General features: G+C 72.3%; 94 protein-coding genes, 1 tRNA gene, 1 pseudogene and 1 riboswitch (2 of these 97 running past the window's edge). Of the genes and pseudogenes, 52 read left to right on the top strand and 44 right to left on the bottom strand.

Translation table 11 applies throughout. The annotated features are described in order from the left end of the window. Positions 1-2,376: the 3' portion of a PAS domain-containing protein gene (locus tag VM636_RS15755; protein WP_338484903.1), read on the top strand. The gene continues 2,256 nt to the left of window position 1, outside the view; the window shows 2,376 of its 4,632 coding nt (coding positions 2,257-4,632); the start codon falls outside the window, past its left edge; its stop codon occupies positions 2,374-2,376. Between the two features lie 118 nt (positions 2,377-2,494). Here the strand turns inward: VM636_RS15755 and VM636_RS15750 are convergent, their stop codons facing one another. The 3 genes from VM636_RS15750 to VM636_RS15740 all read right to left on the bottom strand — a co-directional run bounded on the left by VM636_RS15750 (position 2,495) and on the right by VM636_RS15740 (position 5,644). Then, complete coding sequence (locus VM636_RS15750) at positions 2,495-4,171, bottom strand: long-chain fatty acid--CoA ligase (RefSeq protein WP_030420135.1); 1,677 nt, start codon at positions 4,169-4,171, stop codon at positions 2,495-2,497. 128 nt (positions 4,172-4,299) lie between these two features. After that, on the bottom strand, positions 4,300-4,857 hold the full coding sequence (locus tag VM636_RS15745; protein WP_030420134.1) for a SigE family RNA polymerase sigma factor: 558 nt from the start codon (positions 4,855-4,857) through the stop codon (positions 4,300-4,302). A 460-nt stretch (positions 4,858-5,317) separates the two neighbouring features. Then, positions 5,318-5,644: a hypothetical protein gene (locus VM636_RS15740; RefSeq protein ID WP_030420133.1), complete on the bottom strand. Its 327-nt coding sequence runs from the start codon at positions 5,642-5,644 to the stop codon at positions 5,318-5,320. A gap of 383 nt (positions 5,645-6,027) precedes the next feature. Here VM636_RS15740 and VM636_RS15735 point away from each other — a divergent pair, with 383 nt between their 5' ends. After that, positions 6,028-6,885 (top strand): bifunctional DNA primase/polymerase, encoded by an 858-nt coding sequence (locus VM636_RS15735; RefSeq protein ID WP_030420132.1) that lies wholly within the window; start codon positions 6,028-6,030, stop codon positions 6,883-6,885. A gap of 902 nt (positions 6,886-7,787) precedes the next feature. Here VM636_RS15735 and VM636_RS15730 read toward each other — a convergent pair. Next, positions 7,788-8,858, bottom strand: coding sequence for a DUF4232 domain-containing protein (locus VM636_RS15730; protein WP_338484900.1), 1,071 nt, complete (start codon positions 8,856-8,858; stop codon positions 7,788-7,790). A 574-nt stretch (positions 8,859-9,432) separates the two neighbouring features. On the opposite strand from VM636_RS15730, the gene VM636_RS15725 reads away from it, so the two are divergent. Beyond that, positions 9,433-15,066: a hypothetical protein gene (locus VM636_RS15725; RefSeq protein ID WP_338484898.1), complete on the top strand. Its 5,634-nt coding sequence runs from the start codon at positions 9,433-9,435 to the stop codon at positions 15,064-15,066. A 172-nt stretch (positions 15,067-15,238) separates the two neighbouring features. Here the strand turns inward: VM636_RS15725 and VM636_RS15720 are convergent. Then, positions 15,239-15,323, bottom strand: a tRNA-Ser gene (locus tag VM636_RS15720). Positions 15,324-15,596: 273 nt separating this feature from the next. Here VM636_RS15720 and VM636_RS15715 point away from each other — a divergent pair. The 5 genes and pseudogenes from VM636_RS15715 (at position 15,597) to VM636_RS15695 (ending at position 18,247) form a co-directional block, all read left to right on the top strand. Continuing rightward, the gene (locus VM636_RS15715) at positions 15,597-15,989 is read left to right on the top strand and encodes an ATP-binding cassette domain-containing protein (RefSeq protein ID WP_338484896.1); all 393 of its coding nucleotides are present in this window, start codon (positions 15,597-15,599) and stop codon (positions 15,987-15,989) included. Next, positions 15,964-16,029 (top strand): annotated as a pseudogene (locus VM636_RS15710) (hypothetical protein); the annotation flags it as partial. The gene VM636_RS15715 and the pseudogene VM636_RS15710, both read left to right, overlap by 26 nt. A 3-nt stretch (positions 16,030-16,032) precedes the next feature. Continuing rightward, the gene (locus VM636_RS15705; RefSeq protein WP_338486382.1) at positions 16,033-16,347 is read left to right on the top strand and encodes an AAA family ATPase; all 315 of its coding nucleotides are present in this window, start codon (positions 16,033-16,035) and stop codon (positions 16,345-16,347) included. Beyond that, a complete protein-coding gene (locus VM636_RS15700) occupies positions 16,347-17,654 on the top strand; it encodes a hypothetical protein (protein ID WP_338484894.1) in 1,308 nt (435 codons plus the stop codon). The genes VM636_RS15705 and VM636_RS15700 overlap by 1 nt, the downstream gene beginning before the upstream one ends. Beyond that, the gene (locus VM636_RS15695) at positions 17,651-18,247 is read left to right on the top strand and encodes a hypothetical protein (RefSeq protein ID WP_199809376.1); all 597 of its coding nucleotides are present in this window, start codon (positions 17,651-17,653) and stop codon (positions 18,245-18,247) included. Before VM636_RS15700 ends, VM636_RS15695 begins: the two co-directional genes overlap by 4 nt. A gap of 162 nt (positions 18,248-18,409) precedes the next feature. Here the strand turns inward: VM636_RS15695 and VM636_RS15690 are convergent, their stop codons facing one another. Next, positions 18,410-19,939 (bottom strand): trypsin-like peptidase domain-containing protein, encoded by a 1,530-nt coding sequence (locus tag VM636_RS15690; RefSeq protein ID WP_030420126.1) that lies wholly within the window; start codon positions 19,937-19,939, stop codon positions 18,410-18,412. A 271-nt stretch (positions 19,940-20,210) separates the two neighbouring features. Between VM636_RS15690 and VM636_RS15685 the strand changes: the two genes are divergently transcribed. The 3 genes from VM636_RS15685 (at position 20,211) to VM636_RS15675 (ending at position 23,255) form a co-directional block, all read left to right on the top strand. Continuing rightward, entirely contained in the window at positions 20,211-21,038 is an 828-nt protein-coding gene (locus VM636_RS15685) for a glycerophosphodiester phosphodiesterase (RefSeq protein ID WP_030420125.1), read from the top strand. 82 nt (positions 21,039-21,120) lie between these two features. Beyond that, complete coding sequence (locus VM636_RS15680; RefSeq protein ID WP_037858096.1) at positions 21,121-21,759, top strand: ATP-binding protein; 639 nt, start codon at positions 21,121-21,123, stop codon at positions 21,757-21,759. 530 nt (positions 21,760-22,289) lie between these two features. After that, a complete protein-coding gene (locus VM636_RS15675) occupies positions 22,290-23,255 on the top strand; it encodes a DUF5926 family protein (RefSeq protein WP_030420123.1) in 966 nt (321 codons plus the stop codon). Between the two features lie 241 nt (positions 23,256-23,496). Here VM636_RS15675 and VM636_RS15670 read toward each other — a convergent pair whose 3' ends face one another. Together VM636_RS15670 and VM636_RS15665 are read right to left on the bottom strand one after the other, a co-directional pair. Further along, a complete protein-coding gene (locus VM636_RS15670; RefSeq protein WP_078855891.1) occupies positions 23,497-24,069 on the bottom strand; it encodes a hypothetical protein in 573 nt (190 codons plus the stop codon). Positions 24,070-24,182: 113 nt separating this feature from the next. Continuing rightward, on the bottom strand, positions 24,183-24,851 hold the full coding sequence (locus VM636_RS15665) for a bifunctional DNA primase/polymerase (RefSeq protein ID WP_030420121.1): 669 nt from the start codon (positions 24,849-24,851) through the stop codon (positions 24,183-24,185). A gap of 618 nt (positions 24,852-25,469) precedes the next feature. Between VM636_RS15665 and VM636_RS15660 the strand changes: the two genes are divergently transcribed. Together VM636_RS15660 and VM636_RS15655 are read left to right on the top strand one after the other, a co-directional pair. Beyond that, entirely contained in the window at positions 25,470-26,873 is a 1,404-nt protein-coding gene (locus VM636_RS15660) for a PP2C family protein-serine/threonine phosphatase (protein WP_053913063.1), read from the top strand. A gap of 239 nt (positions 26,874-27,112) precedes the next feature. After that, a complete protein-coding gene (locus tag VM636_RS15655) occupies positions 27,113-28,570 on the top strand; it encodes an aminopeptidase P family protein (RefSeq protein WP_338484889.1) in 1,458 nt (485 codons plus the stop codon). Positions 28,571-28,648: 78 nt separating this feature from the next. Here the strand turns inward: VM636_RS15655 and VM636_RS15650 are convergent, their stop codons facing one another. Further along, positions 28,649-29,092: an ATP-binding protein gene (locus VM636_RS15650; protein ID WP_338484887.1), complete on the bottom strand. Its 444-nt coding sequence runs from the start codon at positions 29,090-29,092 to the stop codon at positions 28,649-28,651. 222 nt (positions 29,093-29,314) lie between these two features. Between VM636_RS15650 and VM636_RS15645 the strand changes: the two genes are divergently transcribed. From VM636_RS15645 to VM636_RS15605, 9 genes are all read left to right on the top strand, one after another. Next, positions 29,315-30,136: a hypothetical protein gene (locus VM636_RS15645; protein ID WP_030420117.1), complete on the top strand. Its 822-nt coding sequence runs from the start codon at positions 29,315-29,317 to the stop codon at positions 30,134-30,136. Positions 30,137-30,275: 139 nt separating this feature from the next. Continuing rightward, complete coding sequence (locus VM636_RS15640; RefSeq protein ID WP_030420116.1) at positions 30,276-31,019, top strand: YcnI family protein; 744 nt, start codon at positions 30,276-30,278, stop codon at positions 31,017-31,019. A 124-nt stretch (positions 31,020-31,143) separates the two neighbouring features. Next, positions 31,144-31,794 carry an SCO family protein gene (locus VM636_RS15635; protein WP_053913060.1) on the top strand — a complete coding sequence of 217 codons (651 nt, stop codon included), beginning with the start codon at positions 31,144-31,146 and terminating at the stop codon, positions 31,792-31,794. Beyond that, positions 31,791-32,249 carry a copper chaperone PCu(A)C gene (locus tag VM636_RS15630; protein ID WP_338484884.1) on the top strand — a complete coding sequence of 153 codons (459 nt, stop codon included), beginning with the start codon at positions 31,791-31,793 and terminating at the stop codon, positions 32,247-32,249. The genes VM636_RS15635 and VM636_RS15630 overlap by 4 nt, the downstream gene beginning before the upstream one ends. Positions 32,250-32,262: 13 nt before the next feature. Beyond that, positions 32,263-34,332 carry a copper resistance protein CopC gene (locus tag VM636_RS15625; RefSeq protein ID WP_338484882.1) on the top strand — a complete coding sequence of 690 codons (2,070 nt, stop codon included), beginning with the start codon at positions 32,263-32,265 and terminating at the stop codon, positions 34,330-34,332. 8 nt (positions 34,333-34,340) lie between these two features. Further along, positions 34,341-35,636 (top strand): iron uptake transporter deferrochelatase/peroxidase subunit, encoded by a 1,296-nt coding sequence (gene efeB / locus VM636_RS15620; RefSeq protein WP_338484880.1) that lies wholly within the window; start codon positions 34,341-34,343, stop codon positions 35,634-35,636. A 146-nt stretch (positions 35,637-35,782) separates the two neighbouring features. Continuing rightward, complete coding sequence (gene pheA / locus VM636_RS15615; protein ID WP_030420111.1) at positions 35,783-36,715, top strand: prephenate dehydratase; 933 nt, start codon at positions 35,783-35,785, stop codon at positions 36,713-36,715. A gap of 551 nt (positions 36,716-37,266) precedes the next feature. Next, positions 37,267-38,544, top strand: coding sequence for a serine--tRNA ligase (gene serS, locus VM636_RS15610; RefSeq protein ID WP_037858090.1), 1,278 nt, complete (start codon positions 37,267-37,269; stop codon positions 38,542-38,544). After that, entirely contained in the window at positions 38,541-39,383 is an 843-nt protein-coding gene (locus VM636_RS15605) for an HAD family hydrolase (protein ID WP_338484876.1), read from the top strand. The genes serS and VM636_RS15605 overlap by 4 nt, the downstream gene beginning before the upstream one ends. A 198-nt stretch (positions 39,384-39,581) precedes the next feature. Here the strand turns inward: VM636_RS15605 and VM636_RS15600 are convergent, their stop codons facing one another. The 4 genes from VM636_RS15600 to VM636_RS15585 are packed head-to-tail and all read right to left on the bottom strand — an operon-like array spanning position 39,582 to position 43,149. Then, complete coding sequence (locus VM636_RS15600; protein WP_053913056.1) at positions 39,582-40,301, bottom strand: ABC transporter permease; 720 nt, start codon at positions 40,299-40,301, stop codon at positions 39,582-39,584. Positions 40,302-40,312: 11 nt separating this feature from the next. After that, complete coding sequence (locus VM636_RS15595; RefSeq protein WP_030420107.1) at positions 40,313-41,224, bottom strand: ABC transporter ATP-binding protein; 912 nt, start codon at positions 41,222-41,224, stop codon at positions 40,313-40,315. A 52-nt stretch (positions 41,225-41,276) separates the two neighbouring features. Next, a complete protein-coding gene (locus tag VM636_RS15590; protein WP_030420106.1) occupies positions 41,277-42,197 on the bottom strand; it encodes an ABC transporter permease in 921 nt (306 codons plus the stop codon). Continuing rightward, positions 42,187-43,149 (bottom strand): ABC transporter ATP-binding protein, encoded by a 963-nt coding sequence (locus VM636_RS15585; RefSeq protein WP_053913055.1) that lies wholly within the window; start codon positions 43,147-43,149, stop codon positions 42,187-42,189. Before VM636_RS15585 ends, VM636_RS15590 begins: the two co-directional genes overlap by 11 nt. 278 nt (positions 43,150-43,427) lie before the next feature. Between VM636_RS15585 and VM636_RS15580 the strand changes: the two genes are divergently transcribed. The 3 genes from VM636_RS15580 (at position 43,428) to VM636_RS15570 (ending at position 47,317) form a co-directional block, all read left to right on the top strand. Further along, on the top strand, positions 43,428-45,185 hold the full coding sequence (locus VM636_RS15580; protein ID WP_053913054.1) for an SDR family oxidoreductase: 1,758 nt from the start codon (positions 43,428-43,430) through the stop codon (positions 45,183-45,185). 256 nt (positions 45,186-45,441) lie between these two features. Next, the gene (locus tag VM636_RS15575; RefSeq protein ID WP_030420103.1) at positions 45,442-46,335 is read left to right on the top strand and encodes an LLM class flavin-dependent oxidoreductase; all 894 of its coding nucleotides are present in this window, start codon (positions 45,442-45,444) and stop codon (positions 46,333-46,335) included. 94 nt (positions 46,336-46,429) lie between these two features. Beyond that, positions 46,430-47,317: a Cof-type HAD-IIB family hydrolase gene (locus tag VM636_RS15570; protein ID WP_199825452.1), complete on the top strand. Its 888-nt coding sequence runs from the start codon at positions 46,430-46,432 to the stop codon at positions 47,315-47,317. A gap of 16 nt (positions 47,318-47,333) precedes the next feature. On the opposite strand, the gene VM636_RS15565 is transcribed toward VM636_RS15570, so the two are convergent. The 6 genes from VM636_RS15565 to hisC all read right to left on the bottom strand — a co-directional run bounded on the left by VM636_RS15565 (position 47,334) and on the right by hisC (position 58,133). After that, positions 47,334-48,368: a M23 family metallopeptidase gene (locus tag VM636_RS15565; protein ID WP_053913053.1), complete on the bottom strand. Its 1,035-nt coding sequence runs from the start codon at positions 48,366-48,368 to the stop codon at positions 47,334-47,336. Between the two features lie 327 nt (positions 48,369-48,695). Beyond that, positions 48,696-50,378: a GAF domain-containing protein gene (locus VM636_RS15560; RefSeq protein WP_338484870.1), complete on the bottom strand. Its 1,683-nt coding sequence runs from the start codon at positions 50,376-50,378 to the stop codon at positions 48,696-48,698. Positions 50,379-50,583: 205 nt separating this feature from the next. Further along, complete coding sequence (gene cydD / locus VM636_RS15555; protein WP_234340379.1) at positions 50,584-54,111, bottom strand: thiol reductant ABC exporter subunit CydD; 3,528 nt, start codon at positions 54,109-54,111, stop codon at positions 50,584-50,586. Positions 54,112-54,174: 63 nt separating this feature from the next. Continuing rightward, positions 54,175-55,179, bottom strand: a complete 1,005-nt coding sequence (gene cydB / locus VM636_RS15550; RefSeq protein ID WP_030420098.1) for a cytochrome d ubiquinol oxidase subunit II — start codon at positions 55,177-55,179, stop codon at positions 54,175-54,177. A gap of 20 nt (positions 55,180-55,199) precedes the next feature. After that, positions 55,200-56,705, bottom strand: coding sequence for a cytochrome ubiquinol oxidase subunit I (locus tag VM636_RS15545; protein WP_030420097.1), 1,506 nt, complete (start codon positions 56,703-56,705; stop codon positions 55,200-55,202). Between the two features lie 348 nt (positions 56,706-57,053). Continuing rightward, a complete protein-coding gene (hisC, locus tag VM636_RS15540; protein ID WP_053913051.1) occupies positions 57,054-58,133 on the bottom strand; it encodes a histidinol-phosphate transaminase in 1,080 nt (359 codons plus the stop codon). A gap of 401 nt (positions 58,134-58,534) precedes the next feature. Between hisC and VM636_RS15535 the strand changes: the two genes are divergently transcribed. The 3 genes from VM636_RS15535 to VM636_RS15525 all read left to right on the top strand — a co-directional run bounded on the left by VM636_RS15535 (position 58,535) and on the right by VM636_RS15525 (position 62,069). Then, a complete protein-coding gene (locus VM636_RS15535) occupies positions 58,535-59,647 on the top strand; it encodes a LacI family DNA-binding transcriptional regulator (protein ID WP_078855889.1) in 1,113 nt (370 codons plus the stop codon). A 275-nt stretch (positions 59,648-59,922) separates the two neighbouring features. After that, positions 59,923-61,017 carry a metallophosphoesterase gene (locus VM636_RS15530; RefSeq protein WP_078855888.1) on the top strand — a complete coding sequence of 365 codons (1,095 nt, stop codon included), beginning with the start codon at positions 59,923-59,925 and terminating at the stop codon, positions 61,015-61,017. Positions 61,018-61,199: 182 nt separating this feature from the next. Further along, a complete protein-coding gene (locus tag VM636_RS15525) occupies positions 61,200-62,069 on the top strand; it encodes a membrane protein (protein ID WP_030420093.1) in 870 nt (289 codons plus the stop codon). Between the two features lie 24 nt (positions 62,070-62,093). Here the strand turns inward: VM636_RS15525 and VM636_RS15520 are convergent, their stop codons facing one another. Together VM636_RS15520 and thiC are read right to left on the bottom strand one after the other, a co-directional pair. Next, positions 62,094-63,602, bottom strand: coding sequence for a VWA domain-containing protein (locus tag VM636_RS15520; protein WP_338484863.1), 1,509 nt, complete (start codon positions 63,600-63,602; stop codon positions 62,094-62,096). 88 nt (positions 63,603-63,690) lie between these two features. Continuing rightward, positions 63,691-65,529: a phosphomethylpyrimidine synthase ThiC gene (gene thiC, locus VM636_RS15515; RefSeq protein WP_030420091.1), complete on the bottom strand. Its 1,839-nt coding sequence runs from the start codon at positions 65,527-65,529 to the stop codon at positions 63,691-63,693. Next, positions 65,523-65,712: riboswitch (TPP riboswitch) on the bottom strand. It overlaps the preceding gene by 7 nt. 71 nt (positions 65,713-65,783) lie before the next feature. Between thiC and VM636_RS15510 the strand changes: the two genes are divergently transcribed. Further along, positions 65,784-67,346 carry a YibE/F family protein gene (locus VM636_RS15510; protein WP_053913049.1) on the top strand — a complete coding sequence of 521 codons (1,563 nt, stop codon included), beginning with the start codon at positions 65,784-65,786 and terminating at the stop codon, positions 67,344-67,346. A 258-nt stretch (positions 67,347-67,604) separates the two neighbouring features. Here VM636_RS15510 and VM636_RS15505 read toward each other — a convergent pair whose 3' ends face one another. From VM636_RS15505 to VM636_RS15490, 4 genes are all read right to left on the bottom strand, one after another. Next, a complete protein-coding gene (locus tag VM636_RS15505) occupies positions 67,605-68,042 on the bottom strand; it encodes an SsgA family sporulation/cell division regulator (RefSeq protein ID WP_030420089.1) in 438 nt (145 codons plus the stop codon). 114 nt (positions 68,043-68,156) lie between these two features. Continuing rightward, the gene (locus VM636_RS15500; RefSeq protein WP_338486380.1) at positions 68,157-68,894 is read right to left on the bottom strand and encodes a helix-turn-helix domain-containing protein; all 738 of its coding nucleotides are present in this window, start codon (positions 68,892-68,894) and stop codon (positions 68,157-68,159) included. 311 nt (positions 68,895-69,205) lie between these two features. Next, positions 69,206-69,412, bottom strand: coding sequence for a DUF5326 family protein (locus tag VM636_RS15495; RefSeq protein ID WP_030420087.1), 207 nt, complete (start codon positions 69,410-69,412; stop codon positions 69,206-69,208). A gap of 173 nt (positions 69,413-69,585) precedes the next feature. Then, positions 69,586-69,903, bottom strand: a complete 318-nt coding sequence (locus VM636_RS15490; RefSeq protein WP_053913048.1) for a cupin domain-containing protein — start codon at positions 69,901-69,903, stop codon at positions 69,586-69,588. Positions 69,904-69,963: 60 nt separating this feature from the next. Between VM636_RS15490 and VM636_RS15485 the strand changes: the two genes are divergently transcribed. The 5 genes from VM636_RS15485 to VM636_RS15465 all read left to right on the top strand — a co-directional run bounded on the left by VM636_RS15485 (position 69,964) and on the right by VM636_RS15465 (position 73,731). Beyond that, on the top strand, positions 69,964-70,341 hold the full coding sequence (locus VM636_RS15485) for a phage holin family protein (protein WP_030420085.1): 378 nt from the start codon (positions 69,964-69,966) through the stop codon (positions 70,339-70,341). Positions 70,342-70,344: 3 nt separating this feature from the next. After that, positions 70,345-70,836 (top strand): low molecular weight protein-tyrosine-phosphatase, encoded by a 492-nt coding sequence (locus tag VM636_RS15480; RefSeq protein ID WP_030420084.1) that lies wholly within the window; start codon positions 70,345-70,347, stop codon positions 70,834-70,836. Then, positions 70,833-72,002: a cystathionine gamma-lyase gene (locus tag VM636_RS15475; protein ID WP_338484859.1), complete on the top strand. Its 1,170-nt coding sequence runs from the start codon at positions 70,833-70,835 to the stop codon at positions 72,000-72,002. Before VM636_RS15480 ends, VM636_RS15475 begins: the two co-directional genes overlap by 4 nt. A gap of 238 nt (positions 72,003-72,240) precedes the next feature. Continuing rightward, positions 72,241-72,723, top strand: a complete 483-nt coding sequence (locus tag VM636_RS15470) for an NUDIX hydrolase (RefSeq protein WP_053913045.1) — start codon at positions 72,241-72,243, stop codon at positions 72,721-72,723. A 141-nt stretch (positions 72,724-72,864) separates the two neighbouring features. Continuing rightward, complete coding sequence (locus tag VM636_RS15465) at positions 72,865-73,731, top strand: GNAT family N-acetyltransferase (RefSeq protein WP_338484857.1); 867 nt, start codon at positions 72,865-72,867, stop codon at positions 73,729-73,731. 74 nt (positions 73,732-73,805) lie between these two features. Here the strand turns inward: VM636_RS15465 and VM636_RS15460 are convergent, their stop codons facing one another. After that, complete coding sequence (locus VM636_RS15460; protein ID WP_338484855.1) at positions 73,806-74,282, bottom strand: heme-binding protein; 477 nt, start codon at positions 74,280-74,282, stop codon at positions 73,806-73,808. An 80-nt stretch (positions 74,283-74,362) separates the two neighbouring features. Beyond that, positions 74,363-75,571 carry an MFS transporter gene (locus tag VM636_RS15455; protein ID WP_030420079.1) on the bottom strand — a complete coding sequence of 403 codons (1,209 nt, stop codon included), beginning with the start codon at positions 75,569-75,571 and terminating at the stop codon, positions 74,363-74,365. A gap of 136 nt (positions 75,572-75,707) precedes the next feature. Here VM636_RS15455 and VM636_RS15450 point away from each other — a divergent pair, with 136 nt between their 5' ends. Both VM636_RS15450 and VM636_RS15445 read left to right on the top strand, forming a co-directional pair. After that, on the top strand, positions 75,708-76,172 hold the full coding sequence (locus VM636_RS15450; RefSeq protein ID WP_030420078.1) for a MarR family transcriptional regulator: 465 nt from the start codon (positions 75,708-75,710) through the stop codon (positions 76,170-76,172). Between the two features lie 46 nt (positions 76,173-76,218). Beyond that, positions 76,219-76,671: a GNAT family N-acetyltransferase gene (locus VM636_RS15445; RefSeq protein ID WP_030420077.1), complete on the top strand. Its 453-nt coding sequence runs from the start codon at positions 76,219-76,221 to the stop codon at positions 76,669-76,671. A gap of 60 nt (positions 76,672-76,731) precedes the next feature. On the opposite strand, the gene VM636_RS15440 is transcribed toward VM636_RS15445, so the two are convergent. Further along, entirely contained in the window at positions 76,732-78,123 is a 1,392-nt protein-coding gene (locus VM636_RS15440) for a serine hydrolase domain-containing protein (RefSeq protein ID WP_338484851.1), read from the bottom strand. Positions 78,124-78,308: 185 nt separating this feature from the next. Beyond that, on the bottom strand, positions 78,309-79,142 hold the full coding sequence (locus VM636_RS15435; protein ID WP_030420075.1) for a pentapeptide repeat-containing protein: 834 nt from the start codon (positions 79,140-79,142) through the stop codon (positions 78,309-78,311). A 528-nt stretch (positions 79,143-79,670) separates the two neighbouring features. On the opposite strand from VM636_RS15435, the gene VM636_RS15430 reads away from it, so the two are divergent. Further along, a complete protein-coding gene (locus VM636_RS15430; protein WP_338484849.1) occupies positions 79,671-80,240 on the top strand; it encodes a GNAT family N-acetyltransferase in 570 nt (189 codons plus the stop codon). A gap of 320 nt (positions 80,241-80,560) precedes the next feature. On the opposite strand, the gene dnaB is transcribed toward VM636_RS15430, so the two are convergent. Continuing rightward, a complete protein-coding gene (dnaB, locus tag VM636_RS15425) occupies positions 80,561-82,042 on the bottom strand; it encodes a replicative DNA helicase (protein ID WP_338484847.1) in 1,482 nt (493 codons plus the stop codon). Positions 82,043-82,499: 457 nt separating this feature from the next. On the opposite strand from dnaB, the gene VM636_RS15420 reads away from it, so the two are divergent. After that, positions 82,500-83,837 carry an MATE family efflux transporter gene (locus VM636_RS15420; RefSeq protein ID WP_030420072.1) on the top strand — a complete coding sequence of 446 codons (1,338 nt, stop codon included), beginning with the start codon at positions 82,500-82,502 and terminating at the stop codon, positions 83,835-83,837. Between the two features lie 152 nt (positions 83,838-83,989). Here the strand turns inward: VM636_RS15420 and rplI are convergent, their stop codons facing one another. From rplI to rpsF, 4 genes are all read right to left on the bottom strand, one after another. Further along, entirely contained in the window at positions 83,990-84,436 is a 447-nt protein-coding gene (rplI, locus tag VM636_RS15415) for a 50S ribosomal protein L9 (protein ID WP_030420071.1), read from the bottom strand. 18 nt (positions 84,437-84,454) lie between these two features. After that, on the bottom strand, positions 84,455-84,691 hold the full coding sequence (gene rpsR, locus VM636_RS15410; RefSeq protein WP_003949403.1) for a 30S ribosomal protein S18: 237 nt from the start codon (positions 84,689-84,691) through the stop codon (positions 84,455-84,457). A 79-nt stretch (positions 84,692-84,770) separates the two neighbouring features. Continuing rightward, on the bottom strand, positions 84,771-85,355 hold the full coding sequence (locus tag VM636_RS15405; RefSeq protein ID WP_338484843.1) for a single-stranded DNA-binding protein: 585 nt from the start codon (positions 85,353-85,355) through the stop codon (positions 84,771-84,773). A gap of 76 nt (positions 85,356-85,431) precedes the next feature. Next, on the bottom strand, positions 85,432-85,722 hold the full coding sequence (rpsF, locus tag VM636_RS15400) for a 30S ribosomal protein S6 (protein WP_030420069.1): 291 nt from the start codon (positions 85,720-85,722) through the stop codon (positions 85,432-85,434). Between the two features lie 288 nt (positions 85,723-86,010). Here rpsF and VM636_RS15395 point away from each other — a divergent pair, with 288 nt between their 5' ends. From VM636_RS15395 to VM636_RS15385, 3 genes are all read left to right on the top strand, one after another. Then, positions 86,011-86,340, top strand: coding sequence for a hypothetical protein (locus VM636_RS15395; protein WP_030420068.1), 330 nt, complete (start codon positions 86,011-86,013; stop codon positions 86,338-86,340). Positions 86,341-86,475: 135 nt separating this feature from the next. Continuing rightward, positions 86,476-87,597 carry a peptidoglycan bridge formation glycyltransferase FemX gene (gene femX, locus VM636_RS15390; protein WP_030420067.1) on the top strand — a complete coding sequence of 374 codons (1,122 nt, stop codon included), beginning with the start codon at positions 86,476-86,478 and terminating at the stop codon, positions 87,595-87,597. Positions 87,598-87,723: 126 nt separating this feature from the next. Next, a complete protein-coding gene (locus tag VM636_RS15385; RefSeq protein WP_030420066.1) occupies positions 87,724-88,755 on the top strand; it encodes an alanine racemase in 1,032 nt (343 codons plus the stop codon). A gap of 134 nt (positions 88,756-88,889) precedes the next feature. Here the strand turns inward: VM636_RS15385 and VM636_RS15380 are convergent, their stop codons facing one another. Further along, positions 88,890-90,392 (bottom strand): glycosyltransferase 87 family protein, encoded by a 1,503-nt coding sequence (locus tag VM636_RS15380; protein ID WP_338484840.1) that lies wholly within the window; start codon positions 90,390-90,392, stop codon positions 88,890-88,892. 129 nt (positions 90,393-90,521) lie between these two features. Beyond that, entirely contained in the window at positions 90,522-93,188 is a 2,667-nt protein-coding gene (locus tag VM636_RS15375; RefSeq protein WP_199825451.1) for a transglycosylase domain-containing protein, read from the bottom strand. A gap of 396 nt (positions 93,189-93,584) precedes the next feature. Here VM636_RS15375 and VM636_RS15370 point away from each other — a divergent pair, with 396 nt between their 5' ends. From VM636_RS15370 to VM636_RS15355, 4 genes are all read left to right on the top strand, one after another. Next, positions 93,585-94,262 carry a PadR family transcriptional regulator gene (locus tag VM636_RS15370; protein ID WP_030420063.1) on the top strand — a complete coding sequence of 226 codons (678 nt, stop codon included), beginning with the start codon at positions 93,585-93,587 and terminating at the stop codon, positions 94,260-94,262. 44 nt (positions 94,263-94,306) lie between these two features. Further along, positions 94,307-95,389 (top strand): inositol-3-phosphate synthase, encoded by a 1,083-nt coding sequence (locus VM636_RS15365; protein WP_030420062.1) that lies wholly within the window; start codon positions 94,307-94,309, stop codon positions 95,387-95,389. A 78-nt stretch (positions 95,390-95,467) separates the two neighbouring features. Then, on the top strand, positions 95,468-96,730 hold the full coding sequence (locus tag VM636_RS15360) for an MFS transporter (protein WP_030420061.1): 1,263 nt from the start codon (positions 95,468-95,470) through the stop codon (positions 96,728-96,730). A 124-nt stretch (positions 96,731-96,854) separates the two neighbouring features. After that, positions 96,855-97,364, top strand: a complete 510-nt coding sequence (locus VM636_RS15355) for a hypothetical protein (RefSeq protein WP_030420060.1) — start codon at positions 96,855-96,857, stop codon at positions 97,362-97,364. A gap of 102 nt (positions 97,365-97,466) precedes the next feature. Here VM636_RS15355 and VM636_RS15350 read toward each other — a convergent pair whose 3' ends face one another. Next, positions 97,467-98,912 (bottom strand): CCA tRNA nucleotidyltransferase, encoded by a 1,446-nt coding sequence (locus tag VM636_RS15350; RefSeq protein ID WP_053913039.1) that lies wholly within the window; start codon positions 98,910-98,912, stop codon positions 97,467-97,469. A 263-nt stretch (positions 98,913-99,175) separates the two neighbouring features. Here VM636_RS15350 and VM636_RS15345 point away from each other — a divergent pair, with 263 nt between their 5' ends. The 7 genes from VM636_RS15345 to trxA all read left to right on the top strand — a co-directional run bounded on the left by VM636_RS15345 (position 99,176) and on the right by trxA (position 109,015). After that, on the top strand, positions 99,176-101,620 hold the full coding sequence (locus tag VM636_RS15345) for a DUF6049 family protein (RefSeq protein WP_053913038.1): 2,445 nt from the start codon (positions 99,176-99,178) through the stop codon (positions 101,618-101,620). Between the two features lie 44 nt (positions 101,621-101,664). Next, positions 101,665-103,989: a murein biosynthesis integral membrane protein MurJ gene (gene murJ, locus VM636_RS15340; protein ID WP_053913037.1), complete on the top strand. Its 2,325-nt coding sequence runs from the start codon at positions 101,665-101,667 to the stop codon at positions 103,987-103,989. Between the two features lie 140 nt (positions 103,990-104,129). Further along, positions 104,130-105,848 carry a protein kinase family protein gene (locus VM636_RS15335; RefSeq protein ID WP_053913036.1) on the top strand — a complete coding sequence of 573 codons (1,719 nt, stop codon included), beginning with the start codon at positions 104,130-104,132 and terminating at the stop codon, positions 105,846-105,848. A 30-nt stretch (positions 105,849-105,878) separates the two neighbouring features. Continuing rightward, positions 105,879-106,598 carry an RNA polymerase sigma factor SigM gene (gene sigM / locus VM636_RS15330; RefSeq protein WP_030420055.1) on the top strand — a complete coding sequence of 240 codons (720 nt, stop codon included), beginning with the start codon at positions 105,879-105,881 and terminating at the stop codon, positions 106,596-106,598. Beyond that, positions 106,595-107,461, top strand: a complete 867-nt coding sequence (locus VM636_RS15325; protein ID WP_338484833.1) for a hypothetical protein — start codon at positions 106,595-106,597, stop codon at positions 107,459-107,461. Before sigM ends, VM636_RS15325 begins: the two co-directional genes overlap by 4 nt. Positions 107,462-107,678: 217 nt before the next feature. Continuing rightward, positions 107,679-108,647: a thioredoxin-disulfide reductase gene (gene trxB, locus VM636_RS15320; RefSeq protein WP_030420053.1), complete on the top strand. Its 969-nt coding sequence runs from the start codon at positions 107,679-107,681 to the stop codon at positions 108,645-108,647. Positions 108,648-108,682: 35 nt separating this feature from the next. Next, positions 108,683-109,015 carry a thioredoxin gene (gene trxA / locus VM636_RS15315; RefSeq protein ID WP_053913033.1) on the top strand — a complete coding sequence of 111 codons (333 nt, stop codon included), beginning with the start codon at positions 108,683-108,685 and terminating at the stop codon, positions 109,013-109,015. Between the two features lie 58 nt (positions 109,016-109,073). Here trxA and VM636_RS15310 read toward each other — a convergent pair whose 3' ends face one another. The 7 genes from VM636_RS15310 to yidD all read right to left on the bottom strand — a co-directional run. Then, positions 109,074-109,691, bottom strand: coding sequence for a GNAT family N-acetyltransferase (locus tag VM636_RS15310; RefSeq protein WP_053913032.1), 618 nt, complete (start codon positions 109,689-109,691; stop codon positions 109,074-109,076). Between the two features lie 328 nt (positions 109,692-110,019). Beyond that, positions 110,020-111,120: a ParB/RepB/Spo0J family partition protein gene (locus VM636_RS15305; RefSeq protein WP_338484831.1), complete on the bottom strand. Its 1,101-nt coding sequence runs from the start codon at positions 111,118-111,120 to the stop codon at positions 110,020-110,022. Then, complete coding sequence (locus tag VM636_RS15300) at positions 111,117-112,190, bottom strand: ParA family protein (protein ID WP_107091320.1); 1,074 nt, start codon at positions 112,188-112,190, stop codon at positions 111,117-111,119. The genes VM636_RS15305 and VM636_RS15300 overlap by 4 nt, the downstream gene beginning before the upstream one ends. Before the next feature lie 368 nt (positions 112,191-112,558). Continuing rightward, on the bottom strand, positions 112,559-113,278 hold the full coding sequence (gene rsmG, locus VM636_RS15295) for a 16S rRNA (guanine(527)-N(7))-methyltransferase RsmG (RefSeq protein ID WP_053913030.1): 720 nt from the start codon (positions 113,276-113,278) through the stop codon (positions 112,559-112,561). A 124-nt stretch (positions 113,279-113,402) separates the two neighbouring features. Beyond that, positions 113,403-113,915, bottom strand: a complete 513-nt coding sequence (locus tag VM636_RS15290) for a R3H domain-containing nucleic acid-binding protein (protein WP_030420047.1) — start codon at positions 113,913-113,915, stop codon at positions 113,403-113,405. A gap of 15 nt (positions 113,916-113,930) precedes the next feature. Next, positions 113,931-115,208 carry a membrane protein insertase YidC gene (gene yidC, locus VM636_RS15285; protein ID WP_030420046.1) on the bottom strand — a complete coding sequence of 426 codons (1,278 nt, stop codon included), beginning with the start codon at positions 115,206-115,208 and terminating at the stop codon, positions 113,931-113,933. Positions 115,209-115,211: 3 nt separating this feature from the next. Continuing rightward, positions 115,212-115,343: the 3' portion of a membrane protein insertion efficiency factor YidD gene (gene yidD / locus VM636_RS15280; RefSeq protein WP_030420045.1), read on the bottom strand. The gene runs 243 nt beyond the window's last position; 132 of the gene's 375 nt are visible here — the last part of the coding sequence; its start codon lies off the right edge, out of view; it ends in the stop codon at positions 115,212-115,214.

Raw genomic sequence — 115,343 nt, 5'->3', positions numbered from 1 at the left:
GCCGGTGTGTCCGAGGGGGCCGTCGTCACGGCCGCCGAGCACGCGGCGGGTGCCGCGGCCTCCAACACCGGGCTCGGCGGCACCGTGCCCCCGCAGGGCGTTCCCGCGCCCGCGCAGGGTGTGCCGGCCGGGACCGGGCAGCGGGCGCGGCAGGCCGACGGCGCGCAGCACGCGCTGCCCCCGGCCCTGCCCGCGCAGGCCGGCGAGCCGGTCCCGGCCGAGGGCGCGCAGCCGACCGGACGCCGGCGCCGCGCGCTGGCCTCCGCGAACGAGCGGGCCGCCGCACAGGAAGCGGCCCCCCGCCAGGTCTTCGCCCTGCCGCCCGCCGAGGCGGACCGGCCCGCCGAGGCCCCGGCGGAGCCGGGCGCGGGCACGGACGGTTCCGTGGCGCCCGGGGGCGCCGTGGGCGCGCCGGGTGCGGGCGGTGCGGCCGGTCCCGCGGCTGCGGTGACCGGTCCCGCCGGTGCGGTCGGGGCGCCGCTGCCACCCGTCCCCGGGCCCACCGGGCAGGTCCCGGTGCCCGGGCAGGCCCCGGGTCCGGTGCCCGTGCCGGGCCAGGCGCCCGTACCCGGTCAGGCTCCGGCTCCGCTTCCGGCGGGGCAGACGGGCCGGGTCCCGATGCCCGGAACGGCGGCGCCCGGGGGACAGGCGGGGCCCATGGGTCCCGTGCCGCCCATGGGGCAGGCGCCCGTGCCGGCGGGCGGGCTTCCGCTGCCCGCGCCGGCCACCCCCGGTGCCACCCCGGGCCACGACGGACAACACGACGTCGTCCCGCACGACCAGGACGACGACCACACACCGCCGCAGCCCCACCCGACCGAGGCCCCGACGGGGCGCCGTCGCCGGGCCGTGGCCGCCCCGCCCGCCGGCCCCGCCCCCGTACCAGCGGCTCCGGCGGCTCCGGCGCAGTCCGTACCGGCACCGGACGCTCCCGTGGCCCCCGCCGGGCCGCCCCCGGCCGCCCAGCCGGCCCCCGCCGCGCAGGCCGTCCCGGCGCCGCAGCCGTGGCCCGCCACCGCCGACACGCCGGACGCCGGCACCCCCGTACCGCCGCGGGACGCCACGGGCCCCGCGCCCCGGCCCGCCGCCGCGGCGCCCGCGCCGGCCGCCCCCGCCCCGGCCCTCACGCCGAGCCGGGGCACCCCGCTGCCACCGGAGAACACGACCCGCGCGGCCCAGCCCCTCCCGGCGGAAGCCGCGGCTCCGGCGGACGCCCAGGCGACGCAGGGCCGGGCGATCAGCGTGCGGACGCTCGGCCAGGGCGTGCCCTTCAACCGCCAGGCCGTGCAGGTGCAGCAGCCGTCGGCCACGCCCGCCCCGCAGCAGCCGGGCGGCTCCGGACGGCGCCGCAAGCTGGGTACCCCGCCCGACCCGGCCGCCGGGCGTCCCGAGCAGGCGGCGCGTCCGCAGCGTCCGGGCACCATCCAGCCGCAGCCGCAGGTCCAGGCGCCCGCGCAGGGGCCGGAGACACCGCCGCCGCCGTCGCTCGGGGGGCCGCAGGGCCGTCCCGTTCCGGCGGGCGAGGGCCCCGGACGGTCGTACGCCATAGGGGCACCGGACGAGAACGCCGCCGAGGGTCCCGAACCGCTGGACGGTCCCGGCGGTGCCGTGGAGGTGGCGGACCCGCCGCGTCCGCAGCCGCTGGACGACGAACTCCCCCCGGAGCCGCTGGACAACCCGCGCCGCCTCCTGGTCTGGCCCGCGCCGGACGTCTCCACCCAGCAGGCGCTGAGCGACCGCGGCTACCGGCCGGTGATCGTGCACTCCCGCGAGGAGGTCGACGCGCAGATCGCGGCGTTCCCGGCCGCGCTGTTCGTGGACCCGCTGACCGGGCCGATCACGCGGACCGCGCTCCAGTCGCTGCGGCAGGCGGCGGTCGCCGCCGAGGTACCGGTGCTGGTCACGGCCGGGCTCGGCCAGTCCTCGCGCGACGCCGCCTACGGCGCCGACCCCGCCGTCCTGCTCAAGGCGCTCGCGCCCCGGGACAGCGAACAGCACCCGCCGCGCGTCCTGCTTATCGAGGAGCACGCGGAGATCGCGCTCGCCCTCACCGCGACGCTGGAACGGCGCGGGATGCAGGTGGCGCGTGCCGCCGACGACACCGACGCGGTGGCCCTGGCCGGGCACTTCCGGCCGAACCTGGTCGTCATGGACCTCATGCAGGTGCACCGGCGCCAGGCCGGGATCGTGGACTGGCTGCGCGCGAACGGGCAGCTCAACCGCACCCCCCTGGTCGTCTACACCGCCGCCATAGGTCCGGCCGACCTGCCGCGGCTGGCGTCCGGGGAGACGGTGCTGTTCCTGGCGGAGCGTTCCACCAGCGACGAGGTGCAGACCCGGATCGTCGACCTGCTCTCCCGCATCGGGACCAACTGACCCCGCTCCCGCCGCGGGCGATGCGCGCGGCGGGAGCGGGGCCGGAGGGTCGCGGGCGGGGCGCGGCCCGCGCAGCCGTTCCCGTCGGGGAGCGGACCACCCGGGGCGGGCGGCCCCGTCAGAGCCGGGTGATGTCCAGGTCCCCGTCGGCGTACCGGCGGCGCAGCACCTTCTTGTCGAACTTGCCCACGCTGGTCTTCGGCACCGCCTCGATGATCGTCCAGCGCTCCGGGAGCTGCCACTTCGCGATCTTGCCCTCCTCGGCGAGGAAGGCGCGCAGGGAGGCGAAGTCGGCGGTGGAGCCCTCCTTGAGGACGACGGTGGCCAGCGGGCGCTCGCCCCACTTGTCGTCCGGGACGGCGACGACGGCGGCCTCCGCGACCTCCGGGTGCGACATCAGGGCGTTCTCGAGTTCGACGGAGGAGATCCACTCGCCGCCGGACTTGATGACGTCCTTGGCCCGGTCGGTGAGGGTGAGGTACCCGTCCGGGGAGATGGTCCCCACGTCGCCGGTCTTCAGCCAGCCGTCCTCGCCGAACTTGTCGGCGGGGCGCAGCGGCTCGGCGTCGGGTCCGTTGTAGTAGGCGCCGGCGATCCAGGGGCCGCGGACCTCCAGTTCGCCGGCGGACTCGCCGTCCCAGGGGAGGCGTTCGCCGCCGGGTCCGGTGAGGCGGGCCTCGACGCCGGCCGGGAAGCGGCCCTGTGTGACGCGGTACGCGAACTCCTCGTCGGTGCCGACGGCGTGGGCCGGCGGCCGGGCCACGGTGCCGAGCGGGGAGGTCTCGGTCATGCCCCAGGCGTGGCAGACGCGCATGCCCAGCTCGTCGAAGGCCCGCATCAGGGAGGGCGGGCACGCGGAGCCGCCGATGGTGACCTGGGTGAGGGACGAGACGTCGCGCGGCCGTGCGGTCAGTTCGGCGAGCAGTCCCTGCCAGATGGTGGGCACGGCGGCGGCGTGCGTCGGCCGCTCCGCCGCGATCATCTCGGCGAGGGGCACGGGCTGGAGGAAGCGGTCCGGCATCAGCATGTTGACGCCGGTCATGAAGGTGGCGTGCGGGAGCCCCCAGGCGTTCACGTGGAACTGCGGGACCACCACGAGGGACGTGTCCCGGTCGGTCAGCCCCATCGACTGCGCCATGTTGACCTGCATGGAGTGCAGGTAGATGGAACGGTGGCTGTACACCACGCCCTTGGGGTCGCCGGTCGTGCCGGAGGTGTAGCACAGGGCCGCGGCGCTGCGTTCGTCCGGCTCGGGCCAGTCGTAGGTGTCCGGCTTCCCGGCGATCAGGTCCTCGTACTCGTGCACCGGGACGCCGGCGCCGTCGAGCGGGGAGCGGTCACCCGGCCCGGCGACGACGATGTGCTCGACCGTCTTCAGGTGCGGCAGCAGCGGCGCGAGCAGGGGCAGCAGCGACCCGTTGACGATCACGACCCGGTCGGCCGCGTGGTTGACGATCCAGGCGAGCTGTTCGGCGGGGAGGCGGAGGTTGAGGGTGTGGAGGACCGCGCCCATCGAGGGGATGGCGAAGTACGCCTCGACGTGCTCGGCGTTGTTCCAGGCGAGGGTGGCCACCCGGTCGTCGTCGCGGATGCCGAGGTCCTCGCGCAGGGCGTGTGCCAGCCGGGCCGCGCGGGCGCCGATCTCGGCGAAGGAGCGGCGCTGCGGCTCGCCCTCACCGGTCCACGTGATCACCTGGGAAGTGCCGTGGATCGTCGACCCGTGGGTCAGGATCCTCGATATCAGCAGTGGTACGTCCTGCATCGTGCTCAGCACGGTGTCCTCCCGGGGCGACATTGCCTACGCGGCGGTAAGGGTTGCGCCGATTCTGCGCACATACCGCGCGGTATGTCACTAGGTCCGGGTGATCGATCACCTGCGGGAACCCCTCGGACTCGCACACCATACCGTCACATATCACCCCATCATCGAATAAACCCCAGCTCAGCGTCCTCGCGGAGCTTGCCGAGCGCCCGGGACACCGCCGACTTCACGGTGCCGACGGAGACCCCGAGGACTTCGGCCGTACGGGCCTCGCTCAGGTCCTCGTAGTAGCGCAGGACGACCATCGCCCGCTGCCGGGCGGGCAGCCGCATGACCGCCCGCCACATCGCGTCCCGCAGCGCCTGCCGCTCCGCCGGGTCGTCCCCGCAGGGCAGCGGGTCGGGCTCGGGCAGCTCGTCGCAGGCGAACTCGTCGACCTTGCGCTTGCGCCACTGCGAGGTACGGGTGTTCAGCAGCGCCCGGCGCACGTAGCCGTCGAGGGCGCGGTGGTCCTCGATGCGCTCCCAGGCCACGTAGGTCTTGGTGAGCGCGGTCTGCAGCAGGTCCTCCGCGTCGCTCGGGTTCGCGGTGAGCGACCGGGCGGTGCGCAGCAGCACCGGCTGCCGGGCCTCGACGTACGACGAGAACGAGGGGTACGGCACGGTCCGCGTCACCGCCGTGGCGGCCTGGGAAGCGCTGGTGCAGACGGGTGTGGTCATGTCTCCACGCTATGAGCGGGCCCCTGTGCGGCGGATCGGCCGCAGGTCCCGAAGCGGAGTCCGCCTCAGGTTGTAGGGGTGGGGCAGGCTCCACCTCCTCTGGGTGGACGGGGGGAGCGGGGTGCGTACGGGTTCACCCCTGAGGGTGGTGCGGGGGCAGGCCCCCTTGCGCTCCCCGGGCCGGCCGGGCCGGGGCTCGACCGCGCGGGGCTCGCGGCGCCCCGGCCCCGGACGGGAGGGCGGCGCGAGATCGGTACGGGAGGGATACGGGACGACGTCCGGGCGGCGCGGTGCGGACGGCGCCCGGGGAAACGGTGCGGACGGCGTCCGGAGAACGCGGCACGGGAAGACGTCCGGGCGACGGTACCGGAGCACCGCCGCCCGGACGTCCTGCGACCCCGTGAAGCACCCGGGCGGAGAACGAGGGACCGGCGCCGGAGCGTGGACGCCGGCCCTCAGCTCACCACCAGAGCGGGGAGAAGCTGACGGCGACGTTCGCGTTGCCCTGGTTGACGGCGGTGAAGGCGGAGCCGTCCACCTGCGCGGTGTTGCTCTGGTTCGAGGCGCCGGAACCGACCGCCTGCTGCTGCGTGGTGGCCGAGTTGCCGGAGTTGTCCCTGCCGACGCCGCTGCCGAGGATGCCCGAGTACGCCTCCGAGGCGGTCGCGCGCGATCCGTCGTCCGCGAGGGCGCCGCTGTCGGCCGTCGCGATCCCGCCGAAGAGGGCGGCGGCCAGCGGCAGGGCGGCGACGGCGGCGACGACGCGGGCGGTACGGATGCTTGCCATGTTGTTCCTCCAGAACAAGGTGCGCACCGGCTTCCTGCCGACGGCGCGAGAAGTGGGAAAATGACGGCTGACACTGTGAACGAGCTTGTGTGCCAAGGCAGTTGGCCGACCGCCTCGGCGTGTGGACGACGTCGCACGACCAGGCTGCCCCTCGCTCCCCGGGCGAACCACCCGGACACCGTGATTCGCCCTCAAGCGTGAGGGACATGCCGATAAACCCCTTCACACCCCTTGTCCTGCCACCAGGGGGCACTTCCGGCATCACCGCCCCAAGCACCGCAAGAGGTGAAGCGTTCCGGCACCTCGCCGCCCCCTCCACCGATCCCGGTGCGCCCCGCGCGAGCCCCCTTCCTTTTTTCGAACGTACGTACGACCATGGGGGCATGGCCCCCACCGGCCGGCAGGCCACCACGCCCGCCCTCGCGCACGCACTCGCCGCCGCCGACCGCGGCCTGGCCGTCCTCCCGCTGTCCCGGACGAAGCTCCCGGCCCTGCGTTCCCCGCACCGCGACGCCCCGGACGCGAGCCCCTGCCGCGGCGAGTGCGGCCGCTTCGGGCACGGCGTGCACGACGCCTCGGCCGACCCCGTCCGGGTCCGCCGGCTCTTCGCCGCCGCCCCCTGGGCGACCGGCTACGGCATCGCCTGCGGGCGGCCCCCGCACCACCTGATCGGCATCGACGTGGACACCGTTCCGGGCCCCGGCGCCTCGGCCGGCCTGCGGGAACAGGCGCTGCGGCGGCTGTTCGCGATACCGCCCACGGTGGTCGTCCGCACCCCGAGCGGAGGCCGTCACCTGTGGCTGACCGGGCCGCCCGGCGTCGCCGTCCCCAACTCGGCGGGCCGTCTCGCACCCGGCGTCGACGTCCGCGGCACCGGCGGCTACCTCGTCGGCCCCGGCTCCCGCACCCGGCGCGGCACGTACACCGTCGCCCCCGGCACGGCCCACCTGGCCCCGGCGGCCTGCCCGTCCACCCTGCTCCACCTCCTCGTCCCGCCGCCCCGCACCGTCTCCCCGGCGGACGGCGGGCACGGCGGCGGCCTCGTCCGCTTCGTACGGGCCGCCCACGCCGGGCAGCGCAACACCCGCCTGTTCTGGGCGGCCTGCCGCGCCTACGAGAACGGCCTCGGACCCGCCCTGCGCGCGCCCCTGATCGCCGCCGCGCTGCACACCGGCCTGACCGAACGGGAGGCCCGCGCGACCCTCGCCTCGGCGGCCCGCCTGACCGCCCGGCAGCCCTGACCGCCCGTCCCGGGGCACCGCGGTGCCCCCACGCCCACGACATGCCTCCGCCTCCTCCGTCCGGTCCGGGAACGGCCGGCCACCGGGTCCCTGCGCGGAACCCGGGCGCCGGACCCGGGGCCCCGGGTATGCCTGGTCACCTGGTCACCTGGTCACCTGGTTGTCCGGTGGCCGTGTCGCCGGATCGCCGGGGCCTCTGGCCGCCGGGTCCCGGGGCCGTACCTGCCCGGCCGCTCCCGCCGGCGCCTCACCCTCGCCGCCGGGGCACCGGCATCGGGCGGGGCCGACTCGCTGGAGGACTACCCGGCCCCGGCCCTCAGGCGACCGGCGCACCGGGGCGCCCACGCCCGCCGCCGAGCGCTCCCCACCTGCGGACGGGCCCCTCGCCCCGCACCTGCGGCGGCACCGCCGCCCCGTACGCCGGAGCCGCCCCTTCCGGTCACCGGTCCGGAGGTCCGCAGGGGGGTGGCGGCACCCGTACGGCGCGCGCCGCTGCCCGCGCCCCCGTACGGCCCGGCCGACACGGGCCCGGCCGCCACCGACGCGCGATGAGCGCGCGTACCGGCCAGCCCGGGTCGGCATCGGCTCAGCCGGTCCCGTTGGCACCGAGACGCGGGCGGCGTGCGTCCAGGCGGCCGGGCCGGCATCGGCTCGGAGAGGCGGGACGCAGCCGGTCCCCTGTCACCGGCGCACGGCCGACGCACGTACACGCCGCCCCGGCCGCCGTCGGGCTCGGCGCGGCGGGGCTCAGCCCCGGTCCCGCTGCCACCGACGCACGGCCGGCTCGCGCACAGGCAGCCCGGCCGCCGTCGGCTCGGCGAGGCGGGGCTCAGCGGTCCGCGGGCCCGGAGGCGGCCGGGGACGGTCGGCGGGCCGGCGGCTGCCGGGCCCGCCGGGTCATGTCAGGGCCGTGCCGGTGCCCCGGCCCGGTCCGGGGGCTCCTCGCGCCAGGCGCTGACGCCGAGCGTGCCCGTGGTGCCCAGGTCGAGATGGGGCGTCACCGTGACCGGCGCGGCGCCGTCGCGGGCGCGGACCCTGACGTAGGGCACGGTCACCGCCTCGCCGAACTCCGTGGTGTTGCGCCACATCAGGCCCGCCGTGGCGGCCTCGCCCGGCTTCAGCGTCACCGGCCGGGGCGGGTCGTCGAACCCCGTCACGAGCGCGACGCCCTTGCCGCCCTCCACGATCCGGATGCCCTCGACCGGCTGGTGGGCGGAGTCGAGCAGGTCGAGCAGGGGGTAGCCCTCGACGGCGTACGGACGGGTGCCGCAGTTCTCCAGGTGGAGTCCGACGACGCGCAGTCCCGCGGCGGCGTCGCCGTCGTCGGCGGTCAGCCGGAGCCCGGAGGCCGGGCACGTGCCCGCGGCGGCGGGAGCCTGCGCGGTCGGCACCCGCTTCACGTCACTGACGCCGATCCGGTCGAAGCCGAGAAGGGGCGCGTTCTCCTCCACGGTCCGCCGCAGCGTGCCCCCGGCCTCCACCTCGACGACCGCCCGGTGCGTGCGGGAGTGGGCGGGCTCCTGTGCGGAGTGGAAGCCGAAGGTGATGGTGTAAGTGAACGCTTCCTTCTCGGGGTTGGTCACCGTGTACGTGACCGTGCAGCGGGGCCGGCCCGCGTCCACCGGCTCGCCGGGTGCGGGAAGGGTGTCCGCCGTGACGGAGACGTCCCCGGGGCGGGCCGCGCCGGGGCGTTCGCCGTCCGCCCCGCCGTCCGGTCCGGGCGACTCGCCCGAACCGGGCGAGGACCCGCCCGCCGGCACCCCCGACACACCGGTGATCCGCACCCCGTCCACCTCACCGCTCACCGGAGCCCCGGCGGCGTCCACGGTCACGACCGCACCGCACCGCACCGCGGCCTCGGTCGCACCGGTCTCCCCGCCCCCTCCTCGCCCGGCGGTCTGGGTACCGCAGGCACCGAGCACGAGGGAGGCGAGCAGGGCGCCGGTGACCACGAAAGGCTTCGGGGTACGCATCGCCCCACCCCACCAGCACTCCCCGCGCACGACCGTGACGGAAGCCACTCCTCCGGTCACAGCCCTGTCACAGCGACACGCCGCGCCCCGCTCCGGGGGCCGGGCCGCGGGCACCGTACGCGCCCCCGCACGGCCGGCCGGGCCCGTCCGGACCGGCCCCGGCAGCGGTCGCGCCGACCCCGCCGGACCCCTTCGTCGTCAACGCCGGGGCACCGGACGGCGGAACTCCACCGTTCGGTTGACCCGGCGCGCCGCGACTCCTCATGGGAAGTGATGAAAGACGGCGGACACCCCGGCCGTGGTGATCCGTTCTCCTTTCAGCGTCAGGTCTCCTTTGCTTGACTCCGGTGCGTGTGCAGCGAATTACGGCAAGTGCGCCCATTGGTCATGTTCTGGAGGGAGATTCCGGCATGAACAGCAGGAGGAGAGGGCCGGTCGTCGCGGAACCCGCACCCGGAGAAGGGCTGCTCAGCCCGCCCGGAGGAAGAGCGGGCCGCCGATCGCTCCGCGGAGGACCGGCCGCACGACGCGCAGGTGCCGCGGGGCATACCGCGGCGGAATCCGGAGGGGCTGAATGACCGCCGCAGTTCGCCATCGCCCGGCACGGCACAGAAGACGCCCGAGACGCTCGTTCATCGGCCTGCTGGTGATGGCGCTGATCCTCACGGCGGGCGCGGTCGTGACACCGCTCGTCACCGCGTCGCGGACCCAGGCCGCACCGGGGGGCCCGTTCGACCCGGCCGACCCGACGGTCTTCGTCGGCCAGGAGATACCGACCCGCCTCTACAAGGCGGTCACGGGGGCCTCGGGCAGCGTCACCTTCCATCCCGAGGGCGCCGCCTCCCCCCTCACCTACAACGCCATCGGCTACAACACCGCCGACAACTACCTGTACGGGGTCGGCGGCACGACGGGCAGCGGCATCCCGCCCGCCTCGGTCATCCGGATCGGCCAGGGCGGCGTCGTCACGCGCGTGGGCACGGAGACCGTGCCGGGCGGCGCCAACTGGGGCGGCTTCGCCTCCGACGGCAACCTCTACGTCGGAGGTGCCGGGAACGCCACCGCCCACCGGATCAACCCCGTCAACGGCAAGGTCCTCGCGACCATCGCGCTGTCCGCGCCCCCCACCGCCAACGACCTCACCTTCGCCGACGGCTACTTCTGGGGCGGCACCAACGACGGCCGCATCGTGCGCGCCGACCTCCTCGGCGCGGGCGCGACCAAGGCGGTCACGTACTTCACGGCGCCGTTCCTGCCGCCGGCCCCGTACGGCGCGGCCTGGACGTTCGGCAACGGCAACATCGGGGTGTCCGACAACGTGACCGGAAAGGTCACCCAGTTCAGGATCACCAACCCGGGGGCGGCGAACCCCACGTTCACCCTCGTCTCGACCTCGCCCGGCCCGGCGAGCGGCAACAACGACGGCGCGGCCTCGCCCGGCCTGCCGACGGACTTCTCGATCGTGAAGACGGGCCCCGAGCAGTTCAAGCCCGGTTCCACCGTGACGTACACGCTGAAGGTGAAGAACAACGGGCCCGGCAACTCCAGCGGTTACACGGTGACCGACACCGTCCCGGCGCCGCTGACGAACGTCAGGACCACGACGGCGGGCTGCTCCGTCTCCGGGAACGCGGTGACCTGCGTGGGCGGGCGCACCCTCGCCGGGACCGAGAACACCGTCACCGTGACCGCGGACAGCCCCGCGGGCATGACCGGCTGCGTCACCAACACCGGCGCGGTCCTCGCCAACGAGCAGGACCCCGGGGCGGGCGACAACCAGTCCTCGGTGACGAGCTGTGCCGTGGAACCCGCCCTCACGGTGAAGAAGACGGCCGCCCCCGGCACGGTGAACGCGGTCGGGCAGAAGCTGACGTACTCCTTCCTGCTGACCAACACCGGCAACGTCGACCTGGCCGACCCGGGCGTCACCGAGACGGCCTTCTCCGGCACCGGTACGCCGCCGGCGATCGACTGCCCGGCCGGTCCGCTGGCCGTGGGCGCGTCCCTGACCTGCACGGGCACCTACACCGTCACCCAGGCCGACCTGGACGCGGGCTCCGTCGAGAACACCGCGACCGGACACGGTACCGCGCCGGACGAGACCACGCCGACGACGTCCCCGCCGGACTCGGCGACGGTCGACGTGGCGGCCGAACCGGCGCTGAAGGTCGTCAAGTCCGGTCACAGCAGCCGCCCGGACGAGCTGGTCGCGGACGAGGAAGTGACGTACCGCTTCGTCGTCACCAACACCGGCAACGTCACGATCAAGGACGTCAGGGTCCAGGAAGGCGACTTCACGGGCGCCGGTGCTCCGCCGGCCGTGGACTGTCCCGCCGACCGGGCCGCCGCCCTGGCCCCCGGTACGCAGATGACGTGCACGGCCACCTACACGGTGACGCAGGCCGACGTGGACGCCGGCTCGATCACCAACTCGGCCACGGCCACCGGCACCCCGCCCTCCGGCGAACCCCCGGTCTCCCCGCCCTCCGAGGTGACCGTCCCGGCGCCGTCCGACCCCGCGCTGAAGGTGGTCAAGTCCTCCTCCGCCGGCGCGCTGGTCGCGGGCGAGGACATCACGTACCGCTTCGTCGTCACCAACACCGGCAACGTCACCCTGACCGATGTCCAGGTCGACGAGGGCGAGTTCACCGGCCACGGTGACCTGGACGCCGTGACCTGTCCGAGCGGGGCCGCCTCGCTCGCGCCGGGTGCCTCGGTGACCTGCACCGCCGGTTACACGGTGACGCAGGCCGACGTGGACGCGGGCTCGGTGAAGAACACCGCCACCGCCACCGGCACCCCGCCCTCCGGTGAACCCCCGGTCTCCCCGCCCTCCGAGACGACCGTGAAGACCGACGACGACCCCGGCCTGTCCGTGGTCAAGTCCGCCTCCAGCAGCGAGGCCGGCAAGCTGGTCATCGGCGAGGAGATCACGTACGAGTTCGCCGTCGAGAACACCGGGAACGTCACGCTCGAGGACGTCAGGGTCGACGAAGGCGACTTCAGCGGGCACGGCACGCTCGGCGCCGTGGTCTGCCCCGCCGGGGCAGCGTCCCTGGCCCCCGGCGAGACGGTGACCTGCACCGCGGCCTACGAGGTCACCCAGCAGGACATCGACGCGGGGTCGATCACCAACTCGGCGACGGCCACCGGTACTCCGCCGCGCGGCGAACCCCCGGTCTCCCCGCCCTCCGAGACGACCGTCCCCGCGCCGTCCGCCCCGCGGCTGAAGGTGACCAAGTCGGCTTCCGGCGACAGGCTGACGGCCGGTGAGGAGATCACGTACAGCTTCGTCGTCACCAACACCGGCAACGTCACGCTCAAGGACGTCAAGGTCGACGAAGACGACTTCGACGGCAAGGGCACCCTCGGCGACGTCGTCTGCCCGGCCGGGGCCGCGTCCCTGGCCCCCGGCGCCAGCGTCACCTGCACCGCCGACTACAAGGTCACCCAGGCCGACGTGGACGCCGGCTCGGTGAAGAACACCGCCACCGCCACCGGCACCCCGCCCACCGGCGAACCCCCGGTCTCCCCGCCGAGCGAGGTCACCCTCACCGAGCCGCCGGCGCCCGCGCTGGCGGTGGTGAAGTCCGCCTCCGCCGAGGAACTGACGGCAGGTGAGGAGATCACGTACAGCTTCGTCGTCACCAACAGCGGCAACGTCACGCTGACCGATGTCAAGGTCGACGAAGGCGACTTCGACGGCAACGGCACCCTCGGCGACGTCGTCTGCCCGAAGGACGCCGCATCCCTCGCTCCGGGGAAGACGGTCGTCTGCACCGCCTCCTACACGGTCACCCAGGCCGACGTGGACGCGGGCTCGGTGAAGAACGGCGCCACCGCCACCGGCACCCCGCCGCGCGGCGAACCGCCGGTCTCCCCGCCCTCCGAGACGACCGTGAAGACCGACGACGACCCCGGCCTGTCCGTGGTCAAGTCCGCCTCCACGGCGAACCCGGCCGTCGGGGACGAGATCACCTATCGGTTCGCCGTCACCAACACCGGCAACGTCACGCTCAAGGACGTCAAGGTCGACGAAGGCGACTTCGACGGCAAGGGCACCCTCGGCGACGTCGTCTGCCCGGCCGGGGCAGCGTCCCTGGCCCCCGGCGAGACCGTGACCTGCACCGCGACCTACGAGGTCACCCAGCAGGACGTGGACGCCGGTTCCCTGACCAACGCGGCGACCGCCACCGGCACCCCGCCGCGCGGCGAACCGCCGGTCTCCCCGCCCTCCGAGACGACGGTGACCCCGCCGCAGGAGCCCGGCCTCTCCCTGGTCAAGACCGGCCACAGCAGCGAGCCCGGCAAGCTGGTTCTCGGTGAGGAGATCACGTACGACTTCGTGGTCACCAACACGGGCAACGTCACGCTCAAGGACGTCAAGGTCGACGAAGGCGACTTCGACGGCAAGGGCACCCTCGGCGACGTCGTCTGCCCCACCGCTGAGGCCGCCTCGCTCGCTCCCGGCACGTCGATGACCTGCACCGCCGGTTACACGGTGACCCAGGAGGACATCGACGCGGGCTCGATCACCAACTCCGCGACCGCCACCGGCACCCCGCCCACCGGCGAACCCCCGGTCTCCCCGCCGTCCGAGACGACCGTCCCGGCGCCGGAGGAACCCGCCCTGGCGGTGGTCAAGACCGCCTCCGCCGACAAGCTGGTCGCCGGCGAGGAGATCACCTACCGGTTCGCCGTCACCAACACCGGCAACGTCACGCTGAAGGACGTGACGGTCGACGAGGGCGACTTCGACGGCAAGGGCACCCTCGGCGACGTCGTCTGCCCGAAGGACGCCGCATCCCTCGCTCCGGGGAAGACGGTCGTCTGCACCGCCTCCTACACGGTCACCCAGGCCGACGTGGACGCGGGCTCGGTGAAGAACGGCGCCACCGCCACCGGCACCCCGCCGCGCGGCGAACCGCCGGTCTCCCCGCCCTCCGAGACGACGGTGACCGCGCCCGACGAGCCCGGCCTGTCGGTGGTGAAGTCCGCCACCGGCGGCACGGCCGAGAACCTGGTCGCCGGCGAGAAGATCACGTACGGCTTCACGGTGCGCAACACCGGCAACGTCACGCTCGAGGACATCAAGGTCGAGGAAGGGGGCTTCACCGGCAGCGGCAAGCTGGAAGCCGTGAACTGCCCCGCGGAAGCGGCGTCCCTGGCCCCCGGAGCCACGGTCACCTGCACGGCCGCCTACACGGTCACGCAGGCCGACGTGGACGCGGGCACGGTCACCAACTCGGCCACGGCCACCGGCACCCCGCCGCGTGGCGAACCGCCGGTCTCCCCGCCCTCCGAGGTCACCGTGCCGCAGGAGCCGAAGCCCGCCCTGGCGGTGGTCAAGTCGGCCGGCACGGAGAACCCCGGCAAGCTGGTCGCCGGTGAGGAGATCACCTACCGGTTCGCCGTCACCAACACCGGCAACGTCACGGTCAAGGACGTCAAGGTCGAGGAAGGGGACTTCACCGGCAGCGGCAAGCTGGGCGCCGTGAGCTGCCCGGAGGAAGCGGCGTCCCTGGCGCCCGGGGCCACGGTCACCTGCACGGCCGCCTACACGGTCACGCAGGCCGACGTGGACGCGGGCACGGTCACCAACTCGGCCACGGCCACCGGCACCCCGCCCTCGGGCGAACCCCCGGTCTCCCCGCCCTCCGAGGTCACCGTGCCGTCCGGCGGCCAGGCCCGGCTGGCGCTCACCAAGACGGCCGACGTCACCGACGCCGACCGCGACGGCCGGACCGGTGCCGGGGACCGCGTCGAGTGGAAGCTCCAGGTGGCCAACCAGGGCACCCTGACCGTCACCGACATCACGGTCTCCGACCCCACCGCCGGTGACGTGACCTGCCCGAGGACCAGCCTGGCGCCGGGCGAGACGATGGAGTGCACCACCCGGGCGCACACCATCACCGCCGAGGAGGCCGCGAACGGAAAGGTCGTCAACACCGCGACCGCCTCCGGCCGGGCCGGCACCACCGAGGTGACCTCACCCGAGGCCACCGCGACCGTCGACGCCACACCGGACGACCCCGCGGCCCCCGGCGTGCCCGCCAAGCCCGCCGCTCCGAAGCCGTCCGGCGGACTCTCCGGCATCATGGCCCGCACCGGCACCACCGTGTTCGGCGTGGCAGCCATGGCCGCCGGCCTGCTGGTCGTCGGCGCGGCGGCCCTGGCCCTGACAAGGCACCGCCGCCGCACCACCTGACGACCCGCCCCGGGCACTGTCGGTGACCAAGGGTGGGTACGGCTCCCCGAGCCGTACCCACCCTCCACCCATGCCCACCCGCCAACCGGCAACCGGCAACCGGCAACCGGCAACCAACGGAAACGCCAACGGCCCCCGACCGTCATACCTGGTCAGGGGCCGTTCAGCCGTGCGGTGGGTGTGGGATTTGAACCCACGGTGGCTTGCGCCACGACGGTTTTCAAGACCGTTCCCTTAGGCCGCTCGGGCAACCCACCCCGGCACCGCCCACCTGGGGCGGAGCGGGCTACAGCCTACCGGTCCCCGGCCTCGCCCGGGGGCGCGGTCCACGGGGCTCTTCCGCCCGCGAGCAGGGGACGCCTGGGGTTCCGGTCGCCTTCCCGGCGAGTTTCCGGGATCCGCGGTGCCGATCGCCGGTCTGGGTGATCATCGGTCTGCGTGTGCCGCCGTCGCCGTCGCGGGCCCCGCCGCCCGTGGCGGAGGCCGGGCGGCGCACGCCCACGTCGACTCCGCGAGAAGGCTGTGAGGCTGTGTCCGTCACGTTCGCCACCTGCACCTACCGGTACCGGCGGGGCCCCGTCGTCCTCGACCGGCTCAGCTTCGGCTTCCCCGCGGGGCGGACGGTGCTCCTGGGCCCGAACGGGGCCGGCAAGACCACGCTCCTGGCCCTGGCCGCCTCCGTGCTGAAGCCCCGTACCGGCACCGTCGCCTTCGCCGGACTCGACCCGGCGATACGCGCTCAACTGCGCGTCTACCGACGCCGGGTCGGCTGGATGCCCCAGCACATCACCCCCGTCCCCGGCATGACGTGCCGCGAACAGGTCGCGTACGCCGGATGGCTCAAGGGCATGTCGCGGGGGCGAGGCGTGGGACGCGGCCGTCGGGGCGCTGGACCGGGTGGGGCTCGCCAGAAAGGCCGATGAGCCGGCCTCGGCGCTGTCGGGCGGGCAGCTTCGGCGCGTCGGCGTGGCACAGACGCTGGTCCACGCGTCCCGCCTGGTCCTCCTGGACGAGCCGACGGCGGGCCTCGACCCCGCGCAGAGAGGCGTCTTCCGCAGGGTGGTCGAGGAACTCTCGGAGACGGCCGACGTGATCGCCTCCACCCATCAGACCGAGGACCTCTCCGAGGTGTACGACCACGTCGTGGTCCTGGCGGAGGGGACGGTCCGTTTCAGCGGCACGGTGCGGGAGTTCCGCGCCCAGGCGCCGCCGGACACCGCTCCGGGCCGCTGGGCCGAGGGCGCCTACGCGGCGGTGCTCGGCGGGGGTGAGGCGTGGTGATGTTCCGTTTCCCTCCGCGCGCCCGCTCGGCCGTCCTCGCCGCGCCGCCGCTCCTGGGCGTCGTCCTCCTCTACGTCTTCTCGGCGGAGGTGTCCGGGAACCTGGACGGCTACTGGGCGTCCGCCACCGCGAAGGCGGCCTCGACGCTGATGTTCATCGCTCCGGTGACCGCGGCGTGCGCCGCCTGGGAGGCCGGAAGGCTCCGCCGTGCCGGGATCGGGGCCGGGGCTCCCGCCCGCAACGGGTGGCGGATCGGCGCGGCGGCCCTCGCACCGGTCGCGGCCCTGGGCTTCCTCGCCCTGGGGGTGGCCCTCGCGGGGGTGCGGCTGCAGATGGAGTCGCCCGCGGGGTGGCCCGGCCTCTCCGTCCTCGCCTCCGCGGCGGTCGTCCTGGTCGCCCACACCCTGGCCGGGTACGCGGTCGGCATGTGGGTGCCCGTGGTGGCCGCCGTGCCGGTGGTGCTGGTCGGGGACTACCTGTGGAACGTCTACCCGGCCGCGCTGGAGCCGCTGTGGCTGCGCCACCTCACGGGGCCGGCGTTCGGCTGCTGTATGAACACCGCCGTCGCCGACCCGGCGGGCATCGCGGCCCCCGCGCTCCTGGCCGTGGGCCTGGCCGCGCTCGCCGTGGCCGCCGTGGCCGTTTCCCCGCACGCCCCGCGCCTGGGCGTCCTCCCCGGCTCCACCGCGTACGCCGGTGGCGCGGTGGCCCTGCTCACCGCGGTGGCGACCACCACCGGGAGCGTCGCCCTTGTGGACGGGCTCGGCGCCGACGCGGTCCGGGCGCGCCCCGCGTCCGACCTCGTCTGCGCCACTGCCGAGGGGACCCGGGTGTGCGTGTGGTCCGAGCACCGGTCCCGTCTGGCGGAGACCGCCGGCATCGTGACCACGGCCGTCGCGGGGCTCGGCGGTGTCGGGATCGACGCACCGGACGTCGTCACCGAGGACGGCCGACGGCACCCCGCGAATCGCTGGACGGTCACGGTCCGGCAGGATCCGGGCTTCACCGGGGAGGACATCCGGGCCGGGCTCGTCTCGGACCTCACCCACCTCCTGGTCGGCACCGGCGCGGGGGCGGGCCGGGGGACCTGCCCGGCGGACCCGGCCGCCGTCGAGCGGGCGGTCGAAGCGGAGGACTCTCTCCGCGCCTGGCTCTCCGTGCACGCCGGGACGAGCGAGGAGGAAGCCCGGCACCGCGCCGGGCCCCGTGTGTGGGAGTCTGTCGCGCCCGTGCTCGCCGACGGCGCAAGACCGCAGGAGGACTGGTACCGCTCCGCCCTCGCACGGGCCCGGTGCATGCCGCGATGACCTGGTGGCTCCACACGCGCCGCGTCGCCCTGCTGATGGGGGTGACCGCCGGTTTCTGGGCCGTCGTCCTCGCCGTCGGCGACCGTGGTGTCCCGCTGCCGCAGTTGGGGGGCGCGACCTCGGTGAGCGTCCCCTTGGTCCTCCTCACCCCGCTGGCACCGGCCGTCGCCCTGAACGCCTGTCACGGTTCGCCCCCGTCCGTCGAGTCGGCGGCGGTCCGGCGGGCCGCCGCCCTCGACGCGCTGCTCGCCGCCGCGGTCGTGGCGCTGACGGCCGTCGTGGCGTTCCCCTTCGCGGCCGGGTGGATCAGCGAATTCGACGGTTCCACGGCGGAGGCGGCCGTCCGCAACCTGGCCTGCTACACCGGGCTGGCCCTCCTCGGCAGGACGGTCCTCGGGGATCACGCCTCGACCGTGCTCCCGGCGGTGGCGGCCCTGGTGGTCTCGGTCTTCGGCTACGGGCCCGACGGGTCGGCGCACTGGTGGGCCTGGCCGGCGGCCGGGACGTCCGACGCCCTGTCCTGGGCGGGGTCCGCCGCCCTCCTCGCCGTCGGCCTGTGGCGCACCGCCCGGGGGGATCTTCCGCGCCGCTGACGGGCGGGCGCCGTCCCGTCTCCGGCGGACGGGAGGCCCGCCTGCCCCGAGGTGGCCGAGGTCACGGGCCGGGCGCGCCGCGGGCACCCGGGCGGGAGGCACCCCCGGGCACCGCCGGCCGGGCAGGCACCCCGGCCGGACAGGCGCCCGGTGTGGGCCGGGTCAGTCGTCGCCGGTCTTGGAGCCCAGGGTGAGGTCGGTGGTGTGCTGCTTGCCGCCGCGCTCGTAGGTGACCGTGACCTTGTCCCCGGGCTTGTGGGTCCAGATCTCGCCGATCAGCGTGGGCCCGGAGTCGATCACCCGGTCGTCCAGCTTGGTGATGACGTCCCCGGGCTTCAGCCCCGCCGCCGCCGCAGGGCCGCCCGCCTCGACGGGTGCCGAGCCGCCGACGCCCTGGTCGGTGATCTTGGCGCCGTTGGTCGTCTCCTCCAGGGAGACGGACGCGCCGATCTTCGCGTAGACCGGCTTGCCCGTCTTGATCAGTTGCTGGGCGACGAACTTCGCCTGGTTGACCGGGATGGCGAAGCCGAGGCCGATGGAGCCGGCCTGGCCGGTGCCGAAACCGCCGTTGCTCGTGGACTGGATCGCGGAGTTGATCCCGATGACGTTGCCCTGGGCGTCCAGCAGCGGGCCGCCGGAGTTGCCCGGGTTGATCGAGGCGTCGGTCTGCAGGGCGCTCATGTAGGAGGGCCGGCTGCCGGCGCTGCCGTCGCTGGAGGCCACGGGGCGGTTCTTGGCGCTGATGATGCCCGTGGTCACGGTGTTGGAGAGGCCGAAGGGGGCGCCGATGGCGATGGTGCTGTCGCCGACCGCCACCTTGTCGGAGTCGCCCAGCGGCAGCGGGACGAGGTCCGAGGGCGCGTCGACGAGCTTGATGACCGCCACGTCGTAGCCCTGGGCGTGACCGACCACCCGTGCCTGGTACTTCTTGCCGTCGGGGAAGGTCGCGCTGAGTCTGCCGCCGTCGACCGCTTCGGCCACCACGTGGTTGTTGGTGACGATGTGGCCCTGCTTGTCGAAGACGAAGCCGGTGCCGGTGCCGCCCTCGCCGTTGGTGGACTCGGCCTCGATGGTGACCGTGCTGGGCAGCGCCCTGGCGGCCACGCCGGCGACCGTGCCGGGGTCGCGCTTGACGGAGCCCCCGGTGTCGGAGGCGGCGACCGTGGTCGAGCCCGTCGCGTCGTTGTTGCGGGCCAGGGTGTAGCCGAGGCCGCCGCCCAGGCCGCCCGCGACCAGCGCGGCGACGAGGACCGCGGCGACCAGGCCGCCCCGGCCGCGGGGCTTGGGGGCGGACGGCTGGTACGAGGAGCCCCAGCCGCCGCCGGAGCCTCCCCATCCGCCGCCGGAGCCGTCCCCGCCGCCGTAGGAGGGGAGGGACGGCGGCGGGGGCGGGGGCGGCCAGGAGGCGTCGGGCGCCTGGCTCCCCGGGGCGCCACCGTCCTGGTGGGGCGCGTACGACGGCGCGTTGGGCGGCGCGGCGGGCGCCTGCGGGGCGTCCTGCGGGTCGGGAGCGCCGTGCGGACCCGGCGCGTGCCGCGGGTCGGACGCGCCGTACGGCGCCGCGGGCGCGGGGGGCCGCGGTCCGCCGTCGCCGGACGCGGCCGGGTGCGGGGAGGCTGCGGGAGAGTCCGCCGGCACGGGAGGTGCGGGCGGGGCCGGGGGTACCGCGGTGCCCTCGTTCTCGGTGCTCACAGCTTCTCTCCTCGGTCCATCCACGGCTGCCTCCCGGTCGCACGGCTCACGCGCTCGCCCACGTTCACGCGGGCCGCTCCACGCTCCGGCGCGGGTGCCGGGATACGGGTCTCGTCGTATGCCATCAGCTTTTCCCACGGGCCGTCAGAGCACCATAAGCGGTCGCTGTGCGTCCACGATTCTTCTTTATATAGGTCATCCAAGGCTAAACGGACGTGAGGCCGTCGCATCCGTTCGCCCATCCACCCGCACACGGTGGCACCATGACGCGGTGACCCACGCACGACAGCAACCGATCCAGGTCGTCGCCCACCGCGGAGCCTCGGAGGAGGCGCCCGAGCACACCCTCGCCGCCTACCGGAAGGCGATCGAGGAGGGGGCGGACGCCCTGGAGTGCGACGTGCGCCTGACCGCCGACGGCCACCTCGTCTGTGTCCACGACTGGCGGGTCAACCGTACGTCCAACGGGCGCGGTGCCGTCTCCGCACTGGAGCTGTCGGATCTGGCCGCGCTGGACTTCGGCTCGCGCCGGAGCCGCGAGTCCTGGCGGCGGCGCGGTGAGGAACCGGACTGGGTGCACCGGCCCGAGGACCGCGAGGAGACCTCGGTGCTGACCCTGGAGCGGCTGCTCGAACTCGTGGCGGACGCGGGGCGGCGCGTGGAACTGGCCATCGAGACCAAGCACCCCACCCGCTGGGCGGGGCAGGTCGAGGAACGGCTGCTGGACCTGCTCCGGCGGTTCGGGCTCGACGCCCCGGCCGCGCCCGAGGAGTCCCCGGTGCGGGTGATGAGCTTCTCCGCCCGCTCGCTGCACCGGGTGCGGGCGGCGGCGCCGACGCTGCCGACGGTGTACCTGATGCAGTTCGTCACACCGCGGCTGCGCGAGGGCCGGCTGCCCGCCGGGGTGGACATCGCGGGCCCCTCGATCCGGATCGTGCGGAACAACCCCGGGTACGTCGAACGACTGCGGCAGGCGGGTCACCCGGTGCACGTGTGGACCGTGAACGAGCCCGTGGACGTGGACCGGTGCGTCGAGCTGGGCGTCGACGCGATCATCACCAACCGGCCGCGCGCGGTGCTGGAGCGCCTGGGGCGCTGAGCTCCGGGCCGCCACCCCTCTGCGTGAGCCGTACACGACAGGTGGTGCACCGGCGCGTTCGGCACGTGTCCCGCCGTGTCGAATGCGTCACCACGGGGGGATCGACCGGTTTCCGGCCCTGGCCGGTGGGGCATCCACACCGTGGCGTGGGGCGAAGGAGGTCTCGGGGGTGGCGTTGGTGGTGGCACAGGAAGTGCCCACGTCGTCGAGCATGGCCGTACCCCATGGCCCTGCGGGCGTGGGGGAAGCACGACACCGGATGCGTGAGCAGTTGCGCGGAGGCGGCGTGGCGGAATCGGTCATCGACGACGCCGTACTGGTTCTTTCGGAACTCTTGAGCAATGCGTGCAAACACGGCCGTCCGCTGGACGGCGTGGCGGTCGGCGACGGTGCCGTGCGCGCCGCGTGGCGGGTGGACCCGGCCGGCCGGCTCCTCGTGGAGGTCACGGACGGCGGCGGACCGACCCGGCCCGCCCCGGCGACCCCGTCGGTCACCGCGCACGGCGGCCGGGGGCTGAACATCATCACCGCCCTCGCGGACGACTGGGGGGTACGGGACGACGTGCGCGGGGAGGTCACGGTCTGGGTCGTCGTGCACACCGACGTGTACGACCCGGACGCCGGGCACCGGCGCGACGACTTCGTCAGCCGGGTCGTGGCACCGGCGGTGGCGCACCTGCCCGGTCTGGACTTCGCCGAAGCCTTCGACGACGTGGGCTGACCCGCCGGCCCGCCCCCTCCGGCCGGCCGCCTGCCCCCGGCCGGTCCGGACGGCCGGCCGATCCCGTCCCCCTCGGCCGACCCGGCAGACCCGGCACGCGCGCCTCGGCGCGGACGGCCCGGCTGCCGCGGACGACGGGAACCAGGCCGGACGACCAGAACTCCATCGCCGACGCTGCCGCCCCGGACGCGCCGGACGACGCCGGCGCCTCGGGACGGCCCGGACCACGTGGGCGGGCCGCACGGCTCGTGGTGGAGCGCACGCGTACGGGCCCGCTGCCGGCGGGGACGGGCCACATCAGCGCGGCGGGCCCCTCGTCCCGGTCTGGTGTCCCGCCCATCGCGCGCGGCGCCCGCCCGTCACGTACGGCGCCCGCCCGTCACGCGCGGGCCCGTCCCGGCCTCCCGCCCCCGCCGGGGCCCGGTCCGGCACCGGCCCGCCGCCCGGTCGTCCACAGGGTCCGGTCCGCCGGTGGGCGAACGGCTAGGCTCGCGCCGTACGAGAAGAGCCGCTACCGGGAGACACCCACGATGGCCAAGAAGCGACCCCAGACCAAGGCCGGGCGGCCCCGGCTCGACGAGGGAGCGATCCCGGTCGTCGGAGCCCGTGAGCCCTGCCCCTGCGGCAGTGGCCGCCGCTACAAGGCGTGCCACGGCCGGGCCGCGGCGCAGGCCACGACCGAGCTCGTGCAGCGCCCCTTCGAGGGACTGCCCGGCGAGTGCGACTGGGTGGCCCTGCGCGAACTGGTCCCCGCGGCCACCGTCGGCCTGACGCTCGCGGACGGACTGCCCGAGGGCGTCCCCTCGGTCACCCTGGCCACGGTGCTGCCGATGGCCTGGCCCGCGCTGCGCCGCGAGGACGGCTCCGTCCTCCTCGGCCTGCAGAACGACACGGCGTCCGGCGACATCAGCCGCGACCTCGCCGACACCCTCCGGCGCGCGCTGACCGCCGAGCCGGGCACGCCGGTGCAGGGCCGCCGGGCTCCCGCCGACGGTCCGCGGCTCCAGGACCTCCTCGCCCCGGAGGGCGCCTTCGAGCCGGTGGTGCACACGGGCTTCGAGTTCTGGGTCCCCGACGCGGAGAACGCGACGCCGGAGGTGGCCGCCTCCCTGGAGCGGGCCAACGCCGCGGCGCTGCCGACCGTCCGCCTCCAGAGCGCCGACGCCGCCTACTGGTGCGAGACGCCGGAGAAGAACCACCTGCGCTGGGTCATGCCGCACGAGGAGGAGCGGCTTCTGGACGCCCTCGCCCGGCTGCACGCGGCGGGCCGCTCCTCCCTCGGCGAGGGGACCCGGCTGGTCGGTTCCTTCCGTGCCCACGGGCTCACCGTCCCGGTGTGGGACCTGCCCGGCGGGGTCGGCGCGCAGGACGTGGAGAAGCCGGCGGCCGAGTTCGCCGAGCGGCTCGCCGAGGCCCTGGCGACGGAGGCGCCCCTCACCCCCGAGGAGCGCCGGGCGCGCGGTGGGCTGACGAACCGCCAGGTCACGCTGAGCTGACCCGGCTCCGCGACACCGGTCCGGCCGGGAGCCGGCCGGGCCGGCCGACCGATGTGGAGCGGAGCACTCCGTTCCTAACTCCCCCCGGACACAGGCGAGTCGGTGACCGGAAAACTGAGATCGAATTTGCTAACCGCCGATCTCTTGTTACCGTTCCCGTAGCCCGGTTGCTGGTGCATCCCCCGTCGCCAGCAACCGGGTCTTTCCGTGCCGCCGGCCGTTCACGCACCGCGTTCGCCGCTCAACCGCCCGTTGCCGTGGCGAAGTTGCTCCCGGACCGCAGCAGGATCCCGCCACCGTCCCGTGCGGAGAACTCGGCGACCGCCTCGTACCCCTCCGCATCGCCCCGCAGCCGCTCCCGCGGCGTCTCGCACACGTCGGGGGCGTCCCCGGCACCCACCGGACAGCGCGCCCGCACACTCTGCCCGCCGGGCCCCGTGAGGCGGAGCACCGCCTCCAGCGGTTGTCCGGTGGCGTTGCGGTAGGAGGTCCGCGCCCAGGTCTCGGCCCCCTGCGTCAGCACACAGGTGCGCGCCCGCACGCCGTCGGGCGCGCCGAGTTCGGGACCGCAGCGCATGGCGGTGGCGGCACCGGGCGGCAGCGGGGAGCGGTCCCCGCCGCCGGGCGCACCGGCCGGGGCGGAGGCCCCGGACACGGTCGCGCCGGTGTGCGGCGCGAGGGTGCGCACCGCCGGAGGGGCGTCGTCGGTCAGGTCTCCCCCGGTCCCGGAGCAGGCCGTGGCACAGGACAGGGCGACCGCGCCCAGCACGGCACCGAGGACGGCGTACCGGCGCGGGGCACGGCGACTCGGCAACGGTGCGGTCCGGCGGGGTCTCGCGGCGCGGCGGTCTCCCGCGGCATCAGGCGACATGCGGCGGACGATAACGAGCGCGGGCCCGCCCGGAGGCCGCCCGCGCCCGACACTCCCTACAACTCGGGCGCGCTCACACCCGTCCGGGTGAGGGCGTCGACCACCGCGTCCACGACGGCCTCCACATCGGGCACCCACGGCGAGGCGGAGCCGGGCAGCGGCGCGCGCTCCCAGCGGACCTCACCGGTGCCGGTCTCGCCCGGCGGCAGGGCGAGGTAACCGCCCTCCCCGTGGAAGCGCAGCGAACCGGGGACGTGGTCCTTGGCGTAGAGGAGTTCGCCCAACTGCTCCATGGTGTACGGCCGCACGAGGACCGCCCAGCGGGAGGGCGAGGCGACGACCGGGCCGAGCCGCATCCCGGCGCGGTCCAGCGCGGCCAGGGCGCGGGCGGCCGGCAGGGCGGGCAGCGAGACGGCGCACGGGGCGCCGCCCCCGGTGGCGAGCACGATCGGTGCCGTCGGCCGGTTGCTCCACCACCAGCGCACCATGCGCCCGTCCGTGGTGGCCGCGAGCAGGCCGGGGTCGAAGGGGTGCGCGCCGGGCACCGTGCACTCCGCGTCGGGGCACGTACAGCGCGACCGCGCCTCCGGGTCCGGCGCCGCGCCCGGGAGGACGGGCCACTGCCATTGCGTCGCGTAGGTCAGGGCCGCGCCGATCAGCTCAGGCCGCCCGTCGTCGTCGCGCCGGGACAGGAGCCTGCGTCGCTTTCCGAGGATCTCGCGCATGAGCGCTCGTTCCTTTCCGTTGCACGCCTGGCAACACCGTGGTCACATCACACCATGTGTCGATCACTTCGCTGTGCGGAGCTCGTTCGCGCATCACACCCCCGCTCTGGGCAGGGGGCACCCCTCTGGGCCGAACTCTGACTGCGTCCGCGGCGGTTGCGCCCGTACTGCGTCGATCACGGGCACGGACGTGGCGCGGGGTGGCGAAGTCTGGCGTTTGCCGTTCCGCGTGGTTCTCTTCGCCTCCGCCGCGGGAGGATGGGGCACGGCCGTCGGTGGATAGGACGCCCGGGTCCGTCGCCAGGTTCCGGGGGGACCCGGCCACCCCTGGCCTTCACCGAAGTACGTACCCATCACGACCGTTGTGACGCTCCGTGGAGCACCCCCAGTCGACCGCAACAAGAGGTCCCATGGGGCAGTTTCGAGCCAACTTCACTCTTCCGCAAGAGGCCGGGAGGAAGGTCTCCCGTTCCCCTCGGACACCAGGAATCCCCGCAGGACAATGCTGGACATCTCCTCACGAGTGCGTGTACATGTGGAGACACTGCTGCGGCGCAGAACAACATGGGGGTTTGCGATGCTTTTGAGCAGTAAACACCGGTCGGAAAGCCGGACGCCATGACCGCCCCACACCCCGCGAAAGTGGCTGGAATCGATTCGACGGTTCCCTCCCCCGCCCACACTGTCGCGCCCGCCGGCCCGGAACACGCGCCGGCCGCGCCGCCCGCCCCGGCCGACCCGCCGGGCGTCCTCCTCCAGGACCGTCTCGCCGGCTGGATCTCCGACCTGACGACCCTCCACGAACTGACCGAGCGGCTGACCGGCACCGGTTCCCTCGCCGAGGCACTCCAGGAAGTGCTGCGCGCCGGTGCCGCCCTGGTCGGCGCCCGGCGCGGCCTGGTCGTCCTGGAACCGGCCGACGGACACGGTCCGCGCGGCACCGTCGGACTGGGCCTGGCCCGCGCCGACCTCGGCCTCCTCGAGACCGTGCCGCGCGCCGCCCTGCCCCACTGCCGGCTCCTGGAGGCACCGCCGGGCCCGCCCGCCGAGGCCGGCATCGCCGACCCGGACCTGTTCGCCGCCGAGGGGCTCGACCCCCGCCACCGCGAGGTCGCCGCCCGCCTCGGCTACGCCGCGAGCTACGCCCTCCCGCTGAGCGCGCGGGGCACCGGACGGCTGGGTGCCGCCGTCTGGCTCTACGACGAACCCGCCGAACCGGCCGAGCGGCAGCGGCACCTGGCCGGGCTGTACGCCCGGTGCGCGGCCGAACACCTCGCCCGCCTCCTGGAACTGGAGCGCACCCGCACGGCGATGGCCACCCTGGCGGAGGAACTGCTGCCCTCCCGTCTGCCACGGGTGCCCGGTGTCCAGCTCGCCGCCCGGCACCGCACCGGCCCGCGCGGCGGCGGCGACTGGTACGACGCGCTGCCGCTGCCGGAAGCCGCGCTCGGCCTGGCCGTCGGCTCCGTGACCGGCTCCGGCCCCAGCGCCGTGGCCGCGATGGGGCGGCTGCGCGCCTCGCTGCGGGCGTACGCCGTGATGGAGGGCGAGGACCCGGTCGCGGTCCTGTCCGACCTGGAGCTGCTCCTGCGGCTCACCGAGCCCGCCCGCTCGGCCACCGCCCTGTTCGGCTACTGCGAGCCCGCCCCGCGCCGGATCACCCTGGCCGGCGCCGGGCACAGCCCGCCGCTGCTCGTCGGCGACCACCGCACGGAGTTCGTGGAGACCTCCGTCTCCGCGCCGCTCGGCATGCTCGCCTGCTGGGAGGCGCCCAGCGTGGAGATCCAGGCCGAGCCGGGCGAGACGGTCCTGCTCTACACCGACGGCCTGCTGCACCGCACCGGCGACCCGGCCGACCGCGCCTTCGCCCGGCTGCGCGCCGCGGCGGCGGGCATCCCCCGCTCCGCCCGGCACGACGCGGACGCCGTCGCCGACCACGTGCTGCGCACGGTCCTGCCCGAGGGCGCGGGCGACGCGGACAGCGAGGAGGACGTCGTCCTGCTGGCGGTGCGGTTCGAGTAGCGGCGCGCGCCGGCCCGGCGGCGGGCCGCGCCCCGCCCATGACGGGCGGGCCCGCGCGCCGGCCCGCCGAGGGATCGGCCGAAAACGTTCGCTCCGACGCCCTCGCGCCCCTTCGAGACGCCCCTTGCGTCCGGATATCGGACAGTGATGCACGGTGTAAGCGGTACTGCAGCCCTGTGCCCCCTTCCGCACGACCGTACGATGGGGAGTGGTCCAGTGCCGCGACAAGGAGGAAGACCGTGACGGAGGAGCTCCCGGAGACCCCGGAAGGCACCGAGGAAGAGCCGATCAAGCAGCGCAAGAACGGCCTGTACCCGGGCGTGTCCGACGAGCTGGCCGAGAACATGCGGTCGGGCTGGGCCGACACCGAGCTGCACGACCTGGAGCCGATCGCCCAGGCCGCCGAGACCGCGGCCCGCCGCGCCGCGCTGTCCGCCCGCTTCCCCGGCGAGCGGCTGGTGATCCCCGCGGGCAACCTGAAGACCCGTTCGAACGACACGGAGTACTCCTTCCGTGCCTCGGTCGAGTACGCCTACCTCACCGGCAACCAGACCGAGGACGGCGTCCTGGTCCTGGAACCCGAGAGCGAGGGCCACTCCGCCACCCTGTACCTGCTGCCGCGCTCCGACCGGGAGAACGGCGAGTTCTGGCTCGACGGCCAGGGCGAGCTGTGGGTCGGCCGCCGCCACTCCCTCACCGAGGCGGAGCGGCGGTACGGCATCCCCGCCTCCGACGTCCGCGAGCTGACCGGCCTGCTGCGCGAGGCCACCGGCCCGGTGCGCGTCGTGCGCGGCCACGACGCCGGAATCGAGGAGGCGCTGACCGACAAGGTCACCGCCGAGCGCGACGAGGAGCTGCGCGTCTTCCTCTCCGAGGCCCGTCTCGTCAAGGACGAGTTCGAGATCGGCGAGCTGCAGAAGGCCGTCGACTCCACCGTGCGCGGCTTCGAGGACGTCGTGAAGGTCCTCGACAAGGCCGAGGCGACCAGCGAGCGCTACATCGAGGGCACCTTCTTCCTGCGCGCGCGCGTGGAGGGCAACGACGTCGGCTACGGCTCGATCTGCGCCGCCGGCCCGCACGCCTGCACCCTGCACTGGGTCCGCAACGACGGCCCGGTCCGCTCCGGCGAACTGCTGCTGCTCGACGCGGGCGTGGAGACGCACACCTACTACACGGCCGACGTCACCCGCACGCTGCCGATCAACGGCACGTACACCGAGCTGCAGAAGAAGATCTACGACGCCGTGTACGACGCCCAGGAGGCCGGTATCGCGGCGGTGCGGCCGGGCGCCAAGTACCGCGACTTCCACGACGCCGCGCAGCGCGTGCTGGCGGCCAGGCTGGTCGAGTGGGGCCTCGTCGAGGGCCCGGTCGAGCGGGTGCTGGAGCTGGGCCTCCAGCGCCGCTGGACGCTGCACGGCACCGGTCACATGCTCGGCATGGACGTCCACGACTGCGCCGCGGCCCGCGTGGAGACCTACGTCGACGGCACGCTGGAGCCCGGCATGGTGCTCACCGTCGAGCCGGGCCTGTACTTCCAGGCCGACGACCTGACCGTGCCGGAGGAGTACCGCGGCATCGGCGTCCGGATCGAGGACGACATCCTGGTCACCGAGGACGGCAACCGGAACCTCAGCGCCGCGCTGCCCCGGCGGTCGGACGAGGTCGAGCGGTGGATGGCCGCCCTGAAGGGCTGACCCCGCGCGGGCACACGCGGACGGCCGGGTACGTGCCCCGTACCCGGCCGTCCGTGTGCCGTGGGGCGCCCGCGGTGGTCACACCGCCGCCAGGGGGGCGTCCTCGCGCCATTTGAGGACCTTGTCGAAGCTGACCACCGCGCCGGCCCGGCCCTGCGCGCCGCCGACGTGCACGTGGTCGGCCAGCTCCCGGATGAGGCACAGGCCGCGCCCGTGCTCCGCCTCCGGCGAGGCCGCGCGGACCGGCCGCCCGGGGAAGCCGGGGCCCGAGTCGGCGACCTCGATCCGGCACCGCTCGCCGTCCAGGTAGGCCGTGACGCGGTACGCCTGCGAGGGACCGCCGGGCCCGTCCGGACCGCCGTGCTCCACCGCGTTGGCGCACGCCTCGCCGAGGGCGACGGACAGGTCGAAGGAGATGTCGGGGTCGACGCCCGCGGTCTCCATCGTGCCGACCAGCAGACGGCGCGCCAGGGGGACGCTCGCGGCCTCGCGCCGCAAATGGAGTGACCACCAGATGCTCATGCTCCAGCCTCCCGGCCACGGCTCGACATACCGATACGTATTGCCCCCCACCCCGGGCCATAAGCGCGGTCCGTACGCCGGAACGCCCATACGGCGGATGCGTCCCCGCAGTGATCGGTGTATGCCGGGGCGCCCCCGGCCGGGCGGTGACCATACGGTCGTACCGCATCGTGTGGACCTGCCGTACGGGATCCCGGGGGCCAGTGGGATGATGGGCCCGCCATGACTGCCCCCCACCCGCCTACGGCGCGCTCCGGAGCCGACCTCCGGTTCCTGCGGGCCGCGGTGTTCGCCGCGGTCTGCGTCGTGCTGGCCGCGGCGGGGCACACCCTGGCCTCCTGCGCCGCCGTTCCGCTGTGGACGCTGGGCGCCGGGTTCCTCGGAGCGGTCCTGGTCGCCGTGCCCCTCGCCGGGCGCGAGCGTTCCCTCGCGCTGATCACCGCCCTGCTCACGGCGGGCCAGACCGCGCTGCACGCGCTGTTCGGGCTGGGCCAGCACGCCGGCGCGACGGCGGCGTCCTCCGGCGCGGCGGACGGGGCCATGTCCGACGCCTCCCTCGTCCAGCAGGCGGCCCGCCTGGTGTGCGGGACCACCGCGGCGGCCATCAGCCCCGCCCAGGCACACCGCATCCTCACCGACGCGCGGCTCGTCCCGCCCCCCGGCACGGGTGGCGGACACCCCGCGGCGGACACCCTCGGGAGCCCGGCCGCCGCCCTGCTCCCCTCCCTGCCGATGCTGCTCGGCCACGCCCTCGCGGCCCTCGCCGCGGGCTGGCTGCTGCGGCGCGGGGACCTGGCCCTGACCCGGCTGATCGCCCTGTCCGCGCACTCGGCCCAGTCGGTGGCCGAAGGCGCCCTGGTCCGGGCGCTGCGGGCGGCGCTGGCCCTGGTGCGCGCGCTGCACACGGGGCAGGCCGCCGTACCGGGCACGGGGCCGCGGCTGCCGCACCCGGCCCGCCGCGCGCCGTCGAAGCCGCACACCGTCGTGCTCCAGCACTCGGTGATCCGGCGCGGACCGCCGAGCGCCGTCGCCCTCGCCGCCTGACACGACGCGACCACCGCCCCGCTTCCGCCGAGCGCGGAGCCGGAGGGGGCCGCCGTCGTGCGGCCCGCGCGCGCCCGCGCGCTCTCCTCCCTCCGTCCGGTGCAGCACCGGACCTCATCCGAAGCGGAGCACTCCCTCCATGAAGGTTTCCCGTATCGCCGCCGTCGGCGCCGTCTCCGGCATCGCCGTCCTCGCCCTCGGCGCCCCCGCGTTCGCGCACGTCACCGTGCAGCCCGAGGGCACCGCGGCCAAGGGCGGCTACGCGGTCGTCGACTTCAAGGTGCCGAACGAGCGCGACAACGCCTCCACCACCAAGGTGGAGGTCACCTTCCCGGCCGACCAGCCGCTGGCGTCCGTGATGCCGCAGCCGGTCAGCGGCTGGAAGGCGGAGGTCACCAAGTCCAAGCTGGACAAGCCGCTGGAGGTGCACGGCAAGCAGATCGACGAGGCCGTCACCAAGGTGACCTGGACGGCGGACGGCAAGGGCATCGAGCCGGGCTTCTTCCAGAAGTTCCCGGTCTCCGTCGGCACCCTGCCCGCCGACGCCGACCAGATGGTCTTCAAGGCGATCCAGACGTACTCCAACAAGGAGGTCGTGCGCTGGATCGAGGTGCCGCAGGAGGGCCAGGAGGAGCCGGACACCCCCGCGCCCGTCCTGACGCTGTCCGCCCCCGAGGGCGACGGCCACGGCGCGTCGGGTGCCGACGCCGACGACAAGGCCGGCTCCGGCACCGAGAACACCGCCGCCGAGGGCTCCGCCTCCGGAGACGGCAGTGACACCACCGCCCGCGTCCTCGGCATCGTCGGCATCGTCGTCGGCGCCGCCGGCATCGGCTACGGCGTGCTGGCCGGACGCCGGCGCGACTCCGGGACGTCGGCGTAACCACGCCCGCCGGTGCGCCGCCGCCTCGGCGGCGGCGCGCCCACCCGTCCGGTGGGTGCCGGGGTCCCTGTCGTCCGGGGACCCCGGTGCCCGCCGGGGTACTTCACATCTGGGACATTTCCTTATGCGCAAGAAGACGTTCGCCGCGGCCGCCCTGCTCGCCGCCGCCTCCCTGACCCTGTCCGCCTGCGGCAGCGGTACCGACAACGACCCGCCGGTCACGATGGTCTCCGAGGACACCGCCCGGCAGGCGGCCACCGTCCTCGACAAGCCCTTCGAGAAGCCCGACCTGGTCCTCACCGGCACCGACGGCAAGCAGTACGACTTCCGCGAGCAGACCGCGGGCAAGCCGACGCTGATCTACTTCGGCTACACCCACTGCCCGGACGTCTGCCCGCTCACCATGCACAACCTGGCCGTGGCCAAGCAGCAGCTCTCCCAGGCCGACCAGGACGCGCTGCGCGTGGTGTTCGTCACCACCGACCCGGAGCGGGACACCCCCGAGGAACTGGGCAAGTGGCTCAAGAGCATCGACTCCACGGTCGTGGGGCTGACCGGCGACTTCGACACCATCCAGGCCGGCGCCCGCACGCTCGGCATCTCCATCGAGCCGGCCACGAAGGACAAGGACGGCGAGATCGTCTCCACGCACGGCACCCAGGTCGTCGCGTTCTCCCCGAAGACGGACGCGGGCTACGTCCTCTACGGCGAGGACACCACCGTCGACGACTACACCCAGGACCTCCCCAAGATCGTCAAGGGGGAGAACCCGTGAGGCGCCCCGCCGTTGCCGCCGCGGCACTCGCGGGCGCCCTGCTGCTGGCCGGCTGCGGCGACGGCTCCGACGCCGCACCGGACCTGTCCGTCGGCTCCGCCTACATACCGCAGCCGGTCTCCGACTCCATGGCCGCCGGTTTCCTCACCATCACCAACAAGGGTGAGGGCAAGGACGAACTGACCTCCGTCACCAGCGAGGCCGGCGAGGTCGGCGTGCACCGGACCGTCGACGGCCGGATGAAGGCGGCCGACCGCCTCCCGATCCCGGCCCGGGGCGAGCTGGTCCTCGAAAGCGGCGGCAACCACCTGATGTTCGAGAAGCTGACGCGCCGCCTCCAGGAAGGCGAGACGGTCACCGTCGAACTGCGCTTCGCCCATTCCGACCCCGTCACGGTCACCATGCCGGTGAAGTCCGCCACCTACCGCCCCGCGGACGGACGCTCCGGACACTGAGGGAGGGACCACCTTGACGCAGACCACCGCCCCGCGGCTGAGAACCCTGGTGCCGCTGCTGCTGGCCGCGCTCCTCGCGCTGCTCGCCGGCGCCGCGCCGGCCTCCGCGCACGCCGCTCTGACCGGCAGCGATCCCCAGCAGGGGGCGGTGGTCGACGAGGCCCCGGCCCAGGTGTCGCTCTCCTTCTCCGAGTCGGTCTCCACGGACGCCGACTCCCTGCGGGTCCTCGACCCGAAAGGCACCCGCGTCGACGACGGCGAGCCCTTCGGCACCGGCGGCACGACCTACGCGGTGAAGCTGAAGCCGGACCTGGCCGACGGCACCTACACGGTGGCCTACCAGGTCGTGTCCGCCGACAGCCACCCGGTGGCCGGCGCCTACACCTTCTCCATCGGCGCCCCCTCCGAGACGTCCGTCTCCGCCTCCGTCCCGGCGGCCGGCGGCGGGTTCGTCGGCACCCTGTACGGCATCGGGCGGTACGTGTCGTACGCCGGGTTCACCGTGCTCGTCGGCGGGGCCGCGTTCGTCCTGGCCTGCTGGCCGCGCGGCGCCGGGGTGCGGGTCCTGCAACGGCTGGTCGTCTCCGGCTGGCTGGCGCTGACCGGCTCCACACTCGTCCTGCTCCTGCTGCGCGGGGCGTACACCACCTCCGGGAAGGCCGGGGACATCGTCGACCTGACCCTCCTCGGGCAGGTGCTCCAGAGCAAGACGGGGGCGGCGCTCGTCTCCCGGCTGCTGCTGCTCGCCGCGGGGGCGCTCTTCGTCGCCGTGCTCTTCGGCGCGTACGACAAGCGCGCGGACACCGAGAAGCGGGACCTCACCTTCGGGCTCGCGGCCGGCGGCACCGTCGTGGCGGCCGGGCTCGCCGCGAGCTGGGCGATGTCCGAGCACGCCTCCGTCGGCCTCCAGGCCGGGATCGCCATGCCGGTCGACATCGTCCACCTGCTGGCCGTCGCCGCCTGGCTCGGCGGGCTCGTCGCGCTGCTCGCCGCCCTCTACCGGGCGCCCGCGGACACTCCCGTGCCCACCTCGGCGGTACGCCGCTTCTCCCACCTCGCCTTCGGCAGCGTGGTCGCCCTCGTGGCGACCGGCGTCTACCAGTCCTGGCGCCAGCTCGGGTCCTGGACGGCGCTGACCGGCACCGCGTACGGGCAACTGCTCATCGCCAAGGTGCTGCTGGTGGCCGTGGTGGTCGGCATCGCCTTCTTCTCCCGCCGGTGGACCGCGCGGCTCGCCGAGACCACGGCCGTCGTGCCCCGGCCCCGGGAGAAGGAGAAGAAGCGGACCGCCGCCCCCGCGGTCCGGGGCAGCGGCACGGAGGCTCCGGACAGCGGTACGCGGACCCGGGAGACCGGCGCGGAGAAGGGCTCCGGCGGCGCGGCGGGCGCGGACGGCGGTACGGACGGCACGGACGGTGGCGCAGGCCGTACGGGCGGGGGCGCGGACGGCACGGACGGCGGCGCGGGCCGTACGGACGGCGGCGAGGCCGGTACGGCCGACTCCCGGCGCGCGGCGCAGCTCGCCCGGCAGCGGGCGGCGATGGACACCGCGCGGCGCAAGCGGCTGCGCGACGCCGACCCGCACCGCCTGGGGCTGCGCCGCTCGGTCCTCGCCGAAGCGGGCGTCGCGGTCGTCCTGCTCGCGGTCACCACCGCGCTCACCCAGACCGAGCCGGGGCGCACGGCCCAGAGCGAGGCTCCCGGAGCGTCGTCCTCGGCCTCCTCGCCCGCCGCCCCCTCCGGGGCCCTCACCCTGGACATGTCCTTCGACACCGGCGGCCCCGACGGCAAGGGCGTCATGCGGGTCGACGCCGACCCGGCGCGGGTCGGCGAGAACACCCTGCACCTCTTCGCCGAGCGCCCCGACGGAACCCCCTTCGACCTGCCCGAGGTCAAGGTCGCCCTGACCCTGAAGACCCGGGACATCGGGCCGCTGCCCGTGGCCCCGGACCGCATCACCGCCGGACACTGGTCGGCGAGCGGCGTGCAGATCCCGATGGCCGGCGACTGGGAGGTCGCCGTCACCGTCCGGACCTCCGACGTCGACCAGGTGACCGTCTCCAAGAACGCGCAGATCGGCTGAACCGCACCATGGCTGACCAGTCCCTTCCGGATACCCGCACCCCCGGGGCAGACCCCGCGACGGCCGCGGGCCCGTCCGGCACCGCCGCCCGCGAGGGCATCTCGCGGCGCCGGCTGCTCGGCACCGCCGGCGCCACCGGGCTCGCGCTCGGCGCCGCGGGCGGTGCCGCCGGGTACGCCGCCGCTCCCGCCCCGGCCACCCCGCTGACCTCGCTGGGCCGGAGCGAGGCGATGTTTCACGGGAAACATCAGCCCGGCATCACCTCGCCGATGCAGGCCGTCGGTCATCTCGTCGCCTTCGACCTCACGGCGGGCGCCGGGCGCCGTGAGGCCGCCGCGCTGCTGCGCCGCTGGTCGGACACGGCCCGCCGGCTGATGGCGGGGGAACCGGCCGGGTCCGGGGACACCGGGGTGGCCGGGGACGCCGGCCCGTCCTCGCTGACCGTCACCTTCGGATTCGGGCACAGCTTCTTCGGCCGGACCGGTCTGGCGGCGCAGCGGCCGGCCGCGCTCGCCCCGCTGCCCGATTTCTCCGCCGACCGCCTCGACGCGGCCCGCAGCAACGGGGACCTGTGGGTGCAGATCGGAGCCGACGACGCGCTGGTGGCCTTCCACGCCCTGCGCGCCGTCCAGCGGGACGCGGGGGAGGCGGCCCGGGTCCGCTGGCAGATGAACGGGTTCAACCGCTCGCCGGGCGCCACCGCCCACCCCATGACCGCCCGCAACCTCATGGGCCAGGTCGACGGCACCCGTAATCCGAAGCCCGCCGACACCGACTTCGACGCGAAGGTCTTCGTCCCCGGGGAGGGGTCCCCTGCGTGGATGGCGCACGGTTCCTACGTCGTCGTCCGCCGGATCCGCATGCTCCTCGACGACTGGGAGAAGCTCTCCCTCACGGCCCAGGAACACGTCATCGGGCGCCGTAAGTCCGACGGGGCCCCGCTCTCCGGGGGCGGCGAGACGACGCCGATGGACCTGGAGAAGGCCGACGGGTCCGGGAAACTGGTCGTGCCGGTCAACGCGCACGCCCGCATCACCCGCCCCGACCAGAACGGCGGGGCCACCCTGCTCCGGCGGCCCTTCTCCTACCACGACGGCATGGACGCGGACGGCGCCCCGGACGCCGGGCTGCTCTTCGTCTGCTGGCAGGCCGATCCGCTGCGGGGCTTCGTGCCGGTGCAGCGCAAGCTGGACCGGGGGGACGCGCTGTCCCGGTACATCCGGCACGAGGCCAGCGGCCTGTTCGCCGTACCGGGGGGCGCCGCGAAGGGCGAGTACGTGGGGCAGCGGCTGCTGGAGGGGTGAGGCGGCCCTCCCCGGCCAGCCCGGCCCGCCCGGCCGGCCCGCCCGGCGGCACGGCCCGCCCGGCGCTCCCGCCCGGTGATCGCCCCCAGGGGTGAGCGCTCCCGCGGCCGTGCGCCGGGCCGTCCCGGGCCCATTAGGGTGAGTTCATGCCAGCCAGCTACGCGTATCTCGGTCCCGAAGGCACCTTCACCGAAGTCGCCCTGCGCACACTTCCGGAGGCGGCCACCCGGGAACTGGTCCCCTACGTCTCCGTCCAGTCCGCGCTCGACGCGGTCCGCTCCGGGGAGGCGGAGGCGGCGTTCGTGCCGATCGAGAACTCCGTGGAGGGCGGCATCACCACCACGCTCGACGAGCTGGTGTCCGGGCGGCCCCTGATGATCTACCGCGAGGTGCTGCTCTCGATCACCTTCGCGCTGCTGGTCCGCCCCGGCACCCGCCTGTCGGACATCAAGACGGTGACGGCCCACCCGGCCGCCCAGCCCCAGGTGCGCAACTGGCTCAAGGCGCACCTGCCCGAGGCCGCCTGGGAGTCGGCCGCGTCCAACGCCGACGGCGCCCGCCTGGTCCAGGAGGGCCGGTACGACGCCGCCTTCGCCGGCGAGTTCGCCGCGGGCCCGTACGGGCTGGAGGTGCTGGAGTCCGACATCCACGACGCGGAGAACGCCCAGACCCGGTTCGTGCTGGTGGGACGCCCCGCGCGGCCCGCCGCGCCGACCGGCGCCGACAAGACCTCGGTGGTGATCTGGCAGCGCGACGACCACCCCGGCGGGCTGCGCGACCTGCTGGGCGAGTTCGCCACCCGGGGCATCAACCTGATGCTGCTCCAGTCCCGGCCGACCGGCGCCGGCATCGGGCACTACTGCTTCTGCGTCGACGCCGAGGGGCACATCTCCGACCGCCGGGTCGCCGAGGCCCTGATGGGGCTGAAGCGGATCTGCCTCCAGGTGCGGTACCTGGGGTCCTACCCGCGCGCGGAGACCACCCCGGCGGACGTGGGCGCGCTGCGTCCGGGGACCTCGGACGAGGAGTTCGCGGCGGCGGCGGACTGGGTGGCCCGCTGCCAGGACGGCCGGTTCTGACGGCCCCGGCGACTCGTCGTACCGGCCGATTTTCGTTATCCACAGAAGTTATCCACAGGTCAGCATCTCGACCTGGGGACAAGTCGACATGGAAGCACCGCTCCCTCGACAAATCGCCCCTGGGGACCCACTTCGTCCACAGGGTCGCAGGTCACCCTTCGTTCATCTGTCTCTTGCCCCGCCTCCCCCAAGGCGCCCCGATTCCACTCGAAAGTGCGTATGCGCGGCGTTTGGATCAAGAATTCCGCGCCCCGGACGCCCCTGGATGCCCGATAACGGAAAGATCGCTCGCGGAGTCCACAGATCTTTCGCACAGCCTGTGGATAACTTTTCCCGACTGTGGATCGCTGTGGACGGAGAGCCGCCAAGTCCCGCTCTCCACAAGGGAGTCGAGTCAAGCCACCGCCGTTCTCCTGCTTCCTTCCGGGGATTGGGCCGCTTTTTATTGACATCGGGGAGCAGCTATCGCAATTCCCCCATATCGGAACGCTCGGGCCGTCGCGGCACGAGTGAGTCGTGGACCGTCGGCGCACACCGGTAGCCTTGGCCCCGTGATTGACCTTCGCCTGCTCCGTGAGGACCCCGACCGTGTGCGCGCGTCCCAGCGCGCCCGTGGAGAGGACGTCGCGCTCGTCGACTCCCTCCTCTCCGCCGACGAGCGGCGCAGGTCGTCCGGCGTGCGCTTCGACGAGCTGCGTGCCGAGCAGAAGGGCCTCGGCAAGCTCATCGGCAAGGCGACCGGCGAGGAGAAGACCGAGCTGCTGCGCCGGGCCGAGCAGCTCAAGACCGACGTCAAGGCGGCCGACGCCGAGCGCGACGCCGCCGACACGGAGACCCAGGAGCTGTTGCTGCGGCTCGGCAACCTCGTCCACCCCGACGTCCCCGTCGGCGGCGAGGAGGACTTCGTCACCCTGGAGACGCACGGCACCGCCCGCGACTTCGCCGCCGAGGGCTTCGCGCCCCGCGACCACCTGGAGCTGGGCCAGATCCTCGGCGCCATCGACGTGGAGCGCGGCGCCAAGGTCTCCGGCTCCCGCTTCTACTTCCTGACCGGCGTCGGCGCGCTCCTGGAGCTGGCCCTGGTCAACGCGGCGATGGCCCAGGCCACGGCCGCCGGTTTCACCCCGATGCTGACCCCGGCGCTGGTCCGCCCGCAGTCGATGGCCGGCACCGGCTTCCTCGGCCAGGCCGCGCAGGACGTCTACCACCTGGAGCGCGACGACCTGTACCTGGTCGGCACCTCCGAGGTGCCGCTCGCCTCGTACCACATGGACGAGATCCTGGAGGCCGAGCGCCTGCCGCTGCGCTACGCCGGCTTCTCGCCCTGCTTCCGCCGCGAGGCGGGCTCGCACGGCAAGGACACCCGGGGCATCTTCCGGGTGCACCAGTTCAGCAAGGTCGAGATGTTCTCCTACGTCCTCCCCGAGGACTCGCAGGCCGAGCACCAGCGCCTGCTGGAGTGGGAGAAGCAGTGGCTGACGTCGCTGGAGCTGCCGTTCCGCGTCATCGACGTCGCCACCGGCGACCTGGGCTCCTCGGCCTCGCGGAAGTACGACTGCGAGGCGTGGATCCCGACGCAGGGCCGGTACCGCGAGCTGACCTCGACCTCGGACTGCACCGAGTTCCAGTCCCGCCGGCTGTCCATCCGCGTCCGCGAGGGCAAGAAGGTGCGCCCGCTGGCCACGCTCAACGGCACGCTGTGCGCCGTCCCGCGCACCATCGTCGCCCTCCTGGAGAACCACCAGCAGGCCGACGGCTCGGTGCACGTGCCCGAGGCGCTGCGGCCCTACCTGGGTGGCCGCGCGGTCCTGGAACCGGTGACCAGGTGACCGGCCTCGCACCCGCCCCCGGCACGGACGCCGGGGGCGGGGCCCGGTTCCCGTACCGCCTGGTCGCCACCGACCTCGACGGCACGCTGCTCCGCTCCGACCACTCGATCTCCGGGCGCACCCGGGAGGCGCTGGCCGCGGCCACCGCGGCGGGTGCCGCGCACATCGTGGTGACCGGCCGCGCCGTGCCGTGGACCCGTTCCATCCTCGACGACCTGGGCTACCAGGGCCTCGCCGTGTGCGGGCAGGGCGGGCAGGTCTACCACGCCGGGGAGCACCGCCTGCTGACCTCGGTCACGCTGGACCGGCAGCTCGCCGGGGTGGCCCTGGCCAAGATCGAGGCGGAGACCGGCCCGCTCTTCCTGGCGGCCAGCCGGGACGGACTGGACGGCGAGGTCCTGGTCGGCCCGGGGTACGAGGTGGGCGGCGGCCTGCCCGCAGTGCCCTTCACCGACGCCGCGGACCTGTGGTCCGCCCCGCTGAACAAGATCTACATCCAGCACCCGACCCTGTCGGACGACGAGCTGGCCGAGACGGCCCGGCAGGCCGCGGGCGGTTTCGTCTCGGTCACCATGGCCGGTGCCGGCGTCGTCGAACTGCTGCCGCTCGGTCTGTCGAAGGCCACGGGCCTGTCGCTGGCCGCCCGGCGCCTCGGCCTGAAGGCGTCGGACACGATCGCCTTCGGCGACATGCCCAACGACGTGCCGATGTTCGGGTGGGCCGCCCACGGCGTGGCGATGGCCAACGCCCACGACGAACTGCGGGCGGTGGCCGACGAGGTGACCTCCTCGAACGACGAGGACGGCATCGCGGTCGTCCTGGAGCGCCTGGCTCCCTGAGCGCACGGCCCGGACGGCGCCGGCGTCCCCCGTGGGGCCGGCCCACGCGGTGTCCCGCGTGCTCGAAGCGGCCGTCCCCGAAGCCGACGCCGTCGGCCTCGTGCACCCCTCACAGTGCCCGTGCGGCACGCCGGACGCCACCGATTAACCGCGGGTTCGCCCCGCGGCACCGGTGGCGCCGGGCCGGTGCGGCCGGGCTCACTCCTCCCCGGCGAGCGTCAGCGTCCGCAGCTTCTGCCCCGCGTACCAGGTGGCGAGCACGGTGACCAGGACCAGCAGCACCGTGCCGGTCGTCAGACCGACGTCGGAGGTCACCAGGTCCCCGCCGGAGACCTTCTCCGCCACCGCCAGCGACCACTGCTGGACGCTCAGGGTGCGCGCCCCGGGCACCAGGGAGCCGAACAGGGCCTCCCAGACCAGGGCGTAGACCAGTCCGAAGACCACCGCGTGCCGGGAGACCGTGCCCAGCAGCAGGAAGAGCGCGGAGTACGCGATGGAGGCGACCAGCGCGGCGACGGTGTAGGCGACGGCGACCTGCTGCCCGTTGCCGTTGAGGATCAGGCCCGCCACCAGGGTGGGCACGGCCGAGAAGACCATCGTGACGGCGATGGCGACGATCAGCTTGGTGAAGATGATCGTCGGGCGCTTGATCGGCTTGGAGAGCAGGTACACCACCGAGCCGTCGTCGATCTCCGGGCCGATGGCCCCGGTGCCGGCGATGACACCGATGATCGGCACCATGGTGGCGAGCGCGAAGCCGCCCAGCACGTCCGCCGCCGTCTGGTCGTCGGCCCCGGCGAGCACGCGCACCGCGACGGCGATGACGAGCAGCAGCAGGGGCAGCGCGCCGAGGATGAGGGCCCGGCGGCGGCCGAGCAGGGCCCGGTAGGTGAGCCGGGCGACTGTGGGGTCGTACATTCTTCGGCCTCCTACGCCGCGACGAGGTACGAGAAGACGGACTCAAGGGACTCGTCGGAGGGCGAGACCGTGAGCAGCCGGATGCCGTGGTCGCGGGCGACGCGCGGCAGCAGGGCCGTGAACCGGCCGAAGTCGACGGCCTGGATGCGCAGCGCGCCCTCGGCGACGTCGACCTCGATGCCGGAGGTCGACGGGTCCGCGATGAGCGCCGCCGCGAGGGCCCGGTCGTCGCTGGAACGCACCAGGTAGCGGTGCGGGCGGTCCGTCATCAGGCGGCGGATGCGGCGGAAGTCACCGCTGGCGGCGTGCCGGCCGGCGACGATGACCTCGATGTGCCAGGCGAGCTGCTCGACCTCCTCGAGGATGTGCGAGGAGAACAGGACCGTGCGGCCCTCGTCGCCCATCCGCCGCAGCAGTTCCATGAGCTGCATGCGCTGGCGCGGGTCCATGCCGTTGAACGGCTCGTCCAGCAGGAGCAGCGAGGGCTGGTGGACCAGGGCGGAGGCCATCTTCACGCGCTGGCGCATGCCCTTGGAGTACGTGGCGATCTTCCGGTCCTGGGCGTACTCCATCTCGACCGTGGCGAGCGCCTCCTGGGCGGCCTTGGCGCCCAGTCCGTGCAGTTCGGCGTTGGCGAGGACGAACTCGCGGCCGGTGAGGAAGTCGTACATCGCCTCCCGCTCGGGGACGATGCCGATGTGCCGGTAGATGTCCTCGTTGCGCCACACCGGGCGGCCGTCGAGGGTGACGGTGCCGGTGGAGGGGGCGAGGAAGCCGGCCATCATGTTGATGAGGGTGGACTTGCCCGCGCCGTTGGGCCCGAGGAGCCCGGTGACGCCGGGGCCGATCGTCATGGTGACGTCGTTGACGGCGACCACGTTGCCGAACCAGCGGGAGACGTGGTCGATGGTGAGGGTGCTCATGGGCGCGGCCCGTTCCTGAGAAGGGGGGATGGCGGGAAGAGGACGGGCACGGTCACAGGCCCGCCTTCTGGTAGCGGCGGTTCAGCAGCCCGTAGGCGCCGGCGATCAGGCCCAGCGTGACGAGGACGTAGACCACGCCCTCCGCGGTGCTCGGTCCGATGCCGCCGGGGAAGGTCGAGGAGGCGCCGAGGAACGCGGACTGCACGCCGTCGATCAGGGTGACCGGCGAGAAGAGACCGATCCAGGCGATGGCCGAGGTGCTGTCCTGGACGAAGGCGATGGCCTGGAGCGTGGAGACCGCACCGTAGCTGATGGTCAGGACGGCGATGACGGCCGCGATGCCGAAGCCGCGGCGCGGGGTGACCGCGGCGATGACCAGGCCGAGTCCGGCGAAGAGCAGCGAGAGCAGTGCCACGGAGACGACCCCCTGGGCGAATCCCTTGGTCTGGTCGGCGAAGTCGAGCTCGGCGAGGAGCGCCCCGACGTAGAGCACCAGCAGGGGGGCCGCGGTGAGCAGGAACAGTGCCGAGGCCAGCGCCGCGAACTTGGCACGCACGTAGTCGGAGGTCTCGATGGGCCGCGAGAAGTAGAGCGGCACCGTCTTGAAGCGCAGGTCGCGCGAGACGGACTGGGGTGCCTGCGAGGCGACGTAGAGGCTGATCACGGCCTGCATGACGATCGCGTAGCGGGTGTAGCCCAGGGGCAGTTCGCCGGCCTTGGTGGCGACCGTGACGGCGACCATGATGCCCGCGGGCAGGCACATCACGACGAACAGCAGCATCGGCAGCACCTTCGACTTGGCCGAGCGGCCGAGGCCGTAGGCGCCGCGCAGGGACTGCGAGTACAGCGAGCGCCGGGCGTAGGCGCGGCCGAGGCGGGGGCCGTCGTAGGAGCGGTAGCCGATGTCGTGGATGCGGGTCTGGTCCCCCGGCGGCGTCGCGTCCTGGGTCCGGGTGGGCTGGTCAACGGCCATGTCCGACGGCCTCCTTGCGTGTCGCGTCGCCGTCCTTGAAGACCTCCGCGATGTGGTGGCGGCGCTGCTCCATGCGCACCAGGCCGAGGCCGAGGTCCGCGATGACGTCGCGGACCAGGTCACAGGTCTCCTCGCCCGCCGCGGTGAGCAGCAGGACGCGGCCGGCGCCCGGCAGTCCGCTGCCGTCCTCGACGGTGACCCCGCGCGCGCCGAGCGCCTCGCGGACCGCGCGGGTGCCGTCCGGGTGTTCGTCGGTGTCGGTGACCTCGACGGCGAGGGTCGTCGTGGTCTGGGTGAAGTCCGTGGTGGAGCTGGAGCGCAGCAGGGCGCCGCCGTCGACGACGACCACGTGGTCGCAGGTGCGCTCCAGTTCGCCGAGGAGGTGGGAGGTGACCAGGACCGAGATGCCGAAGTCGGTGTGGACCCGGCGGATCAGGCCGAGCATCTCGTCGCGGCCGACCGGGTCGAGGCCGTTGGTCGGCTCGTCCAGGAAGACCAGTTGCGGGTCGTGGACGAGGGCCTGGGCCAGCTTCACCCGCTGCTTCATGCCGGTCGAGTAGCCGCCGATGGGCCGGTAGCGCTCCTCGTAGAGACCGACGTGGCGCAGTGTGTCGGCGGTGCGCTCGCGGGCGGCGGCCGGCGGCAGTCCGGACATGCGCGCCATGTGGACGACGAACTCGGTGGCCGAGACGTCGGGCGGCAGGCAGTCGTGCTCCGGCATGTACCCGACCCGCTCGCGGATGGCGGCGCCCTCGGTGGCGACGTCGAGTCCGAGGACGCGGGCGCGGCCCTCGGTGGCGGGGGACAGACCCAGCAGGATCTTGATCAGGGTCGACTTGCCGGCGCCGTTGGCTCCGACGAGTCCGGTCACACCGGGTCCGATGTCCACGGAGAGCCGGTCGAGCGCGGTCACCCGGGGGAACCGCTTGCTCAGGCTTTCGGTCGCGATCACAGTCACATCGACGACAGTAGTGACGCCCGCCACTGCGGGCGTCAGCCCGGAGAGCCGTCTTGGCGTCCCCCTGAGGTCGTAGGAGCCCGTAGGGGACACCCCTCCTCCGGGGTACGGGGCTCGGGGTCGGGAGGTGCACCCCCGCCCTATTGACGTTGGGTCTAACAACTGGGAGATTCGGCGGCGTCACGTGACGCCGGTCCGCGCGTCCGCGGGCGGCGGCGCGGCGCCCCGGGCGGGCGCGGGAGTACGGCGCACCGGCACCGGACGGAGGAGCGATGACGGTACTCGAGGGCGCGCGGGAGCGCCGGGTGCGGACGGGCGGGGTGGACCTGTGCGTCGCCGAACTGGGCTCGCCCGAGCACCCCACGGTGATGCTGGTGCACGGCTACCCGGACAGCAAGGAGGTCTGGTCCGAGGTCGCCGTCCGCCTCGCCGACCGGTTCCACGTGGTGCTCTACGACGTCCGGGGCCACGGTCGCTCCACCGCGCCGCGCCCGCTGCGCGGCGGGTTCACGCTGGAGAAGCTGACGGACGACTTCCTCGCCGTGGCCGACGCGGTCAGCCCCGGCCGGCCCGTGCACCTGGTCGGCCACGACTGGGGGTCGGTGCAGTCCTGGGAGTTCGTCACCGTGCGGCGCACCGAGGGCCGTGTCGCGTCCTTCACCTCGATCTCGGGGCCCAGCCTCGACCACTTCGGGCACTGGATCGGCCGGCGGGTCAGGCGGCCCACCCCGCGCCGGGTCGGCCAGCTCCTCGGACAGGGCGCCAAGTCCTGGTACGTCTACCTGCTGCACACGCCGGTGCTGCCCGAGCTGGCCTGGCGCGGACCGCTCGGCAAGGGCTGGCCCGCCCTGCTGCGGCGCGTCGAGAAGGTGCCGGACGACGGATATCCGACCGGCTCCCTGCCGAGGGACGCGGCCCACGGGGCGTGGCTGTACCGGGACAACGTGCGCGAACGCCTGCGCCGCCCCCGCGAGGACGCCCACGCGCACGCGCCGGTGCAGCTCGTCACGCCGCTCGACGACGCCTTCCTGTCCGAGCGGCTCTCCGACGGGCTGGAGGAGTGGGTCCCCCGGCTGACCCGGCGCACGCTGCCCGCCGGGCACTGGGTGCCCCGCACCCGGCCCGACCGGCTCGCGGACTGGATCGAGGAGTTCGTCACCGGCGTGGAGGACGGCCGCCCCGAGGTGCCGGCGCGGGGGAGGCACGCCGACCGCTTCGGCGGCCGGCTCGTGCTCGTCACCGGGGCGGGCAGCGGCATCGGGCGGGCGACCGCGCTGGCCTTCGCCGCCTGCGGGGCGCGGGTGGTGGCGGTCGACCGGGATGGCGACTCGGCGGCCCGCACCGCGGAACTGGCCCGCTCGGCCGGTGCGCGGGGGGCCTGGGCGGAGACCGCCGACGTCTCCGACGAGCAGGCCATGGCGAAGCTCGACGCGAAGGTCGCCGCCGACCACGGGGTGGTCGACATCCTGGTGAACAACGCCGGGATCGGCCTGTCGGGCTCCTTCCTCACCACCACGCCGGAGGACTGGCGCACGGTCCTCGACGTGAACCTGTGGGGCGTCATCCACGGCTGCCGCCTGTTCGGCCGGCGGATGGCGGAACGCGACCAGGGCGGTCACATCGTCAACATCGCCTCGGCCGCCGCCTTCCAGCCCTCGCGGGCGCTGCCCGCCTACAGCACCTCGAAGGCGGCCGTGCTGATGCTGAGCGAGTGCCTCCGCGCCGAACTGGCCGGCCGCGGGATCGGCGTCTCCGCGATCTGCCCCGGCATCGTCAACACCGGCATCACCTCGACCGCCCGCTTCACCGGGGTCGACGCCGAGGAGGAGAAGCGCCGGCAGCGGCGTGCCGCCCGGCTCTACGGGAAGCGCAACTACCCGCCGGAGAAGGTGGCCGACGCCATCCTGGACGCGGTGGTGCGCGACCGGGCGGTGGTGCCGGTGACCCCGGAGGCCCGGGGTGCCCACTTCGCCTCCCGCTTCCTGCCGGGGGCGCTGCGGTCGCTCGCGCGCCGGAATCCGCCGCTGTAGTTTCCACAGGAAGGCCCAACTGGCCTGTGGACAACCGCATTTACTGTGGATCAAACCTTTCCCGCAGAGAAATCGCGTGAGGTGCGTCTCTTCCGGAGCGGGCGGGGCGGGCACGGTCCGGGCCCCGCCCCGGCCCGCCCACGCCCGGCTCGGTCGCCGCATGTTCCACGTGAAACGGGACACTCCGGGTGGCGCTCCTCCACGTGCGGCACCGTACGTCCGCGCTCGTCGACCGGCGGCGCGTATCGTCTGCGGCATGCGCCTGAGCACCGTGATCCTCCCCATCCACCGGTGGGGCGAAGGGCAGAAGACCTGGCGGCGGGCAGAGGAACTCGGGTTCCACACCGCCTACACCTACGACCACCTGTCGTGGCGGACCTTCCGCGACGGCCCCTGGTTCGGCGCCCTCCCCACCCTCACGGCGGCGGCGACGGTGACGAACCGCCTGCGCCTCGGGACACTCGTGACCTCGCCGAACTTCCGGCACCCCGTGACGCTCGCCAAGGAGCTGATCTCCCTGGACGACGTCTCCGAGGGCCGGGTCACGCTCGGCATAGGGGCCGGCGGCACCGGCTTCGATGCCACCGCGCTCGGCCAGGAGCCGTGGACGCCCCGGGAACGAGCCGACCGTTTCGCCGAGTTCGTGCCCCTGCTCGACCGGCTGCTCACCCAGGACGCGGTCTCGTACGAGGGCGACTTCTACTCGGCGCACGAGGCGCGGAACATCCCCGGCTGTGTGCAGCGGCCCCGACTGCCCTTCGCGGTGGCCGCCACCGGCCCGCGCGGCATGCGGCTCGCCGCCCGCCACGGGCAGGCGTGGGTGACCACCGGCGACCCGAAGCTCTTCGAGGCGGGCACCCCCGAGGAGTCGGTGGCGGCGCTGCGCGGCCAGATCGCACGGCTCGGCGACGCCTGCGCCGCGCTCGGCCGCGACCCGGCCGACCTCGAGAAGGTCCTGCTCACCGGTTTCACACCGGACCGCACCCGGCCGCTGGAGTCCGTCGAGGCGTTCGTGGACTTCGCCGGGCGTCACCGGGAGCTGGGCTTCACCGAGATCGTCGTCCACTGGCCGATCCCCGGGTCGGACTTCGCGGCGGACGAGAAGGTCTACGAGCGCATCGCCCTGGAGGCCCCGGCACATCTGCGGTGATTCCCGGGCAAGGTGACCCGGGACACGGCGGGCGGGACGGCCCCGAGAGCCGTAGCTCACAGATGTGCGGAGTCCCGCACGATCGTGCGGGCATATGCGCGACAATGGCCGGGTGACCTCAGCGACCCGAGAGCCCGAGACCCAGGCCGCGCCCCTCCGCCCGCGGCTCATCGCCACCGACCTCGACGGCACCCTGCTGCGCGACGACAAGTCGGTGTCCCCGCGCACCGTCTCCGCACTGGCCGCCGCCGAGGAGGCCGGCATCGAGGTCTTCTTCGTCACCGGCCGGCCCGCCCGCTGGATGGACGTCGTCAGCGAGCACGTCCACGGCCACGGCCTCGCCATCTGCGGCAACGGCGCCGCCGTGGTCGACCTGCACGGCGGCCCCGGCGCCCACCGGTTCGTGAAAATCCGCGAACTGGCCCGGGAGAACGCGCTGGACGCCGTCCGGATGCTCCGGGACGCCGCGCCCGGCACGGTGTACGCCGTCGAGCAGACCTACGGCTTCCACCAGGAGCCGGCCTACCCGCGGATGCACCTGGAGGTCCCGGACGACCTCGCGCCGGCCGAGGAGATCCTCGCCCCCGGCAGCCGGGCCGACGGCGAACCGGTACTCAAGATCCTCGCCTTCCACCCGACGCTCGACCCGGACGCCTTCCTCACGCTGGCCCGCCTCGCCATCGGCGACCGGGCCACCGTCACCCGCTCCAGCCCCAGCGCCCTGCTGGAGATCAGCGGCCCGGACGTCTCCAAGGCCAGCACGCTCGCCCTGTGCTGTGCCGAACGCGGCATCTCCCACGAGGAGGTCGTCGCCTTCGGTGACATGCCGAACGACGTCGAGATGCTCACCTGGGCGGGACGTTCCTACGCGATGGGCAACGCCCACCCGGCCGCCCTCGCCGCCGCCTCGGGACAGACGGTCGCCAACAACGAGGACGGCGTCGCCCTCGTCATCGAACGCATGCTGGCCGATCTGCCGTAACGGTCCTTCCGCCGCCTCACACCGACACCCCGCGCCAGGTGAGCCAGGGCACCGGGTCCACCGCCGAGCCCGGCTCCGGGGTGACCCGCACCTCGAAGTGCAGGTGCGGGCCGGTGGAGTTGCCGGTGCTGCCGGACTGACCGATCCGCTGTCCGGCACCGACCCGGTCACCCTGGTCGACCGCGACGGACGCGAGGTGGGCGTACTGCGTGTAGTAGCCGTCGGCGTGCCGGAGCACGACCTGGATGCCGAACGGGCCCCCGCACGAGACCGCGACCACGCTCCCCGCACCGGCCGCACGCACCGGCGTACCCACCGGCACCGCGAAGTCCTGCCCGGTGTGCCGGTGCGCCCACCGCGTCCCGCCACTGCCGAAGGACGCCGACAGCTCGTACGACTCCACCGGCACGACCCAGTTCCGCCCCGAGGACCGCTCCGGGCCTGCGACCCGCGCCGCGCCGGGGCACGAGCCCGCGGTGACCGAGGCGTTCGCCCGGCCCTCCAGCCGTGACCGGGCCGTGCGCAGGTCCGCCTCGATCTCCTTCCTCAGCGCCGCCAGCCGCGCGTTCCGCTTCTCCAGGGCCTTCCAGGCGGCCGTCGCCCTGGCCTGCTCCGCGGCGAGCCGGTCCTCGGCCCGCCGGCTCTCGGTCACGGCCCTGTCCACGGCCAGATCGGCCCGGTGCGCGATCTGCTGACCCCGCATCAGGGCGTCGGGATCGTCGGCGAGCACCATCCCCGCCGCGAGCGGCAACCCCCCGCCCCCGCGGTACTGGGCGCGGGCGAGCCTGCCCAGGTCCTCGCGGAGGGCGGCGCTCCGACCGCGCTGCCGGCCGAGCCGTTCCTCGTGGCTCCGGGCCTTCGCCCGCTGTGCGTCGGCCGCCCGCCGACCGTCCTCGTACTGCCGGGCCGCGTCCGCCGCGGCCTCGTACAAGCGCGCCACCTCCGCCGCCGCGTCGTCGGGGTCCGGGGACGCGGAGGGCCGGGCGGCGAGCACGGCGAGCGCGCAGAGCAGCACCGGAACGACCAGCGAACGGCGGCGAGGTGAGGGCATGTCAGCGATCCTGGCGCGGACGGCGGCCCGGGACCCTGTTCAGCTCGTACGGCCGGGCGATCATTGCTGCACACGGAGCACGGCCGTTGCCACGCACGGGTCACGGCGGGGGTCACGGGTTTCGGGCGGGGCAGACGCCGCGGGGGCGGCGCGGCGCGGTCGCCGGGGCGTACGGCGCGACCGCCGGGACGGCTCGGCACGATGGCACGGTCCCGGGTGCCTCCCACACCGGGGCCGTACGGCTCCGGAACCGGCGCGGCACTGGCGCCGGGGCCGATCGGGGCAGCGCCGCCCACCGCCCGCCGGTGCGCGGCGGCCTCGCCTCGTTCAGTGCGGGGCCTCCCACAGCACCGTGGTCCCGCCTCCGCCGGGAGCGAGCCCCGGCCCCAGCCGGCTCGACCCGCCGAGCGACTCCGCCCGCCGTTCCAGATTGCGCAGACCGCTGCGCCGCCCGCCCTCGCGAACGCCGACGCCGTCGTCGGCGACGGTCAGCCGGACCCCCGGCCGCCCGTCCGGGAGGGCCACCCCCGCCTCCACGACGACGTCGATGCGCGTGGCCCGCGCGTGCCGGTACGCGTTGGACAGGGTTTCCCGCAGGGCGGCGATGAGGTTCTTGCCGGTGAGGTCGCCGACCGCCTCGTCGAGGGGGCCCGAGAAACGGTGCGCGGGGGTGAAACCGAGCGGCACGGCGGCCATGGTGATCTCGCGCAGCACCCGCGTGGACAGCCCCGCGGGCGACTCCGCGGGCTGTTGCAGGGCGAAGATGGCCGAGCGGATCTCCTGGATGGTGACGTCCAGTTCGTCCACGGCCCGGCCCACGCCGTCCCTGACCTCCGGCACGACCGACCGGCGCTGGGCGCTCTCCAGCATCATGCCCGTGGCGAACAGCCGCTGGATGACGAGATCGTGCAGGTCCCGCGCGATGCGGTCGCGGTCCTCGTAGACGGCGAGCCGTTCGCGGTCGCGCTGTGCCTCCGCCGTCATCAGCGCCAGCGCGGCCTGCGCCGCGAACTGGTCGCCGAGGGCGCGCTCCGCCCGGGTGAAGGGGCGTTGACCGCGGGCGCGGGGCATCACCAGACCGCCCAGGACCCGCCCGTCGCTGCACAGCGGGAGCAGCATGATCGGGCCGAAGGCGCTCACCGGCCCGTCGTGCAGGCGCGGGTCGGTGGCCGCGTCGTCCACGAACACCGGGCGGCCCGCGAGGAGTTCGGCGACGATGCCGTTGTCCGGCGGGATGACCCGGCCGAGGACGTCCGTGGGGTGGGGGGCCGCCACGGCCGCGATCTCCATCCCGCCGGCCTCGGCGGGCAGCAGCACGAGGCCGAGGGCCGCCCCGGAGAGCGCGCGGGCCTGTTCGGCGACGACCTGGAGGGCGTCGTCGGTGTCACCGCCGGAGAGCAGCGCCGTGATGACGGCGACCGAGCCGTCGATCCAGCGCTCCCGTTGCCGCGCGGACTCGTGGAGCCGGGCGTTGCCGATGGCGATGCCGGCCTCCGCGGCCAGCACGCGCACCATGGCGAGGTCGTAGTCGGTGAACGGTTCGCCGTCCCGCTTGTCGGTGAGGTGCAGGTTGCCGAAGACCTCGCCCTGCACGCGGATCGGGACACCGAGGAATCCGCTCATCGGCGGATGGTGCGCGGGGAAGCCGCAGGAGCGCGGGTCACCCGTGAGGTTCGTGAGCCGGACCGGCTCCGGGTCCCGGATGAGGGCGCCGAGCAGGCCCCGGCGGCCGTCGGGCAGCCGTCCGATCCGCCGGGCGGTGGCCTCGTCGATGCCGTGGTGGACGAAGTCGGCGAGACCGTCGCCGTCCTCGGCGACCACGCCGATGGCCGCGTAGCGGGCGTCCGTCAGACCCGCCGCGGTCTCGCAGATCCGGTGCAGGGTGGCCCGCAGGTCGAGGCCGGCGCCCACGGACCGCATGGCGTCCAGCAGTCTCGGCACCCGCGCCAGCAGTTCGACCGGAACGACCGGTCGGGGCGGTGGCGGGCCGGCAGGCGGAGGTACGGGCATGTGCCGAGCCTAGTAAGGGTGGTTTATTCCGGAAAGTCGGGTCTGGGGGCAGGGGGCCGCATGCCGTCCCAGCCGTGGCCGGCACCGCGCTCCCGGGCCGGCCCTGGGGCCTCCCGCACGACCGCCCCCGGGGCCTCCCGCACGACCGCGCGAGAGGCCCGGTTCCGGACGAGGCGCCGTCAGCGCCTCGTGCCGCGCGGGCCGGTCACCGCGCCGCCGACGGCAGTTCCGGTGCGGTGGCCGCCTGTGCCGCCGCCTCGCGCTCGACCATCGTCCGCAGCGGACCCGGCTCGGCGGCCAGCTCCGCGAACGGACCGTGCTGCACCACCCGGCCCTCGTCGAGCACGAGGACCTCGTCCACCGCCCCGAGACCCGCCAGCCGGTGCGTGATCAGCAGGGTCGTGCGTCCCTCGGTGGCGGCCAGCAGATCGGCGGTGAGCGCGTCGGCCGTCGGCAGGTCGAGGTGCTCGGCCGGTTCGTCGAGGACCAGCACGGGGAAGTCGGCGAGCAGCGCCCGCGCGAGGGCCAGCCGCTGCCGCTGCCCGCCGGACAGCCGTGCCCCGTGCTCGCCGACCAGCGTGTCGAGCCCGTCGGGCAGGCTGTCGGTCCACTCCAGCAGCCGGGCCCGCGCCAGCGCGTCGCGCAGTTCGGCCTCGGTGGCGTCCTTCCGCGCCAGGAGCAGGTTCTCCCGGACCGAGCTGTCGAAGAGGTGCGCGTCCTGCGCGCACAGTCCGACGAGCCGTCGCACGTCGTCCCCGGCCAGGGTCTCGGCGTCGGCCCCGCCCAGCGTGTAGGAGCCGGTGCCCGGGTCGAGGAACCGCAGCAGCACCTGCGCCAGCGTCGTCTTGCCGGAACCGGACGGGCCGACCACGGCGATCCGCCGGCCCCGCTCCAGGATGAGGTCCAGGCCCGCCAGGGCGTCCCGGCCCTGACCGGGATGGCGCGCGGTGAGCGCCTTCAGGACGACCGGGAAGGGGGAGCCGGGCACCTGCCGGGGCCGCTCCGGTTCCCGTACCGGCTCGGGCGCGTCCAGCACGTCGCAGACGCGCTCGGCGCTGCGGCGCACCCGCTGCCGGTACTGGGCGGCGAGCGGCATGCCGAGCACGGCCTCGAAGGCGGCGAGCGGGGTGAGGACCACGACGGCCATCGCCACACCGGCCAGACGCCCGTCGGCGACGGCCTGGGCCCCGGCGAGCGCCGCGCCCGCGACGGTCAGCCCGGAGATCAGCGCCGTGAGCCCGTCGCCGAGCGCGGTGGCGGTGGCGGCGCGGGAGGCGATGCGGGTGAGCACGGCGTCGGCCCGGCGGGCCGCTGCGGTCCGCGCGGGCAGGGCGCCCGCGACGGTCAGCTCGGCGGTGCCGGTGAGCAGGTCGGTGACCCGGGTGGAGAGGACACCGCGGGCGGGGGCCAGCCGCGTCTCGGCCCGCCGCGCCACCGCGCCAGTGATCAGCGGGACACCGGCCCCGGCGGCCAGCAGACCGGCCGCGAGCACGGCGCCGGCCTCCGGCAGCAGCCAGGCCGTGAAGCCGACCGACACCGCGGAGACCGCCACGGCGGTGCCGGCGGGCAGCAGCCAGCGCAGCCAGTAGTCCTGCAACGCGTCGACGTCGGTGACGAGCCGGGACAGCAGGTCGCCCCGGCGGCTGCGGCGCAGCCCTGCGGGGGCGAGCCGCTCCAGCCGCCGGTAGACGGCGACCCGGGTGTCGGCGAGCATGCGCAGCACGGCGTCGTGCGAGACCAGCCGCTCGCTGTACCGGAACACCGACCGTCCGATGCCGAAGGCGCGCGTCGCGGTGACGGCCACCATCAGGTACAGCACGGGCGGCTGTTCGGATGCGCGCGAGATCAGCCACCCGGAGGTGGCCATCAGACCGACCGCGCTGCCCAGGGCGAGGCTGCCGAGGAGCAGCGCGAGGGCCAGCCGTCCGCGCCGGGCGCCGGACATGGCGCGCACCCGGGCGAGGACACCGCCGCGTGCCCCGGCGGGCAGGCGGGCGTCCGGGACCCCGGCGGGCACGGGGGCGGCCGGCTCCTCCTCCGCGCGGCGGTCCGCTACGGGAGCGGCGCCGGGCCGGCCGGCGGGGACCGGCGCCGGGGGCTCCAGCCGCACCACGCGGTCGGCGACCTCCAGCAGCGCCGGGCGGTGCACCACGAGCAGCACCGTGCGTCCCCGCGCGAGTCTGCGGACGGCGGCCACGACCTCTGCCTCGGTCCCGCCGTCCAGGGCGGCCGTCGGTTCGTCGAGCAGCAGGACCGGCCGGTCCGCGAGGAAGGCCCGCGCCAGGGCGATCCGCTGCCGCTGTCCGGCGGAGAGACCGGTCCCGCCCTCCCCGAGCACGGTGCCGGTGCCGTCGGGCAGCGTCTCGACGAATTCCAGGGCGCCGGCGTCCCGCAGCGCCCGGCGTACGGCGGTGTCGTCCGCGTCGGGCCGGGCCAGCCGTACGTTCTCGGCGATGGTCCCGGCGTACAGGTGCGGGTTCTGCGGCACCCAGGCGACCCGGTCGTGCCACCGGGCCGGGTCGAGGTCGGCGAGGTCGGTTCCGCCGACGCGGACCCGCCCCCCGGCCGGGCGGACGAAGCCCAGCAGCACGCCGAGCAGCGTCGACTTGCCCGCGCCGCTCGGCCCCACCAGGGCGACGGTCTCCCCGGGGGTGACGGTGAAACTCACGTTGGTCACAGCGTCCGTGGCCCGGCCCGGGTAGCGGACGGTCACACCCTCGACGGACAGGGTGCCGTCGGCGGGCACGGGAGCGGTGCCCCGCGCCGGGGCGGGCGTCTCCAGTACGGCGAAGATCTCCTCGGCGGCGGCCAGGCCCTCGGCCGCCGCGTGGTACTGCGTGCCCACCTGGCGCAGCGGCAGGTACGCCTCGGGGGCGAGGACCAGCACGACCAGTCCGTCGTAGAGGGACATGTCACCGTGGACGAGCCGCATGCCGATGGTCACGGCGACGAGGGCCACGGAGAGCGTGGCGAGCAGTTCCAGCGCGAAGGAGGAGAGGAAGGCGATGCGCAGGGTGCGCATGGTCGCCTGACGGTACTCGCCGGTGATGCGCTTGATCGACTCGGCCTGCGCCTTGGCCCGGCCGAACACCTTGAGCGTCGGCAGCCCCGCGACGACGTCCAGGAAGTGACCGGAGAGCCGCGAGAGCAGCCGCCACTGGCGGTCCATCCGGGACTGGGTGGCCCAGCCGATGAGGATCATGAAGAGCGGGATGAGCGGCAGGGTGACGACGATGATGGCCGCCGAGACCCAGTCCTCGGTCACGATCCGCGCCAGCACCGCCGCCGGGACCACGACGGCGAGGCCCAACTGGGGCAGGTAGCGGGAGAAGTAGTCGTCGAGGGCGTCGACCCCACGGGTCGCCAGGGTGACCAGCGATCCCGTCCGCTGCCCGCTCAGCCAGCCCGGCCCGAGTGCGGTGGCCCGCTCCAGCAGGCGTCCGCGCAGTTCGGCCTTGACCGCCACGCTCGCCCGGTGTGCCGCGAGTTCGGTGAGCCAGCCGACCAGCCCCCGTCCGCAGGCCACGGCGACCAGCAGGAGCAGCGGGGTACGGAGTTCGGCCGACGCCAGACCGTCCTGGAAGGCTCCCACCACCATCTCGGCGATGAGCATCGCCTGGGCGACGACGAGTCCGGCGCCCGCGGCACCCAGGACGACGACCGCGATCAGGAAGGACCGGGTGGCGCGGGCGTAGCGCAGGAGACGGGGATCGATGGGTTTCACGTGAAACATGCCCTCCCGTCCGAAGGGGGTGTTTCACGTGGAACACGCCGCGTGAAACACCCCACCACGGACTCAGTGCGCGGGGTCGGCGATGTGCTGGGTACCGATCCGCTTGCGGAACACCCAGTAGGTCCAGCCCTGGTAGAGCATGACCACCGGAGTGGCGATCAGGGCCAGCCAGGTCATGATCTTCAAGGTGTACGGGCTGGAGGAGGCGTTGGTGACGGTGAGGCTCCAGTCCGCGTCGAGCGTGGACGGCATGACGTTCGGGAAGAGCGTCAGGAAGAGCATCGCCACGGCGGCCACGATGGTGACGCCGGAGAAGGAGAAGGCCCAGCCCTCCCGGCCCGCCCGGTTGGCCCCCAGCGCGGCGACCAGGGCGGCAACGGCCACGACCAGGGCGACCAGGCTCTTGGCGTCCCCGTCGGCGGTCTGCGTCCAGAGCAGGAAGCCGAGGGCGAGCACTGCGGTGACGAGGCCGACCTTCGTGGCGAGCGCGCGGGCCCGTTCCCGGATGTCACCGACCGTCTTGAGCGCGGCGAACACCGCCCCGTGGAAAGTGAACAGCGTCAGCGTGACCAGCCCGCCGAGGAGGGCGTAGGGGTTGAGGAGGTCCCAGAAGGTCCCCACGTACTCCATCTCACTGTCGATCTTCACCCCGCGGACGATGTTGCCGAAGGCCACGCCCCACAAGAAGGCCGGGATCAGCGAGGTCCAGAAGATCGCCGCTTCCCAGTTCCGCTGCCAGTTCTCCTCGGGCCGCTTCGCCCGGTACTCGAAGGCGACGCCCCGGATGATGAGGCTGACCAGGATGATCAGCAGCGGCAGGTAGAAGCCGGAGAAGAGCGTGGCGTACCACTCGGGGAAGGCGGCGAAGGTCGCGCCGCCGGCCGTGAGCAGCCACACCTCGTTGCCGTCCCAGACGGGTCCGATGGTGTTGATCAGCACCCGCTTCTCGGTCCGGTCGCGGGCGAGCAGCTTGGTGAGGACGCCGATCCCGAAGTCGAAGCCCTCCAGGAAGAAGTAGCCGATCCACAGGACGGCGATCAGGACGAACCAGACGTCGTGCAGTTCCATGACTGTGCAGCTCCCTCGGCCTAGTACGAGAAGGCCATCGGCTTGTCGGCGTCACGGGAGTCGCCGCCGATCTTCGTGGGCGGGTTGAGGTCGGCCTCGGTCAGCTCCGGCGGGCCGGCCTTGACGTACTTGACCAGCAACTTGACCTCGACGACGGCCAGGACGGCGTAGAGCAGGGTGAAGACGGTCATCGAGGTGAGCACCTCGGCCTGGGAGACGCCGGGCGAGACCGCGTCGCGGGTCTGGAAGAGTCCGTAGACGACCCACGGCTGACGGCCCATCTCGGTGAAGATCCAGCCCCAGGAGTTGGCGATCAGCGGGAAGGCCATCGTCCAGAGCGCCAGCAGCCAGTACAGCCGGGTGAGCTTCGGCCGGAGCGGCTTCTTCAGCAGGACCAGGTTCGGCACCTCGTCCTCCCCGGTCCGGGCGGCGGACGGCAGCAGGAACTTCTTCCGCGTGAGCCAGAGCCCCAGCACGCCGAGGGAGAAGGACGCCATGCCGAAGCCGATCATCCAGCGGAAGCTCCAGTACGCGACGGGGATGATGGGCTGGTAGTCACCGGGCCCGAACTCCGCCTGGAGGGCCTTGTTGGTGTCGTTGATGCCGGGCACGTAGGACTGGAAGTCGCTGTGTGCCAGGAAGGACAGCAGGCCGGGGATCTCCAGGGCCACCTTGTTGTGGCCCTTGTCGACGTCGCCGTAGGCGAAGACGGAGAAGGGGGCCGGGCTCTCGCCGTCCCACAGCGCCTCGGCCGCGGCCATCTTCATCGGCTGCTGCTCGTACATGACCTTGCCGAGGGTGTCACCGCTGACCGCGGTGAGCAGTCCGCCCAGGGTCAGGGTGACGAGACCGAGCCGCAGCGAGGTCCGCATGACCGGGATGTGCTTCTTGCGCATCAGGTGGAAGGCGGCGATGCCGACCATGAACGCGCCACCCGTGAGGAAGGCCGCCGCGAAGCTGTGGAAGACCTGGTTCAGCGTGGTGTTCTGCGTGAGCACCAGCCAGAAGTCGGTCAGCTCGGCCCGGCCCTTTTCCTCGTTGAAGCGGTAGCCGACGGGGTGCTGCATCCAGGAGTTGGCGGCCAGGATGAAGTACGCCGAGAGCAGCGTGCCGATCGAGACCATCCAGATGCAGGCGAGGTGGATCTTCTTGGGGAGCTTGTCCCAGCCGAAGATCCACAGGCCGATGAAGGTCGACTCGAAGAAGAAGGCGATCAGCGCCTCGAACGCGAGGGGGGCGCCGAAGACGTCACCGACGAAACGGGAGTAGTCCGACCAGTTCATGCCGAACTGGAACTCCTGCACGATGCCGGTGACGACACCCATGGCGATGTTGATCAGGAAGAGCTTGCCCCAGAACTTGGTCGCCCTGAGGTACTTCTCCTTGTCGGTGCGGACCCAGGCGGTCTGCAGACCGGCGGTGAGCGCGGCCAGCGAGATCGTCAGCGGGACGAACAGGAAGTGGTAGACGGTCGTGATGCCGAACTGCCATCGCGCCAGCGTCTCGGGTGCCAGAGCCATGTCCACGTCGTCGGTCTCCTTACATCGCCGTGGTCGCGGCAATTTGCGCGTGTCCGTCGCGCCCCTGCGGATCACACCATCCGGGGAGCAAACAGACGAGCTTGTGAACGCGTTCACATTCACAAGCAATTATGGCCTACTGCTTTTCGCCATCGGAAGGGGGGTCCCCTGTGACGTCAACCCCTCCGGGAGGGTTCAACAAAAAGTTGAGTCAGAGGCCATGGGGTGCGCTGACATGCTGGTTCCACGTGAAACCCGTCACCCCGGGCGGTCGGGCGCCCCGGGTGACGGGTCAGGGTTCGGGCGTGAGGTGTCACGGCACGAGCCACGGGCGGCGGACGCCCTCCGGCTGTGCTAGAGCCGCGTGCGGAACTCCTCCGCCGCCTTCAGGAAGATGTCGTTGGCCTCGTCCTCCCCGACGGTCACCCGCACCCCCTCACCGGCGAACGGTCGCACGACCACACCGGCCCGCTCGCACGCCTCGGCGAAGTCCACCGTGCGCTCCCCCAGTCGCAGCCACACGAAGTTGGCCTGCGTCTCCGGGACCGTCCAGCCCTGCGCGCGCAGCGCGGCGACCACCCGGGAACGCTCGCCCACGAGCGAACCGACCCGTCCGATCAGCGCGTCCTCGGCCCGTAGCGAGGCGATCGCCGCCTCCTGGGCGAGCTGGCTCACCCCGAAGGGCACCGCCGTCTTGCGCAGTGCCGCCGCCACCGGCTCGTGGGCGATGGCGAAGCCGACCCGGAGGCCGGCCAGACCGTACGCCTTGGAGAAGGTGCGCAGCACGCAGACGTTGGGCCGGTTCCGGTAGATCTCGACGCCGTCGGGCACCTCGGGGTCGCGGATGAACTCGCGGTACGCCTCGTCGAGGACCACGAGCACGTCCTTCGGCACCCGGTCGAGGAAGCGTTCCAGCTCCTCGCGGCGCACCACCGTGCCGGTCGGGTTGTTCGGGTTGCAGACGAAGATCAGCCGGGTCCGGTCGGTGATCGCCGCCGCCATCGCGTCCAGATCGTGGACCTCGCCGTCGGTCAGCGGCACCTGGACCGCCGTCGCCCCGCTGATCCGCGTGATGATCGGGTACGCCTCGAAGGAGCGCCAGGCGTAGATCACCTCGTCGCCGGGGCCGGCGGTCGCCTGGATGAGCTGCTGGGCCACGCCGACCGACCCGGTGCCGGTGGCCAGGTGGCCGACGGGCACCCCGAACCGCTCGGACAGCTCGTTCATCAGCCCCGTACAGGCCATGTCCGGGTAGCGGTTGAACGACGAGGCCGCGGCCGCCACCGTCTCCATCACGCCCGGAAGCGGCGGGTAGGGGTTCTCGTTCGAGGACAGCTTGTAGGCCACCGGCCCACCGGCCGCGGCGGGCTTGCCCGGCTTGTAGGTGGGAATCCCCTCCAGTTCGGCGCGCAGCTTGGGGCTCGTCTCGCTCACCGCAGTCCTCCTCGTGACCACCACCGGCATCGAATGCTTCTCACCCTATGAGGATTCGGCGCCCCTGCGAATAGGCCCGGACCCACCTCATCCGTCACATAGGCATCACGGGCATCAGGGGTCTTTTCCGCCCGATTCGGGGGGCGCGTCGCACATATATCTACGCGCCGGTGGCTTGCGCCGTGGCGCGCATCCCTCGTGCAGGTGAGTTGAGACCTCTTCGCAACATCGCCGCTGTGGCAGGCTGCCGCTCACAGACACGTAACGTACTGGGGTGTGACCCCCCAACTTCCTTTATTTCAGAGGCTGTTATGGTCTTCCGACCATGCAGAAACGTGCCTGTCAACGCGTGCATATGCGCCCGCCCTACCCCACCGTGTGAGCCCTACTATCGGCTCGCCATGACAGCAGCAGGGAAGCACCAGGTGAGCCGCGCGGAAACCTCACGCCGAGGCAACCGGCCGGGTCGGGCGGGCATCAGGGACGTGGCCGCCGCCGCCGGAGTCTCCATCACGACCGTCTCCGATGCCCTCAACGGCAAGGGGCGACTCCCGGACGCCACCCGGCGCCATGTCCGCGAGGTCGCCGACCGGCTCGGCTATCGTCCCTCAGCCGCCGCCCGCACACTCCGTACCGGCAAGTCCGGCCTCATCGGTCTGACCGTGACCACGTACGGGGATGAACCTTTCACCTTCACCGAGTTCGCGTACTTCGCCGAGATGGCGCGGGCCGCGACCTCCGCCGCGCTCGCCCGCGGCTACGCCCTCGTCATCCTCCCGGCGACCTCCCGCCACGACGTGTGGTCCAACGTCGCCCTGGACGGCACGGTCGTCATCGACCCCTCCGACCAGGACCCGGTCGTGGGCGAGTTGATCCGCCAGGGCTTACCCGTCGTCTCCGACGGCCGCCCGGCCGGCACGCTCCCCGTCACCGCCTGGGTCGACAACGACCACGAGGCCGCCGTCCTCGGCATCCTCGACCATCTGGCCGCCGCCGGCGCCCGGCGGATCGGACTGCTCACCGGCACCACGACGGACACGTACACCCACCTCTCGACCACCGCCTACCTGCGCTGGTGCGAACGCGTCGGGCAGGATCCCGTCTACGAGTCCTACCCGGCCCACGATCCGTGTGCCGGCGCCGTCGCCGCCGACCGGCTCCTCGCCCGCCCGGACCGGCCGGACGCCGTCTACGGGCTCTTCGACCCCAACGGCACCGACCTGCTGGCCGCCGCCCGCCGCTACGGGCTGCGCGTCCCGGAGGACCTCCTGCTCGTCTGCTGCAGCGAGTCCACCGTGTACGCCAGCACCGAGCCGCCCATCACCACCCTGTCGCTCAAGCCCCGCCGCATCGGCACCGCCGTCGTCCAGCTCCTCATCGACGCCATCGAGGGCCTCGACTCGGACCAGCCGGTCGAGCAGGTGATACCGACCGAACTGATCGTGCGCACCTCCTCGCAGCGCCGCCCGCCGCGCACCACGGTGAGCCCGCCACGGTCACCCGAGAGTCGCTAGTCCCCTTCCGGGTGCGTGCCGAGCCCACCGCGGCCCTCGGCACGATCCGGGAGAACGGCGCCGGGCCCGGCGAGCCGGGCGACACGGCACGGCCGCGCCACGGCGCCGGCCGGGCCAAGCACGGCCCAATCGGGGCGAAAGCCACGGCGATCCGAAGGCCCGTCCCGATTCACCACCCCTGGGTCATCACACGGCGCGATCCGCATTCCTATGATGGGCCCACACACCGCGGGCCGCTGCGACCAGGCAGTCCGAAGCGGTGCAGATGCGGCGCGATGGTGGAGGGGTCGATGACTCAGGGGGCCGGTCAGGGACCCGCGGTGGAGCGGACGGCGACGGTACGCGACTTCCGGGTGCCCGCCTACGTCCACGAAGCCGCTCCGTACGCCGCCTCGGGCACACACCCGGGCAACGCCGTCCCTCCCGGCGAGGAGGACCGCCCCGACGGCTACACCCCGACCCAGCGCGACCTGCCGGTCATCCGCCGCGGCGACACGGTCCAGGTGACCGTCGACCCCGCGGTCGCGCCCGCCGCCCAGTCCACCGCGGGCCCCGGCCCGCTCTTCGTCGTCGGCGACGTACACGGCTACCTCGACGAGCTGGAGTCCGCACTGCGCGAGAAGGGCCTCGTCGACGAGGCCGGCCACTGGAGCGCGGGCACCGCCCGCCTCTGGTTCCTCGGCGACTTCACCGACCGCGGCCCGGACGGCATCGGCGTCATCGACCTCGTGATGCGGCTCTCCGCCGAGGCGGCCGCGTCCGGCGGGTACTGCAAGGCGCTGATGGGCAACCACGAGCTGCTGCTGCTCGGCGCGAAGCGGTTCGGCGACACGCCCGTCAACTCCGGGGCCGGCACCGCGACCTTCCAGGCGGCCTGGCTGCTCAACGGCGGCCAGAAGTCCGACATGGACCGCCTCCAGGACCACCACCTCCAGTGGATGGCCCGCCTGGACGCCCTGGAAGAGGTCGACGGCCACCTCCTGGTGCACTCCGACACCACCACGTACCTCGACTACGGCCGCTCCATCGAAGAGGTCAACGACACCGTCCGCGAGACCCTCACCCGCAACGACGTGGAGGAGGTCTGGGACCTGTTCCGCAAGCTGACCAAGCGCTTCTCCTTCCGTGACGAGGGCGGCGCCGACGCCGTGCGCTCGCTGCTGGAGACCTACGGCGGCACCCGCATCGTCCACGGCCACAGCCCCATCCCGTACCTGACCGGCGAGGTCGGTTCCGAGGACGGCGAGGAGGAGTCCCGGCCCGCGGTCGAGGGACCGCACGTCTACGCGGACGGTCTCGCCATCGCCATGGACGGCGGGGTGACGATGGCCGGAAAGCTGCTGGTCCAACAACTTCCCCTCGGGTCCTGACCGTTGAAGGCGACGGCCGGGACGCCGCCGATTCGGCGGGTCCCGGCACCCAATTTCCGGAAACCCCCTGTCACCACGCGCCGTCCCGGCTCTACCATCGGCTTATCCGTAGCAGGCTCCCCTCCGTTTCTGCCCGACGGCTCGTTGGCATGCGAGCCCCAAGCCCTACGGAGCATCGGGGGATGCACATGAACAGCGTTCCGCAGCACTTGTCGACCGAGGACCGCCAGGAGTACGAGCGGATCCTCGATGAGGCGCTGCGCTCCGCACCATCGCGTCCGGAGCCGGCGCACGCCGGTCAACGGCTCACCACCGAACAACTGCGCACCCTGGCGCTGAACGCGACCGCGCTCATCACGGCCGCGGCGGCCACCGAGTACCAGCACTACGTGAAGGTCCGCGAGGAACTGCGCCGGCCCGCCCCGGCCGCCGCGGCACCCGCCTCCCGCACCACCGGCGCCGAGGATCCGGAGGGTGGCGCGGCGCACCTCGCCGCCACCATGGGCGAGGTCGCGGAGGCGAGCGGCGCGGGCGCCGTCGCCGTCATCGCCGTCCTGGCCCCCGTCCTGGCCGGCACCGCGGCGGCCCTCTTCCTGCTCGTCGGCTACGTCCTGCGCGTGCTGGCCCCGGAGCAGGTGTTCGCCCAGACCCTGCTCACCACGGGATGGGTCTTCGGCGCGGTCACGGCGGTGGCGATCCTCGTCGCCACCGCCGGCCTCCTGATGACGGCCCTGCGCAACCGGCCGTCCGCCGAGGCCGCCCGCCGCGCCGATCCCCACGGGGATCTGGCCCGCGCCCGGGAGGCGTGGCACGACGCCCTGCTGCACCGCGGCATCCTGCCGTTCCTGCGGGAGGCGCTGGAGGATCCGCGTACGGCGACCGCGCTGCACGCGGGACCGGCGGCGCAGTCCGGCCGGATGCCGCAGCTCGGGTACGGGCGGCCGGGCTTCAGCAGCCCCGGCGAGGGGTCCACCGCGGACCACCGGCCGCGGTACTCCAGCCCGGACTTCAGCAGCCCGGACTTCGGCGGTCCGGAACACCAGCCGGAGTAGCCGCCGGGCCGGGACGGGCGGGGATCAGAGGATGCCCGCCCGCCCGGCGGCGGTGATCCACGACGGGAACTCGGACAGCAGGCGGTCGTACAGCTCCGGGTCGGGGACGGTGCCGATGTCGTCCACCGCGAAGAAGCCGACGTTGTCGACGCGCCGTCCGGGCAGGGTGTCGAACTTTTCCAGCACCCCGTAGCCGGCGCGGCCGATGCCGACGAACTGCCAGAAGACGGGCTCCTCCACGGCCTCGCGCAGTTCCCGCTCGATCTCGGTGTTGCGGTACACGCCGCCGTCGGAGAAGAACAGCACCAGGGTGGGGTCCGGTGCCGGGTTCTCCCGTACGAAGGCCCGCACCTCGGCGATCACCTTCTGCTCCTCGTTCTGGATGCCGACCGCGCGCATGTCGACCTGGTCGGGGTGGAGCCCCTTCTTCCTGGCACGCCGGAAGAGACTGATCTCCCCCACGCGCACATGCAGGCGCAGCCACTCGGGGAGGTCGCCGAGGCGCAGGTCGGGCAGGCGGGCCGGGTTCGAGGCGAAGGTCCACGCCTGCATCTCGCCGTCGTCGTCCAACTGCGCCGCGACGGCCGCCATGCGTTCCACGACGTCGGCGACCACGCCCTTGGTGTAGAGGGCGCTCATGGACCCGGAGGCGTCGAGGACCAGGACGACGCGGGCGGTGACACCTGCCGCCCCGTGCTTGCGCAGGCTGACGGCGACCTGCTCCTTGCGCAGCGACAGGCGCTTGCGCATGTCCACGGGCAGGCGTTCCTCCCCCTGGGTGAGGTGGGAGGCGGGGTGGGGCGTGGGTGGTGCGGGTGGAGTGGGCGGCACGTGCGGTGGCGGGGGTGTCGGGACGTACCGTCCGGCGGGTTCGGCGGCGGAAGCCGGAGGGAGGGGACCCGGTGGCGGGGCGGGAGGCGTCCGCGCCGGGGGCGCGGTCGCAGCGGCGGGTGGCTGTGCCGGAGGCGCCGGCGTCGTGTCGGGGGCCTGTGCCGGTGCCCCCTCGTCGACCGTGATGCCGAAGTCGGTGGCCAGCCCGGCGAGCCCCGCGGCATAGCCCTGGCCGACCGCGCGGAACTTCCACCGGCCCTGCCGTCGGTACAGCTCGCCCCCGATCAGCGCGGTCTCCGTACCCGCCGTCATGTCGAACCGGGCCAGTTCGGTCCCGGTCCCGGCGTCCAGCAGCCGCAGTGACAGCCCCGGCACCCGGCCGAAGGTCCCGCCGTCGGCCGAGGCGCACAGCACGACCCGCTCCACCTCCGGCTCCAGCGCACGGAGGTCCACCTCGACGGCGTCGGCCGTGGCTCCGCCCGCGGAACGGCGCCCCAGGTGCCGCACCGCGCCGGAGGCGTGGCGTGGCTGGTTGAAGAAGACGAAGTCCTCGTCGCCGCGGACCCGGCCGGCCGAGGTGAGCAGCAGCGCCGAGGCGTCGACCTCGGGCACGCCGGGCCCGGCCGACCAGGCGAGTTCGACGCGGACCACGGGGGAGTCGACGGCGAGGTTGGCACCCTTGCTCAGAGAGGTGGCAGTCATGGGACCAGTGTGCCGAGCCGGCCCCGGCAGAGGGAGGGGCGGCCCCGGGAGACCGTCCCCTCCCCGTCCACCGGGTCCGGACGGGACCTCAGTCGGCGAGGGGCAGGTACACCCGGTTCCCGCTCGCCGCGAACTCCTTCGACTTCTGCATCATGCCCTCGGCCACCTCCTCGGCCGTGGCCCCGTCGGCCGCATCACCGCCGAACCGCTCGGTGATGCTCTGGCTGATCTTCATCGAGCAGAACTTCGGCCCGCACATCGAGCAGAAGTGCGCGGTCTTGGCGGGTTCCGCCGGCAGCGTCTCGTCGTGGAACTCCCGTGCCGTGTCCGGGTCGAGGGACAGGTTGAACTGGTCCTCCCAGCGGAACTCGAAGCGCGCGTCCGACAGCGCGTCGTCCCACTCCTGCGCACCTGGGTGGCCCTTGGCGAGGTCGGCCGCGTGAGCCGCGATCTTGTAGGTGATGACGCCGGTCTTGACGTCGTCGCGGTTGGGCAGGCCCAGGTGCTCCTTGGGGGTGACGTAGCAGAGCATGGCCGTGCCCCACCAGGCGATCATCGCGGCGCCGATGCCCGAGGTGATGTGGTCGTACGCCGGGGCGACGTCCGTCGTCAGCGGGCCGAGCGTGTAGAACGGGGCTTCCTCGCAGATCTCCTGCTGGAGGTCGACGTTCTCCTTGATCTTGTGCATGGGGACATGGCCCGGCCCCTCGATCATGGTCTGCACGTGGTGCCGCTTGGCGATGCGGTTCAGCTCGCCCAGCGTGTGCAACTCCGCGAACTGCGCCTTGTCGTTGGCGTCCGCGATGGAGCCCGGCCGCAGTCCGTCGCCCAGCGAGTAGGTGACGTCGTAGGCGGCGAGGATCTCGCAGAGTTCCTCGAAGTTCTCGTAGAGGAACGACTCCTTGTGGTGCGCGAGGCACCACGCGGCCATGATGGAGCCGCCGCGCGAGACGATGCCGGTCTTCCGGTTCGCGGTGAGCGGCACGTACGGCAGGCGGACGCCGGCGTGGACGGTCATGTAGTCGACGCCCTGCTCGGCCTGCTCGATGACCGTGTCCTTGTAGATCTCCCAGCTCAGCTCCTCGGCCTTGCCGTCGACCTTCTCCAGCGCCTGGTAGAGCGGCACGGTGCCGATGGGGACGGGGGAGTTGCGCAGCACCCACTCGCGGGTGGTGTGGATGTTGCGGCCCGTGGAGAGGTCCATCACGGTGTCCGCGCCCCAGCGGGTGGCCCAGGTCATCTTCTCGACCTCCTCCTCGATGGAGGAGGTCACCGCGGAGTTGCCGATGTTGGCGTTGACCTTCACCAGGAACCGCTTGCCGATGATCATCGGCTCGATCTCCGGGTGGTTGACGTTGGCCGGCAGCACCGCCCGGCCCGCCGCGATCTCCTCGCGGACCACCTCCGGCGCGACGTTCTCCCGGATGGCCACGTACTCCATCTCGGGTGTGACCTCGCCCCGGCGCGCGTACGCGAGTTGTGTCACCGCGGTGCCGGCGCGGCCCCGGCGCGGCTGGCGCGGGCGGCCGGGGAAGACCGCGTCGAGGTTGCGCAGGCCCCCGCGGGGGGACGTGTGCTTGATTCCGTCGTCCTCGGGGCGGACGGGGCGGCCCGCGTACTCCTCCGTGTCGCCGCGGGCGACGATCCAGTTCTCCCGCAGCGGCGGCAGGCCCCTGCGGACGTCGGTCTCGACGGACGGGTCGGTGTACGGACCCGAGGTGTCGTAGAGCGTGACCGACTCTCCGTTGGTGAGGTGCACCTGACGGACCGGCACGCGCAGGTCGGGGCGCGAACCCTCGACGTACGCCTTGTGCCAGCCGATGGACTTCCCGGCCTCCCCGGCGGTCGACTCCGGTCCCTTCGTCTCCGTCGTCGACTCCGTGACGTTCTGCGTGGAGGCAGGCGTGCGTGCGTCCTTGATGGCCATGAGACCAAGCTCCCTACGCCGGCATTACCCGGTAACAGGTTCGGCGGTCGACGCAGCGGCTTCCGTCCGCCGGCGCTTCGTGTGAAACATCACTCGTCTTCGGTGATGTTTCATGTGAAACGTCGCTGGGACGGAGGTCAGCGCCCTCTCAGCCCGGTGCTCCGAGCTCCCGCGTGTACAAAGGTGCCCCCACGCTAGCCTCAATTCGGGCGCGGTGACCAGAGGGCCCCTCCCCTTCTTGCGATGATCGGGCGGTGACCACGACGCATCATCCTCCGCCTCCGCCGCACGACCCCCGCCGTGGGCCGGGTGCCGAAGACGACGGCCGCCACGCGACGGACCGCGGGCGGGACTGGGCCTTCGACACGAACCCGGCCTCCGGACCAGCGGGTTTCCCTGGCCGGCCGACGGGCGGTGACGGATCCGGCGGGCACGGCGGGGGCGGGCACGGTGGAGGCGGGCACGGCCCCGGTGGCGGACACGGGCACTCACACGGGCACTCACACGGGCACGGCCATGGTCCCGCGGCGCCGGTCTCCCGCCACCTGCGGAAGGTCATCGCCGCGATCCTCATCCCCTTCGCCACGGCGGTGCTGGTCGGCCTCGTGGTGCTCTGGCCGGGCGGGGCACCGCCGCACGAGCGCACCGGCGTCGGCTTCGACCGGCAGACCCAAGAGGCCACCGTCACCAAGGTGGTCGAGGTGAGCTGCTCGTCCGTCAACGCCTCGGGAGCCGTCCCGACCGGGGACACCTCCACCGCGGAGGGCTCCTCGGCGGTCCAGCAGGCGAACGGCACGTGCAAGCGGGCGACGATCCGCGTCGACACCGGCAAGGACAAGGGCCGCACGTTCACCGAGATCGTGCAGCCGGACCAGTCGCGCCAGCTCCACCAGGACGAGCAGGTGGTGGTCGCCTACGAGCCCTCCGCCCCGAAGGACCTCCAGTACTCGGTGACCGACGTCAACCGCCGGCTGCCGCTGGCCCTGCTGGCCGGCATCTTCGCCGTGGCGGTGGTGGTCGTCGGACGGCTGCGCGGACTGATGGCGCTGGTCGCCCTCGCCATCAGCTTCCTGCTGCTGAACTTCTTCGTCCTCCCCGCGATCCTCCAGGGCTCCAACCCGTTGCTGGTGGCGGTCGTGGGGTCCAGCGCCATCATGCTGATCGCCCTCTATCTGTGCCACGGACTCTCCGCCCGCACCTCCGTGGCCGTCCTGGGCACCCTGATCTCGCTGTTGCTGATCGGGGTCCTGGGCTCGCTGTTCATCGGCTGGGCGGCGCTCACCGGCAACACGGACGACAACACCGGCCTGATCCACGGCCTGTACCCGCACATCGACATGAGCGGTCTGCTGCTCGCCGGGGTGATCATCGGCTCGCTCGGCGTCCTCGACGACGTGACCGTCACCCAGACCTCGGCCGTCTGGGAACTGCACGAGGCCAACCCGACAATGGGCTGGCGGGGGCTCTACCAGGCGGGCATCCGGATCGGCCGCGACCACATCGCGTCCGTCGTCAACACGCTGGTGCTCGCCTACGCGGGTGCCGCGCTCCCCCTGCTGCTGCTGTTCTCCATCGCGCAGAGCAGCGTGGGGGCGGTCGCCAACAGCGAGCTGGTCGCGGAGGAGATCGTGCGCACCCTGGTCGGGTCCATCGGCCTGGTGGCCTCGGTCCCGGTGACCACGGCGCTCGCCGCGCTGGTCGTCTCCGCCGACCGCCGGGAGGCGGGCGGGGCGGTACCCGCCGTCGCCGGCGTCCCCGGGCCGTCCGGGGCCGGGGCGCAGGGGCGCGGCGGGCGGGGACGCCGCCGGAAGCGTTGATCCCGCCGGGCCCCTGCGGTCCGGCGGAGCACCGGTGGCCCGTGGCGGGGAGCCACGGGCCACCGTTCTTCGGAGCCACCCGTTCCTCGGGGCCGCCGTTCTTCGCTGCCGGTGGCGGGCCGGTCGTCTTTGGCGCCGGCTGGGTGCCCCGCCGCTCCAGAGGCTGCCGCGACGGCCACGCAGACCGGCAGAAGCGTTCCTGCACAGTTCGGCGGCCCGTCGCGGCCTAGGTCACCGCCACCCGGGCGCCGTCGCCGTTCACCCGGCGCTCTGCTCCTCGGCCAGGATGCGGTCCAGGGCCTCGTCGAGGTGCGCGTCGAAGTCGGCGAGCGCGCCCTCCTGCCCCAGCGGCACCAGCTTGTCCGTCCGGTCGAGGAAGGCCACCAGGGGCGCCGCGGAGGACCGGAACAGCGCCTGGTCGCTGCCCACCTGCAGCCGGATGAGCACCTCGGCCAGCGGCTCCGGATCGACCGGCGCGATGCGCACATCGCCGTCGCCACACGGCATGGCGACGCCGTCCACCAGCAGTTCCCGGCCGAAGGTCCAGGTCACCGGGGCGTCTCCGGGGAGATGGAACGTCAGCCGTACGGCATAGGGATCGGAGGTCTCGTACCTCAGCTCCACCGGAATGCGGAACGACAGCTCCTCGGACACGAGAAAGCTCATCATGACCTCTGCCTGCACAGACTCGCCCATTCGCCTACCCCGTCATTCGCCGTCGACTGTCCGGGAAAATCACACCTGGAACCAAACTTCTTACACTGGTGGCATCTTGCTTAACGTACACACCAGATCACAAGGAGTGAGTTTTCAGATAGTGATAGAGGGCGCGAGCGGACCCAGCAGCCGGCCCATCTCGTGCTGCAGCCGGCGCACCGTCGGAAGCAGCCGGCCGGCCTGGTGAGCGGGGAGGGAGAGGGCCACCGCGGCCGGGGTGGAGCCCACGGTGACGGGGATCGCGGCGCAAACGTAGCCCAGCGCGTACTCCTGGTGTTCCGTCACCGGAGCCATTCGCGGCAGCCGTTCCAGCCGCGTCAACACGCTGTGCCGGTCACGCACCGTATAGGGGGTGACGGGTTGCACCGGGTAGCGTCGGAGGTGGTCGCGCCGGCCCGCCTCGTCCAGTTGCGACAGCAGACAGAGCCCGACGGCGTGCGCGTGCGCGGTCTCCCGGAAATCGGCCCACTCCTCGACCGCCGGGTGCTCCGGCGTGTCCGAGACGCCGACGACCTCGACCTCACCGGCGCGGTACACGGCGTAGTACACGGGGGCGTCGATCGCGTCCCGCCAGTTCGACAAAGCGTCGACGACGATGCTGCGACGTTTCTGCTCGACGCCGCTGCGGCTCAGCCGCTCGGCCGCCTCGCCGAGGAAGAACAGGCCCTTCTCCCGGCGCAGATAGCCCTCGTGGACGAGGGTGCGCAACAGGTGGTAGGCGGTGGGCAGCGCGAGTCCCGTCTCCCGCGCGAGTTGCTTGGCGGGGGCGCCGTATCCGTGCGCGGCGACGCATTCCAGCAGGCGCATCGCCCGCTGGACGGAACCGATCAGGGTGGCGGGCGGCGGCTCGGCGGCAGAGGAGGGGGAGGGGAGAGCGGTGCGCGGTGTCCCGTGCGTCTGCACGGGGAGTGCGTGCGGCGCCGCTCGGGCGGTGTCGGTCGTGGCCAAGGATCACTCCCGGGGAAGCGGAGGGGCCCGTGCGGGGCACACGGGGTGGGGGGTACGCCGCTCGCGGGGTGGCCCCCGCGGGAGTCTCGGACTCTAACCCTCGGTCACCGGTCATCGGCCGTCCGTACCGGAAACTTCCCCCGGGCGAGGGACCCGGAGGTTCCCTCGTCACCCCTGCCGCGGCCCCGCTCCCCTCACCAGCGCGACGAGGAACCCGACGTGAACCGGCGCACGACGTAGATCAGTCCGCCGACGAGTGCCACGAAGACCAGCACCTTGAAGAGCAGTCCGATCACGACGCTGAGCACCGTCGCTATCAGGCTGCCGAACACGACCAGGGCGATGACCGGCACCGCGATCCACTTCACCCACCACGGGAGTCCCGTGAAGATCTCTCGCATCGCCTCGTCCTATCTCTCCGCCCGGCCGGTGCCGCTCCTCCGATGGACCGGCACCCTTCCCGGAAGTCTCCGATGTCCTGCACTCGATGCTAGAGCCGCGCGGGCCCTGGCGGGGCTCCCGCATCCCCTGTCTCCCCCTGAGCGATCCCCTAGGGAACCCGGGGGGCGACGGCTCAGCCCTCGGGGGGAGAGAACACCACCAGCACCCGCAGGTCCTCGCTGATGTGGTGGAACTTGTGGGGCACCCCGGCCGGCACGTACACCACGCTGCCGCGGGCGACCTCGGTGGTCTCCGTGCCGACGGTGATCGCGGCGCGTCCGCTGACCACGAAGTACACCTCGTCCTGACCGTGCGGCCGCTGTGGATCGGCCGCTCCCGCGTCCAGGGCGTAGAGGCCCACCGACATGTTCCGCTCCCGCAGGAACTGCAGGTAGGCGCCGTCGTTGGCGGCGCGCTCCGCCTCCAGTTCGTCCAGCCGGAAAGCCTTCATCGTCTCCGCCCGCCCCTGTCTCACCGTTCGTGTCCGCTCGCGTCTGCCACGATCAGACACATGAAGAATTTCGTAGTCAAGACGATCGCCAACGCGGGCGCCCTGGCAGTCGCCGTGTGGCTGCTGGACAAGATCACTCTGACCGGGGGCAGCACCGGCAGGAAGGCCGGCACGCTGATCCTGGTCGCCCTGGTCTTCGGCCTCGTGAACCTCTGGGTCAAACCCATTGTGCAGGTGCTGACGATCCCGCTGTTCATCCTGACCCTCGGCTTGTTCACGCTGGTGGTCAACGCGCTGATGCTGCTGCTGACCTCGTGGCTGGCCGGCAAGCTCGACCTGAGTTTCCACGTGGAGGGCTTCTGGACCGCCGTCCTGGGCGGCCTGATCATCTCGGTCGTCTCCTGGGCCCTGAACGCGTTCCTGCCGGACGAGGACTGACCCATGGCCTACCGCGTCTGCTTCGTGTGCACGGGCAACATCTGCCGCTCCCCGATGGCCGAGGCCGTCTTCCGCGAACGGCTGCGGCGGGCGGGGCTCGACGACCGGGTCCACGCCGACAGCGCCGGCACGGACGGCTGGCACGAGGGCGACGGGGCCGACCCCCGCACCGTCGCCGTGCTGGAGGAACACGGCTACGACGGCACCCACACGGCCAGGCGGTTCCAGCCGGCCTGGTTCGACCGTCTCGACCTCGTCGTCGCGCTCGACGCGGGCCACCTCAGGGTCCTGCGCCGGCTCGCGCCCACGGAACGGGACGTGGCCAAGGTGCGGCTGCTGCGGTCGTACGACCCCGCCGCCGGCGACGACCTGGACGTGCCGGACCCGTACTACGGGGACGCCGGCGACTTCGCGCAGTGCCTCGACATGGTGGAGGCGGCGACCGGCGGACTGCTCGACGCGGTCCGCGCGGACGTGGAAGGACGAGCGGCATGAGCGATTCCCGCACGGCCGGGGGAAGTTCTCAGGACGGCCCTCCGGGGACCGGCGACGGCACCCGCGCGGTGCGCGCCGGACTGCCCGAGCCGGTCAGACACGAGCCGACCCTGCCCGGCCCCGTCTTCGCCGCCCATTTCCACCTCCCGGGCGATCCCACCGGCCCGTACACCTACGGCCGCGACGAGAACCCCACCTGGACCCATCTGGAGCGGGCCCTCGTGGAGTTGGAGGCGCCGGGACGCGACGACGTCGGCGCGCTGGTGTTCGCCTCGGGCATGGCCGCGATCTCCTCGGTGCTGTTCTCGCAGCTCAGCACCGGGGACGCGGTGGTGCTCCCGTCCGACGGCTACCAGGCGCTGCCCCTGGTACGCGCCCAGTTGGAGGCGTTCGGCATCGAGGTGCGCACCGCGCCGACCGGCGGGGACGCCCAGCTCGACGTCCTGGACGGGGCGAAGCTGCTGTGGATCGAGACACCGTCGAACCCGGGGCTGGACGTGTGCGACGTCCGGCGTCTCGTCGAGGCGGCCCACGCGGGCGGCGCCCTGGTGGCCGTCGACAACACCCTCGCCACTCCGCTCGGGCAGCGCCCGCTGGAGCTCGGCGCCGACTTCGCCGTGGCCAGCGGCACCAAGCAGCTCACCGGCCACGGGGACGTCCTCCTCGGGTACGTCGTCGGGCGGGACGCCGCTCCCCTGGCCGCCGTCCGGCACTGGCGCAAGATCGTCGGCGCGATCCCCGGCCCCATGGAGGCGTGGCTCGCACACCGTTCCCTCGCCACTCTCCAGATGCGTGTGGACCGGCAGAACGCCACCGCCCTGAAGGTCGCCGAGACACTGCGGGCCCGGCCCGAGGTGACGGGGCTGCGGTACCCGGGGCTCCCCGACGACCCTTCGTACCGGATCGCCACCCGGCAGATGCGGCGCCACGGCTGCGTCGTCTCCTTCACCCTGGCCTCCCGTGCGCACGCCGACCGTTTCCTCGACGCCCTGCGGCTCGTGGAGGGGGCGACGAGCTTCGGCGGGGTGCGGTCGACCGCCGAGCGGCGCGGTCGCTGGGGCGGCGACGCGGTACCGGAGGGCTTCGTCCGGCTCTCGGTCGGCGGAGAGGACCCCGAGGACCTGGTGGCCGACCTGCTGCGCGCCCTGGACGCGTCGGTGGGCTGACCGGCGTCTGCGCCCGCACCTGGGCAGGTGGTCCGAGCCACGCCGACGCGGCTCGGGCCACCGGGCGGCTCCGTATCCGGCACCTTCCCGGTCGGCACCGCTCTGGTGCGCGGCCGGCCCCGGTACGCGACTGGTCCCCGGGACGTGCGGCCCGCCTCCGCGGCCGGTGGCCATGACGGAGTGCGGTCGATACGCCCGGCGATGTTTCACGTGGAACCAGCCGGGCCACATTCCCCCCATGACCGTCCGACCCGTGGTCAAGCGCACCGCACGCGCCGTCCTCCTCGACGGCGACGCTCTCGTCCTGATCAAGCGCACCAAGCCCGGTGTCGACCCGTACTGGGTCACGCCCGGTGGCGGAGTCGAGCCGGCCGACATGACCGTCGTGGACGCTCTGCACCGTGAGGTGTACGAAGAGCTGGGCGCCAAGATCACCGATGTGGTCCCCTGCTTCGTGGACACGGTGGAGCACATCGGGGAGGACGAGGGCGCGACCGGCGTGAAGGTGCAGCACTTCTTCGTCTGCCGTCTGGAGTCCATGGACCCGGCCCTGCGCCATGGTCCCGAGGTCGATGAGCCCACCGGCGAGTACGAGATCGTCCGGGTGCCGTTCACCCGGATCGGCATCGCCTCCGTCCATCTCGTACCGCTGTCCCTGCGTCACTATCTGGACGGAAACATCGAGGGCGTACGGGCCCTGCACGCCCCCGACCTCGGCTGACAGCCGCCTCCGGCCCTTCTGCCGACACGGCGTCCGCGAGGTGTCGGAGTGCTGTGCCCGCGGCCACGGCATGGCGAAAAGCTCGCACCCGCCGGGCAAAGAGGTGGACGCGGGCACCCTCCGTCGGCCAGCCTGACCAGCGTGCCGACTCCTTCCCTCTCCGCTCTGCCGATCCGCCGTCTGACGCTCCGTGACCTCGACGCGTGCGCCGACCTGTCCGAGGACCGGGGGTGGCCACGCGAAGAGCACAAGTGGGGGCTCCTCCTCACCGCCGGGAAGGGGTACGGCATCGACGACCCCGGCGGCGGCCTCGTCAGTGTCTGCACCGTCACCGAGTACGGCCCGCCCGAACGGCCCTCGCTCGCGGCCATCGGCATGATGCTGGTCGCCGAGCGGCACGCGCGCCAGGGCGTCGGCCGCCGGCTGATGCGCCACATCGTCTCCGCCCAGGGCACCACCCCCCTGACCCTCTACGCGACCCCGTACGGCCGGCCGCTCTACGAGGAGCTGGGCTTCAAGGACATCGGCCGCTCGGAGATGCTGCGCGGCCGGTTCGTCCCCGACTCGGCCGAGTCCCGTATCGCCACCCGCGCCGCCACCGCCGAGGACCTCACGGCGATCGTCCGCCTCGACGAGGAGGTGTTCGGCGCCGACCGTACGCACGTGCTCACCCGGCTGCCCGCCTTCGTCGACCAGTTGCGCGTCGCCGAGGAGGACGGCCGCCTCATCGGGTACGCCGCGGCCTGGCCCAACATGGACACCCACGTGGTGGGCCCCCTGATCGCCCGTGACACCGAGACGGCCAAGGCCCTCGTCGCCTCCCTCGCCGCCGGCACCGGCAGGCCGCTGCGCACCGACATCGACGTCCGGCACGAGGACCTGCTGGCCTGGGTGAAGGAGCGCGGCCTCGCCGCAGTCGCCGTCAACGCGGTCATGACCCACGGCACCGCCGAACTGCCCGGGGACGGTGCCCGGCGGTTCGCTCCGCTGACGGTGGCGGCGGGCTGACCGCACCGCCCCGCGTACGCGCCGCCGGTCCCCGGCCGTCCGGGAACCGGCGTGCACGGGTGACGAGGAGCCTTCTACGGTCGTGGCAGCTTCACCACGGCGGCCGTGGCGAAGGAGTGGTCCTGCTCCGGCGTTCCCCCGCCGACGCCGACGCCGACGGCGCCGATCAGCCGCCCGTCGTGGTGCACGGGAACACCGCTCGCGAGAAGCAGCGGGGGCCGGTCGAGCGCGGTCGGCGGGGTGTGGAAGAGGCCGCCGGGCCGGACCGCGTCGACGAGGTCCGCCCTGGGCGCGTCGAGCTGGAGCGCCGTGTACGCCTTGCGGGTGCCGGTCTCACTGGAGAGCAGCACCGCGCGGTCGTCCCGCCGGAAGGCGAGCAGGTGCCCGCCCGCGTCGAGGACGGTGACGCTGACGGTGATCCCCGCGGCCTCGGCGGCGCCCTGGGCCGCGGTGACGAGGGTTTCGGCGTCCTGGATGGTCAGCGGTGCGACGGCGGTGGGGGTGGCCGTGGGGTGTTCATGACGGGTTCTCCTGGTGGGGGTGTCCCCCACCGGCCCGGCGAGACCGTCGCGGTGGCCCGTCCGGCCGGCGTCGGGGCGCGGCGCGCCCGTCCGCCGGTCCGGCGGGTGGATCAGTGGTGGGCGGTGACGCCCGGTTCGGTGGGCAGCGAGCCCGCGGCGACCGTGGCGGGGGCGGCGTCGCGCCGTTCGAGGGCGGTCGAGAGCACGGCGAGGCCCAGGGCGGTGACGGCCAGTACCGCGCCAACCCAGTTGGGCGCGGTGTAGCCGAGGCCGGCGGCGATGACGGCCCCGCCGAGCCAGGCGGCCAGCGCGTTGCCGAGGTTGAAGGCGCCGATGTTGACGGCCGACGCCAGGGTGGGGGCGCCGTGTGCCTGGTCCAGGACGCGCTTCTGGAGGGGCGGCACGGTGGCGAAGCCGAGGGCGCCGATGAGGAAGATCGTGACGGCGGCGGCGCCCTTGTGGTGCGCGGTGACCGTGAAGAGGGCGAGGACGACGGCCAGGGCGCCCAGGGAGAGGTACAGCATGGGCATCAGAGCGCGGTCGGCGAAGCGGCCCCCGAGGAGGTTGCCGCCGACCATGCCGAGCCCGAAGAGGACCAGCAGCCAGGTGACCGAGCCGTCGGCGAATCCCGCCACCCGCGTCATCATCGGCGCGATGTAGGTGATGGCGGCGAAGACACCGCCGAAGCCGAGCACGGTCATCGCCATGGCGAGCAGCACCTGGACGTTCCGGAAGGCGGCGAGTTCGCTGCGCAGCCGGGTGCCCTCCGCGAGGGGCATGTCGGGTACGAGCGCGGCGACGCCGGCCAGTCCGAGCACGCCGAGCGCGGCGACGGCCGCGAAGGTGACGCGCCAGCCGGCCGACTGTCCGACGAAGGTGCCCAGCGGTACCCCGACGACGTTGGCGACGGTCAGCCCGGTGAACATCATCGCGATGGCCCCGGCCTTCTTGTGCGGGGCGACCAGGTCGGCGGCGACCACCGAACCGATCCCGAAGAAGGCCCCGTGGGCGAGCGAGGCGACCACACGGCCGGTCAGCATGACCGCGAAGGCCGGGGCGACGGCGGAGAGCAGGTTGCCGACGATGAACAGGCCCATCAGCGCCATGAGCATCCGCTTGCGCGGGATCTTGGTGCCGAGGACGGTCATCAGCGGGGCGCCGAACATCACGCCGAGCGCGTAGCCGGTCACCAGGTGGCCGGCCGTGGGGATGGAGACGCCGTAGTCCTGGGCGACCTCGGGCAGCAAGCCCATGATCACGAACTCGGTCGTTCCGATCCCGAAGGCCCCGATCGCGAGAGCGAGGAGCGCGAGAGGCATGAGGCGCACCTTTCCAGAAGATTGCAGAAGCGCGTTGGACGCGCCCACAATAGTTGCAGACGCGGGCTATAGGCAATCGCTGGCAATTGCGGTTCTGGTCTACTCTGGAGCCAGCAGTTCCGCGACGGAGGAACACATGACGGCGACGGACCCGGCACTCACCGCCCTCTCCCAGGGTTGGTGCGCCCTCTCCCTGCTGCACGGGAGGATCGAGACCCATATCGAGCGCGCCCTGCAGTCGGGGCACGGGCTGAGCGTGCGCGAGTACTCGCTGCTCGACGTGCTCAGCCGACAGCACGAGGGCGAAGGAGGGCATCTGCAGATGAAGCAGGTCGCCGACGCCGTCGTCCTCAGCCAGAGCGCCACCACCCGCCTGGTCACCCGGCTCGAGGACCGCGGCCTGCTCGAGCGCTACCTGTGCCCCACCGACCGCCGCGGCATCTACACCGACGTCACCGCCGCCGGACGGAAGCTGCTGGACGAGGCCCGTCCCTCCAACCAGGCGGCCCTGCGGGAGGCTCTCGACGAGGCGGCGACCCATCCCGAGTTGGCTCCGCTGGTCAAGGTGGTCGAGACGCTCAAGGCGCCGATGTCCGTGTAGCCGCCGCGAGGGCCACCCGGACGGTGCCGCTGCGTAGGCTGGCCCCATGGGAGATCTTGAGATACGCAGGACCGTCGAGGACGACCTGCCCGCCGTGGTCGCCATGCTCGCCGACGATCCCCTGGGCGCCCAGCGCGAGTCACCCGGCGATCTGACGCCCTACCGCTCGGCGTTCGCGCGGATCGCGGCCGATCCCCACCAGCACTTGGTCGTGGCCGTCCGCGACGGCCGGGTCGTCGGCACCCTCCAGCTGACGGTCGTCCCGGGACTGTCCCGTCGCGGCGCGACGCGGTCGATCATCGAGAGCGTCCGCGTGCACGCGGACGAACGCGGCAGCGGGCTGGGCACCCGGCTCATCGAGTGGGCCATCGCCGAGTCCCGACGGCAGGGCTGCCACCTGGTGCAACTCACCTCCGACAGGACACGCGAGGACGCCCACCGCTTCTACGAGCGGCTCGGCTTCTCCCCGTCCCATACGGGCTTCAAGCTCGCGCTCTGAGCGAGGGGCCCGTCGGGGATGCCCTGTTTCACGTGAAACAGGGCATCCGCCACGCTTGGGCTATGCCGAGCCCAGGCCCTGCCATCCCCGCGGGTCCACCCCACCGGGCACCGGTGCCCCCTCGTCGTAGGGCCGGCGGGTGAACACGAAGGAGCCGAGGTCCAGGTGGCTCACGGTTCCGTCCGCGCGGCGTACGGCCCGAAGGGTCTCCCCCGCGTAGTAACCCTCGGTCCCCGTCCAGGTCCCGTCGTCGGCGGCGAGGAAGCGGGAGCGGCGCCCCTGGCCCCGCAACGGCTCCAACGCGACCCCGCCGTCGGGCAGGAGACGCAGGGCGAACGCGGAGGTCCCCCAGTACCAGGGCCCGGCCAGCTCCAGCAGGGCCGGGTCGACCTCCGGCAGCGGACGCCATGGTTCGGGAATCCTGGGCTCGGCTTCGGTGACGATGCGCACCAGGTCGGCGCCCACGACGGCGGTCAGCGGACCCGAGGTGCAGTTGGCCAGCACGACCGCGGCCACGTCTTCGTCAACGTCGATCGTCACGTTGGCCAGAAACCCGGGCAACGAGCCCGAGTGCCCCACGAACAGCCGCCCGTCCCGGTGCTGGAGCTGCAGGCCCAGTCCGTAGGTCACCCTGTCACCGACGTCCGCCGCCTCGGCCGGCGCCGCCGGCACCCGCATCTCGCGCACACTCTCGGCGCACAGCACCGTGTCGTCGCCGTCGGCCAGGAAGACGGCGAACCGCGCCAAGTCGCCCGTGGTCGACCAGAGCTGACCGGCCGCGGCCATCAGCCCGAGATCCTCGACGGGCTCGGCCAGCAGCGCGTCGGCCCACGGGTGCACCGCCCAGCCCTTGGCGTAGGGCGCCTCGGGCTGCGCGGTCGTGCGGGTCAGGCCCAGCGGTTCCAGCACCTCACGGCGCAGCACATCCTCCCAGGGGGCGCCGCGCAAGCGCTCGACCACCGCGCCGAGCAGGGAGTATCCGGGGTTCGAGTAGTGGTGGCGTCGGCCCACAGGATGCCGAAGGGGGCCCTCCCCCAGGACGTCGGCCAGTTCGGGGCGCAGGGTGCCGGGCGTGCGCTCCCACCACGGCGCCGGTGACTCGGCGGCGAGCCCGCCCGTGTGCGCCAGCAGATCGGCGATCGTGGCGCGGCCCGCCCCGGTGCCCGGCAGGTGCTTCTCCAGCGGGTCGCCCAGGTCGAGCAGCCCTTCGTCACGCAGCCGCAGGACGAGGACGGCCGTGAAGGTCTTCGTGATCGAGCCGATCCGGTACTGGACGTTCTCGTCGGGGGCGCCCCTGTCCTCCGAGGACCGGGCACCGTGCCACACGGTGCGTCCGCCCCGGACCACCGCCGCGACGAGCGAGGGCGCGCGTCCCTCGGCCTGAGCCACGGCGACCCGGTGCAGCAGCGCTCGGCGCGTGGCGGGAAGCAGGTCATGTTCAACTGTCGTCATCTGCCCAGTCCACCCGCCGCCGGCCGTGCCGTCGACTTCATTTCGCGCACGGCGGGCGATCTCCCGAGCCCGCCTCCGTTCCCCGACGAGCGGCGGCCGGCGCACGTACTCTGCCGTAGGCCGCTCAGGACACGGGCGATCGTCCCCACTGGCGGATCATCGGAACACCTGCGCGCCGCGCCCGCCTACCAGTGCGCCGGACGGGCGAGGTCCGGCGGGAGTGTGGTGGTGGGGTCGCCCTTGGCCGCGTTGAGCTGGGACTGGGTGAGGAAGAGACTGCCCGTGAGGTCGGCGCCCCGTAGGTCGGCGTCGCGCAGATCGGCACCGATCAGGTCCGCCGACCGCAGATCGGCGCCCCTCAGGTCGGCGGCGATGAGGTAGGCGCCGCGGAGGTTGGCTCCCCGCAGATCGGCTCCCCTGAGGCGGGCTCCGATGAGATCGGCTCCCCTGCGGTCCTTCTTCCGGCCCGTGACCTGCGCTCTCACGAGTTCGCTGGTGCGCAGCAGCAGGGCGTTGACCTCACCGCGATGTGCGGGGACGTCCAGTTCGGTGAGCTCCTGGGCGCTGCCGCCGGCAAGGCGTTCGGTCTTCTCCAGCACGCGGCGCAGCTCTCCGTGCAGCGGGCGGGCCGGCGGCAGAGCCAGTGCCTCGCCCAGGTACCAGAGGAGTTCGTGGAGTTGCCGCATGACGGGGAACACGTCGAACATCCGCCGGGCGGTGTGCGGGGCCCGCCGCCAGTCCTGCCCACCGAAGGTGACCTGGGAGACCCGCTGCCCCGCGCCGAAGCAGTCGAAGACGGTGCAACCGGGAAAACCCCGCTGCCGCAGGTCCGCGTGGATGCCGCACCGGAAGTCCGTCCCCAGGTTCGGGCAGGGCCGGCCGGCGTCCTTGTCGATCGCGAAGTCCGCCGAGGCGGCGAAGGGCAGGGCGACGCAGCACAGCCCGAAGCAGTTCGCGCAGTCGGCTCGCAGGCCGAACCCGGCAGCGTCGGGAAACGCCTCTTCGTGCTCCTGGGACACCGTGCGTGAACTCCTGTCGCGAGAGAGCACCACGTCCCGGCGCGCTCCGACCGAGCCCCCATCTTCTCAGGGAGGAACCGGAAGCCGTCCTGTGCCCCCTCCGTACCACTCTCGGCCCTCGAGGAATTCCTGCCGCCGCCACGCCAGGGTGAGGTGCGGTCGCGGACCGTCCGGGCCGGAGCCTTCGTGGACGTCGACGCCGGCATGAACGGCCTCATGGCGACACAGCGCCCCCACCCCGACTCGTCGCACTCCCGGCCGGGCACACCGACGACTCCTTGCCCCGCCCGTCGACAGGGGGTGAAACCTCAACTATGCGAACTGGGGCTCCTCGCGGCCGGCCTCAGGCTCGGGGCACGGGACTGTCATTTCCTCGCCGAGCGTGCGTCGGGAAGCAACTCCTGGAATGCCGCGCCTCGTGGCGAAGTGCGACTGCCGGGCGCTGCTCTGAAAAGGCGTGGCCACCGGGCGGTCCTGATGCGAACATCGGTCCGCCGTTTGATCCACATCCGCGTCCCGGAGGTCCGCATGGACGTCTCCTCGCTGTTGCCGTTGACCACGTCTCGGTTGTCGCTGCGTCTGTTCACTCCCGGCGACACCGACGATCTGTACGCCTACCAGAGCCTGCCGAGCGTGGCGCGCTACCTGTACCGGCCGGCGCACACGCGTGAGCGCAGCGAGCAGGTTGCCGCCGAGCGCGCGGCGCAGACGGCTTGGCGCGCCGACGGGGACAAGCTGGCGCTCGCTGTCTGCCGACGCGATGAGCCCGGTGTCCTTGGCGAGGTGAGCCTCGCCCTGGCCGACGCCCGCGCCGCCCAAGCGGAGATCGGCTGGACTCTCGCCCCAGGTCACCAGGGGCACGGCTACGCGACCGAGGCGGCCGCGGCTCTGGCCGGGTTTGCCTTCGACACGCTGGGCGTGCACCGGCTCTACGCGCGGCTGGATGTGGACAACACCGGGTCTGTGCGGGTCTGTGAGCGCCTCGGGATGCGCCGGGAGGCACACCTGGTCGAGAACGACCTCGACGGGGATCGCTGGGGCAGCGAGTACATCTACGCGGCGCTGTCCGCGGATCTTGGCCGCCCATCAGGCGATTGAGCGGCTCGCCCCAGCAGCCCGGACGGCGCCGAGGGCTTGTCCAAGTCCTCCACCACGGCCCCATCACCACGCCGGACACGCGGGCGTACCGGCACAGCCACCGCTGCCTCCAACGGACCACCGACCCCGCGTTGCCCGGGGCGACCCATCGGCCGCCGAACGCGAGGGTGCTGCCCCGGACGGCACGAAGACGACCGCGGAGATCCTGGACACGGAGGGAAGAGCCACTCGCTCAGTCGGCGTGTCTACCGACCCGCGTCCTGTCGGCCACGCGGTGGCCGTCGTCGGTGACAAGTGGCCGCCGGATCTCATCGGTGGCGTCAGGTCTGGGCCATGTCCACGAAACGGGAGTAGTGGCCCTGGAAGGCGACGGTGATCGTGGCCGTCGGGCCGTTGCGGTGCTTGGCGACGATCAGGTCCGCCTCGCCGGCCCGCGGGGACTCCTTCTCGTAGGCATCCTCGCGGTGCAGGAGGATGACCATGTCGGCGTCCTGCTCGATGGAGCCGGACTCACGCAGGTCCGAGACCATCGGCTTCTTGTCGGTGCGCTGTTCGGGGCCGCGGTTGAGCTGGGAGAGCGCGATCACCGGGATCTCCAGCTCCTTGGCGAGGAGCTTGAGGTTACGGGACATGTCCGAGACCTCCTGCTGACGGCTCTCGGCGCGCTTGGACCCACCGGCCTGCATGAGCTGGAGGTAGTCGATGACGACCAGCTTGATGTCGTTGCGTTGCTTGAGGCGCCGGCACTTGGCGCGGATCTCCATCATCGACAGGTTCGGGGAGTCGTCGATGTAGAGCGGCGCGGCGGAGACGTCCGGCATCCGGCGGGCCAGCCGGGTCCAGTCGTCGTCGGTCATCGTGCCGGACCGCATGTGGTGCAGGGCGACCCGCGCCTCGGCGGAGAGGAGGCGCATCGCGATCTCGTTGCGCCCCATCTCCAGGGAGAAGATGACGCTGGGCAGGTTGTTCTTGATCGACGCGGCCCGTGCGAAGTCCAGCGCGAGGGTGGACTTTCCCATGGCGGGGCGAGCGGCGATGACGATCATCTGGCCGGGGTGGAGGCCGTTGGTCAGCGAGTCGAAGTCGGTGAATCCCGTCGGGACTCCGGTCATCTCGCCGCTGCGCGAGCCGATCGCCTCGATCTCGTCGAGCGCGCCCTCCATGATGTCGCCGAGCGGCAGGTAGTCCTCGCTGGTGCGCTGCTCGGTGACGGCGTAGATCTCGGCCTGGGCACGGTTGACGATCTCGTCGACGTCGTCGTCGGCCGCGTATCCCATCTGGGTGATCCGCGTCCCGGCCTCCACCAGGCGGCGCAGGACCGCGCGCTCGTGCACGATCTCCGCGTAGTAGGCGGCGTTCGCGGCGGTCGGCACGGTCTGTACGAGGGTGTGCAGGTAGGAGGCGCCGCCGACCTTGTTGATCTCGCCGCGCTTGGTCAGTTCGGCGGCGATGGTGATGGGGTCGGCCGGCTCGCCCTTCGCGTAGACGTCGAGGATGGCCTGGTAGACCATCTCGTGCGCCGGCTTGTAGAAGTCGTGGCCCTTGAGGATCTCGACGACGTCGGCGATGGCGTCCTTGGACAGCAGCATGCCGCCGAGGACGGACTGCTCGGCCTCCAGGTCCTGCGGCGGCACCCGCTCGAACGACGACGGCCCCGCGTCGCCCCAGGAACCGTTGTCCCGGCCGCGTTCGTGCTGGTCGTCGCGGCTGCGGCCACCGTCGCCGCGGCGCCGGGAGGCGGGCAGACGATCGCTGGGGCCGCTGTCGGCCCACGGATCGTCCAAGGGCTCGGAAATGCTCACCGAGCCACCTCCTCCCGTCCGCCGAGCGGATCTCGCCGAGCCTCATTTCTACGGCACGGCACTGACAAATCGGACGCCCAACTCCGGTTCTGACGCGTCGGTTTTGTGACGGTTCACAAGTCGGCGGACGGGACGGGCGCCGGACCACCGTAGGCCCGCGGGCACCGTCAGCCAATCTGGTTATCCACAGGCCATGTGGATGACGGGCCAGATGCTGTGGAGAACTCCCGGAAACCTGTGCACGAGCCGGTGGACAGCCCTGTGAACAAGCCGCCTCCACCCCTCCACAGGCGTTCCTGACCTGCGGTTTCGCCATCCACGGCCTGTGCAGAAGAAAAACTTTCCCCCACGACTCAAGATCACGTCGAACGGCCCAACCGAACGCGCGCCCCGCGAGAGAAAGTAAGGACTGCCCAGGCTTTGCATCCATTACCTGTGGACGATTAGATTAGTGCGCATGACTCAGGCCCCCGCGCGCTCGCGGACCGTTCGCCGCCGGCACGACCGCGAGATCGTCGCGCTGGCCCTCCCGGCCTTCGGCGCGCTGGTCGCCGAGCCGCTCTTCGTCATGGCCGACAGCGCGATCGTCGGCCATCTCGGCACGGCACAACTCGCCGGTCTCGGCATCGCCTCGGCCCTGCTGACCACCGCCGTCAGCATCTTCGTCTTCCTCGCCTACGCCACCACGGCGGCCGTCGCCCGACGCGTCGGCGCGGGGGACCTGCCCTCCGCCATCCGTCAGGGGATGGACGGCATCTGGCTCGCCCTGCTGCTCGGCGCGGCCGTCATCGCCGTCTTCCTGCCCCTGGCCCCGACGCTCGTGGACCTCTTCGGCGCGTCCGGCACCGCGGCCCCCTACGCCGTGACCTACCTGCGCATCTCCGCCTTCGGCATCCCCGCCATGCTCGTCGTGCTGGCCGCCTCGGGGATCCTGCGGGGACTGCAGGACACCAGGACCCCGCTCTACGTGGCGATCGCCGGGTTCGTCGCCAACGGCCTCCTCAACGTCGGCCTCGTCTACGGGGCCGGGCTCGGGATCGCCGGCTCGGCCTGGGGAACGGTCATCGCCCAGTGCGGTATGGCCGCGGTCTACCTCGGGGTGGTGGTCCGCGGAGCCCGCAAACACGGGGCCTCCCTCCGTCCGGACGCCGCCGGTATCCGGGCCTCCGCCCAGGCAGGGGTACCCCTGCTGGTCCGTACCCTCTCCCTGCGCGCGATCCTCATGATTGCCACGGCCGTAGCGGCCCGGCTCGGCGACGCCGACATCGCGGCTCACCAGATCATCCTGTCGCTGTGGAGCCTGCTCGCCTTCGCCCTCGACGCCATCGCCATCGCCGGCCAAGCGATCATCGGCCGCTATCTGGGCGCCGGTGACGGGCAGGGGGCACGGGAGGCGTGCCGCCGGATGGTGCACTGGGGCATCGCGGTCGGCGTGCTCCTCGGACTGCTGGTCGTGGTGGCCCGCCCGGCCTTCCTGCCCCTGTTCACCAGCGACTCGGCCGTCAGGAACGCGGCCCTGCCCGCACTGGTGATCGTGGCCGCCTCCCAGCCCATCTGCGGAGTCGTCTTCGTCCTGGACGGTGTCCTGATGGGCGCGGGTGACGGCCCGTATCTCGCCTGGGCAATGCTGATCACGCTGGCGGTCTTCACCCCCGCTGCGCTCCTCGTGCCCTCGGCCGGCGGCGGACTGACCGCCTTGTGGGGGGCCATGACACTGATGATGACCATGCGCATGCTGACGCTGTGGCTGCGGACACGCTCGGGCCGCTGGATCGTGACGGGCGCCGCCGCGTAACAGGGCCGCCAAGCCACCACGCCACCCGAGTCGGGGTGTTTCACGTGAAACACCCCGACCGGCGTCGGCGTCTCGCCGCTCATGGACGACGATGGGGCCGCACCCCCGTGAGGGGATGCGGCCCCATGGCATCACGCCGGTGTGAGCGGAGCTCAGGCGGCGACGACCTCGATGCTGACCTTGGCGTCAACCTCGGGGTGCAGACGCACGGACGTCTCGTGAGCGCCCAGGGTCTTGATGGGCGCGCCCAGCTCGATGCGGCGCTTGTCCACGTCGGGACCGCCGGCGGCCTTGATCGCCGAAGCGACGTCGGCCGGGGTGACGGAACCGAAGAGACGGCCGGCGTCGCCGGAGCGGACGGCCAGACGGACCTTGACACCCTCGAGCTGGGCCTTGACCTGGTTGGCCTGCTCGATGGTCTGGATCTCGTGGATCTTGCGAGCACGACGGATCTGCTCGACGTCCTTCTCGCCACCCTTGGTCCAGCGGATAGCGAGCTTCCGCGGCACCAGGTAGTTGCGAGCGTAACCGTCCTTGACGTCGACGACGTCGCCCGCGGCACCGAGGCCGGAGACCTCGTGGGTGAGGATGATCTTCATGAGTCGGTCACCCTTCCCTTATCGCGCGGTGGAGGTGTAGGGCAGCAGCGCCATCTCACGGCTGTTCTTGACGGCCGTGGCGACGTCACGCTGGTGCTGCGTGCAGTTGCCGGTCACGCGGCGGGCACGGATCTTGCCGCGGTCGGAAATGAACTTCCGCAGCATGTTCGTGTCCTTGTAGTCCACGTACGTGACCTTGTCCTTGCAGAATGCGCAGACCTTCTTCTTCGGCTTGCGCACAGGCGGCTTCGCCATGGTGATTCTCCTGTGTGATCAAGAAGTGTGGGTACGGCCCGTCCCTGGGCCCGGCCGAGCCTCGCGGCCCGGTCCGGCCTCAGAAGGGGGGCTCGTCCGAGTAGCCGCCACCGCCGCCGGAGCCACCGCCCCAGCCACCGCCGCCGCCCTGCTGGCCGCCGGCGGGAGCGCCGGTCGCCCACGGGTCGTCGGACGGAGCGCCGCCGCCCTGCTGCTGACCGCCGCCGGGGCCACCGCCCCAGCCGCCGCCACCACCCTGGCCGCCGCCTCCGTAGCCGCCGCCACCCTGGGCGCCGCGGCCCGAGGTCTTGGTGACCTTGGCCGTGGCGTTGCGCAGGCTGGCGCCGACCTCGTCGACGTCCAGCTCGTAGACCGTGCGCTTGACGCCCTCACGGTCCTCGTAGGACCGCTGCTTCAGCCGGCCCTGCACGATGACGCGCATGCCTCGCTGGAGCGACTCGGCGACGTTCTCCGCCGCCTGGCGCCAGACCGAGCAGGTCAGGAAGAGGCTCTCGCCGTCCTTCCACTCGTTGGTCTGGCGGTCGAAGGTGCGGGGCGTGGACGCGACACGGAACTTCGCGACGGCCGCACCGGACGGGGTGAAGCGCAGCTCGGGGTCGTCGACAAGATTGCCGACGACCGTGATGACGGTCTCGCCTGCCATGGGGGAACCTCTCGGCGGGTTTGCTGCTGGCTGCTGGTGCTGCTACTCGATCCCGGGACCGACTGAGCGGAAGGGCTCAGTGGTTCTCGGGACGAAGGACCTTGGTCCGGAGGACCGACTCGTTCAGGTTCATCTGGCGGTCGAGCTCCTTGACGACCGCAGGCTCGGCCTGCAGGTCGATGACCGAGTAGATGCCCTCGGGCTTCTTCTTGATCTCGTACGAGAGACGACGACGGCCCCAGGTGTCGACCTTCTCGACCTTTCCGCCGCCGTCACGGACGACGGAGAGGAAGTTCTCGATCAGCGGGGAGACAGAGCGCTCCTCGAGATCGGGGTCGAGGATGACCATCACCTCGTAGTGACGCATGTGGAACCCACCTCCTTTGGACTCAGCGGCCACGGTCGTTCCGTGGCAGGAGGGTTGCGATGCGTTGTGCACCGATGTCGTCGAGTGAACCAGAGCCCACTGACAATCGGGCCTCTCCCTGGGGAGCGGCCCGGCCCCGGCCGGTACGGCCGACGGCATACACCGGTGCGGACGGTACAGAGTACCCGGACCTCGCCGCACGGTTGAAATCGGCCTGGGCGGGGACGCAATCTGTAACACACCGGAAGTGTGGGGCGAAGTCACACCGCCATCGGCTGGAGGTTCCCCATGGCACAGATCACGCGACCCGCCAAACCCAGGACCGGCTTGCTGGCCACCGACGGCAAGCCCCACCCGCTCCAGGACACGCTCCTGGCCGTGGCCCTGGTGCTCGGAGTGCTCTCCCTCGTCACGGCCGGCTTCCCGGGGCTGCACCTGCTGGCCTCCTGGGCCGGTCTCGCGGGTGTGCTGACCGCCGGATACGGCCAGTTCATCTCGGTGACGACCCGGGAGCGCTTCGGCCTCGTCCTGGCACTCGGCGCCTCCGCGATCGGGCTCTACTTCGGCATGTCCCACGGCGGGCTCTTCGGCTCCTTCGGCGGGTTCAGCGGAGGCTGATCCACGGCCCCGCCCACAGGGCGGGGCCCCTTCCCGCGGTACGCCGAACGGGGCGCTCACAGGGCGCAGTAGGCTTCGCGCGAGAGCCGGAGCCCCTGTACCCAGGGGGACACACCAGCCCGAGGAGCGCCCCGAATGACCCTGACCCTGAGGACCATCAGCCGCGAGCAGCATCTGGCGTACATCCAGAGCCTGCCGGCGGCGAGTCACATGCAGGTCCCGGCATGGGCAGACGTAAAGGCGGAATGGCGTTCGGAGAACCTGGGCTGGTTCGACGACCGGACCGGCGAGATGGTGGGCGCCGGACTCGTCCTCTACCGGCAGCTCCCCAAGATCAAGCGCTACCTCGCGTACCTCCCCGAGGGCCCGGTCATCAACTGGTTCGCCCCGAACCTGCAGGAGTGGCTGGAGCCGATGCTGGCGCACCTCAAGCAGCAGGGCGCCTTCTCGGTGAAGATGGGCCCTCCGGTGGTCATCCGGCGCTGGGACGCCACGTCCATCAAGAAGGGCATCCAGGACCCGGACGTCAAGCGCCTGCGCGACGTCGAGGCCGACCACATCGAGCCGCGCGCCTTCGAGGTGGCCGACAAGCTGCGCCGCATGGGCTGGCAGCAGGGCGAGGACGGGGGCGCCGGCTTCGGCGACGTGCAGCCCCGCTACATCTTCCAGGTGCCGCTGGCCAACCGGTCGCTGGAAGAGGTGCACAAGAACTTCAACCAGCTCTGGCGCCGCAACATCAAGAAGGCCGAGAAGGCCGGCGTCGAGGTGGTCCAGGGCGGCTACCAGGACCTGGAGGAGTGGCAGCGCCTGTACGAGATCACGGCGGTGCGCGACCGTTTCCGGCCCCGTCCGCTCTCGTACTTCCAGCGCATGTGGACGGCGCTCAACGCCGAGGACCCCAACCGGATGCGGCTGTACTTCGCGCGGCACAACGGCGTGAACCTGTCGGCCGCGACGATGCTGGTCGTCGGCGGGCACGTCTGGTACTCCTACGGCGCCTCGGACAACATCGGCCGTGAGGTGCGCCCCTCGAACGCGATGCAGTGGGCGATGCTGCGCGACTCCTACGCGCTCGGCGCCACCGTCTACGACCTGCGCGGCATCTCCGACTCCCTGGACGAGAGCGACCACCTCTTCGGCCTGATCCAGTTCAAGGTCGGCACGGGCGGGCAGGCGGCCGAGTACCTCGGCGAATGGGACTTCCCGCTCAACAAGCTGCTGCACAAGGCGCTCGACATCTACATGTCGCGCCGCTGACCCGCGGGCCCGACTCCAGTAGCGTCGGCGACGGCCCCCGAGTCCCCGGCGGGCCCGAGGCCCCTTCCAGGACGTCCCCGTTCCGACCCCACACCCACAGCCACGAGAAAGGTCCCAGGTCCGGCCATGGCGCTCACGCTCTACGTCGACACCGCGCGCTGGCGGGCGCACCACAAACACGTACAGGAGCAGTTCCCCGGGGTCGTCCCGGTCTGCAAGGGCAACGGCTACGGCTTCGGGCACGAGCGCCTGGCGGAGGAGGCCACGCGGCTGGGCTCCGACGTCCTCGCCGTGGGCACGACGTACGAGGCCGCCCGGATCAAGGACTTCTTCAGCGGCGACCTGCTCGTGCTGACGCCGTACCGACGCGGCGAGGAGCCCGTGCCGCTGCCCGACCGCGTCGTGCGGTCGGTGTCGTCCGTCGACGGCGTCTACGGCCTGGTGGGCGCGCGGGTCGTCATCGAGGTGATGTCCTCGATGAAGCGGCACGGCGTCGCCGAACATGACCTGCCGCAGTTGCACGCCGCCATAGAGAACGTCCGGCTGGAGGGCTTCGCCATCCACCTGCCGCTGGACCGCACCGACGGCTCCGACGCCGTCGAGGAGGTCATCGGCTGGATGGACCGGCTGCGGGCGGCCCGGCTGCCGCTGCACACGATGTTCGTCAGCCACCTCAAGGCGGACGAGCTGGTCCGGCTCCAGCAGCAGTTCCCGCAGACCCACTTCCGTGCCCGGATCGGCACGCGGCTCTGGCTCGGCGACCACGAGGCCACCGAGTACCGCGGGGCGGTGCTGGACGTCACGCGGGTGGCCAAGGGCGAGCGCTTCGGCTACCGGCAGCAGAAGGCGGCCTCCGACGGCTTCCTGGTGGTCGTGGCGGGCGGAACGTCCCACGGGGTCGGCCTGGAGGCGCCGAAGGCGCTGCACGGTGTCATGCCGCGCGCCAAGGGGGTCGCCAGGGCCGGGCTGGCCACGGTCAACCGGAACCTGTCGCCGTTCGTCTGGGGCGGCAAGCAGCGGTGGTTCGCCGAGCCCCCGCACATGCAGGTGTCGATCCTCTTCGTGCCCACGGACGCCCCCGAGCCGCAGGTCGGGGACGAGCTGGTGGCCCATCTGCGGCACACCACCACACAGTTCGACCGTATCGTCGACCGCTGAGGCCGTCGGGGCTTCCGGGCCTCCGCACCGGCCCCGGACTGGCCCCGGACCGGCGTAAGGCCGTACACGAGGTTCGTGTACGGCCTTTCCCCTGCCCGGCCCGCAGGTGGCGCGCGCCGCCGGGCCGCGGGGGCTCAGAGCGAGCCGCCGACCTGCCCTCCGGCGGTGCCCCATCGCACCCGCGTTCCCTCGAAGTGCGCGGTCCGCGTCGCGGGGCGGGCCACGGGGCCGATCGCGAAGACGTCCTCCGCGCCGTCGAGCACGCCGCCCGAGGGGTCGTCGTCGCCGTGGCGGCGGACCGGGTCGCGGTCCGGCCGGAGGATGTCGCGCACCACCGTCACGCACAGGAAGAGCGTGCCGGCCAGGTGCACGGCGATGGCCCAGTGGTAGCCGTCGGTCGGCAGGCCCTTGTGGGAGTCCCCGCTGGTCGTGTACGCGAGGTACATCCAGATGCCGAGGAAGTAGACCACCTCGCACGCCTGCCAGATCAGGAAGTCCCGCCACTTCGGCCGGGCGAGCACCGCCAGCGGCACCAGCCACAGGACGTACTGCGGTGAGTAGACCTTGTTGGTCAGGATGAAGGCGGCGACGATCAGGAAGGCGAGCTGGGCGAACCGCGGACGGCGCGGGGCCGTCAGCGTGAGCACCGCGATCCCGGCGCAGCACAGCACCATCAGGAGCGTCGCCAGTGTGTTGACCGTCTCGGTGCTGGGCGGGTGATCGGAGTTCTGGACCAGGATCAGCCAGAAGGAACCGAAGTCGACGCCGCGCTCCTGGCTGAAGGTGTAGAACTTCGACCAGCCGTCGAAGGCGAAGAACATCACCGGCAGGTTCACCACGAGCCAGGAGGCGGCGGCACCGCCCAGGGCCACCACGAACGCCCGCCACCGGCCCGCGCGCCAGCACAGGACGAGCAGGGGGCCGAGGATCAGGAACGGATAGAGCTTGGCGGCCGTGGCCAGCCCCAGGAGGACCCCGAAGGCCAGCGGCCGGCTCCGGGACCACATGAGGATCGCGGCAGCCGTCAGGGCCACCGCCAGCAGGTCCCAGTTGATCGTCGCGGTGAGCGCGAGCGCGGGCGCGAGGGCGATCAGCAGGCCGTCCCAGGGACGCCGGGCGTGCGTACGGGTCACGCAGACGGCGATGACGACCGCGCAGACCATGAGCATCCCGGCGTTGACCATCCAGTACCACTGTTCCTGGGCCTGGACGGTCCCGCTCCCCGGGGTGAGCCAGGACGCGGCTTCCATGAAGAGGCCGGTCAGCACCGGGTACTCGAGGTACTCCATGTCGCCGGGGAGTCTGTCGAAGTAGGGCACGAGGCCGTCGATGAACCCCCGGCCCTGGTACAGGTGCGGGATGTCCGAGTAGCAGGCGTGCGTGTACTGCGAGCTGGCGCCGAAGAACCACGCCCCGTTGTAGCAGGGGGCCTTCTGGACCAGCCCGAGGGCGAACATGCCGATCGCCACGAGCACGATCACCCGCACCGGTGTCCACCAGCTCGTTCCCGGCAGCGCGCGCCGGCCGAGCGGGCCGCCGATCAGCTCGCTGCCGGCCGCCGCGACCCGGTCCTCCCTGGTCGGCGGGACCGGGTCCGGCTGCTGCGCCTTCACTGGCGTCGCTTCTGCACTGGGCATGGGGTCATCCTGCCGTATACCTCCGGGAACACGCGGGGGCCGCCGCACCCTCCTGGGTGCGGCGGCCCCCGTTTCACGTGGAACCTCCGGGTGTTTCACGTGAAACACCCGTCTGGGACGGATCGTCGGCTAGCCGTTCGGACCGCCGATGAATCCTTGTCCTCTGGTGGGGTTCTCTTCCTCCGTCTCCGTGGGCGTAGGCGGGGAGGGCTGGCCTCCGTTGGCGCCACCGGCGTCGTTGCCGCCGTTGTCGCCGCCCCGGTTGTCTCCCTCTTCACAGTTCCAGGTGAACACCCCACAGGTGCTGCTCGGCGTGGGCGCGGTGGGGCTGGGGGTCGTCTCGGTGGGCGTAGCCGAGGGCGACGGGCTCTCCGCCGCCGTCTCGGACGGGGTGGGGGAGGGGCTCGGCAGCGGGTCGTCGTTGATGATCTCGCCGATCGGTTCCGGCTTCGGGAACCGCTCCGCCTTCTCGCCCTCGAGCGCCTTCTCCATGTAGTCGTGCCAGATCTCGGACGGGAACGAGGCACCGTGGATCTTCTTCTGACCGCCGGTGCCGAACATCTCCAGGAACGTGCGGTTCTTGATGGTCTCGTCGTCCGGGTAACGGAACATGCTGATGGCGGTCGACAGTTGCGGGGTGTAGCCGACGAACCACGCCGACTTGTTGCCGTCCGTCGTACCCGTCTTGCCCGCCACGTCACGGCCCGGCAGCTGTGCGTTGGAGCCGGTTCCCTCGTCGACGACCGTCTTCAGCACGTCCGTGACGTTGTCCGCGACCTTGGCCGTGAAGGCGTCCTTGCTCGTGGACTTGTGCGTGAAGATCGTCTCGCCCTTCTTCACCACCTTGGTGACGGAGAACGGCTCACGCTGCTTGCCGCTGGCCGCGAAGGTCGCGTACGAGCCGGCCATGCGGATCGCGCTGGGGTCCGAGACACCGATGGAGAAGGAGGGGTAGTTCGTGCCCGTCAGACTGCTCTTCAGGAGGCCCGAGTCGATGGCGGCCTCCTTCACCTTGTCGAGGCCGACGTCCATGCCGAGTTGCACGAAGGCGGAGTTCACGGACTCCCGCATGGCCTCACGGAGGTCGATCTTGTAGTCCGGCGCCTCGCCGAGCGACTGGTCACCGTCGTTGACCTGACGCCACTGCTCGTCCTTCTCGTTCTTCCAGATCGTGCCGTCGTAGTTCTTGATCTTGAGGTTGTTCTGGCCGCTGTAGAGGCTCTTCGGGGAGACGACGGTGCGCTCGTCCTGGGCCTGGGTCTCGCCGAGGTCGGGGTCCCGCACCCCCCACTTCATCGCCGCGGCGAGCACATACGGCTTGAAGGTCGAACCGACCTGCGCACCGGTCACGTCGGCGTTGTTGGTGAAGTGCTTGGTCGCGTCCTCGCCGCCGTAGATGGCCACGATGGCGCCCGTCTTCGGGTCCACGGAGGCTCCGCCGAACTGGACGTGGGTGTCGGTGTCGGGACGGTCCTCGGGCCGGATGTTCTCCTTGTAGACCTTCTGGACCGCCTTCTCGAGCTCCTCGACCTTCTTCTTGTCGAAGGTCGTGTAGATCGAGTAGCCACCCGTCTCCAGGTCCTTCTGCGTGACCACGTCGTTCTTGATCAGCGACGCCTTGGCCAGGTCGACGAGGTAGCCGGTCTGCCCGCTGAGTTGGGTGTTCGACCGCGGGTTCTGCACCTTGGGGAGCGTGGTGTACTTGGCCCGCTCCGCCTGGTCCAGGTGACCGTACTCGACCATCTTGTCGAGGGTGTCCTGCATCTGCCGCAGCGCCCGCTTCTGGTTCGCCTCGGCGGTGGCCCCGGGGTCGATGGACGTGGCCCCGGCCGGGTCGTAGTAGGTGGCGCCCTTGAGGACCGCCGCCAGGAGCGCGCACTCACCCGCGTTCAGGTCGACCGCGTCCTTGTTGAAGTACGCCCGTGCCGCCGCCTGGATGCCGTAGGCACCGCGCCCGTAGTACGCCGAGTTGAGGTAGCCCTCCAGGATGTCGTTCTTTTCGACCTTGGCCCCGACCTTGACCGAGACCAGCATCTCCTTGGCCTTGCGGGAGAGCGTCTGCGACTGGTCGTCGAGCATCGCGTTCTTGACGTACTGCTGGGTGATGGTCGAGCCGCCCTGGGTGTCACCACCGCGGGCCATGTTGAACACGGCTCGGGCGATGCCCTTGGGGTCGATGCCGCTGTCGGTGCGGAAACTCCGGTTCTCCTGGGAGATGACCGCGTTCTGCATCTCCTTGGGAATCCGCGACAGTTCGACTTCCTGGCGGTTGCGTTCACCACCGGTGGCGACCATCTGGCTGCCGTCCGCCCAGTAGTACACGTTGTTCTGCGCGGACGCCGTCTTCGCGATGTCGGGAATGCCGACCATGGCGTACGCGAGACCGGTGGCGGCCACCAGTCCACCGAAGAACGCGATGCACAGCCCGGTGACCAGCTTCCAGGAGGGCATCCAGCGCCGCCAGCCGTTCCGGTCGCTCCGCGGATAGTCGATCAGGCGTTTACTGCCGGACGCCGCCGCGGCACGGCCCCGGCCCGATCCGCCGGGCGCGGCTCGCCGGCCACCGCCTCCCGGCTCGGCCGCTCTGCGACGGCCGCCTCCACTTCGTTGCGCCGCGCGCCGGGCCTCGGCGCGGGTGCTGTAGGGGCGCTCTTCATCCGGACCGTACGAGCCGGACGGAGACCTTGTGGCGCCTCGCGGTGCCGCACGGCGACCGGAGGAACCGGACTGACCGCGTCGGGCCGCGGCACGTCCGCCTCCCTGCGGCTGCGGCGGTTTGCGACGGTGCTCGCTCATCGAACGACTACTCCTCGGGCAGGCGCACCCTTGCGCGCCTGGAAACGGCGGCTGGTTTCCGGTCCCCCCGAAGTACGGATGCGGTCCCTTCCGCATTCACCCGTACCGCACCGGGGACGAGGACGTCCCCTGGCGTCACTCGGTTCCCAGTGGTTTGCATGGCGGACAGACTACGCACCGCAAAAACCCCCGGGCTCCGAAGTTCGCCTCAAATCCGGCAACTTGCATGCGATGAAACCCTGATGTGATCCCGTTCACCCCGCTCCCCCTTGTCGCACGGTGGGTCGCGTTCTATCGTCTGGATGTATCGAGTCGATACATCGGCTCGGCATAAGGACCCCGAACGAGCCCGTCACGGCACCCGTCACCACGGGTCGCGGCAGAGAGGAGGCGACCGTGAGCCGGCGCTCCGGCATCCTCGAGTTCGCCGTACTCGGCCTGCTCCGCGAATCCCCGATGCACGGCTATGAGCTGCGCAAACGGCTCAACACGTCCCTGGGGGTGTTCCGGGCGTTCAGCTACGGGACGCTGTACCCCTGCCTCAAGACGCTGGTCGCCAACGGCTGGTTGATAGAGGAGCCGGGGAACATCGGCGAGGCCGCCGCGTCCCTCACCGGGCGCCGCGCCAAGATCGTTTACCGGTTGACGGCCGACGGCAAGGAGCACTTCGAACAGCTTCTCTCGCAGACGGGCCCCGACGCGTACGAGGACGAGACCTTCGCCGCTCGTTTCGCGTTCTTCGGGCAGACGTCGCGGGACGTCCGCATGCGCGTACTCGAAGGCCGCCGCAGTCGGCTGGAGGAGCGACTGGAGAAGATGCGGACCTCGCTGGTCCGCACCCGGGAGCGCCTCGACGACTACACGCTGGAGCTGCAGCGCCACGGAATGGAGTCCGTGGAGCGCGAGGTGCGCTGGCTGAACGAGCTCATCGAGAGCGAGCGGGCGGGACGGGACCTGCGCGGTCCCGGCGCCGAGGGGACCGCTCGTGGGGACACCACATCTGGAACGGCGGGCGACCTGCCCCGGTCCGGGGACACCCCCCGGCCGGATACGCCCGGCGACACCGCCACGTGAGCGCCCAGTCAGGGCCTCACTCGTACACACAGGGAGCAACCGGAATGGGTTCGGTTCGCGTAGCCATCGTCGGTGTGGGCAACTGCGCCGCATCGCTGGTGCAGGGCGTCGAGTACTACAAGGACGCCGACCCGGCCTCCAAGGTCCCGGGCCTGATGCACGTCCAGTTCGGCGAGTACCACGTCCGTGACATCGAGTTCGTCGCCGCCTTCGACGTGGACGCCAAGAAGGTCGGCCTCGACCTCTCGGACGCCATCGGCGCCTCCGAGAACAACACCATCAAGATCTGCGACGTGCCGAACAGCGGTGTGCAGGTCCAGCGCGGCCACACCCTCGACGGTCTCGGCAAGTACTACCAGGAGACCATCGAGGAGTCCGCCGAGGCGCCGGTCGACGTCGTCCAGGTCCTCAAGGACCAGCGTGTCGACGTCCTCGTCTGCTACCTGCCGGTCGGCTCCGAGGACGCGGCGAAGTACTACGCCCAGTGCGCCATCGACGCCAAGGTCGCCTTCGTCAACGCCCTCCCGGTCTTCATCGCCGGCACCAAGGAGTGGGCGGACAAGTTCACCGAGGCCGGCGTCCCGATCGTCGGCGACGACATCAAGTCGCAGGTCGGCGCCACCATCACGCACCGCGTCATGGCGAAGCTGTTCGAGGACCGGGGCGTCATCCTGGACCGCACGATGCAGCTCAACGTCGGCGGCAACATGGACTTCAAGAACATGCTGGAGCGCGACCGGCTGGAGTCCAAGAAGATCTCCAAGACCCAGGCCGTGACCTCGCAGATCCCCGACCGGGAGCTCGGCGAGAAGAACGTCCACATCGGCCCGTCGGACTACGTCGCCTGGCTGGACGACCGCAAGTGGGCCTACGTCCGCCTGGAGGGCCGTGCGTTCGGTGACGTCCCGCTGAACCTGGAGTACAAGCTCGAGGTCTGGGACTCCCCGAACTCCGCCGGTGTCATCATCGACGCCCTGCGCGCCGCGAAGATCGCCAAGGACCGCGGTGTCGGCGGCCCGATCCTGTCCGCGTCGAGCTACTTCATGAAGTCGCCGCCGGTCCAGTACTTCGACGACGAGGCTCGCGAGAACGTCGAGAAGTTCATCAAGGGCGAGACCGAGAGCTGAGAGTCTCCGGCTCCCGTCCTGCGGAGGTCCCCGGGTCGCGTGACCCGGGGACCTTTCCGGTATGTGAGGCTGTGCCCCATGGCCGTCGTCCGTGACCTGCGCATCCTGCTGCGCCTGAAGGGATTCCGGCGTCTGCTCGCCGTCCGTCTGCTCTCCCAGGGCGCCGACGGCGTCTACCAGGTGGCACTCGCCACCTACGTGGTCTTCTCGCCGGAGCGGCAGACGTCCCCGGCCGCGATCGCCTCCGCGATGGCGGTGCTCCTGCTGCCGTACTCCCTGGTGGGCCCTTTCGCCGGCGTCCTGCTGGACCGCTGGCGCCGGCGCCAGGTCTTCCTCTACGGCAACCTGCTGCGCGCGGTGCTGGCCTCCGGAACGGCCGTGCTCATGGTCGTCTCCGTCCCGGACTGGCTGTTCTACGCCTCCGCGCTGTGCGTGACCGCGGTCAACCGCTTCGTCCTCGCCGGGCTCTCCGCCGCGCTGCCGCGCGTGGTCGACGAGAGGCGCCTGGTCGTCGCCAACTCCCTCTCCCCGACCGCCGGCACCCTCGCCGCGACCGCAGGCGGCGGGCTGGCCTTCGTCGTCCGCCTGGTGATCTCGGACTCGGACGCCGCCGTGGTGCTGCTCGGGTCCCTGCTGTACCTGTGCGGGGCGCTGGTCTCGCTGCGCATCGCGGTGGACCTGCTGGGGCCCGACCGCGTGTCCGCCGCGCCGCGGCTGGCCGCGGCTCTCACGAGCAGCGCACGCGACATGGTCGCCGGGATCCGCCATCTGGTCGCACCCGAGCGCCGTGACGCGGCCTGGTCGCTCGTCGCCATGACACTGATGCGGTTCTGCTACGGCGCCCTTCTGGTCATGCTGCTGATGCTGTGCCGGTACGCGCTGACCTCGACCACCGACGAGGGGCTGGCGCTGCTGGGCCTGGCGCTGGGGGTCTCGGGCGCCGGCTTCTTCGCCGCGGCGGTGATCACGCCGTGGGCGGCGGTGCGCTTCGGGCCGGGCCACTGGATGGCGTTGTGCGCCGGGGCGGCGGCGGTGCTGGTGCCCGCGCTGGGCCTGCCGTTCGCCACCTTTCCCATGCTCGTCGCGGCGTTCGTGCTGGGGGTGGCGACCCAGGGGTCGAAGATCGCGACCGACACCATCGTGCAGTCCTCGGTCGACGACTCCTTCCGTGGCCGGATCTTCTCCGTCTATGACGTGCTGTTCAACGTCGCCTTCGTCGGAGCCGCGGGGGTGGCTGCCCTGATACTGCCGCCGGACGGCCGGTCTGTGCCGCTCATCGTCATGGTCGCCGCGGCATATGGAGCGGTTGCAGCGGTGATGGCGCGTTTTGGGCCCCAGTAAGTGTCACATCAATGACACAGAGTGGCCCGCGAGTAGGGCGTTGTCAGTGGGGCCGGATAGCTTACGTGGGTCTTACGACGCGACATGTTCGCGCCACGCACCCATGTTTGAGGGGGACCCCCAAGTGACCACTCCGCCGTCCCAGGGCAATCCGTTCGCGCAGGGCGAGCCGCAGGCCCAGCAGCCGCAGGGGGAGAATCCCTTCGCCCAGGGCCAGCAGGGCTTCCCGCAGCAGGCCGGCCAGCCCGGGTTCCCGCAGGGTGCTCCCGTGCCGCCGCAGCCGGCCCGCCGCAAGCTCAGCTTCAAGATGATCAAGAACATCGTCATCGTCGTGATCGTCGCCGGTGTGGCGATCGGCGGCTACATAGCCAGCCGGGACGACGCGAAGACGGCGGCGGTCGGGGACTGCATGCACCGCGGCAGCAGCAACGACGACGACCCCGACCTGGAGGTCGTCGACTGCAAGGACTCGAAGGCCCAGTACGAGGTCGTCGCCAAGGTCGAGGGCTCCTTCACGAGCAGCACGCTGGCCTCCAGCAAGTGCGAGGCCGAGGCCAAGGACTTCGAGTACACCTACACCGAGACGGGCCGTGGCAAGAGCTTCCTGCTCTGCCTGAAGGACTACAAGAAGTAGGCCGTCGGCACCTTCGATGCGCAAGGGCGGTGTTTCACGTGAAACACCGCCCTTGGTCTGTCCGTACTGGTGCTGTTTCACGTGAAACAGCACCGTGCCGGCTCAGTCGTTCTGGGCCGCCCACCACTCCTTGAGGGCTTCCACCGCCGCGTCCTGCCCCATCGGCCCGCGCTCCAGCCGGAGCTCCAGAAGGTGCTTGTACGCCTGCCCCACGGCCGGCCCGGGACGGACACCGAGGACCTCCATGATCTGGTTGCCGTCGAGGTCGGGCCGGATGGCGTCCAGCTCCTCCTGCTCTTGCAAGGCCGCGATCCGGTCCTCGAGACCGTCGTACGCGCGGGACAGCGCGGCGGCCTTGCGCTTGTTCCGGGTCGTGCAGTCCGACCGGGTCAGCTTGTGGAGCCGGTCGAGTAGCGGCCCGGCGTCCCGCACATACCGACGGACAGCCGAGTCGGTCCACTCGCCCGTGCCGTACCCGTGGAAACGCAGGTGCAGCTCCACCAGTCGAGAGACGTCCCGGACCAGGTCGTTGGAGTACTTGAGCACGGCCATGCGCTTCTTCGTCATCTTCGCCCCCACCACCTCGTGGTGGTGGAACGAGACCCGGCCGTCCGACTCGAACCGACGGGTACGCGGCTTGCCGATGTCGTGCAGGAGCGCGGCCAGCCGCAGCGTGAGGTCGGGCCCGTCGTCCTCCAGGGCCATCGCCCGCTCCAGGACGATCAGTGTGTGGTCGTAGACGTCCTTGTGGCGGTGGTGTTCGTCCCTCTCCAGCCGCAGGGCAGGCAGCTCGGGCAGGACGTACCCGGCGAGGCCGGTGTCCACCAGCAGGGTCAGCCCCTTGCGCGGATGCGGGGAGAGGACGAGCTTGTTCAGCTCGTCCCGCACCCGCTCGGCCGAGACGATCTCGATGCGGCCGGCCATGTCCTCCATGGCCCGCACGACCTCCGGCGCCACCTCGAAGTCGAGCTGCGCGGCGAACCGGGCCGCCCTCATCATCCGCAGGGGGTCGTCGGAGAAGGACTCCTCCGGGGTGCCCGGGGTACGGAGCGTGCGCGCGGCGAGGTCGTCACGGCCCCCGTGCGGGTCGATGAACCTCTTCTCCGGGAGCGCCACGGCCATGGCGTTCACCGTGAAGTCCCGGCGGACGAGATCCGCCTCGATGGAGTCACCGTAGGACACCTCCGGCTTCCGCGAGGTGCGGTCGTACGCCTCCGACCGGTAGGTGGTCACCTCGATCTGGTAGCCGTCCTTCTGCGCCCCGACCGTGCCGAAGGCGATACCGACCTCCCAGACGGCGTCCGCCCAGGGCCGCACGATCTTCAGGACGTCCTGCGGCCGGGCGTCGGTCGTGAAGTCCAGGTCGTTGCCGAGCCGGCCCAGCAACGCGTCCCGGACCGAGCCTCCGACGAGAGCGAGGGAGAACCCGGCCGCCTGGAAGCGGCGGGCGAGATCGTCGGCGACAGGGGCGATCCGCAAGGGTTCGGCGACCTCGGGGCGCTGCGCCTGGCTCGGGGCGGGGGCGTGGACTTCGTTGGCGTTCGGCACAACAGAACAGGGTACGTGGCCCGTGCGGGCGCGGGGCGCCCCGTCCGCTGGATCGTGCCCCGGACCACACCGCTTCGCCTCCGGACCACTCCTCTTTATAGAGGCACATGTCGGTTCCCCACCGAAAGGACCGCATACGGCGCCGTGCCCAGTGCTTCCGGATCTTGTGAGGTACGCCGCGGCACTTCCACTCCGCGCGCATCGTTACCATGCGTGGACGCACATTCCGACGACCACTGACACGACGAGGGACGGGCGAGCGCGTGGCCGAGGCGGCAGACTTCCAGGGGACCAGTCCCTCACCTGCCCGCCGGGGGCTGCGGCGTGCCCAGGCACTGCTCGCCGGAGCGCCCCTGCTGGCCGGTCTCTTCCAGCTTCCCGCCGCCGGCCCCGCACACGCCCAGGGGCAGGGCACGGGGGAGGCGGCCTCGGGCGCGGGTCCGGTGGCGGTCGCCGTCGACTCGCTCACTCCGTCGGTGCCGACCGACGGGGACACCGTGACCGTGTCGGGGACGGTGACCAACAACGGCAAGCGGGCGGTCACCGATGCCCACGTCGCCCTGCGGCTGGGTCCCGAGGTCGCCACCCGCTCGGCCATCGACACGGTCGCCAAGAACGCGGACAGCCTCCAGGGCGCGATCGCCCCCGAGGTCGGCGACAAGTACACCGAGAAGTTCTCCAAGCTCACCCCCGGCGTCTCCGAGCACTTCAACATCTCCGTACCGGTCGACGAGCTGAACCTCGGCAGGGACGGTGTCTACGAGTTCGCCGTCTCGCTCTCCGGGCAGACCTCCGCACAGCCCTGGGAGCAGATCCTCGGCATCCAGCGCACCTTCCTGCCGTGGAAGCCGGACGCGGCGGACACCAAGACCAAGACCACGTTCCTGTGGCCGCTGGTCTCCACCACGCACATGGCCGCCGAGACCGGTCCGAACGAGGAGCAGACGCCGGTCTTCCTCAACGACGACCTGGCCAAGGAGATCTCTCCCGGTGGCCGCCTGAACCAGATGGTGGCGCTGGGCAAGAGCCTGGACGTCACCTGGGTGATCGACCCGGACCTGCTCGCCTCCGTGGACGCGATGACGGGCAAGTACCGGGTCCGGAGCGGGGAGGAGACCACCCCCGGCACCCACCAGGCGGTCGCGAAGCAGTGGCTGGCCGACCTCCAGGGGGCGGTGAGCGGCAAGGAGGTCGTCGCCCTGCCCTTCGCCGACCCCGACCTGGCCTCGCTCGCGCACAACGGCACCGGCATCACCGGGTCGCTGAGCCAGCTCAAGGACGCCACGGACGTGGTCGCCAACACGGTCGAGCCGATCCTCCACGTGCAGCCGAGCACCGACTTCGCCTGGCCCGTGGACGGCGCGGTCGACCGGTCGATCGTCAAGGTCGCCACCTCGGCGGGCGCCGACAAGGTGATCGCGCGCAGCGACAGCCTCCAGGAGGCCGAGGGCCTGCCGTACACGCCCTCGGCAGCCCGGCCCATCGGTGGCGGGACGACCGCGGTCGTCGCGGACGCCCGGATGTCGACGGCGTTCGAGGGCGAGCTGAACACGGCCTCGGCCTCCACGCTCGCGGTGCAGCGCTTCCTCGCCCAGAGCCTGGAGCTGGGCCTCCAGAGCGGCAAGCAGCGCAGCATCGTCGTCGCCCCGCAGCGCATGCCCTCGGGCAGCCAGGCCCGCGCGATGGCCGAGGCCCTGGGCGCCCTCCAGAGCGGCACCTGGTCGCAGTCCCAGGAACTGTCGGCCGCCGCCGTGGCCAAGCCGGACCCGCGGGCCTCCACGAAGGTCCCCGCGGCCTCCTCCTACCCGTCGTCGCTGCGCAAGAAGGAACTGCGCCGCTCGGCGTTCGTGCAGATCACGCAGACGCAGGACAAGCTCGGCAACTTCAAGGTCGTGCTCTCGGACGAGTCCCGCGTGGTGACACCGTTCGGGCGGGCCCTGAACCGGGGCATGTCCGCCTCCTGGCGTGGCAGGGCCGCCGAGGCGGAATCCTTCCGTGACGGCGTGGAGAGCTACCTCGACGGTCTGGCCGGCCGGGTCCGGCTGATCGACAAGTCGGAGACCAAGCTCTCCGGCCGCAGCGCCACGATCCCCGTGACCGTGCAGAACAACCTGGTGCAGGACGTCGGCCCGCTGGTCCTGCGGCTCTCGTCCACCAACCCGACGCGGCTGGAGATCGGCGGCTCCGCCTACCAGGAGCAGCCGGTGTCCGTCTCCGGCGGCCACAGCCAGTCGGTGAAGTTCACCACCTCGGCCAACGCCAACGGCCGGGCGACCGTCATCGCCCAGCTCTACACGCCCGACGGCCGCAAGTACGGTGAGCCCGTCAGCTTCGACGTGAAGGTCACCGAGATCACGGCCACCGTGATGCTGGTCATCGGCGGCGGGGTCCTGCTGCTCGTCCTCGCCGGCTTCCGGATGTACACCCAGCGCAAGCGGGCCGCCGCCCGCGAGGCGGACGAGGCCGCCCCGGACGACGCCGACCGGGCCGCCCCCACCGAGGAAGACCAGGCCGGAACGAGTGAGACAGACGACGCGGAGCGAGCCGGCACGGTCCCCGGGGACCCCGCCGGGCCCGGCGGGCCTCTCCCCGAGGAGTCCGGGCAACGGCCCCGGACCGGCGACCCGGAGCAGCCGAGTGACCCGACACCGGACACCGCAACGGAAAACGCCGACCCGTCCGGCACGGGTGAGAGAGTGGACCGTTGAGGATGTCGTGGCCGGTCGGCCCGGGACGATGAGGTGGGGTAAGCATGAACGCGCCGTACGACGGTGACCGCGGTCAGGCCGTGGACGGCTCGGGCGACCCCGAGGGCCCGCCGCCCGACCACGCGGGGGCGCTGCCCCAGCCGCCCGCGGACATGTACCTCCAGGACGCCTACGACCAGGACCCCTACCGGGCGCGGGACCTCTCCGCCCAGGACCCGGTCTCCGAGGCGCTGTACGACCGTGCCGCGCATCCCCCGCCGCCCCCGGCCCCCGCGCAGCCGCCGCTGTACGGCCGGCCCGGCCCGTCCCCCCACGCCCCCGACCCGCGGGTCTGGGCACAGACACCGCCGCCGGAGCCGGAGGGCCCGACGCGGCACCTGCCGTACGGGGACGACCCGCGGACGACGCAGTTCGTCGGTGTCGACGACCTGGTCAGCCAGGCGAGCGAGGAGCGGCCCGAGCCGGACGCCTTCGCCCACCTCTTCCAGGACCAACAGCGCAACGGCGGCCACCCCTCGTACGACGATCACGGGCAGGTACCCGCGCCCACGCGCTCACCCGGGCCGTACGAAGGCGGGCGAGGACCGGAGCGGGGCGGCGGGGACCGGCCGGACGGACGGTTCGACGAGGCCCCGGCTCCCGGCCCGCTCGCGCCGGCGCCGGGGCAGTACGCGGTCGCCCCGAGCATCGAATCCGCCGAAGAGGTGGAGGAGCCCCCGGCCGTCGCGCCCACGAAGGGCGGGCGGGCCGGCGGTCTGCTGAAGTCCAGCGCCGTCATGGCGGCGGGCACGATGGTCTCGCGGCTGACCGGGTTCATCCGCTCCGCGATGATCGTCTCGGCCCTGGGACTCGCCCTGCTGGGCGAGTCCTTCCAGATCGCCTACCAGCTCCCGACGATGATCTACATCCTCACCGTCGGCGGCGGTCTGAACTCCGTGTTCGTCCCCCAGCTCGTGCGCGCCATGAAGGAGGACGACGACGGCGGCGAGGCGTACGCCAACCGGCTGCTGACCCTGGTCATGGTCGCGCTCGGCCTGCTCACCGCGCTGGCCATGCTCGGTGCCCCGCTGCTGGTCCGCGCGCTGTCGAACTCCGTCGCCACCAACCCCGCGGCCAACGACGTCGCCATCACCTTCACCCGTTACTTCCTGCCGTCCATCTTCTTCATGGGCGTCCACGTGGTGATGGGTCAGATCCTCAACGCCCGCGGCCGGTTCGGCGCGATGATGTGGACCCCGGTCCTGAACAACATCGTCATCATCGTCACGCTCGGCATGTTCATCTGGGTCTACGGCACGGCCGCGGACTCCGGTATGACCGTCCAGAGCATCCCGCCGGAGGGCGAGCGCCTGCTTGGCGTCGGCGTGCTGCTGGGCCTCGTGGTCCAGTCCCTGGCGATGATCCCCTACCTGCGCGAGACCGGCTTCCGGCTGCGGCTGCGGTTCGACTGGCGGGGGCACGGCCTGGGCAAGGCCGCGATGCTCGCCAAGTGGACGATCCTGTTCGTGCTCGCCAACCAGGCGGGCGCCCTCGTCGTCACCCAGCTCGCCTCGGCGTCGGTGGCGGACACGGAGATCTCCGGCACCGGCTTCAGCGCCTACGCGAACGCCCAGCTCATCTGGGGTCTGCCGCAGGCCATCATCACCGTCTCCCTGATGGCCGCCCTGCTGCCGCGTATCTCCCGCTCGGCCGCCGAGGAGGACTCCGGCGCCGTCCGCGACGACATCTCCCAGGGCCTGCGCACGACAGCCGTCGCGATCGTGCCGATCGCCTTCGGCTTCATCGCGCTCGGCATCCCGATGTGCACCCTGATCTTCGGCTCGTCCGGCACCGGTGCGGCCACGAACATGGGCTTCATGCTGATGGCCTTCGGCCTCGGCCTCATCCCGTACTCCGTGCAGTACATCGTCCTTCGCGCCTTCTACGCCTACGAGGACACCCGGACGCCCTTCTACAACACGGTGATCGTGGCCCTGGTCAACGCGGGCGCCTCGGCGGTGTGTTACCTCGTGATCCCGGCGCGGTGGGCCGTGGTCGGCATGGCCGCCGCCTACGGGCTCGCGTACGCGATCGGTGTGGGCGTCGCCTGGCGCCGGCTGCGCAAGCGGCTCGGTGGCGACCTGGACGGCTCCCGGGTCCTCAGGACCTACGCCCGTCTGGGCATCGCGTCCGTCCCCGCCGCCCTGCTCAGCGGTGCGGCCTGCTACGGGATCAGCCGCACGCTCGGCCAGGGCGTCCCCGGATCGTTCGTCGCACTGCTGGCGGGCGGCGCCGTGCTGCTCGGTGTCTTCTTCGCGGCCGCCCGCCGCATGCGCATCGAGGAGGTCAACTCGCTGGTCGGCATGGTGCGCGGACGCCTGGGACGCTGATACCCGGGGTAGGCGCACAACCATCGTCCGCCGCCGTGTGTCGTGCATAGCGGCGGACTGTGGGCACAATTGGTTTTGGCGTCGGAATGCACGCGACGGGTGTCGGCCGGCGTGCATCGAATGGGGAGGCAGGAACGACGGTGGCGGAACGGAGCACAGCTGCCGTCGACGTGGCAGACAACAGCGGCGAGCAGTCGCTGACCGCACAGGCGGACCAGTCCACGGCCGACGGGGTGGCCAACAACCGGGAGCGGGACACGGACAGCGACGAGGCACAAGGGAGCCCCACGAGCGAGGAGCCCGGCAAGACCTCGCCTCCCGAACTGCACAGCGGGCACAAACTCGCCAGACGCTACCGCCTCGAGGAGTGCCTCACCCGGCTGGACGGTTTCAGTAGCTGGCGTGCCGTCGACGAGAAGCTCCGCAGGGCGGTCGGGGTGCACATCCTGCCCGCCGACCACCCGCGTGCCCGGTCGGTGCTGGCCGCGGCCCGCTCCGCCGCACTCCTCGGTGACCCCCGCTTCGTCCAGGTGCTGGACGCCGTCGAGGACAACGACCTCGTCTACGTCGTGCACGAGTGGCTGCCCGACGCCACCGAACTGACCGCGCTCCTGGCCTCCGGCCCCCTGGAGCCGTACGACGCCTACCAGATGGTCACCCAGATCGCCTCCGCGATGGCCGCCGCCCACCGCGAGGGTCTGGCCCACCTGCGGCTGAACCCCAACGCCGTCCTGCGCACCTCCACGGGCCAGTGGCGCATCCGCGGGCTCGCCGTCAACGCCGCCCTGCGGGGCATCGGCTCCGACACCCCCCAGCGCACCGACACCGAGGCCATCGGCGCCCTGCTGTACGCCATGCTCACCCAGCGCTGGCCGTACGAGGACGATGCCTACGGGCTGTCCGGCCTGCCCAAGGACGTCGGTCTGATCCCGGCGGACCAGGTGCGTGCCGGAGTGCATCGCGGTCTGTCGGAGCTGGCCATGCGGGCGCTCGCCAACGACGGCGCCACCGCCTCCCGCCACGAGTCTCCGTGCACCACGCCGGAGGAGCTGGTGAAGGCGATCGGCGAGATGCCCCGCATCCGCCCGCCCGAGCCCGCCTACACCGCCCCGCCCGCCTACCAGCGCACGGCCTACCAGAAGGGCGGATACAGCCGCCCAGCCCCGCATCCCGGGGTGACCCAGCCGGTGCCGCCCCCGCCGCCCCCGCTGCAGAGCCGCGCGGGCAAGGTGCTGAAGTGGGGTGTCTCGGCCCTGCTGATCGCCGCGCTCGGTCTCGGTAGCTGGCAGCTCGCGGACGCCCTCATGGAGCGCGGCGGCAAGGCAGGCGACCAGAACCAGACCCAGACGACGGACGGCGGCGACAAGAACGCCGACCAGGACAAGCCCACCAAGCCGATCGCGGTCCAGGGCGCCCAGGAGTACGTCGCCGAAGGCTCGGCCCAGGCGCCGAAGGACGTGTACAAGACCTACGACGGCGACCCCTCCACGTTCTGGCGGACGAAGAAGTACAACGACGGCCCGCCGATCGCCCCGTACAAGCCCGGTGTCGGCATCGTCTACGACCTCGGCTCCGCCGAGGATCTTTCGACGGTGACGATAGGTCTCCGGTACCCCGGTGACCGCACGACCGTGCACCTCTACGCCACCGACGCGCTGTCCCCCTCGACCGGCATCGACGGGATGAAGGAGATCGGCACCGCCACCACCACCGGCACCTCGCTGACGGTCAAGGCGTCGGAGCACGCCAAGAGCCGGTACGTACTGCTGTGGATCACGGCACTGCCGTACGCTCCGGCCGACGGCTACAGCAGTGCCGGCTACAAGCAGGCCATCACCGACGTCACGTTCAAGGGCTGAGCGCCGCCGAACCAGCGGGGAGGGGGTCCGATGGCAGGTGGCACGTACGGCGACACCAGCGATCAGGACCTCCTGGCCCGGCACGTGCAGGGCGACCCGGATGCCTTCGGTGAACTGGTGCGCCGCCACCGCGACCGGCTCTGGGCGGTGGCCCTGCGCACCCTGGGGGACCGCGAGGAAGCCGCCGACGCCGTCCAGGACGCCCTCGTCTCCGCCTACCGGGCCGCGCACACCTTCCGGGGCCAGGCGGCCGTCACGACGTGGCTGCACCGGATCACCGTGAACGCCTGCCTGGACCGCGCCCGCAAGGCGGCCTCCCGGAAGACCTCCCCGGTCGACGACGCCGAACGCCTCGACCACTTGCTGGAGCCACACGAGGCGGCCTCCGCCCCCGCCGAGCGCAAGGACCTGCACCGCCAGTTGCTGGAAGCCCTCGGGACACTGCCGGCCGATCAGCGGGCGGCACTCGTCCTGGTGGACATGCAGGGCTACCCCGTCGCGGAGGCGGCGCGCATCCTGGACGTCCGGCCCGGCACGATCAAGAGCCGGTGCGCCCGTGGACGAGCCCGCCTGCTGCCACTGCTCACTCATCTGCGTCCCGGCGGGAGCGGGGACAGACAGACGGCCGACGGGCAGCGGAACCGGATGCAGAAGGCGTCCGTCCCACCCGCAGCGGGACCGCCGACGGTTTCCCCGGACGCGGAGCTGGACGACCCAGCCGCAGTGAAGGACGGAGGTGAACGAGCATGACGTCATCGACGGCAGACATGACCGGGCATCCTGAGGTCACGGAGATCTCCGACCTCACCGAGGGCCTCCTCGCACCGCCCCGGGCCACGCTGCTCCGGCGGCATCTGGAGAGGTGCGCGGCGTGCGCGGACGTCCACGCGTCCCTGCTGGAGATCCGCGACCTGCTCGGCACCCTGCCAGAGCCGGTACCGATGCCCGAGGAGGTGGCGAGCCGTATCGACGCCGCTCTCGCGGCCGAGGCGAAGACACGGGAGCCATCGCCCGACTCCGGCTCTGTTTCACGTGAAACACGCGCAACGGCGGCGCGGCCGGCTGGGCATGCCCGGCCTTCCACGACCGGCCCCGGGCGCAAGAGCCGCGGGCAGGCTGGACGGCGCAGGATCGCGATCCTGGGTGCGGTGACCGCTGCCGCCGCCTTGGGGCTCGGCTCGGTGATCGTGTCGTCCCTGGGGAGGGACAGCACGCCCGACACCGTCGCCCGGGCCCAGGCGACGCTTGCGGACACCTTCTCCGAAGGACAGCTCGAGGACCGTGTCGCCGCCCTCCTCGCGGGCGGGCAGTGGGATGAGAGCGGCCCCGGAACGCCGCACACCCTCGGCATGGAGTCCGAGACCGGACCGGAGAACCGTGTCCTCGAGCAGCCGACCGTCCCCGCGTGCGTGCGGCAGGGCATCGGGCGAGACGACGTGGCCCTCGCGACGGAGGCGGGTGTCTACCAGGGCAAGGAAGCGCTGCTCGTCGTACTGCCCGACAGCGCGCACGCCGGACGGGTCACCGCGTACCTCGTCGACTCGACCTGCGTCGGCCGTCCCTCTCTCGGCGAGGGCACTGTCCTGCTTCAGCACAGCTACACGCGTCCCTGAGCGCGCTCACCACGGCGGGGCCCGTTTTCGCGCGCCGAGGGCCTCTCATCGCGTCGCCTCCCGAATCGGGGCACTCCCGGATGTCCCGGCACCGGCTGCCGTGTGCCCGGGCACAGTGGGAATGCGCGCCCCTTAGTATCCGTTGGGTGGGATGAGAGCTCCGTAGAAGAGTTCCATCCGGCCCTGAAGACACAGTCCAGAGACGAGGAATGAAGCCGTGAGCGACGTCCGAAACGTGATCATCATCGGCTCCGGGCCCGCCGGCTACACGGCGGCGCTCTACACCGCGCGCGCGTCGCTGAAGCCGCTGGTGTTCGAGGGCGCCGTCACGGCGGGTGGTGCGCTGATGAACACCACCGACGTGGAGAACTTCCCGGGCTTCCAGGAAGGCATCCTCGGTCCCCAGCTCATGGACAACATGCGGGCCCAGGCGGAGCGCTTCGGCGCCGAGCTGATCCCGGACGACGTCGTCGCCGTCGACCTTGCCGGCGAGATCAAGACCGTCACCGACACCGCGGGCACGGTCCACCGGGCGAGGACGGTCATCGTCACCACCGGTTCCCAGCACCGCAAGCTCGGCCTGCCGAACGAGGACGCCCTCTCCGGCCGCGGCGTCTCCTGGTGTGCGACCTGCGACGGCTTCTTCTTCAAGGACAAGGACATCGCCGTGATCGGCGGCGGTGACACGGCGATGGAGGAGGCCACCTTCCTCTCCCGCTTCGCCAAGTCCGTGACGGTCGTCCACCGCCGCGACACCCTGCGCGCCTCCAAGGCGATGCAGGAGCGCGCCTTCGCCGACCCCAAGATCAACTTTGTCTGGGACAGCGAGGTCGCCGAGGTCCAGGGAGACCAGAAGCTCTCCGGCCTGAAGCTGCGCAACGTCAAGACCGGCGAGCTGTCGGACCTGGCGGTCACCGGCCTGTTCATCGCCATCGGCCACGACCCGCGCACAGAGCTGTTCAAGGGCCAGCTCGACCTGGACGCCGAGGGCTACCTGCAGGTCGAGGCCCCGTCGACCCGTACGAGCGTGGCCGGGGTCTTCGGCGCCGGTGACGTGGTGGACCACACCTACCGCCAGGCCATCACCGCGGCCGGCACCGGCTGCGCCGCCGCTCTCGACGCCGAGCGTTTCCTCGCCTCCCTCAGCGACGAGGACCAGGCCGAGCCCGAGAAGACCACTGTCTGACCCCGCCGCCCCAACCAGTTACTAAGGAGCCCGCCGTGGCCGGCACCCTCAAGCAAGTGACCGATGATTCCTTCGAGCAGGACGTGCTCAAGAGCGACAAGCCCGTCCTGGTGGACTTCTGGGCCGCCTGGTGCGGACCGTGCCGCCAGATCGCGCCGTCCCTCGAGGCGATCGCCGCCGAGTACGGCGACAAGATCGAGATCGTCAAGCTGAACATCGACGAGAACCCGGGCACGGCCGCCAAGTACGGCGTCATGTCGATCCCGACCCTGAACGTCTACCAGAATGGCGAGGTCGCCAAGACCATCGTCGGTGCCAAGCCCAAGGCCGCGATCATCCGCGACCTGGAGGACTTCATCGCCGGCTGACGTTTCACGTGAAACACGAAGGGGCCGACCCATCGGTGGTCGGCCCCTTCGTCGTCCCTCACAAGGGCCGCAGCGCCGGCTCCTTCTGGACGGCGCCGAGCAGCCTGTCGAGCGCCATCTCGACGTCTTCCTTCCAGGACAGCGTGGACCGCAGTTCCAGCCGGAGCCGGGGGTACCGCGGGTGCGGGCGGACCGTCTTGAAGCCGACCGCCAGGAGGTGGTGCGCCGGCAGCACACAGGCGGGTTCCTTCCAGCGGGCGTCCCCGAATGCCTCGATCGCCTTGATCCCGCGCCGCAGCAGGTCCTTGGCCACCGTCTGCACCATCACCCGGCCCAAGCCCTGCCCCTGGTAGGCGGGAAGAACGAACGCCGTGATCAGCTGCACCGCGTCGGAGGAGACGGGGCTCGTCGGGAACGCCATCGAGCGCGGAACGTAGGCGGGAGGAGCGTAGAGGACGAAGCCCACCGGGACGTCGTCGACGTAGACCACGCGACCGCACGAGCCCCAGTCCAGCAGGACAGCGGAGATCCAGGATTCCTTCTCCGGAGCCGCCGTGCCCCCGGTTACCGCGGCTTCGCCGCTGACGGGGTCCAACTCCCAGAAGACGCACGCCCGGCAACTCCCGGGGAGGTCCTGAAGGTTGTCCAGCGTGAGCGGTACGAGCCGACGCCCCATGAAGGCTGATCCTCGCTTCCTTCACTCGCCGCGGCACGAGCGGCCCTCAGGGCCCTCCGTTCCCTGAGCAGGCCGCACAGGAAACCACCGACCACGCCCAGCCCCACTCCCGCGCTCACCAGTGCGGCGCGGTTCATCGTTCGCATGCCCCTGCCTGCCTCTCGGAGGTACTGCCGGGTGCGAGCGCCCCTCTCGTTGGCATCGTATCGACGATGCGGTGGCACCGACACCGGCGAACGGCAAAGGGCGGGTCGTGATCCGGTGAGGTACCAGATCACGCCCGCCCTGACGGCAGGGGGACACCATCACGGCGTCCCCCTGCCCGACATCAGGAGTCGGATTCCTCCGAGTCGTCGTCCAGGAGGCTCTTCTGCAGAACGCGGCCTTCACCGGGAGCAAGGCTGCCGAGGATGCGCTCCAGGTCTTCCATGGAGGCGAACTCCACGGTGATCTTGCCCTTCTTCTGCCCCAGGTCGACCTTCACCCGCGTCTCGAAACGGTCCGAGAGCCGGGTGGCCAGGTCGGAGAGAGCCGGAGAGACCCGGGCTCCGGCCCGCGGCCCCTTGGACCGCGTAGTCCTCTGGGGACCGGAACCCATGAGCGCCACGATCTCCTCGACGGCCCGCACAGAGAGCCCTTCGGCCACGATGCGGTGAGCCAGTCGGTCCTGCTCCTCCGCGTCCTCCACCGAGAGCAGCGCCCGCGCGTGGCCCGCCGAGAGCACACCGGCGGCGACCCGTCGCTGCACGGTCGGTGACAGCTTCAGCAGACGCAGCGTGTTCGAGACCTGAGGACGGGAGCGTCCAATCCGGTCCGCGAGCTGGTCGTGAGTGCAGTTGAAGTCCTGCAGAAGCTGGTCGTAGGCGGCGGCCTCTTCCAGGGGGTTGAGCTGAGCCCGGTGGAGGTTCTCCAGCAGGGCGTCCAGCAGGAGCTTCTCGTCCTCGGTCGCCCGGACGATCGCGGGGATCGCCGTCAGGCCGGCCTGACGGCAGGCCCGCCAGCGACGTTCACCCATGATCAGCTCGTACCGCGAAGGACCCGTCTGCCGGACGACCACCGGCTGGAGCAGGCCCACCTCCTTGATGGAGGTCACGAGTTCCGCCAGCGCGTCCTCATCGAAGACGTCGCGCGGCTGTCGCGGGTTCGGCGTGATGGCGTCCAGGGGGATCTCGGCGAAGTGCGCGCCAAGAGGAGCCGCCGGAAGGTCCGTACCGCCCTGAGGAACGGGGGCTTCTGTTTCACGTGAAACAGAAGCGAGTGCCGCCACCTTCGCCGCGGCCACGCCTCGCTCGGCCGACAGGCCGGAAACGGCCGCGGGGGGCACGGATGCCGCGTTCCCCAGCGCTGCCGAGGCCACCGACTTCTCGGTCGGAGCAGCGGGAATCAGTGCGCCGAGACCACGGCCCAATCCCCTCCGTCGCTCGCTCACTGCATCCCCTCCACCATGGTCGGATCTGTCTGGGCACCGATGTGGGCGTGGGTCGCGTCATAGCTGATGCCCACACCCCTCAGTGCGATTTCGCGGGCCGCCTCCAGGTAGGAAAGGGCTCCACTCGAACCTGGATCGTAGGTCAGCACCGTCTGCCCGTAGCTCGGCGCCTCGGAGATACGGACCGAGCGAGGAATGCTCGTCCGCAACACTTCCTCGCCGAAGTGGCTGCGCACCTCTTCCGCGACCTGGGAGGCAAGCCTCGTCCGGCCGTCGTACATGGTGAGCAGGATCGTCGACACGTGCAGCGTGGGGTTCAGGTGCCCCCGGACCAGGTCGACGTTGCGCAGGAGCTGACCCAGGCCCTCCAGGGCGTAGTACTCGCACTGGATCGGGATGAGCACCTCCTGGCCGGCGACGAGCGCGTTGACCGTCAGCAGACCAAGGGAGGGCGGGCAGTCGATGAGGATGTAATCCAGCGGCTGTTCGTAGGACTGGATCGCCCGCTGCAACCGGCTCTCGCGTGCCACCAGGGAGACCAGTTCGATCTCCGCACCGGCGAGATCGATCGTGGCGGGCGCGCAGAAGAGACCCTCGACGTCCACCACCGGCTGGACGACCTCCGACAGGGGCCGGCTCTCCACCAGGACGTCGTAGATGGACGGCACATCGGCGTGGTGATCGATCCCCAGGGCCGTGGACGCGTTGCCCTGGGGGTCCAGGTCGACGACCAGGACCCGCGCACCGTGCAGAGCCAGCGAGGCGGCAAGGTTGACGGTCGTCGTCGTCTTGCCCACCCCACCCTTCTGATTGGCGACCACGACGATGCGGGTCTGCTCGGGGCGCGGCATTCCCTCACCGGCCCGGCCCAGTGCCTCTACCGCCATCTGGGCAGCACGACCGACCGGAGTGTCGTCCATCGGTGGCGGTGTTTCACGTGAAACATCCGCCCCCATCGACTCGGTTCGGGGACCGGGGACCGGATCGGTCATCGGTCCCGCGATGTTGGCGTCGGACCGCAAGGATTCACTCTCCTCGACTTCAGGCTCGGAATGAACAGAGCCTCCCATGCCTCCGGGGTCATGAACCAGTGAGGCCTGGCCTTCTGTGGAGAAATCCACCTCTGTGGACAACTCCGTACCCCGGGAGAGGGACACAGCGTCCGACGACCCGGGCTCCTCCCCGAGGGAGCCGAGAGGCCGTCGATCGCGCGGTTCGGCCGCAGCGCGGCCGCGACTGATGATGCCGTGCAGCAGTGAGCGACGTTTCACGTGAAACACGATGCAGTGCGGTCGATGCGGGGATGCCGCGACACTCCGGCGGGACCGGTCGGGGAGGCTGGAGTGGAGGTACGTTCCCTCGTCTGGACGGACCGGCCCCACACCCCCGGCCGGTCATCACGGCACGTCCCGGGGCACCCTCCGCACCGCGCTTGCGGCTACCCACGGCGTCGGCGGGCCCGCCCGGTCCTCGCTGCCTTCGCGCGCTTGGCGGCGAAACGCACGCCGCCGGGGCTCTCCCCCACCTCGACGCGCACCACGGTGGAGCGGGGGTCCACGATGCCCTCACCGACATGCAGGATCGACGTCTCCACGGCGCCCAGCTTGCTCAGCGCGGCCGACGCGGCCTTCAGCTCCTCCTCGGCGGTGTCGCCCTTGAGGGCGAGCATCTCCCCGTACGGCCGAAGCAGGGGGATGCCCCAGGTGGCCAGGCGGTCCAGCGGGGCGACCGCGCGCGCGGTCACGACGTGCACCGGCGGGATCTTCCCCATGACCTCCTCGGCCCGGCCCCGCACCACCGTCACGTGGTCCAGGCCGAGCAGCTCCACGACCTCCGTCAGGAAGTTGGTCCGCCGCAGCAGCGGTTCCAGGAGCGTGATCTTCAGGTCCTCCCGGACGAGCGCCAGTGGGATGCCCGGCAGGCCGGCCCCGGAGCCGACGTCGCAGACCGTGACCCCTTCGGGCACGACCTCCGAGAGCACGGCGCAGTTGAGCAGGTGCCGCTCCCACAGCCGGGGAACCTCGCGCGGGCCGATCAGACCGCGCTGCACTCCCGCCTCGGCGAGCAGCTCCGCATAGCGGATCACGTCCGCGTAGCGATCGCCGAACACCTCACGTGCCTGCTCGGGCACAGGCGGGAGCTCCGCTGCCTCCGTCACGGGGAACCGTCCTTCCGTACCGCACGGCGCGCGCTGGGCGCCGCTGCCAGAACCACCAGTATCAGGCTGAGAAAAATCGGCCCCGTCTGTCGCGCAGACGGGGCCGGAGGATCGGGCGAACCGATCAGGCGGGGAGTACGACGACGAAGCGCTGCGGCTCCTCGCCCTCGGACTCGCTGCGCAGTCCCGCGGCCTTGACCGCGTCGTGCACGACCTTGCGCTCGAAGGGCGTCATCGGCTTCAGCCGGACGGCCTCGCCGTTGCTCTTGACCTCGGCCGCGGCCTTGGCGCCCAGCTCGGACAGCTCGGCGCGCTTCTGGGCCCGGTACCCGGCGATGTCGAGCATCAGCCGGCTGCGGTCCCCGGTCTCCCGGTGCACGGCGAGGCGGGTCAGCTCCTGCAGGGCCTCCAGGACCTCGCCGTCCCGGCCGACCAGCTTCTGGAGGTCACGGCTGTTCGAGTCGCTGATGATCGAGACAGCGGCACGATCGGCCTCGACGTCCATGTCGATGTCACCGTCAAGGTCGGCGATGTCGAGCAGACCCTCCAGGTAGTCCGCGGCGATCTCGCCCTCCTGCTCGAGGCGGGTCAGGGTGTCTGCGCCCTCGGCAGCGGCGGAGGTGGTGCCTTCCGTCACGGGATGGACTCCTTCTTACTTCTTCGACGGGGACTTGGGCCGCTGCGGGCCCTTGCGCTGACCGGACTGGGCCTTGCTGCGGCCTCCGCCGCCGGACTTCTGCGCGGGCTTCTTGGCGGCACCGGCGGTGGACGCGGTGGCGCCGCCGGCCGGGGAGTCATCGGACTTGCTCAGCGAGGTCTTGTCCTCGTGGTCGCCCTTGCCGGACTGCCGCTGGGCCTTGCTCTGGCGCTTGGGCTGCTGCCGCTTGGGCGTCGCGCCGGTGGCGGCCGCGCCGTCCTCGGTCTGCGCGGCGGCCTCGGCCTCGCTCTTCACCACGGTGCCGTCGGGCTGGGCGGCGAGGCCGGCCTTGTTCAGCCCGTTGATGAACTTCCGCTCGAACTCGTTGCGGTCCCGGCCCTTGGCGACGATCGCCTTCACGATGGCACGCTCGCCGCGGCCGCGGGTCCCGCCGTGGTGGGAGACGCGCTTGGAGAGGCGCTCCAGGTAGGAAGCCTGGGCCTTGGAACCGGGGGTCGGGTTGTTGTGGATGACGTACATCTGCTGGCCCATGGTCCACACGTTGGTGGTCAGCCAGTAGACGAGGACACCGACCGGGAAGTTCACGCCGAAGACGGCGAACATGACCGGGAAGACGTACATCAGCATCTTCTGCTGCTGCATGAACGGCGTCTTCACCGTGGTGTCGACGTTCTTCGTCATCAGCTGGCGCTGGGTGAAGAACTGCGAGGCCGACATCAGCACGATCATGATCGCGGTGACGACCCGGACGTCGGTCAGCGAGGCGCTGAGGGCGGCGACGTCGCTCTCACTGCTGAAGAACTTGGAGGCCAGCGGGGCCCCGAAGATGTGCGCCTTCTGCGCGCTCTCCAGCAGGGGCTGGTTGATCACGCCGATGGTCTTGTTCGACGCGATGCCGTTGAGCACGTGGTAGAGGGCGAAGAAGAACGGGGACTGCGCCAGGATGGGAAGGCACGAGGAGAGCGGGTTGGTGCCCGTTTCCTTGTACAGCTTCATCATCTCTTCGGACTGACGCTGTCGGTCGCTCTTGTAGCGCTCCTGGATCTTCTTCATCTCCGGCTGGAGCGTCTGCATCGCGCGCGTGGCCTTGATCTGCTTCACGAAGAGCGGGATCAGGCAGATGCGGATCAGGATCACCAGGGACACGATGGACAGGCCCCAGGCCCACCCGGTATCGGGGCCGAAGATGGCGCCGTACACGCTGTGGAACTGGACGATGACCCAGGAGACTGGTGTCGTGATGAAGCTGAAGAGGCTGGCGATCGTGTCCACTAATCATGCTCCTTGGGCATGGGACGGGGTCTCTGCGGCCGGGCTCGAAGGACCGGACGGACTCGGAGGAGAAGTCTGTCCCTCGGTGGCCGGGTCGGCGGCGGAGGGCCCGCTCTTGCGTGCGCGCCATGCGTC

Source organism: Streptomyces sp. SCSIO 75703 (assembly GCF_036607905.1).
In the GTDB taxonomy this organism is placed as follows: Bacteria; Actinomycetota; Actinomycetes; order Streptomycetales; family Streptomycetaceae; genus Streptomyces.
This window is presented reverse-complemented; position numbering and strand designations above follow the sequence as displayed.

Excerpts from the sequence above, each read along its gene's own strand:
- VM636_RS15300 (WP_107091320.1), bottom strand. The coding sequence starts at position 112,190 with ATGGGAGGCTCTGTTCATTCCGAGCCTGAAGTCGAGGAGAGTGAATCC.
- VM636_RS15650 (WP_338484887.1), bottom strand. The coding sequence starts at position 29,092 with ATGAGCATCTGGTGGTCACTCCATTTGCGGCGCGAGGCCGCGAGCGTC.
- sigM (WP_030420055.1), top strand. The coding sequence starts at position 105,879 with ATGGCAGGTGGCACGTACGGCGACACCAGCGATCAGGACCTCCTGGCC.
- VM636_RS15455 (WP_030420079.1), bottom strand. The coding sequence starts at position 75,571 with ATGCCTCTCGCGCTCCTCGCTCTCGCGATCGGGGCCTTCGGGATCGGA.
- VM636_RS15665 (WP_030420121.1), bottom strand. The coding sequence starts at position 24,851 with ATGCGCGAGATCCTCGGAAAGCGACGCAGGCTCCTGTCCCGGCGCGAC.
- VM636_RS15535 (WP_078855889.1), top strand. The coding sequence starts at position 58,535 with ATGACAGCAGCAGGGAAGCACCAGGTGAGCCGCGCGGAAACCTCACGC.
- VM636_RS15385 (WP_030420066.1), top strand. The coding sequence starts at position 87,724 with ATGGCGCTCACGCTCTACGTCGACACCGCGCGCTGGCGGGCGCACCAC.
- VM636_RS15375 (WP_199825451.1), bottom strand. The coding sequence starts at position 93,188 with ATGAGCGAGCACCGTCGCAAACCGCCGCAGCCGCAGGGAGGCGGACGT.
- cydB (WP_030420098.1), bottom strand. The coding sequence starts at position 55,179 with ATGGAACTGCACGACGTCTGGTTCGTCCTGATCGCCGTCCTGTGGATC.
- VM636_RS15575 (WP_030420103.1), top strand. The coding sequence starts at position 45,442 with ATGCGCCTGAGCACCGTGATCCTCCCCATCCACCGGTGGGGCGAAGGG.
- cydD (WP_234340379.1), bottom strand. The coding sequence starts at position 54,111 with ATGTTTCACGTGAAACCCATCGATCCCCGTCTCCTGCGCTACGCCCGC.
- VM636_RS15495 (WP_030420087.1), bottom strand. The coding sequence starts at position 69,412 with ATGCGAGAGATCTTCACGGGACTCCCGTGGTGGGTGAAGTGGATCGCG.
- VM636_RS15360 (WP_030420061.1), top strand. The coding sequence starts at position 95,468 with ATGGCCGTCGTCCGTGACCTGCGCATCCTGCTGCGCCTGAAGGGATTC.
- VM636_RS15695 (WP_199809376.1), top strand. The coding sequence starts at position 17,651 with ATGACCTGGTGGCTCCACACGCGCCGCGTCGCCCTGCTGATGGGGGTG.
- rpsF (WP_030420069.1), bottom strand. The coding sequence starts at position 85,722 with ATGCGTCACTACGAGGTGATGGTCATCCTCGACCCCGATCTCGAGGAG.
- VM636_RS15565 (WP_053913053.1), bottom strand. The coding sequence starts at position 48,368 with ATGCCCTCACCTCGCCGCCGTTCGCTGGTCGTTCCGGTGCTGCTCTGC.
- VM636_RS15475 (WP_338484859.1), top strand. The coding sequence starts at position 70,833 with ATGAGCGATTCCCGCACGGCCGGGGGAAGTTCTCAGGACGGCCCTCCG.
- rplI (WP_030420071.1), bottom strand. The coding sequence starts at position 84,436 with ATGAAGATCATCCTCACCCACGAGGTCTCCGGCCTCGGTGCCGCGGGC.
- VM636_RS15580 (WP_053913054.1), top strand. The coding sequence starts at position 43,428 with ATGACGGTACTCGAGGGCGCGCGGGAGCGCCGGGTGCGGACGGGCGGG.
- VM636_RS15640 (WP_030420116.1), top strand. The coding sequence starts at position 30,276 with ATGAAGGTTTCCCGTATCGCCGCCGTCGGCGCCGTCTCCGGCATCGCC.
- VM636_RS15445 (WP_030420077.1), top strand. The coding sequence starts at position 76,219 with ATGGGAGATCTTGAGATACGCAGGACCGTCGAGGACGACCTGCCCGCC.
- VM636_RS15725 (WP_338484898.1), top strand. The coding sequence starts at position 9,433 with ATGACCGCCGCAGTTCGCCATCGCCCGGCACGGCACAGAAGACGCCCG.
- VM636_RS15675 (WP_030420123.1), top strand. The coding sequence starts at position 22,290 with ATGGCCAAGAAGCGACCCCAGACCAAGGCCGGGCGGCCCCGGCTCGAC.
- VM636_RS15505 (WP_030420089.1), bottom strand. The coding sequence starts at position 68,042 with ATGGGCGAGTCTGTGCAGGCAGAGGTCATGATGAGCTTTCTCGTGTCC.
- VM636_RS15730 (WP_338484900.1), bottom strand. The coding sequence starts at position 8,858 with ATGCGTACCCCGAAGCCTTTCGTGGTCACCGGCGCCCTGCTCGCCTCC.
- efeB (WP_338484880.1), top strand. The coding sequence starts at position 34,341 with ATGGCTGACCAGTCCCTTCCGGATACCCGCACCCCCGGGGCAGACCCC.
- VM636_RS15680 (WP_037858096.1), top strand. The coding sequence starts at position 21,121 with ATGCGTCACCACGGGGGGATCGACCGGTTTCCGGCCCTGGCCGGTGGG.
- VM636_RS15310 (WP_053913032.1), bottom strand. The coding sequence starts at position 109,691 with ATGGGGCGTCGGCTCGTACCGCTCACGCTGGACAACCTTCAGGACCTC.
- VM636_RS15600 (WP_053913056.1), bottom strand. The coding sequence starts at position 40,301 with ATGTACGACCCCACAGTCGCCCGGCTCACCTACCGGGCCCTGCTCGGC.
- VM636_RS15470 (WP_053913045.1), top strand. The coding sequence starts at position 72,241 with ATGACCGTCCGACCCGTGGTCAAGCGCACCGCACGCGCCGTCCTCCTC.
- thiC (WP_030420091.1), bottom strand. The coding sequence starts at position 65,529 with ATGGCCATCAAGGACGCACGCACGCCTGCCTCCACGCAGAACGTCACG.
- VM636_RS15380 (WP_338484840.1), bottom strand. The coding sequence starts at position 90,392 with ATGCCCAGTGCAGAAGCGACGCCAGTGAAGGCGCAGCAGCCGGACCCG.
- VM636_RS15740 (WP_030420133.1), bottom strand. The coding sequence starts at position 5,644 with ATGGCAAGCATCCGTACCGCCCGCGTCGTCGCCGCCGTCGCCGCCCTG.
- femX (WP_030420067.1), top strand. The coding sequence starts at position 86,476 with ATGACCCTGACCCTGAGGACCATCAGCCGCGAGCAGCATCTGGCGTAC.
- VM636_RS15645 (WP_030420117.1), top strand. The coding sequence starts at position 29,315 with ATGACTGCCCCCCACCCGCCTACGGCGCGCTCCGGAGCCGACCTCCGG.
- VM636_RS15325 (WP_338484833.1), top strand. The coding sequence starts at position 106,595 with ATGACGTCATCGACGGCAGACATGACCGGGCATCCTGAGGTCACGGAG.
- VM636_RS15405 (WP_338484843.1), bottom strand. The coding sequence starts at position 85,355 with ATGGCAGGCGAGACCGTCATCACGGTCGTCGGCAATCTTGTCGACGAC.
- murJ (WP_053913037.1), top strand. The coding sequence starts at position 101,665 with ATGAACGCGCCGTACGACGGTGACCGCGGTCAGGCCGTGGACGGCTCG.
- VM636_RS15700 (WP_338484894.1), top strand. The coding sequence starts at position 16,347 with ATGTTCCGTTTCCCTCCGCGCGCCCGCTCGGCCGTCCTCGCCGCGCCG.
- rpsR (WP_003949403.1), bottom strand. The coding sequence starts at position 84,691 with ATGGCGAAGCCGCCTGTGCGCAAGCCGAAGAAGAAGGTCTGCGCATTC.
- VM636_RS15485 (WP_030420085.1), top strand. The coding sequence starts at position 69,964 with ATGAAGAATTTCGTAGTCAAGACGATCGCCAACGCGGGCGCCCTGGCA.
- VM636_RS15735 (WP_030420132.1), top strand. The coding sequence starts at position 6,028 with ATGGCCCCCACCGGCCGGCAGGCCACCACGCCCGCCCTCGCGCACGCA.
- VM636_RS15530 (WP_078855888.1), top strand. The coding sequence starts at position 59,923 with ATGGTGGAGGGGTCGATGACTCAGGGGGCCGGTCAGGGACCCGCGGTG.
- VM636_RS15560 (WP_338484870.1), bottom strand. The coding sequence starts at position 50,378 with ATGCCCGTACCTCCGCCTGCCGGCCCGCCACCGCCCCGACCGGTCGTT.
- VM636_RS15520 (WP_338484863.1), bottom strand. The coding sequence starts at position 63,602 with ATGACTGCCACCTCTCTGAGCAAGGGTGCCAACCTCGCCGTCGACTCC.
- VM636_RS15490 (WP_053913048.1), bottom strand. The coding sequence starts at position 69,903 with ATGAAGGCTTTCCGGCTGGACGAACTGGAGGCGGAGCGCGCCGCCAAC.
- VM636_RS15745 (WP_030420134.1), bottom strand. The coding sequence starts at position 4,857 with ATGACCACACCCGTCTGCACCAGCGCTTCCCAGGCCGCCACGGCGGTG.
- VM636_RS15395 (WP_030420068.1), top strand. The coding sequence starts at position 86,011 with ATGGCACAGATCACGCGACCCGCCAAACCCAGGACCGGCTTGCTGGCC.
- VM636_RS15750 (WP_030420135.1), bottom strand. The coding sequence starts at position 4,171 with ATGTCGCCCCGGGAGGACACCGTGCTGAGCACGATGCAGGACGTACCA.
- VM636_RS15525 (WP_030420093.1), top strand. The coding sequence starts at position 61,200 with ATGCACATGAACAGCGTTCCGCAGCACTTGTCGACCGAGGACCGCCAG.
- VM636_RS15450 (WP_030420078.1), top strand. The coding sequence starts at position 75,708 with ATGACGGCGACGGACCCGGCACTCACCGCCCTCTCCCAGGGTTGGTGC.
- VM636_RS15440 (WP_338484851.1), bottom strand. The coding sequence starts at position 78,123 with ATGACGACAGTTGAACATGACCTGCTTCCCGCCACGCGCCGAGCGCTG.
- VM636_RS15430 (WP_338484849.1), top strand. The coding sequence starts at position 79,671 with ATGGACGTCTCCTCGCTGTTGCCGTTGACCACGTCTCGGTTGTCGCTG.
- VM636_RS15590 (WP_030420106.1), bottom strand. The coding sequence starts at position 42,197 with ATGGCCGTTGACCAGCCCACCCGGACCCAGGACGCGACGCCGCCGGGG.
- VM636_RS15480 (WP_030420084.1), top strand. The coding sequence starts at position 70,345 with ATGGCCTACCGCGTCTGCTTCGTGTGCACGGGCAACATCTGCCGCTCC.
- VM636_RS15635 (WP_053913060.1), top strand. The coding sequence starts at position 31,144 with ATGCGCAAGAAGACGTTCGCCGCGGCCGCCCTGCTCGCCGCCGCCTCC.
- VM636_RS15660 (WP_053913063.1), top strand. The coding sequence starts at position 25,470 with ATGACCGCCCCACACCCCGCGAAAGTGGCTGGAATCGATTCGACGGTT.
- VM636_RS15595 (WP_030420107.1), bottom strand. The coding sequence starts at position 41,224 with ATGAGCACCCTCACCATCGACCACGTCTCCCGCTGGTTCGGCAACGTG.
- VM636_RS15365 (WP_030420062.1), top strand. The coding sequence starts at position 94,307 with ATGGGTTCGGTTCGCGTAGCCATCGTCGGTGTGGGCAACTGCGCCGCA.
- VM636_RS15570 (WP_199825452.1), top strand. The coding sequence starts at position 46,430 with ATGCGCGACAATGGCCGGGTGACCTCAGCGACCCGAGAGCCCGAGACC.
- VM636_RS15420 (WP_030420072.1), top strand. The coding sequence starts at position 82,500 with ATGACTCAGGCCCCCGCGCGCTCGCGGACCGTTCGCCGCCGGCACGAC.
- pheA (WP_030420111.1), top strand. The coding sequence starts at position 35,783 with ATGCCAGCCAGCTACGCGTATCTCGGTCCCGAAGGCACCTTCACCGAA.